The sequence below is a fragment of the Phaeobacter sp. PT47_59 genome, assembly GCF_028890025.1.
Taxonomy (GTDB): Bacteria; Pseudomonadota; Alphaproteobacteria; order Rhodobacterales; family Rhodobacteraceae; genus Phycobacter.
In genome coordinates, this window is sequence record NZ_JARCJL010000017.1 from 1 (window position 1) to 99,140 (window position 99,140).

Consider the following 99,140-nt stretch of genomic DNA (forward strand, 5'->3'; position numbering starts at 1 on the left):
CCATCAACACCATGATTTATATAGGTAATGTCGAGTTCAGGACAGCGAAATCAGCGGGTTACTTGGGGAATACGGGTCGAAGGTCGGCCCGCAGGAAAGAAAATGGCATCTGAGTCTGGTGCCATCCTCCCTTTCTTCGGAGAGCTTTATCCAGCGGACATCAACGACGAGCTCGTGGATAAATACATCAAAACCAGATTTAACAGAAAATCTGGAAAGGCAATCTCTGACGGAACTCTATGGACGGAACTTGGGCGTCTTAGGGATGCTTTGAGGTATGCGGTCAAGAAGAAAAGGTTATCAAAAGATGACCTCCCTTTCATCAAGATACCAGGAAAACCAGCGCCCAAAGATCGTTATCTAAATGATCAAGAGATCGGAAATCTACTAAAAGCAGCGCAACATGTTCCGCACCTCTACATCGCTATCCATTTAATGCTTGCAACTGCAGGCAGAATTTCCGCAGTGCTCGAGTTGGAATGGGATCGGGTAGACTTTGAAAGAGGAACTGTGAATCTGATCGTTGTCAATGATAAGGGAAAGAAGGGACGCGCATGCGTCCCTATGACCCGAGCGCTGAGGGTCATTCTCCTCGAAGCTAAAGGCTTCGCACGCTGCAGCCATGTCGTAGAGTGGAACGGTAAGCCGATTGACTCCATCAAAACTGCGTTCAACGATGCTGTAAAGCGCGCCGAGCTCAAGGATGTTACTCCACACATAATGCGTCATACTGCGGCAGTTAGGATGACGGAAGCAGGTTGCGAAATGCGGAGGATTGCTGCTTATCTCGGGCACACTGACGTCAGAACAACTGAACGCATTTACGCTAAGTTTCACCCCGAGCACCTGAAAAAAGAGGCGGATGCCGTGGATCTTTCAAACCACATCGATGAGAGGGAGCCGCTTGCCAAACCTGCCGGGAAAAGGATGCCAAAGAAATAGCGTCCTACCACATGAAAGGGAGCCACCTTCCCCCGCTATGGGGCCTTCATTTCGAAGGCCCCTTTTTTAATTTCTCTTTGCAGGAAAGGTAGTGGCAGAGACCATTCTTATGAACTACTTTCATGTTCTGAGACCGCGCAGCACCGAGGAATCGAGGCCGCTCTTGGTAGGTTCGCGATGGTGTTGGCTCTCACGACGCAAGATTCTACCAACCTGTTGTTTTCAAAATATAACCTTGTTGACGGTTTGCTTGCAGGTTCAGTGAACCTGAGGATTAGCTAAAATGGCTCAGATACTGGATATTCATTGCGCCACTTGAGCCAAAATCGTTTACCTTCAACAAATTAGCGATTGAGCTGCTCGCTCATAACGCTTTGGTTGCAGGTTCGAATCCTGCCGGGCCTACCAGATTCACCGCCTCATGCCCCCTGGCCCTACTCTCTTGCGCCCATTCCCCCGCTCCGATGCAACGGCACGATAGCGGGTGGCAACGAGAAACGCGCGGCACGGGTGCCGCGCGTAGCGTGTTCTTGAACGATCCGCTTATTTCTGCGCGATACGCCCGTCGGTATAGGGGGTGTAGGGACCCTGCGCTGCCAGATACTCCGCCAGCACATCCGCAAGGTCCGGCCCGTAGTCATAGGCGTTCTTGTCATCACCCGCGAAGACCTTGTAGCCATCGCCGCCATTGCGCACGTAGTTGTTGGTCACAACAAGATAGGTCTTCGCCGGATCGACCGGCGTGAACCCGTCGCCCATGTCAACCAGAACCTCCTGGACCCGGCCTTCGTTCGGCGCCACCGACGCGTCCCAGGTGAACTTCAGACCGGCCACCTGTGGGAAGCGGCCCTTGACCTCTTCCACCTGGCTGACACCGTTTTCGAGCGCCGCAATCAGATCCTGACCGCTGATTTCAAAAGTTGAAAGGGTATTCTGGAACGGCAGAATCGTCAGCACTTCACCCATCGTGACCTCGCCCGGCTCAAGGCTGGCACGAATCCCGCCCGAGTTGGCGATGGCGATCTGAACGCCCTGGTCCTTGACCCGGGCCAGCATCGCATCGGCCACGAGGTTGCCCATCTGGCATTCCTGAACGCGGCAGATGGTGCGGTCGCCCTCAACCGCGGCGGCGGCTTCGGCCACCACCTTGTTGCGGATCTCGTCCAGGGGCTGTGCCAGTTCGGCGATACGGGCCACGGTGGCTTCATCCTCGACCACATTGCCATCCATGATCAGCGGCTCGCCCGAGGCCTCCACAAGGTTGCCCGCATCATCGAAGGTCACGTTCAACTCGCCCAGGAACTTGCCATAGGCATAGGCCTGCACGATGGCGACGCCATTCACCATGGTCGGGTACGGACCCGCCGCCCGGTCGGATACATTCGACAGATAGGTGTTGGTATGGCCGCCGACGATCACATCCACGCCGCTGGTCTGGGCGGCGACCTGCTGATCCACGCCATAGCCGGAGTGGCTCAGTACGATGATCTTGTTCACGCCCTCGGCGGTCAGCCGGTCCACCTCGGCCTGCACGGCGGCAAACGGATCGGAGAAGGTGATGTTCTTGCCGGGGCTGGCCAGTTCATGGGTATCTTCCGGGGTGAGGCCGATCAGGCCGATCCTCTCTCCGCCGCGTTCGATCACGGTGGATTTCTTCAGAACATCGGCAAGCGCGGGCTCCTGGCTGACATCGGCATTGGACATCAGCACCGGAAAACCCACCGCATCCATGAAACCGCGCAGGACCTCGGGGCCATCGTCGAACTCATGGTTGCCGACCGTCATGCCGTCATAGCCCATCTTGTTCATCATCTCGGCCGCGGCCTTGCCCTTGTAATAGGTATAGAACAGCGAGCCCTGGAACTGGTCGCCGCCATCCACCAGGATCGAATTGTTGGTGCGGCTGCGTGCCTCGGCAATCGCGCTCACCAGACGGGCAGAACCGCCAAAGCACTTGCCCTCTGCATTGTCCCCCTCGCGGCAGCCGCTGTCATACTTGCTGATCGGCTCAAACCGGGAATGAAAGTCGTTGGTGTGCAGGATGGTCAGCTTGTAATCCGCCGCAGCCATGCCCGCAGTCAGACCCAGCACCGCGATGCTGCCTAGAAAACGTGAAATCATGAAAGGAACTCCCTGATGTATTAGTATGGCTAATGGTGCGACCAAATGGCACGCCAGTCAAAGGGGAATAACAACCAGACCGGGTTTCCTAAGGGCAGCCTCTGCATGGGGCGCCCATATTCCGGGCTTGATTCCACCGGGCCCGCGGGGCATCAGACAGACATGCTGATCTACAAAATCTTCCGGGCGGACGAATGGTCCGCATTCCAGGCTGCGGGCAAGACCCGTGGCGCGCCGATCGATCTCACCGATGGCTATATTCATTTCTCCACCGCAGAGCAGGCCGCCGAGACTGCAGCCAAGCATTTCGCCGGGGCCGAGGGGCTCGTCCTTCTGGCGCTGGATGCGGATGCCCTGGGCGATGCGCTGAAATGGGAGGTCTCCCGCGGCGGCGCAAAGTTCCCGCATCTTTACCGTGAAATGACGCTGGATGAGGTCGTCTGGAGCAAACCGCTGCCGCTGGTGGAGGGCGTGCATCACTTCCCACAGGAGATGATATGAGCCACTATATCGACCCGGAGCGGGCCCAGTTCGAGGCCTTCAAGGCGCTGGATCGCGATCAGCCCATCGAGATGCTGAACCTGGTGAAGTTTCGCGACCAGGCCGCCTACCCGGCTGATCATGCCTTGGCTGAAGCGGGCCTGAGTGCTGCGGAAGCCTACGCCAACTATGGCCGCGAAACCGGACCGATCATCGCCCGCCTCGGCGCCAGCATCATCTGGCGCGGCAATTGGCAGACAACGCTGATCGGCCCCGCGGATGAGACCTGGGACGAGATGTTCATCGCCCGCTACCCGACCGCCCATGCGTTTCTGGAAATGGTCACGGATCCCGATTACCGCAAGGCGGTGGTGCACCGGCAGGCCGCGGTCGCGACCTCGCGCCTGATCCGCACCAGCCCGGCACAAGGCGGGGCGACCTTCGGATGAAGCTGACGGAAAAACTGGCCCTCGCCGCCCTGCATCGCGTCGATCCCGAGGTCGCCCATGGGCTGTCGATCAAGGCACTGAAGGCAGGTCTGACGCCGACGCCCGGCCCGGTGACCTCATCCCGCCTGAAAACTACCCTGGCGGGGATCGCTCTTCCCAATCCCGTTGGCTTGGCCGCCGGGTTCGACAAGAATGCCGAAGCGCTGCGCCCCCTGTCACGCGCCGGGTTTGGCTTTATCGAAGTGGGCGCCGCAACGCCCCGCCCGCAGCCCGGCAACCCGAAACCGCGCCTGTTCCGCCTGACTGAGGATCGCGCCGCCATCAACCGCTTTGGCTTCAACAATGAAGGCATGGAAGCGATCGGCGCACGGCTGGCACAGCGTCCGCGCGATGCTGTGATTGGGCTGAACCTAGGCGCCAACAAGGACAGCGACGACCGCGCCGCCGATTTTGCCCGGGTTCTGGCCCATTGCGGCGCGCATCTGGATTTCGCCACCGTCAATGTCTCCTCCCCCAATACCGAGAAACTGAGGGATCTGCAGGGCAAGGCGGCGCTGTCTGCGCTGCTGGCGGGGGTGATTGACACCCGCGACGGTCTGGAGCGCCGGGTGCCCGTCTTCCTGAAGATCGCCCCTGACCTGGACCGCGAAGGGATCGAGGATATCGCCGCCGTCGCCCTGGAAAGCGGGATCGACGCGGTGATCGCCACCAATACCACCCTGTCGCGCGAGGGGCTGAAAAGTGCCCACAAGGGGGAGGCAGGTGGCCTGTCCGGCGCGCCACTGTTTGAACGCTCCACCCGCGTTCTGGCGCAGCTTTCGGATCTGTTGCAGGACCAGGTACCGCTGATCGGCGTTGGCGGTATTTCAACCGCAGAACAGGCCTATGCCAAGATCTGTGCCGGCGCCTCGGCGGTGCAGCTCTATACCGCGATGGTCTATGGTGGGTTGTCGCTGGCCTGCGAGATTGCCAATGGGCTGGATCAGCTTCTGGCCCGCGACGGATTCGACACCGTCGTACAGGCCGTCGGCAGCAAGAGAAAGGACTGGCTGTGATTACCTATTGGCACAATCCCCGCTGTTCGAAATCCCGCGCGGGCCTGGCCCTATTGGAAGAGCGCGGTGCAGAGTTTGAGACCCGCCTCTACCTGAAAGAGCCTCCCACTCTGGAAGAGATCAAGGCGGCCCACGCGGCCCTGGGCGTTTCCGTGATCGACATGATGCGCAGCGGGGAAAAAACCTTCAAGGAGCTGGGCCTGACCCAGGACAGCTCTGATGCCGATCTGCTGGCCGCGATGGCTCAGCACCCGATCCTGATCGAACGCCCCATCGCCATCAAAGACACGCGTGCGGTGATTGGGCGACCGACCGAGGCGATAGAAACCCTGCTCTAAGGGGGCTTATGCAGCTATTCCCGCTTCCAAGCGGGGATAGCGCCGCGCCAGTGTCACCGCGCGCGCCACATTCAGCACCATCAGCGCCGCCCAAAGCCCGTGATTGCCAAAGAGCGGCACCAGAGCCAGCAGCGCGATCACATAAAGGCTCACCGACTGAATCATTGCGATCCGCATGTCCCGCGTCCAGGTGGCGCCGATATAGACCCCGTCCAGCATGTAGCTGGCGACGCTCAGGATCGGCGCCAAGGCCGCCCACATGAGGAACAGTCGCGCCGCCGCGCGCACCTCGGGCGAGGTGGTCATCAGATCGATGATCATGCCGCCCCCAATGTAGAACCCCAGCGACAGAAGACCGGCGGCACCGATGGCCCAAGAGGAGGCCATCCAGACCGCCCGACGCATATGCGCGCGGCTTTTTGCGCCCACGGCACCGCCCACCAACGCCTCGGCCGAAAAGGCAAAGCCATCCAGGGCAAAGGCGGTGATCTCCAGGAACTGCAACAGCACCTGATTGGCCGCCAGCTGCACATCGCCAAGGTCCGCACCGATGAACAGAAAGGTGGTGAAGGATCCGGTCAGCAAGACGGAACGCACCATGATGTCGCCATTGACCTGCAACATGCGGCGCAGGCGCACGGGGTCGAACACCCGTGCCCAATCCCGCCATTGATTGCCGCCAAAGGCATCGCGGCACAGCCACAGGCCCAGGGCAAGCCCGCTCCATTCGGCGATCAGGGTCGCGGCCGCAACGCCTTCCACACCCCAGCCAAGGCCCAGCACGAACCACAGATCCAACAGGATATTGAGCCCGTTCATCCAGATCTGCAGGATGAACACACCCCGGGTGCGCTCCATGGCGATCAGCCAGCCGGTGATGGCATAAAGCGCAATGGTCGCGGGCGCCCCCCAGATCCGGATGGTCAGGTAGTCCCGCGCCAGCGTTTCAACCTCGGCGCTGGCCGGGGCCAGGGCAAAGGCGCCCCAGAACAGCGCCGAATGAAACAGGATGAAGACCGCGCCCGCAAGGCCGGCCAGGATCAGCCCCCGCATCAGCAATGCGCCAGTTTCTGCCATATCCCCGGCGCCGCGCGCCTGGGCGGCAAGGCCGGTGGTTCCCATGCGCAGAAACCCGAAGATCCAATAGACCGTCGCCAGGATCACGGCGCCGATGCCGACAGCGCCGATGGGGGCCGCCTGCCCCATCTGGCCAACAACACCGGTATCGACCGCTCCCAGGACCGGCACGGTCACATTGGACAGCACGATGGGAACGGCGATCTTCAGCACCCTTGCGTGGGTGATGGGCGCCTCGGCAGCTCCGCTCATGGGCTCCCCCAGATCAGGCCTTGGACGCCGGGTCCTGCGGGATCAGGAAATGTCCGGTGGCCTGGGCGAACAGACGGTCCTTGTGATCCTGCCAGGCCTCCACATGCACCGAGGCATAGCGGCGCCCGGCCCGGTTCACGGTTGCGCGCGCATAGGCATCGCGCGGCAGGCCAGAGCGCAGGTAATCCACGGTGAAGTCGATGGTCTTGGGCTGGCGCGGGATTTTCCCGGCCGCCAGATCCTCGGGGTCGAGTTCCCCGGATTCGATCTTTGGCCACAGGTGCGACCAGTTCAGCGTGATCACCGAGGTCACCTCAAGAAAGGCTGCCGTGACCCCGCCGTGAATGGCCGGCAAAAACGGGTTTCCGATCAGCTTGTCGTCGAAATGCAGCACCGAGGTCAGCTCATCCCCGCGCCGGTCGAAGGTGATGTTCAGGAAGCGGATATAGGGAACAGACTCGACCAGGGCCGCAAGGGCGGCATCCCGGCGTTGCTTGACCACTTGAACGGGTTCGGGACGGGATCGTTTCAAAACCCTTTCTCCACTGTAAAGGCGCCCGAGGCGGTGGCCACGGGGCGGTCGCTATCTTCATCCATCGCGACAGCGCGCACAAAGGCGACATTGCGGGTGATGTGGTGGCAGGTGGCACGGGTGGTGATGGTCTGCCCCGGCGTTGCGGCACGCATGTAATCGATGCGCAGATCGATGGTGGCGGTCCCCCCCGGCGCCGACGGATGGCTCATCACCGCCGCACCGCAGCAGGTATCCATGACAGCCGAAACCGCGCCGCCATGAATGACACCCGTCTCGGGATCCCCGATCAGTTTCTCGTCATAGGCCATGGTGATCTCGGCCATCCCATCGCCGATTTCCGTCAGCACCATACCCAATTCGCGAGCATGGGGGATCGCTTCGATAAACTGGCGCGCCAGCATGGTCTTGTCCGCCATAGGGGCGTTCCCTTTGATCTGTTTGGTCTTTCCTAGTTGCAACCTTGACCCTGCCCGCGCCAAAGCGCAACCCCGCAGCCGGGGCGCCGTCACGTCTGCAATCTCTGCCCGCCCGGGTGCTTGCACTGTTTGCCGCAGTTGCATAGGTTCGCGCCCAAGGGAGAATGTGGATGACCGAAGCCAGATTGTCATTCAAGGAAATGTGCGCAGCGTTCGACGTGACGCCGCGCACTCTGCGCTACTACGAATACATCGAGCTGCTGCAGCCCGACCGCGAAGGACGTTCGCGGTTTTACGGCGCGCGGGAACGCGCCCGGATGAAGCTGATCCTGCGAGGACGGCGGTTCGGGTTTCAGCTGGAAGAGATCCGCCAATGGCTGCTTATCTATGAAAACGAGGGCGATCAGGCCCAGATGAAAGCCTTTGTGGAGATGGCCGACCGGCAGATGATCGAGTTGCAAAAGCAGCGCGAACAGCTGGACGAGGCGATGGGTGAACTGGTCGACCTGCGCAAAACGACCCTCTCTCTGATCGATTGATCGCAGACCTTTTGCACTAGGGATCCGCCGCCACAGGGTGGCCCCTGGTCGCGCGCGGTGCAAACCGCAGGCGCCTTGGCGCCCCGTTCGGATTCGCCGCATATCCCGATGGGATCGGCGCAAACGCGGCTGCAAGGGCCGTTTTCCCCCACTTTTTCTGCGCTGCGTCATTCTTGAACGCCACGTCATAAATGGCTCTCGCTACGTCAGACCTACAAGTGACGCAGCGTACAGCTTACGTAAACGTCAAGAAGTTGTTGTAAAACACCCACCAGCTGTTCAACTTTGGGATGCACGAAAGCAGTCAAGAGTGACGACGATGACCGAGACGATGATCGAAGAGACAAAATCCATCCGCCAGATGTGCGACGAGCACGACGTGACTCCGCGCACCCTGCGGTTCTACGAGGCCAAAGAACTGCTGTTCCCGATCCGCGACGGCCAGAAACGCCTGTTCACCAAACGCGATGGCGCGCGGCTGAAACTGATCCTGCGCGGCAAGCGCTTTGGCTTCAGCCTTGAGGAAATCCGTCAGCTTCTGGATCTCTACCACATTGGCGATCAGCAGCTCACCCAGCTGTCGCGCACCTATGATGTCGCCTGCGACCGGCTTGCCGACATGGAGCGCCAGCGCGATGAGCTGAATGAAGCGATCGATGATCTGAAAGACCAGCTGAAATGGGGCGAAAGTGTCATCGCCTCGATGAAATCCGAACAGGAGGCCGCCGAATAACCCGGCCCCTTCCCCGGATCTCCTGCCCTTCGGGGGATCTTGCACACACAACGAATGAAACAGGACGAGGACAAAGATGCCCGTTTACAACGCTCCCACCAAGGACACCCAGTTCATCCTGCACGATGTCTTGAACGTCTCCGCGGCCACCACGCCGGGCTATGATGAGCTGGAGCGCGACTTTACCGCCGCCATTCTGGAAGAGGCCGGCAAGATCAGCTCCGAAGTGCTGCACCCGCTGAACGTGGTGGGCGACACCGAAGGCTGCCGCCTGGAAAACGGCGTCGTCTATACACCGACCGGTTTCAAGGAAGCCTTTGAACAGGTGAAGGAAGGCGGTTGGACCGGCCTCGACATGCCCGAAGCATATGGCGGGCAGAACATGCCCTACGTCATGGGCACCGCCGTGGGCGAGATGTTCTCCTCGGCGAACCAGGCCTTCGTGATGTACCAGGGTCTGACCCATGGTGCCGCCTCGGCGATCCTGGCCCATGGCACGGACGCGCAGAAAGACACCTACCTGCCCAAGATGGTGTCTTGCGAATGGACCGGCACCATGAACCTGACCGAGCCCCATTGCGGTACCGACCTCGGCCTGATGCGCACCAAGGCGGAACCGCAGGCGGATGGCAGCTACAAGGTCTCGGGCCAGAAGATCTTCATCTCGGCCGGTGATCACGACATGTCTGACAACGTCATCCACCTGGTTCTGGCCAAGATCCCCGGCGGCCCCGAAGGCATCAAGGGCGTCAGCCTGTTCATCGTGCCGAAGTTCATCGTCAACGAAGACGGCTCTCTGGGTGAGCGCAATGGTGTCTCCGTCGGCAACATCGAAAAGAAGATGGGTATCCACGGCAACTCCACCTGCGTGATGAACTATGACGAGGCGACCGGCTACCTTCTGGGCACAGAGCACAAGGGCATGCGCGCCATGTTCACCATGATGAACGAGGCCCGTCTGGGCGTCGGTATGCAGGGTGTCGCCCAGGCCGAAGCCGCCTATCAGAACGCGGTGGAATACGCCAAGGACCGCCTGCAGGGCCGCGATGTCACCGGTGTGAAGAACCCCGATGGCCCCGCCGATCCGCTGATCGTGCACCCCGATATCCGCCGCAGCCTGATGGATCAGAAAAGCTTTGTCGAAGGGGGCCGCGCCTTCCTTCTGTGGGGCGCCTCCATGATCGACAAGGCGCATCGCGACGGTGACAAGGATGCCGACGGCCTGGTCTCGCTGCTGACCCCGGTGATCAAGGGCTTCCTCACGGATGAAGGCTACGACATGACCGTGAAGGCGCAGCAGGTCTATGGCGGCCACGGCTACATCGAAGAACACGGCATGAGCCAGTACACCCGCGACGCCCGGATCGCGCAGATCTATGAAGGTGCCAACGGCGTTCAGGCGCTGGATCTGGTGGGCCGCAAGCTGGCGCAGGACGGCGGCAAGCACGTCATGGCCTTCTTCGAACTGGTGAAGAACTTCTGCAAGGACAACGCTGGCATTTCCGAGGCTTACGCCAAGGACTTTATCGAGCCGCTGAAGGCCGCCTCGAAGGATCTGCAGGCTGCGGGGATGTACTTCATGCAAAACGGCATGAAGAACCCCAACAATGCGCTGGCCGGATCCTATGACTTCATGCACATGTTCGGCCATGTCTGCCTGGGCCTGATGTGGGCCGAGATGGGCAAGGCGGCGCAGGCCGCACTGGATGCGGGCACCGATGACGCGGCGTTCTATGAGACAAAGCTGACCACCGGCCGCTACTACATGGCGCGGCGTCTGCCTGCCACCAAGCTGCATCTGGCGCGCATCGAAAGCGGTGCCGACACGGTGATGGCCCTGGACGCGGCAAACTTCTGATCCATCCTCGGGGCGCCCTGTTTGGCGGCGCCCCGTTCCGCCCTGAACCCGGCCCAAAGGAGCATCACAAGATGCCAAAACGGTTCCGCCTGACCCGCCGCTTTCCGGTCGCCATGACCGAGGACGGCTACCGTCGGCTGAAACGCTTTGCCTCCGAGGCGGGCCTGGACGAGGGAGAGGCGCTGTCCTTTCTGTTCGAGAATTTCGACAGCGTCACCGACACGGAAAACCTGACCCACCGGCTGCGCCTGTTCAACAGCGCGCTGGAAGACAGAAAAAGATAGGCACACCGCAACGACGCGTGCCGAAAGGGAGAGACATGAGCACAGAAACCCGTTCCGCCTGGATGACCGACGAACACCAGATGCTGGCCGATATGACGGCGCAGTTCATCACCAATGAATGGATGCCCAAATACGAGAAATGGCGCAAACAGGGGATGATGGACCGCGAGACCTGGAACCAGGCCGGCGAGTTGGGTCTTCTGTGCCCCTCCATCCCCGAGGAATACGGCGGCGCGGGCGGCGATTTCGGCCATGAGGCCGCGATCCTGATCGAAGGCAGCCGCGCCAACCTCGCCAGCTGGGGTCATGGCATCCATTCCGGCATCGTCGGCCATTACATCCTGGAATATGGCACCGAAGAGCAGAAAAAGCGCTGGTTGCCGAAGATGGTCACCGGCGAACTGGTCGGCGCACTGGCGATGACCGAACCTTCGACCGGCTCGGACGTGCAGCGGATCAAGACGAAGGCGATCCGCGACGGCAATGCCTACCGCCTGTCGGGCCAGAAGACCTTTATCACCAATGGTCAGCACGCCAACCTGATCCTTGTGGCTGCGAAGACCGACCCGTCGCTGGGATCGAAAGGCGTGTCGCTGGTGGCGCTTGAAACCGATGGCGCCGAGGGCTTCCAGCGCGGGCGCAACCTGGAAAAGGTGGGCCTGCATGCCGCCGACACATCGGAACTGTTCTTCGACAACGTAGAGATCCCGCCGGAAAACATCCTGGGCCAGGAAGAGGGCAAGGGCTTCTACCAGATGATGCAGCAGCTGCCGCAAGAACGTCTGATCATCGCCTGCGGCGCCGTGGGTGCTATGGAAGGCGCGGTAGAGCGCACCATCGCCTATTGCAAGGAACGCGAAGCCTTTGGCGGCCCGCTGACCCAGTTCCAGAACACCCGCTTCAAGCTGGTGGAATGCCTGACCAAGACCAAGGTGGCGCGCGCTTTCCTGGATGAATGCATGGTCGAACACCTGCAGGGCAAGCTGACGGTCGAAAAGGCCGCGATGGCGAAATACTGGACCACCGACACCCAGGGCGAAGTGCTGGACGAATGCGTGCAGATGCACGGCGGCTATGGTTTCATGCAGGAATATGCGGTCGCGGAAATGTGGACTGACGCCCGCGTGCAGCGGATCTACGGTGGCACCAACGAGATCATGAAGGAACTGATCTCGCGGAGCCTTTGACCTGCGATATTCCTTGGGAGGATTTGAGAGATGACCATCAAACTGCATTGCTTTGGCGAGAGCGGAAACGCCTACAAGGCCGCGCTGGCACTGGAGCTGTCGGGCCTTGAGTGGGAGCCTGTTTACGTCGATTTCTTCGCCGGGGTGAACCGTAGCCCGGAATTTCGCGAGATGAACGTGATGGGCGAAGCGCCGGTGATGGAAGACGGCGACCTGCGCCTGACGCAATCGGGCGCCATCCAGCAATATATCACTGATAAATCTGGAAAATTTGGCGGCGCGCCGGAAGACAAATACGAGGTGCTGCGCTGGGTTCTGTGGGACAACCACAAACTCTCGAGCCAGGCGGGCATGACCCGCTTCCTGATGAACTTCCTGCCCGAAGACAAACGCCCCGCTCAGGTGATCGGCTTCATGCAAGGGCGCCTCAAGGCTGCCTATGCGACGCTGAACGCCCATCTGGAAGGACGCGAGTGGATCGTCGGCGACGGGATCACCAATGCGGATCTCTCCTGCTGCGGCTACCTATACTACCCCGAACCCTTCGGCTTTGACCGCGCCGAATGGCCCCATATCGACGCCTGGCTGACGCGCCTTAGCGAAACGCCCGGCTGGAAACACCCCTATGATCTGATGCCCGGCAACCCGTCGGACCGAGCTTGAGGAGACTCAGATGACCGAAGCTTATATCTATGACGCGATCCGCACCCCGCGCGGCAAGGGTCGCAAGGACGGCTCCCTGCACGAGGTGACCTCGGTGCGCCTCTCTGCCGTCACGCTCAACGCCATGAAAGAGCGCAACAACCTTGAAGGCCACGCCGTCGAGGACGTGATCTGGGGCAATGTCACCCAGGTGATGGAACAGGGCGGCTGCCTGGCGCGCACCGCGGTTCTGGCCTCGGACCTGGATGAACGCATTCCCGGCCTCGCCATCAACCGCTTCTGCGCCTCAGGCATGGAGGCCGTGAACCTGGCCGCCAACCAGGTGAAGGGTGGCGCAGGCAAGGCCTATATCGCGGGCGGCGTTGAAATGATGGGCCGCGTGGCCATGGGCTCCGATGGCGCCGCCATCGCCGTGGACCCTTCGGTCGCGATGGAGACCTATTTCGTGCCGCAAGGCATCTCGGCCGATATCATCGCCACCGAATACGGCTTTACCCGCGAACAGGCCGACGCGCTGGCCGTTGAATCCCAGCGCCGCGCCAAGGAAGCCTGGGACCAGGGCCGGTTCTCCAAATCGGTGATCACCGTGAAGGATCAGAACGGGCTGACCATCCTGGACCGCGACGAATACATGCGCCCGCAGACCGACATGCAGTCGCTTGGCGCGCTGAACCCCTCGTTCCAGATGATGGGCGAGCAGATGCCCGGTTTCGATGGGGTGGCCAAGCTGAAGTACCCGCATCTGGAGCGGATCAACCACATCCACCACGCGGGCAACTCCTCCGGTATCGTCGATGGCGCCGCCGCCGTCCTGATCGGCAACAAGGAGTTCGGCGAGGAATACGGGTTGAAACCGCGTGCCCGCATCAAGGCGACCACCAAGATCGGCACCGATCCCACCATCATGCTGACCGGCCCCGTGCCCGCAACGCAGAAGATCCTGGCCGACAATGGCATGGCAATTGGCGATATCGATCTTTTTGAGGTCAACGAAGCCTTTGCCTCGGTCGTGCTGCGCTTCCAGCAGGCCTTTGACGTGGATCCTGCACTGGTGAACCCCAACGGCGGCTCCATTGCCATGGGGCACCCGCTGGGTGCCACCGGCGCGATGATCATCGGCGCACTGCTGGACGAGCTGGAGCGCACCGACAAGGAAGTCGGCCTGGCCACGCTCTGCATCGCCTCCGGCATGGGTGCGGCCACCATCATCGAGCGCGTCTGATGCCCAAGCTGAACCTCGCCGATATCCCCTGGCGGACAGGCTCTGCCTATCCTGGCAAGCTGGCAGAGGCGGTCGCGGGCCGCTCCAGCCAGCGCCTGGGCGATGCGGGCGGGCTAACGCAGTTCGGCGTGAACCTGGTTCAGCTTGCGCCCGGCGGCCTGTCGTCCTTGCGCCATTACCACATGGAGCAGGACGAATTCCTGATGGTCACCTCCGGGGTCTGCACCCTGATCGATGATCATGGGGAAACAGAGCTGCACCCGGGCGATTGCGCCACTTTCCCTGCAGGCGAGGCCAACGGTCATCACCTGAAGAACGCTACCGACGCGCCGGCCACCTTCCTGGTGGTGGGCACGCGCACCGAAACAGAGACCGCTTATTACAGCGATATGGACATGATGGTGAAACAGGGCCCCGAGGGGTCACTCTTCACCCGCAAGGACGGCAGCCCGCTGACGGCTGACCAGATCGGAGACGAAACATGACTGAGTTTACGCTTTCCAAGGACGCCGACGGCGTTGCAACCATCACCTGGGATGTGCCCGGCAAGACCATGAACGTGATGTCCTTTGACGGGCTCATGGAGCTGGAAGCCGCCATCGACGACGCATTGGCCGACGATGCGGTCAAGGGCATCGTGATCACATCCGGCAAGGAAGGCTCCTTTGCCGGCGGCATGGACCTGAACCTCTTGGCGGTGATGAAGGAAGAGGCCGGTGACGATCCCGCACGCGGCGTCTTTGACGGCATCATGAAAATGCACGCCCTTCTGCGCAAGATCGAACTGGCGGGCATGGACCCCAAGACCAAGAAGGGCGGCAAGCCGATTGCCACCGCCCTGCCCGGCACTGCAGCGGGTATCGGCATGGAGCTGCCGCTGGCCACGCATCGCATCTTTGCCGCCGAGAACCCCAAGGCGAAATACGGCCTGCCGGAAATCATGGTCGGCATCTTTCCCGGCGCCGGCGGCACCACCCGCATGGTACGCAAGGTGGGCGCAATTGCAGCAGCCCCCTTGCTGCTGGAAGGTCGGATGCTGGATGTGAAAAAGGCCAAAAGCGCTGGCTATATCGATGAAATCGCAGCAGATCCCGTCGCCGCCGCGAAGGAATGGGTGCTGAACGCCAAACCTGCGGATCTGGTGAAACCCTGGGATGCCAAGGGCTACAAGATGCCCGGCGGCGCGCCCTATCACCCCGCCGGTTTCATGAACTTCGTCGGCGCTTCGGCGATGATCAACGGCAAGACGCAGGGCGCTTTCCCGGCGGCCAAGGCGCTTCTGTCGGCGGTCTATGAAGGCGCGCTGGTCGATTTCGACACCGCACTGAAGATCGAAGCGCGCTGGTTCACCTCCGTCATCATGAACCCCTCGTCGGGCGCCATGATCCGCTCGCTGTTCCTGAACAAGGAAGCGCTGGAAAAAGGCGCGGTGCGTCCCAAGGATGTGCCCGATCAGCGGGTGAAGAAACTGGGCGTTCTGGGGGCTGGCATGATGGGTGCCGGCATCGCGCTAGTCTCGGCCCAGGCCGGTATGGAAGTGGTCCTGGTGGATCGCGATCAGGCCGCTGCCGACAAGGGCAAGGCCTATACCGAAGCCTATCTCGACAAGGGCATGAAACGCGGCAAGGTCACGGCCGAAAAGAAAGAGGCGATGCTGGGCCTGATCACCGCCACCCCCGAACTGGAGGCGCTGAAAGGCTGCGATCTGATCATTGAAGCGGTGTTTGAAGATCCCGGCGTCAAGGCCGAGATGACCAAGAAGGTCGAGGCGATCATCCCCGAGGATTGCATCTTTGCCTCCAACACCTCGACCCTGCCGATCACCGATCTGGCCAAGGCCTCCAGCCGTCCCGAGCAGTTCATCGGCATCCACTTCTTCTCGCCGGTCGAGAAGATGCTGCTGGTGGAGATCATCAAGGGCAAGGAAACCGGTGATCGCGCGGTGGCCAAGGCGCTCGACTATGTGCGCCAGATCAAGAAGACCCCGATCGTGGTGAATGATGCGCGTTTCTTCTACGCCAACCGCTGCATCATTCCTTACATCAACGAAGGTCTGCGCATGATCACCGAGGGCGTCTCGCCCGTCCTGATCGACAATGCGGCGCGCCAGCTGGGCTTCCCGGTGGGTCCGATCCAGCTCAATGACGAGACCTCGATCGATCTGGGCGCCAAGATCGCCCGCGCCACCAAGGCGGCCATGGGCGATGCCTACCCGGATAGCCCGGCAGACGATCTGATCTTCTGGCTTGAGGATCTCGGCCGTCTGGGGCGCAAATCCAACGCCGGCTTCTTCGACTATGATGAAAAGGGCAAGCGCACCGAATACTGGAAAGGCATGCAGGAGAAATACCCGCTGGCCGAGGACCAGCCCGATCTGATCGAAGTGCAGGAACGGCTGATGTTCGCCCAGGTTCTGGAAGCCGTGCGCGCCCTCGAAGAAGGTGTGCTGATGGACATCCGCGAAGGCGACGTGGGCGCAATCCTGGCCTGGGGCTTTGCGCCCTGGTCCGGCGGCCCGCTGTCCTGGCTCGACATCATCGGCACGCCCTACGCCGCCGAGCGCTGCGACCAGCTGACCGAAGCCTATGGTGAGCGCTTCACCTGCCCGCCGCTGTTGCGGGAGATGGCCGAAAAGGGTCAAAGCTTCTATGGCCGGTTCAACCCGGACGCCGCAGCGGCTGCCTGAACATCGCTTCAATAAATCATTTGGCCGATCCAATACTGGGTCGGCCATTTCATTTTCTGCACATCCCTTTACTTACAAACGAAAAAAGCCACCCGCCCCTCTACTCAGGCAGCGGATGGCAGAATTGCCCTGCTCGATAGGGCTCAGCTTATGATTGGAAATCCGGTGGTGCTATGCGCTGTCGCGGTGTCAAACGGAGCGCAGGTTTCTGACGCAATCATCGCCTGAACCAGTTTGCGCGCCTCATTCGGGGGCATCACCGTGTAGAGGTCAGTGCCGACCGGATCCGCCAGAAGATCCCGTTCCGTCGGAGCATAGCCCAGCAAACCCGCCTCAAGATAGACTACCTCATCCGTGGCAAAACGGGGAACGATCACCTCGACTTCGGCTGCCGGATGCAGCCGCTGGATGCCACGATAGCCCTCCAGCGCGCAGGCAGGCACCACGGCAAAGGGATCACCCTGAATGTCCTGGACCAGATCGCTTTCGACCAGAACCCCCTGATCCGGCGTCAGATACATGGGCACGCGATTGTTCAGCGCATCGCGCGGCACCAGGACCGGGCACATCATCGCATCCTCTGGCTCTTCGCTGATCTTCAGGGTTTCGCGGCTCAATCCGATCAGAGGCTGCATGCCGTGATCAAAGGTCAGCACCTGATCCCCAACCGTCAACGCCTCGATCGGGCGCCACCCGAGGTTCGATGCCACATGGGTTCCGGCCAGGAAACCGCCAAGGCCAACCGACACCATCGGCACCGCCGGTTGAGAGGAAGATCCACCGCGTTTCTGGAACCAATCGAGCATTCGCGACCCTTTCCGGCCAGCGCCGCCGCAGGGCATATCCCTTTGACCGCATTGCCTTTTTCATCTATTCAACCGGGGCGATGCGCCCCGTCTTAAACAGAAGTAAAGGCTATTGGTTAAAAGAATATTCAAATTGTTCGATTTCTTCGGCACAGGCGGCGGCAATGGCCGCGCGGGTCTGTGGATCGTAATACTCCCGCCAGTCGGCCAGGCGACGCGACGCATTGCTGCGCGGCAACTCCAGACGGAAACCCAGGTGATCGAACAGCGGTTCGGCGTCTTTCTGGAAGTGTTCGATCCGAATGTAGGCATCGCACTGTTCGACCCCGTCCGCGTGCCGCATGTAGGACCGGGCGGGATGGGCCTGAAAGGCGTCCAGCGTGTCGCTGTGCAGGATGAAGTCCCTGAACTCCAGGGTCTTGGAACGGCTCACGGCGGGATGGTCGAAGGCTTGCGCCCGCAGCCAGTGGTAATAGCTGACAGCGCGATCAAAGGGGTTGCGCACCAGGGTAAAGGCAAACAGTCCCCGCAGTTGCTCCTGGGGCAGCAGCCCTTCGATATCGGCCAGGGTGGAGTGTTTCCACAACCGCCCTCGGGTCTTCACATCGCGCAGGCGGCGGCGGCGGTTCGACGCTTTTGGCGTATCGCCCAGCATCATATCGTCCTTCATCGCCCGCGCCTCCAGCGCCAGCGACAGCGCCGTGCCCCCGGTCTTGGGGATATGGACAAAGACGTAGTTACGGCCAGGGGACAGGATCATGGGCCAACCTTAGGCAATCGAGGCGCGAATGCAAACGCCGCGGGGATCAGCCACCGCGTAAGGCAATGGTGCCCCCGGCCAGCACGATCAGCGCAATCCCCGCGATCTGCATCGGTTCCAGGCTTTGCCCGAACACCATCCAGGCAAAGGCAGGTCCCACGATGATCACCGAATACTCGAACACCGCCACATAGGAGGCCTCTCCCAGCTGATAGGCCTTGGTGATCAGGAACACCCCCAGGACCGAGGCGACCCCTTGCAGGAGAACCCAATGCGAGACCGGCCAAATCGGCCAGACCCAGCCACGGGTCACAAAGCCATCGGCGCCCTCGGCCACCGGCAGCGGCCACAGCGCCAACCCGCCAAGCGCAACCGCGCCGATCAGCGCCTGCGCCAGCAGCATCGCAAACAGCATGGATACCGTGCTTTCCTCGCGGCACATCAGCCCCGTCGCCATCGAACCAAGCGCATAGAACAGCCCGCCGCAGACCGGCAGCAGGATCAGCCAGTCGAAATTGGCCGGATCCGGTTGCAGGACAAGAAGAACCCCCAGAAATCCAAGCGCAACCGCCGTCACCCGGATCGGACCGATACGCTGTTTCAGAACCAGCACCGAGATCAGCACAATCAGGATCGGCGAGGTGAATAGACCGGCAAGCGCCTGTGCCAGCGGCATCAGCGCCACGGCCGAGAAATAGAACACCATCGACACCGCCACCAGCATGCCGCGCAGCGCCACGGCCCACATCCGGCCGGGGCGCAAACTGCCAAGGCCTGCCTGCATCATCACCCAGACCAGCGGCAGGGCAATGACGGTGCGCATCAGGTAGAACTGCCAGATGCCAATCTGTTCGGCCATCAGCGGAACCGCGTTGTCGCTGATGCCGATAATCACCATCGCGGCCACCATGATCGGCGCCGCACCGCTATGACTGCCGACCAGCGGCGGGGAAGAGATCGTTTGTTTCATTCCTCTTCCATTGAGCGCAACTTTCCGCAATATCTGTCCTCAAAGCGACATTCCGCGGAATCATTGGAGGAAACTTATGGGTTGGATGGCTGACGAAACCGGCTTGGGTAAAAATGCGGCAAACTATGTTCCGCTGACCCCGCTGTCGCACCTGCGCCGTGCCGCACATGTTTTCGCCGATGTTCCCGCCGTGGTCTACGGCAAGCACCGCAAGACCTATGCCGCCTACTATGATCGCTGCACGCGGCTTGCCTCGGCGCTTGCCCGCATGGGGGTAAAGCCGGGCGATGTGGTTGCCACCCTTATTCCAAACCTGCCCGCCCAGGCCGAGGCGCATTTCGGCGTGCCTGCCTGTGGCGCGGTTCTCAACACCATCAACACCCGCCTCGATGTGGATACGGTCGCCTATATCTTTGACCACGGAGAGGCGAAGGTCGCCCTGGTCGATACCGAGTTCCTGCCCCTCGCCGAAGCCGCCAAGGCGCAGATGGAGGGCGAAGGCCCGATCCTGATCGAGGTCCCCGATCCCGAGGCCGGATTTGCCGCCAGTGGCCGCCATCCGGTCTATGAAGAGGTGCTGGGCCATGCCGCTCATGATTTTGAATGGATCATGCCAGAGGATGAATGGGAAAGCCTGGCGCTGAACTATACCTCCGGCACCACCGGGCGCCCCAAGGGCGTGGTCTATCATCATCGCGGCGCCTACCTGATGACCATGGGCACGGTGATTTCCTGGCGCATGGTGATGCACCCGGTCTATCTGACCATCGTGCCGCTGTTTCACTGCAATGGCTGGAACCACACCTGGATGATGCCGGTTCTGGGCGGCACCCTGGTCTGCTGCCGCAATGTCACGGCGCCTGCGGTCTATGACGCCATCGCCGAGGAAGGCGTCACCCATTTCGGCGGCGCGCCCATCGTGCTGAACATGATCGTCAACGCCAAGGAGGAAGAGCGCCGCGACTTTGATCACACGGTCGAGGTCTTCACCGCAGGCGCGCCCCCTGCCCCAGCGACGCTGGAGAAGATCGAACGCCTCGGCTTCCACGTAACGCAGGTCTACGGGCTGACCGAGACCTATGGCCACGTGACCGAATGCCTGTGGAAGGGCGACAGCTGGGATGCGCTGGACCAGCAGGGGCGCGCCGCGATCAAGGCCCGCCAGGGGGTCGCCTTCCCGATGATGGATCACATCACCGTGGTGGACGAGAACATGGGGCAGATCCCGATGAACGCCAAGGATCAGGGCGAGATCGTCATGCGCGGCAACTCGGTGATGAAGGGCTATCTGAAGAACCCCGAAGCCACCGCCGAAAGCTTCAAGGGCGGCTATTTTCACTCCGGCGATATCGCGATCCAGCACCCCGATGGCTATATCCAGATCGCCGACCGGGCCAAGGACATCATCATATCCGGCGGCGAAAACATCTCCTCGGTCGAGGTCGAGGGCGTGCTGATGGCGCATCCGGACGTCAACCTGGCTGCGGTGGTTGCCAAGCAGGACGACAAATGGGGAGAGGTCCCTTGCGCCTTTGTCGAGCTGAAAGAGGGGGCCACGGTGGATGAGGCAGGTCTCATTGCCTTTTCCCGCGAAACCCTGGCAGGTTTCAAGGCGCCCAAGAAGGTCGTGTTTCAGGAGCTGCCCAAGACCTCGACCGGCAAGATCCAGAAATTCGAACTCCGCAAGATCGCCAACGCCTAAAGCATCATTCCACGCGATTGCCCCTTGCGTCAGCCCATTAACATTCCTATTTTGGAATGTAATGGGCTGTCTGGCGCCCGGAATCGAAAGGAAATGACATGACGATCAACAATGCGGTTATGGCGATGGCCGGGTTCATGGTGCTTCTCTCCGTGGTGCTGACCCAGTTCGTCTCCCCCTACTGGATGTGGCTGACGGTCTTCGTCGGCGCCAATATGTTCCAGTCCGCCTTCACCGGCTTCTGCCCGGCGGCGATGATCTTTGCCCGGCTCGGCCTGAAACCCGCCTGAGGCCAAGGCTTCAGGCGCGCGGCCGAATGCATCGGTTCTACCTCATAAATGGGTAAAGTGGTTTGCTGCTTTGCCCATCGCCATGCTATTTTGCTGCAAACAGAAGCAATAGCATGTGACAGGCAGCCTGAATGACGGCACTGAGAGAATTTCAACGGCTTGAGGCTGCCGCGCTCTGGCGCGCCTCTCCGGACTCTCAACGCCGGGATGTCATCGTCTCGGTCGGCGATGCGACGCTCACCATCACGGATATGAACGACAGGCCGCTGGCGCATTGGTCGCTGGCCGCCGTCGAACGCGCCAATCCCGGCCAGTTTCCCGCCATTTTCCATCCCGATGGCGATCCCGGCGAAACCCTGGAGATCTCCGAGGATGAGGTCACCATGCTGGAGGCCATCGACCGCGTGCGTGCTGCCATCGAACGCCGTCGCCCCCATCCCGGCCGCCTGCGCGCGGCCAGCGTGCTGGGCGTGACCGCCCTGTTGGCGCTCCTGGTCTTCCTCTGGCTGCCAAGCGCCCTGCAGAACCACGCGGTCAGCGTGGTGCCCGACATCAAGCGCAAGGCCATCGGCCAGGCGCTGCTGGGGCGGATCGAGCGGGTCACCGGCCAGGCCTGCATGAGCGCCGACACCGCTCCGATCCTGGAAAAACTCGCCCTGCGCACCGGCGTGCGCCGTCTGGTGATCTTCCGGTCCGGATTGGCCAGCAGCCTGCATCTGCCCGGTGGTATCGTGCTGTTGAACCGCTCGTTCGTGGAAGACTACGAGGACCCCGCCGTGGCAGCGGGTGCCATTCTGGCGGAACGGGCCCGCGCCGGGGTTGAGGATCCCCTGGCCGAACTTCTTGCCTCGGGCGGACCTCTTGCCTCGTTCCGCTTGCTGACCACGGGACAGCTGAACCGCGACACACTGGACCACTATGTGGAAACGGTGCTGGCCGCTCCGCGCCCCGACCTGGCCGAGGAGGTGCTTCTGGCCGAATTCGCCCGCGCGGCGATTCCCTCAAGCCCCTTTGCCTATGCCGCTGATATTACGGGTGAAACCACGATTGGACTGATCGAGGCCGACCCGATGGCCGGGCGCGTGCTGGAACCGGTTCTGAACGACAGCGACTGGGTGCGCCTGCAAAACATCTGCAACTAGCCAGGCCAGCGGGTCTGCAATCCCTGCAGCCGGTGTATCGCGCCGACCCGTTGCGCTCTGACACCGCACAGCTCAGACTTTCCCAACGCGGGGTTTCCGCATGCGACCACTCCCGAACAGGGGCCTCTGCCCATCCAAAATGACTGAAACACCTCTGCCTTACGTAAGGTCATGGGTGAATTGGTTTCACCAAGACACCTCATGCGCGAGTTTCTGTAATGTTTAAGGGAAGCATTAACACCTCTGCTCGATAGCATTGTAAGCGTGCCAATCAATATCTTTTAGGCAGCTTACCCCCCTGTCGCTGAAAAATGCGGCAGTACTAGGAGAATGTTACCGATGACCCTGCGCTCCTCTATCCTTGCGCTGATTGTGATACCTTTTGTAGCCCTTGTTGTTGAAGGCGGAATGAAAGGCATCGCCGACTTCAATCGTTTTCTGGATGCCAGACACACCCAAGTCGAGATTGCCGAAGCTGTATCGCTGTCCAATCTCGCGCATTATCTGCAGTAAGAACGGGGCATCACCGCAGGTTTCCTACAATCCGGTGGAGCCAATTTCGCTGCCGAACTGGATGAAATCCGCCGCAACGTAGACAAATACAGCGGCAAAATCCCCGAACACGCCGCCAAGGTCCGCAAGGAGATGGCAAACCTTGACGAGATCCGCGCTGCCGTGCGGTCCAAGTCTGTTGCCGCCGCCGATGCAAGCGCGGATTTCACCAGGATCATCATCGCTGTTCTGGATGCCGCCGATGCGGAAATGCTGCGCCAGAAAAACCCCGAAATCGTACAGATCGCATCCGGCCTGGTTCCGCTCAGCGCGGCCAAGGAAGCCGTCGAACTTCAGCGCTCTGCCGGCCTGACCGGGTTCAGCGCAGGCTCCTTTGCCCTGCCCGTCTACAACCTGTTTTCGGCCGAAAGCGTTGCCGAAAAGCAGGTTCTGCACCTCGCCGAGATCGTGCTGCTAAAGCAATTCGCAGATCTGGATTTCAAGAAGGGGTTGAAGGAGAGCGGTTTGCCAGAGGTGCGCAAGGCGGTGATCGCCGCTGGCCCCGAAGGCACCCTGCCCAATGTCACGGTAAAACAATGGTTCGCCGTGTCCTCCAAGTGGATCAACTATCTGCATAAGGCAGAGGAAATGGCCACCAAGCGGATGACCACGCTGGCCCAGGCCGAAGCCCGGGCCGCGATCATCACCCTCTTGACGACCGCAGCGATCGTCACCCTGTCGATCCTGGCCTGCTGCGCCATTGGCTGGCGCCTGATCCGAACCTTCGACACCCAGTTCGGAGCCCTGCAAGGGGACCTGGATCGCCTGGCCCATAAGGACTTTATCTTCAAACCGGCCTTCATGGATGCAAAGACCGAAATCGGCGGGCTGAACCGCGCCATGGAGAAAACCCGCAAGGCCCTGAAAGAGGCCGATGAAACCCTGGCCGAAGCCGAAAAGACCCGCTCAACGGTGGTCGAAACCCTCAACGACCATCTCAAACTCCTGGCCGATCGCGATCTGGAGTGTGAAATCAAGGAAGAGTTCCCCAAAGGCTATGACCGGCTGCGCCGCAGCTTCAACATCTCGACCGCGACCCTGCGGTCCACCGTGCTGCAGGTGATCGACTCCGCCGCCAGCATCCGCAATGGCGCCGCCGAGATCAGCCAGTCCTCGGACGACCTCTCGCACCGCACCGAAAGCCAGGCCGCAACCCTTGAGGAAACCGCCGCCGCCCTCGATGAACTCACGGCAAGCGTGAAATCCGCCGCCGAAGGTGCGCGCAGCGTCGAGAACATCATGGACGAGGCCAAGCAGGAGGCCGAGAACAGCGGCACCGTGGTGCAAAGCGCGGTCTCGGCGATGACCGAGATCGAACAGTCCTCGACCCATATCGCCCAGATCATCGGCGTGATCGACGACATCGCCTTCCAGACCAACCTCCTGGCCCTGAACGCCGGGGTCGAGGCTGCCCGAGCAGGCGAAGCAGGCCGTGGCTTTGCGGTGGTGGCCTCCGAAGTGCGCGCCCTGGCGCAGCGCTCCTCGGATGCGGCGATGGAGATCAAGACGCTGATCAGCGATTCCTCGCGCCAGGTGGAGCGCGGCGTCGATCTGGTCGGCAAGGCGGGCGAGGCTCTGAACAGCATCGTCGAGCGGGTGAACCATATCTCGAAGCTGGTGACCGACATTGCCGAGGGCGCGGTGGAGCAGTCCACGGGTCTGGGCGAGATCAACACCGGCGTGGTGCAGCTGGACCAGGTGACCCAGCAGAACGCGGCGATGGTGGAACAGGCGACGGCGGCAAGCCATATGCTGAACTCCGATGCGACCAAGCTGGCCGAGCTGGTGGCCTCCTTCAAGATCGAAGGAAGTGGAGGTCTCACCCAGGTGAAGTCCCCCGACCCCACCGCCCATGGCAGCGACAGCTGGGAGCAGGCAGCCATTCCGGCACAATCCGCCGTTCCCGTCGCCCATGGTAACGCGGCTGTCGACAAGTGGCAGGATTTCTGAGGTCTGATCGCCCTCGCAACAGGGCACATCCGGCAACGGCTGCGGCCTGACCAAAAAAATCAAGCGGGCCCCAATGGGACCCGCTTTTTCGTTTCTGAAGAGCGATGTTTACTCTGCCGCGTCCAGGTAGTCTTCCAGCGGCGGACAGGTGCAGATCAGGTGCCGGTCACCATAGACATTGTCCACGCGGTTGACCGGCGGCCAGTATTTGTCCACCCGGAAGGCACCGGGCGGGAAACAGCCCTGCTCGCGGCTGTAGGGGCGGTCCCAGTCCTTGACCAAATCCTCCATCGTGTGGGGGGCATGTTTCAGCGGGTTGTTCTCCGCATCGATGCGCCCCTCTTCGATGTCGCGGATCTCTTCGCGGATCGACAGCATCGCCTCGCAGAAGCGGTCCAGCTCGGCCTTGGTTTCGGATTCCGTCGGCTCCACCATCAGGGTGCCCGCCACCGGCCAGCTCATGGTCGGGGCGTGAAAACCACTGTCCATCAAACGTTTCGCCACATCATCCACGGTGACATGGGCGCTGTCCGCATAGGGGCGCGTATCCAGGATGCACTCATGCGCGACGCGGCCCGTCGGCCCCTTGTAGAGGACGTCATAGGCGCCTTCGAGCCGCTTGGCGATATAGTTGGCGTTGAGGATCGCAACCTTGGTCGCCTGGGTCAGACCGGCCCCGCCCATCATCAGGCAATAGGCCCAACTGATCGTCAGGATCGAGGCCGACCCAAGTGGCGCCGCCGATACCGGACCTTCGCTGCCACCGGTTTCCGGATGGCCCGGAAGATGCGTGACCAGATGCGATTTCACTCCGATCGGTCCCATGCCGGGGCCACCGCCGCCATGGGGGATGGCAAAGGTCTTGTGCAGGTTCAGGTGGCTGACATCGCCGCCCAGATCGCCGGGACGGCTGAGGCCGACCATGGCGTTCATATTGGCGCCATCGATATAGACCTGGCCGCCAAAGTCATGGGTGATCTTGCAGACCTCATGCACGGTTTCCTCGAACACGCCGTGGGTCGAGGGATAGGTGATCATGCAGCCCGCCAGATTGTCGCGGTGTTTCTCGGCCTTGGCACGGAAATCCTCGAGGTCAATATCGCCGTTATCGGCCGATTTCACCACCACGACCTGCCAGCCCACCATCTGCGCCGAAGCCGGGTTGGTACCATGGGCAGAGACCGGGATCAGGCAGATGTTGCGATGGCCTTCGCCGCGGGCGCGGTGATAGGCGGCGATGGTCAGAAGACCGGCGTATTCCCCCTGCGCACCCGAATTGGGCTGCATCGAGATCGCATCATAACCGGTGATCTGACACAGCTTCGCCGACAGGTCGGTGACCATCTCGGTATAGCCTTCGGTCTGATCGGCGGGCGCAAAGGGGTGAATGCTGGAAAACTCCGGCCAGCTGAGCGGCATCATCTCGGCCGCCGCATTCAGCTTCATGGTGCAGGAGCCAAGCGGGATCATCGCCCGGTCCAGCGCCAGGTCGCGATCCGCCAGGCGGCGCATGTAGCGCATCATCTCGGTCTCGGCCCGGTTCATGTGGAAGATCGGATGGGTCAGGTAGTCCGAGGTGCGGTGCAGATCCTCCGGCACGCGGTATTCCGGCGTGAAATCGTCATCGGCCCGCACGATCCCGAAGGCGCGCCAGACGGCCTCGATGGTTTCGGGGCGGGTGGTCTCATCCAGGGTGATGCCGACGCGGAACTCGCCCACCCGACGCAGGTTGATGCCCTCATCCACGGCGGATTTCAGAACCGCCGCCTGCAGCGGGCCCACATCCACGGTTATGGTGTCGAAAAAGACCCGTGGATCCACCTTGAACCCGGCCTCCTCCAGCCCCTTGGCAAGACGCACGGTCTTGCGGTGGATGCGCTGCGCGATGGCCTTCAGCCCCTGGGGACCGTGGAACACGCCATACATCGAGGCCATCACCGCCAGCAGAGCCTGCGCGGTGCAGACGTTGGAGGTGGCCTTTTCACGGCGGATGTGCTGTTCGCGGGTCTGCAGTGACAGGCGATAGGCCTTGTTGCCATGGGCATCGATAGAGACACCCACGATCCGGCCCGGCATCGCCCGCTTATAGGCATCCTTCGCGGCCATATAGGCCGCATGCGGCCCCCCTGCCCCCATCGGCACGCCAAACCGCTGGGTGGAGCCGACAGCGATATCGGCCCCCATGGCGCCCGGTTCCTTCAGCAGCGTCAGCGCCAGCGGATCGGCGGTCACGATGCCGATGGCCTTGTGGGCGTGCAGTTTCTCGATATGAGGCGTGAAGTCGGTGACGTGCCCATAGGTGCCCGGATACTGGAAGATCGCGCCGAATACCTGCTCGGGGTCCATCTTGTCAGGGTTGCCGACGATCACCTCGATACCGAGAGGTTCCGCACGCGTCTTCATCACAGCGATGTTCTGCGGGTGGCAGTCGCGATCGATGAAGAACGCCTTGGCCTTGGATTTCGCTACCCGCTGCGCCATGGTCATCGCCTCGGCGCAGGCGGTTGCCTCGTCCAGCAGCGACGCATTGGCAATCTCAAGACCGGTCAGGTCCGAAATCATCGTCTGGAAGTTCAACAGCGCCTCAAGCCGCCCTTGCGAGATTTCCGGCTGATAGGGCGTGTAGGCGGTGTACCAGGCCGGGTTTTCCAGGATGTTGCGCTGGATCGCCGGCGGGGTGACGGTGCCGTGATAGCCCTGACCGATGAGCGAGGTCATCAGCTTGTTCTTATTGGCCACTTCGCGCATGTGGAACAAGAGCTCACGCTCGGAGAGCGGGCGACCGAACTCCAGTGCCGCCTTCTGGCGGATCGAGGCCGGAACGGTGTCATCGATCAGCGCATCCAGGCTGTCGGCGCCCACGACGCGCAGCATCTCTTCCATCTCCTGCGGAGAGGGGCCGATATGGCGGCGGTTGGCAAAGTCATACGGCAGGTAGTCCGTCGGTTCAAAAGACATGAGGCACCCCTTCGAGGATCATGGGTTCGGACAAAGGAAAGGCAGCGGGCAGGCCCGCGCGCCAGGTAGAGTGGCCCCCGCCACCAGATGGGGGCGGGGAAAAACTCAGCCGATGAAGGCCTTATAGGCGGATTCATCCATGTAATCGTCCATCGGAGACAGATCGGAGGGCTTGATCTTGAAGAACCAGGCCTCTCCTTCGGGGTCGTCGTTGACCTTGCCGGGCTCATCGACGATGGCCTCGTTGATCTCGACGATCTCGCCATCCAGCGGCGACAGGATGTCCGAGGCCGCCTTGACGGATTCGATCACCACGATCTCTTCGTCCTTGGTGACTTCGGTGCCGACTTCGGGCAGCTCGACAAAGACCACATCGCCCAGCTGTTCAGCCGCATGGGCGGTGATGCCCACGGTGATGATCTCGCCCTCGGCCTGCAGCCACTCGTGTTCTTCGGTGTATTTCATGGTCTCGTTCCCTTTGAACCAATGCGCTTTGTTGTTTGGTTTCAGCGCTTGAAGTTGGCCGCCACGAAGGGCAGCGATGCAACGGTGACGGGCACGCGCTTGCCGCGCAGCTCGCCGTAGATTTCTGTGCCGGGTGCCGCCAGATCAGATGGCACATAGCCCATGGCAACAGGGCCGCCCACGGTGGGGCCAAAGCCGCCCGAGGTAATCTTGCCAATGGGGTCACCGCCCTCGGCAGCGGCAAAGAGCTCAACGCCCTCGCGCATGGGGGCGCGGCCCTCGGGGCTCAGGCCGACGCGGCGCTGGCTGGGGCCATCGGCCATCTCGGCAAAGACATGCGCCGCCCCCGGGAAGCCGCCTTCGCGGTCGCCACCGGCGCGACGCACCTTCTGGATCGCCCAGGTGAGCGAGGCCGCAGCGGGGCGGGTTTCAGCATCGATATCGTGGCCATAAAGGCAAAGCCCGCCTTCCAGACGCAGGGAATCGCGCGCACCCAGGCCGATGGGTTCCACATCCTCATGCGCCAGCAGGCGGCGGGCAAAGGCCTCAGCCTGGTCGGCAGGCACGGAAATCTCGTAGCCATCCTCGCCGGTGTAGCCCGAGCGGGAGACCCAGATCTCCACACCCTCTGCGTCCAAGGTGGCCACATCCATGAATGTCATATCACCCGCGGCGGGAACAATGGAGGACAAGACCGCCTCGGCCGCAGGGCCTTGCAAGGCCAGAAGTGCGCGATCCGTCACCGGGGTCACGGTGACGGCCGGTTCAAGTGCGGCCTTCATGCGGGCGATATCGGCCTCCTTGCAGGCGGCATTCACCACCACGAACAGATGATCGCCGCGATTGGCGAACATCAGGTCATCCTCGATGCCGCCCTGATCGTTGGTGAACAGACCATAGCGCTGGCGGCCCTCCTTCAGGCCCAGCACATCCATCGGCACCAGCGTCTCGAACGCCTCGGCCACCGCTTGGTAGCTGCCAGCGCGCAGGATCACCTGCCCCATGTGGCTGACATCAAACAGGCCCGCCTTGGCGCGGGTGTGCTTGTGCTCCCCCATGATGCCCATGGGGTATTGCACCGGCATCAGGTAGCCCGCAAAGGGAACCATCTTGCCGCCAAGCTCTTCATGCAGGGCAAAAAGAGGCGTCTTCTTCAATTCAGACGTGGTTTCGTCAGACATGCGCGTCCGTCCCGTTATCACGGCCGGTCCGATCCATCTGCGCGAATGGGTCCGGCATCCAAGTTTCGCGCAGATTTTGCCTGCACACTTCGATGCCCCCTCTGTCCTTGTTGCCTGAGATCGCTATCCCTTCGGCGCCCCGGCATGTGGCCGGGATCTCTCCAGAGTTCACTGCGCAGGCGGTCCTTTGGGCCTGAGAGTTTCCGGGGCGGTTGCTCCTTCGGCACCGGTTTGGAGCAGCTCGATTCTGCCCCGCTGCGGTTCTCCCGTCTGCGCGCGGCGACCCTAGCAGCGCGCCGCCCCCCGTTCAAGACGCAAACAGGGCCAAAGAGGTCGCTTCTGCGTGATCCAGGTTCACACCACAGCAAGCAAGCCCACAGATCGCAGGCGCGCCTTTCTGGTGACGTGAGGTTCCGCAGCGTTGGCCTGGGTTTTTGAGACAGGCAGGGCCAAGATCCCTTGACAAAGTACGGTTAGCGAACTCAGATCCCGAAATCCGCACACATTCAGTGCCGTTACCAGTTTCGTGTCAATGAGGACACGTCGTATTCACGAATAGATTTGGACCCGCGCATGCACAAACCTCCTCAAGATCGAAACATTTCATCGAGTTTTGCCAAAGGCTTGGCGGTCATGGCGGTGTTTGATGCCGAAACGCCGAGCCTCACCCTGGCAGAGATTGCCCGGCGCAGCGGGCAAGACAGGGCCACCGCGCGGCGCGGTGCGCTGACGCTGGTGCAGGCCGGATATCTACGTCAGGATGGCCGCATGCTGTCGCTCACCCCGCGCGTGCTGGCGCTTGCCGGGGGCTTTCTGCAGGCCAATCAATTTGGCCGCCGCGTCCAGCCCCTTCTCAACCAACATGCCCATGCCCTGGGCCTGGGGATCACCCTTTGCATCCTGGATCAGGGACGGGTGCTGGTCCTGGCACAATCCACCGTGGATCAGGGGCCGGTGACCTATGGTTTCACTGCGGGCTCCCATATCCCGCTGCTGCACACCAGCCTTGGCCGCATGCTGCTGGCCTGCCTTCCGGAAGAAGAGGTGAAGGAACGACTGGCCCAAGCCGAGATCCCACGCCACACGGAACAGTCGCTGACCCAGGCCGATGACATCCTCGAACAGGTCAATCTTGCCCGTCGCCAGGGCTGGTCTTTCACCGACAGCGAATTCGAACCGGGCATTCTGGGGGTAGCGGTTCCGGTCTCCGCTCCGGGCGGCACCCCGATCGTGGTCGGCGCCTCGATCCCGCGCGGCCAAAGCCTAGCGCATGATACCGAAGACCTGCTGCGTGGCCTGCAGGTCTGCGCCGCCGATCTGCGTCAGTCCAAGGCGGTCGACTGCCTGTAAGGGATATCACCGCTCCGCCAGCCCGGCGATATTCAAATAAACACGAAGGTTGTTTTCGCTGTCTTGCGCCTTGGAGACCGGCTGCTGCGGACCCATAGTCGGCCCGTCACCAGGAGCCCCGAGCGGTGCCGCAACACCGGGCAAAACCGCGTCGGATGAGAGCGTCTCCCGGGCTCGCGCAAGAGAAAACAAGAGGTATCAGGCCGATGACAGAGCGTCGCTATTTTACTCCGACCGGCGGCCATCCCGGTCAGGATCAACTGCTGACCGGGCGTGCGGTATTCACCGAGGCCTATGCCGTCATCCCGAAGGGCACGATGCAGGACATCGTCACCTCGGTGCTGCCAGGCTGGCAGGGTATGCGCATGTGGGTGATCGCCCGGCCGCTCAGCGGATTTGCCGAAACCTTTTCGCAGTATATCGTCGAACTGCAGCCGGGTGGCGGTTCTGATACCCCGGAAACCGATCCAGCGGCACAGGGGAGCATTTTCGTCACCGCCGGACAGGTTGAACTGACCATGGACGGCACCGCCCATATCCTGCAGGAAGGCGGCTTTGCCTATGTGCCGCCAGGCAGCAACTGGTCCCTGCGCAACACGACCGAGGCATTGGCCTCCTTCCATTGGATCCGTAAACAGTGGCAACCCGCGCCGGGCGTCGACGCACCCGCATTTTTCACCGTGAACGAAGAGGACCTTGCCCCCAATATGATGCCCGGTACCGACGGGCGCTGGGGCACCACCCGCTTCATGGATCCCGAAGATCTATCGCATGACATGCATGTCACCATCGTCACCTTTGAGCCCGGCGGCACCATCCCCTTTGCCGAAACCCATGTGATGGAGCACGGGTTGTTTGTGCTGGAAGGCAAGGCGGTCTACCGCCTGAACCAGGATTGGGTCGAGGTGGAGGCCGGCGATTTCATGTGGCTGCGCGCCTTCTGCCCGCAGGCCTGCTATGCGGGCGGGCCGGGCCGCTTCCGCTATCTCCTGTACAAGGACGTGAACCGGCACATGCCGCTGGCACCGCTGCGCTGAGGGGCATCACTTTTTTCCGCAGCGGTCTTGCCTTTCCTCCTCCATTGCCTCTCTAGATTGGCGGCATATTCAGTTTCAGAGGACGGCATTTGAGCCGGAGACAAGACCATGAAGATCGCGATCAACGGATTTGGCCGTATCGGCCGCGCCATCCTGCGCCAGATCCTCATGCAGCCAGGGCATGAGGATATCGAGGTTCTGCGCATAAACGACATCGCGCCGCTCGATCTTTGTGCCTACCTGCTGCAATACGACAGCACCTACGGCCCCCTGCCCGGCACAGTGGAAACCGGCGCGGTGGAAACCGGTACAGGGGCAACCGGTACCGGCAGCCTGCGCGTGATGGGGCGGGAAATCCCCGTCAGCCAATGCGCGGATCTGACCGAGGTGGATCTCGCTGGCGTCGACGTGGTGCTGGAATGCACAGGTATCGCACGCACATCGGACGTGGCACAGCGCGGGTTGGAGGCCGGAGCGCGCAAGGTGCTGATCTCCGGCCCTTCTCCGGCGGCGGAACGCACCATCGTGCTGGGCGCCAACGAAGACAGCCTGGGCGCCGCCCGGGTCGTCTCCAACGCCTCCTGCACCACCAATGCGCTGGCGCCGCTGGTCAAGCTGCTGGATGGAATCGCTGGGATCGAAACGGCCCATATGACCACGATCCACTGCTACACCAACTCCCAGCCGCTGGTGGATGCGCCGCGCGGCGATTTCGCCCGCTCGCGCGCAGCCGCCATGTCGATGGTGCCGACCACGACCTCGGCCATGCATCTGATCGACGAGGTGCTGCCGCATCTGCAAGGGCGCATCAGCGGCGCTGCGGTACGGGTTCCCACCGCCAGCGTCTCGGCGGTGGACCTGATCGCGCAACTCAAAGCCCCACTTTGCGAGGAAACGCTGCTGGCACGCCTGAAAGAAGCGGTCAGCCATTGCCCGCAACTGGGTTGGACCGACCTGCCGCTGGTCTCCTCCGATCTGCGCGCGCGCCCTGAATCCCTGGTCCTGGCCACGCCCGAAACCCGCATCTGCGGTGATCGGCAGATCCGCCTCTTTGGCTGGTACGACAATGAGTGGGGATTCTCCGCCCGCATGCTGGATGTGGCCCGCCTGATGGCAGCGACCTGACCGCGACATCGCGCCGGGCGAACTCCCGCCCGCGACAGAGGCGCCTTCTGCGAAGACACCTCGCCACGGTTGGGCTTGGCACCGCGCAAGCACGGTGCGGTCGCGCCCATTCCCGAGCTTCACTTCCGGGTCCAAGGTCTGGTTTCGGGGTCAAGGGCAGCAGAGCTGCCGCGCCCCGGCGTGGTTCACCCTTGAGGCCGAGACCAGGCCGATAGGCTGGCACCGGTGGCTGAAGGCAGACCTGCCCTTCAGCCACCTCTCAGCAAAAAGAAAAGCGCCGCGCGATAGCGCGGCGCCGGGCCCAACTGGGCCAGATCATCTGTGATGATCGCAGGACAGGCGGGAGCCGCCTGCCCAGGATCGCGGTCATTTGCCGCCAAGGCTGCCCTGCCCCTGACCGGACATGCCACCCGAGACTTCCTCGGTCGCGCTGCCCGGCAGTTCCTCGGGCAAGACAAGGTTCAACACGATGGCAATCACCGCTGCAGGCAGCAAGCCGCTGGTCATCAGGATCCGCAGCGTGTTGGGCAGGTACTGCACCGCACCAGGCTCCAGCTGCAGGCCCAGCCCCACCGACAGGGCGATTGCAAAGATCACCATGTTGCGCCGGTTCCAATCCACATCGGAGAGCATCGAGATACCCGCCGCAACAACCATGCCGAACATCACGATGACACCGCCGCCCAGAACCTCGATCGGGATGGTGCGGATGATGGCCCCCACCTTGGGCACCAGACCGCAGATGATCAGGAAGATCGCACCGCAGGTCACCACATGGCGGCTCATCACCCCGGTCATGGCAATCAGACCCACGTTCTGGCTGAAGGAAGTATTTGGCAAGCCGCCAAAGATCCCCGCAATCGCCGTGCCAAAACCATCGGCATAGGTCGCCCCGGCAATCTCCTTGTCGGTAGCTTCACGCCCGGCGCCGCCACGGGTGATGCCGCTTACGTCGCCAACGGTCTCCACCGCCGAAACAAAGGCCATCAGGCAAAAGCCGATAATGGCGGCAAAGGAGAACTCGAAGCCGTATTTGAACGGCACCGGCAGGGCGAAACCGGCGGCGCGCGACCAGCTGGTGCCAATCGCCTCAAAGCTCACCATGCCCACCATCAGCGCGTAGATATAGCCGATGATCAGCCCCAGCAGCACCGCCGAAACCGACAGCATGCCACGGGCGAAGAACTTGAGCCCCAGGGTCGCCACGATCACGACCAGCGCCGCCGACCAGTTCAGGAGCGAGCCATATTCCGGCTTGCCGATGGCAGGCACACCGCCTGCGGCGTATTGGATCCCCACCTTCACCAGCGCCAGCCCGATCATGGTCACCACCAGCCCCGTCACAAGGGGCGGCAGGGCAAAGCGTATCTTGCCGATGAACAGACCCAGGGCCGCATGGAACAGCCCGCCAATCAGCACACCCCCATAAAGCGCGCCCAGCGCATCGACGCCTTTTCCGGCCACCAGCGGGATCATGATCGGCAGAAAGGCAAAACTGGTGCCCTGCACGATTGGCAGCGCCGCGCCGACCGGCCCCAGGGTGATGGTTTGCAGCAGGGTTGCCACCCCGGCAAACAGCATCGACATCTGGATCATGTACAGAAGCTCCGGAAAATCCGGAGAGTTGGAACCAAAACCAAAGCCAGCAGCCCCCGCCACGATGATCGCCGGGGTCACGTTGGATACAAACATCGCAAGCACATGCTGGATCCCCAGCGGTACCGCCTTCGCGAGCGGCGGTGTGTAATTCGGATCGCGCAGCTCTGCCGCCGTTCCGATGGAACCATCTGCCATTTTCATCATCCCTCTACTGTTGAGTGTATTGGCTTTGTTCAAATTTCCGCCTCTTGCGCGGGCGGATTGACAAAAGACAAGGCGCCCGTCACGGGCGCCTCACCTCATATGGGGTATCGAACCAGTGCTCCTGCAGGTTCGCGCCGGGTCCGATCCGATCCACCACGGCAAAAAGGCCCGGTGCCGCCAGCGGCGTCAACACACCGTGCCAGGTGCCGCGATGGAAATTGAGGACCTGTCCCGGCTCTGTCTCAAATGCCAGCGGCCTGCCGGGTCGATCGCCCAAATCCTGGGCAACGATCACAAGGAAGCCGTGTTCGCTCATCGGGATAAAGGCCTGGCTTCCCTCCGGGTGCCGTTCCACCATCTCAAGCCTCAGCGGCAGCTGACGCGGTTCGGCCTTGAACAGGCTCACCCCTGCCCGACCGTCCGAGAAATCCAGTGTGGCGCGGTCGTGATATCGCCCGCAGAGCCCCTGGTTGATGATCTTGTCCGGCGCGCCTGCAGTATCGATCAGATCTCCGAAGGGTTTGAAACCCTCTGCAGTGATCGGCTGGATCTCGATGACCTCGCTCATGGCAGGATGTCTTTCAGCCGGAACTCGGCGATGCGCTCCACCTGGCGGCAGGCTTCGTCAAATTCCACCTCGCGGGAATTGCCGATGCGTCGTTCAAAGGCCGCCAGGATCGACGCCTTGTCGTGATCGCGCACCGCGATGATGAAGGGAAAGCCGTGCTTTTCCACGTAAGAGGCATTCAGGCGCGTGAAGGTCTCGCGCTCCTCATCCGTCAAGGCATCCAGCCCAGCGCTGGCCTGCTCAGAGGTGCTTTCGGCGGTCAGACGCTTGGCCGCCGCCAGTTTCCCGGCCAGATCGGGATGCTCGGTCAGAACGCCAAGCCGTTCCTCCTCGCTGGCAGAGCGGAACATGCGGCACAGCGCATTGTGCAGCCCCAGGGCGGTGTCATGGGCAGGCCCCAGTTCCAGATCAAAGGCGCGCTCTGTAATCCAGGGCGAGTGCTCGAAAATCCCGCCATAGGCCGCAACAAAGCTGTCTCGTTGCATCCGGCTGGGCCGCTGCCGCCGCTGATGCGGATGGGTCTTCGCCCAATGCTCGGCAATATCGATCCGGCGGGGACACCAGACGCCCTCAAAGGCCTGGATATAGTCAAGGAAGCGTTTCAGGCCTGCGATCTTGCCCGGCCGCCCGATCAGGCGGCAATGCAGCCCCACCGACATCATCTTGGGTGCGCCTGCCTCCCCTTCGGCATAGAGCACATCAAAGGCATCCTTCAGATACTGAAAGAACTGCTCTCCGGTGATGTATCCCGGCGCCGTGGCAAAACGCATGTCGTTTGCCTCCAGCGTATAGGGGATGATCAACTGATCGCGTTCCCCGACCTCCAGCCAGTAGGGCAGATCGTCATCATAGGTATCCGAGATATAGTCAAAGCCGCCCTCCTCGGCCACCAGCCGCACGGTGTTGCTGCTGCAGCGGCCTGTGTACCAGCCGCGCGGACGCGTTCCGACAACTTCGGTATGTAGGCGGATCGCCTCGGCAATGGCAGCGCGCTCTTCCTCCTCTGGCATGTCCTTGTGTTCGACCCATTTCAGCCCGTGGCTGGCGATCTCCCAACCGGCGGCCTTCATGGCCTGAACCTGTTCCGGGGATCGCGCCAGGGCCGAGGCCACCCCGTAGATCGTCACCGGGATTGCTGCCGAGGTGAACAGGCGGTGCAGCCGCCAGAAGCCTGCGCGCGCACCGTATTCATAGATCGACTCCATGTTCCAATGCCGCTGACCCGGCCAGGACGCCGCCCCTGCAATATCAGACAGGAAGGCTTCCGATCCGCCATCGCCATGCAGGATGGAGTTTTCTCCCCCCTCTTCGTAGTTCAATACGAATTGCACCGCGATCTTCGCGTCTTCCGGCCAGGCCGCATGCGGGGGCGTCGCCCCATAGCCGATCATATCGCGTGGATATCTGTTCATCTCTGCGTCTCTTTCCCTGGGCAGCCAAAAGTCGCAACTCTGCGCGGACATGCCACTAGACCCGTCGCCGGGCTCATCTACGTTTATCCTTATAATGGCAGAAGACAGTCCGCCTTTTTCAAAATTTAACGAATACACTGTCAATCGCGGCTCATTTGCCCAATGATGCGACTTGGTGCAGGAAGAAGCGGCACAGAAGTGGATTAGCTTAGGAAACAGGCAATGACCGGATACCTCACCACCCATGTCCTGGACACCGCACGTGGTTGCCCCGCCGCCGGGATGACGATCACCCTTTACCGAGTGGAGGGCGGCAGCCGTTTCCAGCTCGCCCAGATGCAGACCAATGACGACGGGCGCACCGATGCACCGATCCTGCCCCAGGATGACTTTGCCCCCGGCGCCTACGAGTTGGAGTTCGACGCGGGCGGCTATCTGCGCGCAACAGGCCAGGGCGCCGAGGATCCGCTGTTTCTCGACATCGTCCCGATCCGCTTTGGCATCAGCGATCCAGCGGCGCACTATCACGTGCCACTGCTGCTATCGCCCTTCGGATATTCCACCTACCGCGGCAGTTAACGCCCCCTGCAGATCTCCGGGTCAAGGGAGGCGCAGCCTGCGCGCTTCGCGCGCCTTGCCCTTGAGGCGGAGATCTGCGCCTGACACTGGACCTGGCGCGTTCAGGGCAGACCTGCCCCTGAACCGCTTCTCAGCATTCCTGAGCGCTGCCGCGCAGCGCGTCCCTAAACCTACAGCGCTGCGCAGCAGCGCATCCCTACACCTACAGCGCTGCGCAGCAGCGCCAGGCCCAACTCTGCAATGGGCCGCAAGGCCCCTTCAGAGGCGGGAGATCCCCGCCCCTAGGCGCTGCCCACCGATCCTTCCGCCAGCCGCATGGCCCGCGCCATACGCTCGGTCATGAAATCCATGAACAATCGCGTCTTCGGGTCCTGGTGGCGGCGATGGGTATAGAGACAGGCCATCTGCGCCGGAACCGGAGGCGTCTCACAGGCCACGGGCACCAGCCGCCCCTCCGCCAGATGAGTGGCCACCTCGAAGACCGGTTTCAGGGCGATCCCTTCGCCCGCCAGCGCCCAGTCGGTCAGCACGTCGCCATCGTCGCATTCATATCGCCCCGCCACCGCAAAGCGCTGGGGCCCCTCGGGTGTCTGCAGCATCCATTGAAACTCGCTGGCACCGGGATAGCGCAGGTTCAGGCAATTGTGCCCCTCGCGCAAGAGCGCCGCCCCATCCCGGGGCATGCCGTGCCGGGCAATATACTCCGGCGCCGCGCAGAGCACCCGTTTGCAATCGGCGATCTTGCGGATCCTGAGGTTGCTGTCCTCTGGCTGGCCCAGGAAAAAGGCCAGATCCAGCCCTTCGGTGGTCAGGTCCACCGCCCGATCCGACAGGCGCAGCCGCAGGTTGATCTCGGGGTAGGCCGCCAGAAATTCCGGCACCGCAGGCGCCACCAGACGCCGCCCCACCCCCAGGGGCGCCGCCACAAACAGCGTGCCGCGCGGCGCATCGGTCAGATGCATCACCTTGGCCTCGGCCTGATCCACCGCCTCCAGCACCTGAACCGCACCGGAATAGAACACCTGTCCCTGCTCGGTTGCGGTCAGGTTGCGGGTGGTGCGCTGGAACAGCCGCACGCCCAAATAATCCTCAAGCTGGGAAATCCGCGCTGAAGTTACAGCCGGAGAGATCCTCAGATCCCGCCCCGCCGCCGACATCGAGCCAAGCTCATAGACACGGACAAAGGTGCGTATATTGTCGAGATAAGACATGGAGGTCGGCTCTATTCTTCTGGTTTTTTTGATGCAGTTTGGAATTTATCCGCAATACCGAATAAAAGCCACTTTGCCTAGTCTAGGACGGCAGCAGAAATACAGGGATCTATGCGCATGTTTGAACTGGTGATGATGTGGGATTGGCTCGGCTTTGCCGTCCGCTGGCTGCATGTGATCACGGCGATTGCCTGGATCGGATCCTCCTTCTATTTCATCGCGCTGGACCTTGGCCTGCGCAAGGCCCCCGATCTGCCCCCCGGCGCCCATGGCGAGGAATGGCAGGTCCATGGCGGCGGCTTCTATCACATCCGCAAATACCTGGTGGCGCCCTCCGAGATGCCCGAGCACCTCACCTGGTTCAAATGGGAGAGCTATTCCACGTGGCTGTCCGGTTTTGCCCTTCTGATGGTGGTCTACTGGGCGGGCGGCGAGCTCTATCTCATCGACCAGTCCAAGGCGGAGCTGACCCTCTGGCAGGGGATCGCGATTTCGGCGGCGACCCTTTCGATCGGCTGGATCGTCTATGACCGCCTGTGCAAATCCGGCCTGGCCGAGCGCCCGACCCTCTTGATGGTGCTTCTGTTCCTGCTGCTGGTGGCAATGGGCTGGGGATTGAACCAGGTCTTCACCGGACGCGCCATGATGCTGCACCTTGGCGCCTTCACCGCCACCATCATGACCGCGAATGTCTTTTTCATCATCATGCCGAACCAGCGCATCGTGGTGAAGGACTTGCAAGAGGGCCGCAGCCCGGATGCAAAATACGGCAAGATCGCCAAGCTGCGCTCGACCCATAACAACTACCTGACCCTGCCGGTCATCTTCCTGATGCTGTCCAACCATTACCCGCTGGCCTTTGCCAGTGAGTACAACTGGCTGATCGCGGCGCTGGTCTTCCTGATGGGCGTCACCATCCGGCATTACTTCAACACCCGCCACGCCCGCGCGGGCAACCCCGTCTGGACCTGGGCGGTGACGGCACTCTTGTTCCTTGGCGTCATCATCCTGTCCAGCGCCGGGCTGGAACATGACGGCGACGAAGAGACCGAGACCGCCGCCCTGAGCGGTACGGCCCTGGTTCTGGCCACCACAGACGGTTTCGAAGAGGTGCATGAGATCGTCATGGGCCGCTGCAGCATGTGCCACGCACGCGAGCCCTTCTGGGACGGCATCCGCACCGCCCCCAAGGGGGTGCTCTTGGAAACCGAAGCCGATGTGGCCCGCCGCGCCCGCGAGATCTACCTGCAGGCAGGCCTCACCCATGCCATGCCGCCCGCCAATATCACCTATATGGAACCCGAGGATCGCGCCGCCATCCGCCGCTGGTTCCGCGCCGCGCAGATGTAGGCGGCAGGCAGTTATAGCTGCAGGCGGCCCTTTTCCTACCCTGATGCGCATCATTCCGCCGCCCGCCCTTCGTGCGGCGGCGACTGCCTTGCGGGATGGGTGTACCTCGGGTCTTGCTGTGATACGGTCTGCCCGAAAGAGGTGATACACCGCCTTGCCGCTGCCCGGAGATCAGATGTTGCCAAGACCGCGAATTCGCTCCAGCCTTTCGGGGATGGCGCAGTCCCTGCTGCTGTGCGGATCTGTTGTCGCGGGGGCAGCACAGGCGGCGGAAACCGCCCTGATTGCACCGAACGCCCCCACAGATCTTACGGCACGGCTGGAAGATTCCTCTGCCGTGCTCGCATCGCGGGCGGGCGCAGATGTCCAGGATCTTCTGGCGGCCGCCCTCTCGGATTACCGCACATTGGTGCAGGTTCTTTACGATGCCGGGCATTTTGCGCCAGTGGTGACGATCCGCCTGGACGGGCGCGAAGCCGCCGGGATCGATCCGATCCAGCCCCCGGCCCGGATCGAGCGGATCGAAATCACCGTGACCCCCGGCCCCGCTTTCACCTTTGGCACGGCGGCTGTGCAACCCTGGCCCACGGCCAGCGACAGCGCGCTGCCAGACGGGTTCGCCAGCGGCGCCCCGGCCAGCACCGGCGTCCTGCGCGATGCCGCCAATGCCGGGATCAGCGCCTGGCGGCAGGCGGGTCACGCCAAGGCCGCGCTGGCCGGGCAAACGATCACCGCCGATCACCGCACAGCGCAGCTGAACGCGCGTTTGAAAATCCATCCCGGGCCACAGCTGCGCTTTGGCACTCTGACGGTGGCAGGCCCCAGTGACGTGCGCGAAGAGGCGATCCGCGCCATTGCGGGCTTCCCCCATGGCGAGATCTATCACCCGGATGATCTCAGTCGCTCGGCCAGCCGCTTGCGCCGCACCGGCAGCTTTGCCTCTGTCGCCTTTCGCGAAGCGGATCGGGCCAACCCCGACGGCACCCTGGATATAACCGCACAGGTTCAGGACATGCCGCCGCGCAGGCTGACCTTCGGCGCCGAGATGAGTTCGACCGAAGGCGCCTCTGTCTCTGCCAGCTGGATGCATCGCAACCTGTTTGGCGCGGCCGAAAAACTGCGCATTGAGGCCAAGATCAGCGGCATTGGCGGCAGCAGCGACATGGACGGGCGCTTTGCGATGCGGCTGGATCGCCCCGCCACCCTGGGGCCCGATGACAATCTCTTTTACCTGGTGGAGGCCGAAAGCCTGGATCAGGAACATTACACCGCCACCGAAGCCATGGGCGGGATCGGTCTGCGCCGGGTCTATTCCCAGCGTTTGAGCGGCGAAGCGGTGCTCGGTGCCACCTCCATTCTGGCGGAGGATGCCTTTGGCAAGCGCCGGTTCAAATACGCCTTTGCCAACCTGCGCGCCGAATACGACGGGCGCGACAGCGCGCAGGATCCCACCTCCGGCCGGTTCCTGAGCGCCAGCTTCACCCCGTTTTTCGGACTGGAGGGCAGCGATCCCGGCGCAAGGATCACGATGGATGCCAGAGCCTATCGCGGCTTTGGCGCCGATGATCGCATCGTTCTGGCCGGGCGGGCGCAGCTTGGATCCGTCATCGGCCCATCCCATAGCGGTGTGTCTCCGACCATGCTGTTCTTCTCTGGCGGCGGCGGTTCGGTGCGCGGTCATGAGTATCAATCGCTCGGCGTGCCGGTGGCAGGCAGCACGGCGGGCGGGCGCGGCTATCTTGCTTTGTCTGCCGAGGTCAGGGGTCGGATCAGCGACAAGATCTCGCTGGTGGGATTTTATGATATGGCCTACGTGGATGCGGATAGCATCATCTCGTCCGACTCCTCCAGTCACGCTGGCGCTGGGCTGGGGCTGCGCTATTTGGTGGCCGGGATCGGCGCGATCCGGGTGGATCTGGCCTATCCGGTCTCTGGCGGCAGTACCGATGGGGCGCAGATCTACATCGGGATAGGACAGGCGTTTTGAGCAGGTTTCTTACTCTTCCCCGGATCGCCGGACTGACGGCATCGCTGCTGCTTGTCGCCGGTGTCACCCCGCTGCAGGCACAGGACAGCTCCGACAGTGGCGGACTGCTGGTCGACTTCCTTGAAGACAGCCTTTCCGGCGACAACCGCTATATCACCGTCACCGGGCTGACGGGGGCACTCTCCTCCCAAGCTGCGATCGAGCAGCTGACCGTCGCCGATGACGATGGCATCTGGCTGATGATCGAAGGGGCAAAGCTGGACTGGAACCGGCTGGCCCTGCTGCAGGGGCGGTTTTCCGTCAACACTCTCAGCGCCGAGACGATCAGCCTTCTGCGCAGACCCTCACCCGTTGCCGGCGATGCCGCGCTGCCCAGCCCCGAAGCGACACCCCTGGTGCTGCCGGACCTGCCCGTCGCGGTAGAGCTGGGAGAGATCCGCGCAGGCCGGGTGGACCTTGGCGCCGATCTCCTTGGCCAGCCCGCAAGCCTGTCGCTGAAGGGGAGCCTCAGCCTGGCCGATGGCGCCCTGCATACGCAGCTGGAGGCCGCACGGCTGGACCGACCCGACGACCGCCTGAACCTCATGGCAGGCTATGCGAGCAGCACGCGACAGATCGACCTGGATCTGTCGCTGACCGAAGGCGCCGATGGTCTGATGTCCGCCCTTCTCGACCTGCCGGACCGCCCCAATCTGACGCTGACGGCCAAGGGCAACGGTCCAATCAGTGATTTCAGCGCCGATATCGCCTTGTTCAGCAACGGAGAAAGCCGCCTCTCAGGGCAGGTCGTTCTGGCCGGGGCGGCGCAACCTGCCGGGGATGCGGACGCCCAGCCTGAGCCAACAGGGATTGCCTTTTATGCCGATCTTGGCGGCAATATCGATCCGCTGCTGCAGCCTGATTATCGCAGCTTCTTTGGCCCGGGCCTGCGTTTTGTAACACGCGGACAGACAGAAACGGGCGGCGGTGTGACGCTGGACACCCTGGTGCTGACCACCGATGCGCTGCGTCTGACCGGATCCCTTGCCAGCACGGCGCAAGGGGCGCTCAGCACCGCAAACATCAAGGCCACGATCACGCCGCCTGCGGGCGCGGCACAGATCCTCCTGCCGGTGCCAGGTGGTGCCACGACGCTGGCCGGGGCAGAGATCCACGCCCAAAAGACCGAAGCCGGGGATTGGTCCCTGCAGGGCAGCCTGCGGCAGCTCACCCACCCGGATTTGCGCCTGAAAGAGGCGCGCCTGCAGGGCGTCGGCACCCTCGGGGACACAGTCGACAGCAACGGGAACCGGGATCTGCAGGGCGATCTGAGCCTGGCGCTCGAAGGTGTCGAGCCGCAGGACCCCGGCCTTGCCCGCGCGATTGGGGACAGTCTTGCCCTGACCACACACCTCAGCACCGCAGGGGCAGATGCGCTGACCCTGACCGATATGACCCTGACAGGGGCCGACCTCCGCGCGGCCGGCGATCTGGCGATCTCTGCGCTTGCAAGTGATCTCACCATCATCACGCAGCTGGATGCCGCATCCGGCGATCTTGCGCGATTTGCCGATCTGGCTGGGCGCCCCCTGGGTGGCAGGGCCGAGGCCAAAGTGGGCGGCGCGCTCACCCCGTTGTCCGGGGCGTTTGACATCGATCTGACCCTCACAGGGCAGGATCTCAAGAGCGGCTTGGCGCAACTTGACACGGTCCTGCCCGGCACCACCAGCCTCGTGCTGCGCGCCGCGCGGAACGAGACGGGCCTGCGCATCGATCAGATGACACTGGAGGGCGCGGTGCTGACCGCCCAGGCCAGCGGCCGCCTGGACAGCCGGTCCGGACAGCTGTCCCTTGCCGCACGGCTGGAGGACCTACAACGACTTGTCCCAGAGGCGCCGGGACCGTTGGAGGTTTCCGCCGATCTGACCCGCAGCGGTGACCAGTTGTCAGGCCAGGCCGCGCTGCGTGGACCAAATTCCTCCTCGGCTGTGCTGAATGGTAGCGTGACAGTCGATGGCCAGGCCGAATTCACCTTCGAGGCCGCCCTGAACGACTTGCAGCGCTTCGTGCCGGAACTGGCAGGGGCGCTGACCGCCACTGGATCGGCGCGCCGCCAGGATGGGATCTGGGACCTGAACGCCCAGGCAACCGCCCCGGCCGAGGCCAGCGCCACGCTGACCGGCAGCTATTCCGAGCCGCGCGGAGAGCTCGATATGGTTGCCACGGGGCAATTGCGGCTGGAGGGCGCCAATCCCTTCATCAAGCCCAATCTGGCCAAGGGGCTGGCCCGGTTTGATCTGGCGATGACCGGCCTGCCAACGCTGCACAACCTGACCGGAACCGTAACCACCAGCGGCGCCACCCTGGCGCTGCCTGCCGCCGGGCAGCGCGTCGATGAGATCGACGCACAGATCTCCCTGCAAAACGCCCGCGCCCTTCTAAACCTGTCAGCCGAACCCGGCAAAAGCGGTACCCTGCGGCTCTCGGGTCCGGTGGCGCTGACCGCCCCCTATCAGGCGGATCTGACCATTCTGCTGTCGGATCTGCTGATGAGCGATCATCTGAGCTATGATACCCGCCTCAACGGGCGCCTTGGCCTGAACGGGGCCCTGAGCGGTGCCTCCCGCCTAGCCGGGCGGATCGACGTGGGAGAGACCAATCTCAACCTCAATGCCACCGGTGGCTCTGTCACCGCGGCACCGATCCCTCCGATCCAGCATATCGGTGCCCCCGCCGCCGTGCAGGCCACACGCGCCCGCGCCGGGCTGATTGCCTCGGCCGAACAGGGCGCTGCCGCCGCAGGACGCAGCACGACGGCGCTGGACGTGGTGATCGATGCGCCGGGCAAGATCTTTGCCCGGGGACGCGGTCTGCGCGCGGAACTTGGCGGGCGCATTCACCTGCAGGGCACAACCGCTGCCCCTGTCCCCTCCGGCCAGATCGGGCTGATCCGGGGCAGTTTCGACATTCTGGGCCGCCGCCTGACCCTGGATGACGGGCAGGTGACGCTTCTGGGTGACCTCACCCCCTACCTGGAGTTCCGCTCCAGCGCCCAGACGGAACAGGGCAGCGCGACGCTGGAAATCTCGGGGCCCACGGATGCGCCCGACATCAAGGTCACTTCCGATCCCCCCCGGCCCAGCGAAGAAGCCCTGGCGCTCTTGCTGTTCGGGGACAACATCAAGGATCTGTCCCCGCTGGCCCTGGCGCGTCTGGCCTCCTCTGCCCTGACGCTGAGCGGTCGTGGCGGCAAGACCCAGGAGACCCTGCGCGAAGGCACCGGAGCAGATGATGCCGATTTCGGCTTTGACGGGATCGGCGCGGGGCGGCTGGGCCTGGGCGGATACCTCTCCGAGAACCTTTATACGGATGTGGATGTGAACACCCGCGGTCAAAGCGAGCTGAGCCTCAACCTGGATCTGACCGACAGCCTCTCTGTCACCGGAACGGTCGACAGCGAAGGCGAATCCGGTGTCGGCCTTTTCTTCAAACGGGATTACTGAGACCTGCCTGCAACGAAGGGTGGCGCAGCCTGTGCCCGCTCAGGCCGCCCACTCACGCCGGTGCCAGCGCTCCAAGCCGGGCCTTGGCCGCCTCCAGCGCATAGCGCGCGGTTCCGCTGACCCCGGCGGCATCATCGGTGATCAGCCAAAGCGGCAGTGCAGCACAGCGATCGGCAAGCTTGCCCTGCGGCTCGGCAAAGGCAGACAGGAAGCCCGTACGCGCATCGGTGCACAAGACGCCGCGCGCCACGCTGCCGGCGAAGAAGATCCCCTGTCCGGGCATATAGGCAGGCACCAGTTCCCGCGCAAACAGCCCCAGAAGCCGCGCCCAGGCGGTGACGCTCTGCTGTGCCGGATGCGTTGCACCCGCCTCGAAGGCCGCGACGATCTCGGCACCGCCTTCGGACGGATCGCCGCCCATGGCACTGTGCAGGCGCACCAGGCCACGGCCCGAGAACAGCTCTTCGACACTTGGAAACTCCTTGGGATCGCGGTGCAATAGGCGTGTCAATTCCCGCACCACAGGCTCCGGCAAGCTGGCATGGCCCAGTTCCGCCTCGATCGTGCGCCCCGCCACCGAAAGCGCCACATTGAACCCGGTCCCGACCCCGGCAACCAGCGCCTGCTCCCCCGTCTGGCGCCCCGGTCGCAGCGACGACAGCTGCCCCGGCATCAAGACCGGCAAGGCATGCCCGAGGGCGGCAAGATCATTGACCACATGGACCTGCCCGCCCGGCTCAAGCGGCAGCGCGCTGGCAAGATCAGCCGCCGTTCCCTGCCAATCCCTGTTCGTCAACCGATAGGCATCGCCATAGACCGGACCGGCAACGGCCAGGCAGCATCCGTGCAAAGGCGGCATATCCGGCTGCCTACAATAGGCCGCCAATACATCATCGAGGCTGGCAAACCCGTCATTGGCAAAATGCTTGAGACCCGTCACTCCGATCTCCGCTCCGGCCAGGGCCAGCCGCGTATTGCTGCCTCCGACATCCCCCACCAATACGGTCAGATCCTGCGTCATTCCTCGCGCCCCCCAAGCGCCTGATTTGCGGCGCATCTCAACTTTAGGCTGACGCATTCGATAGGAAAAGCAAAATGTTGGCGCAACCATAACCACTGGCCGGGCGACCGAGCCCCTTGCCCCGCAGGGCCGACAAACCGTAGGGTGTGACACAGGACAGCAATGCAGAACCAAGGCCCATGAAGGATATCACCAGCGAGACCTCCTTCGCCCGGCGACTGCACAAGCGGGTGCGACAGGTTTTCACGCATCTGCGGTTTCGCGCCTCCTTGCGCCACCTGCATGGGCCGCGCAGCACCTTTGCCAATCCGGATGAGGTGACCCTGATCGCGCTGGTGCGCGATGGCAGCTATTATCTTGAAGCCTTCTTCGACCATTACCGAAGCCTGGGCATTCGGCATTTTGTCTTCTTTGACAACGGTTCTGAAGACGACACGATCGAGCGGATCCGGCAGCAGCCCGGCACTGCCATCGTGCAATCGACCCTCCCATGGGGGCAGTTTGAAAACATGTTCCGCAGCTTTGCCGCAGGTCGCTATGCCAGGGATCGCTGGTGCCTGATCGTGGATATGGACGAGATCTTCGACTTCGAAGGCCGCCAGGAAATCGGATTGGCCGGCCTGATCCGTTACCTGCAGCGCCAGGGGCATACGGCCATGATGGCGCAGATGCTGGAGATGTTTCCTCAAAGGTCCCTGTCAGAGGTCGCCCAAATGCCCTATGGCGAGGTCCTTCACAGTTTTGACTGCTATGATCTGAGCGAGGTCTCCTCTTTCGACTATCATGCGCCTGCCACCGGTCTCAGCTATTTCCTGAACCAGAACCGCCCAAACGCGGCAGACGGCAGCGCTCCACCAAGGGTGCGGTTTGGCGGCATTCGCGCCAAGGTCTTTGGCGAAAACTGCTGCCTGAGCAAACACCCGCTGGTCTTTGTGGGCACCGGAGTGACGGCCGGGGTGCACCCCCACGCGGCAACCGGCGTCGATGTCGCCCCGATGACCGCGCTGCTGAAACACTATAAATTCGCCAATGATCCCCTGGCCAGGGACCGGCAGTCGGTCGAAACCGCCGCGATTGAACATGGAGAGGACCAATTGCGCCTCTCGGTCCTGTCCAAGACACCGGATCTCTCGCTCTGGTCGGAAACGGCGCGCCAAGGCCCGACAATCGAGGCCTTACAGGATCTCGGGTTCCTGAGCCGCTCCGACACCTATAGCAGCTATCTGCGCGCGGAAGGGACGCAGGCGCCGTCATGATGAAGACCGGATCAAAGGCGGGTGAAGCAAGCACCCGGGACGGCACTCGCCTGGCAGTCGATGCCGTGGTGATCGGACGCAACGAAGGCGCGCGGCTGAAACGGTGCCTTGCCTCCCTCCGCGGCCAGGTGCGGCGGCTTGTCTATGTGGATAGCGGCTCCAGCGACGGATCGGTCGCAGCGGCCCAAGCCCTGGGCGCCGAGGTGGTGGAACTCGACATGACGCGCCCCTTCACGGCAGCGCGCGCCCGCAATGCTGGCCTTGCGGCGCTGGCAAGACGAGCACCACCGGCGGCACAGGATGCGGGAGACGACCGGGAGGCGCTGGTGCAATTCGTCGATGGCGACTGCGTGGTGGATCGGGACTGGATCACCACCGCCCGCGCCTTTCTGGCGGCGCATGAGGATATTGCCGTGGTCTGTGGCAGACGCCGGGAAGTGCACCCTGAGGCATCGGTCTATAATCGCCTGTGCGATGCGGAATGGGACACGCCCACAGGCGAAGCCCTGGCCTGCGGCGGCGATGCGCTGATGCGGCAGGCGCCGCTGCAGGCCGTCGGCGGCTATCGCGAAGGTCTGATTGCCGGGGAAGAGCCGGAATTGTGCCTGCGCCTGCGCCAGGCGGGATGGCGGATCTGGCGCCTGGAGGCCGAGATGACCCGGCATGACGCTCAGATCCTGCGGTTTGGCCAATGGGCAAAGCGGGCCCGGCGGGCCGGGCACGCCTTTGCCGAAGGCGCGACCTTACACGGCATGCCGCCCGAGCGGCATTGGGTGCGCGAAACCCGCCGCGCGCTGATATGGGGCTGCGTTCTGCCATTGGGTCTGCTGTTCGCGGCTCTGGTCACCCCATGGGCACTGATCGGCTTTACCGCCTATCCGTTGCAGATCCTAAGGCTGGCCCGGCGCATGGGGGGTGAGCAGGGTTTTTTCACGGTATTGGGGAAATTCCCGGAGGCTCTCGGAGTATTGGAGTACCACTGGAACCGCTTGCTTGGCCGCTCTCGCAGCATTCTGGAATACAAGACCCCAGGATAGCAACCAGGTCACCCGATTTCGCAGCCCCTCCCGCCCGGATCGGAACAGTCACGGACTGCCCCTCTCCCGTTGGGCCCGGCAGCGCGCCCTGCGCGCTGCTTTCGCACCAGACGCAAGGTCTACCGCCGGAAGCAACCGCGCCGCACAACGTGCGGCGCCGGGCCCAAGGCCGCCAAGGGAAACCGGCGCAGCCGGGGCACCTGCGGGCGCGGGAGCGCTACGGCCAGTGAAGGAAAACTGCCCCGAACGACGAAGCCCGCGCCTACTGGCGCCTGAGCCGCAGCGCATGGCGGATCTGGGCCGGCAGAATGGCAAAGCACTTCAGATAGCGCGGCACCATGCGCGCGGGACTGCTCAGCGCCCGCCAGAGCCATTCCAACGCCAGTTTGCGCATCCATAGCGGCGCCCGGCGCTGATGTCCGCCCAGGAAATCCAGGCCCGCGCCCACCGAGGCGAATCCGACGCCCGGCGCCAGGGTCTTCCCCCTTGCGGCCAGCATCTCCTGCTTTGGTGCGCCAAGTGCAAGAAAGCACAGGCGGACGCCCTTCTGGTCCAGGGTCCGCAGGATCAGCTCCGCCTCGTCTCCCATGGGATCAAAGGCGCCGGAGGGCGCATGACACAAGGCCATATCCAATCCGGGCACCTTGTCGCACAAGGCCTCGGCCGCATCCGAAAGCGCCTCTGATGTGCTGCCCACCAAGGCAACCGGCACCCCCGCCCGTGCCGCCAGTCGGCACAGCGGGACGACCATATCGGAACCGGGCATCAGCTCCAGGGGCCTGCCTGCAAGCTGAGACAGCCAAACCACCGGACGCCCGTCTGCCACCACCAGATCCTGCGCCGCATAGGCCGCAAGAAAGGCGTCATCGCACCCCAGTTTCACCAGGTGATCTAGGTTGACCGTCGCCAGGGCAAAGCCACGACCATCGCCAAAACGTGCCAGCACTTCGCGCTCCAAATGGGGCCGATCAGCAATGTTGATCGCGATCCTCGTGTTATGAAATTCGAAATACACCTGACATTCATCCTTGCCTGCCCAGCATCTGATAGCTGTCCGGAGCTTTCCAAACCAGTAACAACGCCCCACGGGGGAAAAGAACGTGGCATTCGTGCCATCCGTTTACCGGATTACGCAATTGGACAGGACATCCGACTGAAGACCGCCTAAACTGGCGCGAACACAACGGGGCAACCGCCCGTTTCCATTCACCCGTTTTCGCTCACCATTTTCGCGCACCGGCCACTGCAGGCCACGCGACACAGACCGCCAAAGGCCCTCCGCGCCGATGCCTAATCCTCTGGCATATCTGATGCTGATCAGCTGGCCCCTGGTCAGCCTCGTCCTGTTCCTGCGCCTGCCGCTAGAGCGCGCGATCCTGTGGTGCCTGATTGGTGGCTATCTCCTGCTGCCCCCGCTGGCCGAGTTCGACCTGCCACTGGTGCCGGATATGGACAAGTTCTCCATTCCCTCGGTGGTGGCCTTTCTTCTGTGCGCCCTGCTGCTGCGCAGGCCGGTGCCGCTCTGGCCGCGCCCCCTGGTCGCGCGGCTTCTGGTCTTGCTGTTCGTGACCTGCGTGATCCCCACCGTTCTGACCAACTCAGACCCGATCCTGTTCCGAGTGTTGCAAAGCTCCGACCCGATCATCTTCCTGACCGATATGCTGCCCGGTCTCAGGTGGCGCGATCTGGGCTCGGTGGTGATCAATCAGATCATCCTGCTGATGCCCTTCCTGCTGGCAAGGCGCTACCTGTCGGACGAAAAGGGACAAAGGGAACTACTGATCGCGCTTTGTGTTGCCGGGGTGGCCTATAGCCTGCCCGCGCTCTTCGAGGTGCGTTTCAGCCCGCAGCTCAACACCTGGATCTACGGATTTTTCCAGCACGACTTTTCCCAAATGATGCGCCAGGGCGGCTTTCGACCGATCGTGTTCCTGCCCCACGCGCTGTGGCTTGCCCTGTTCATCTTCTCCTGCGTGGTGGCCGCCACCGCCCTGGCCCGCGCGGCAAAGCAGCAGGACCGCACCCGGTTCGCCCTGGCCGCGCTGTTTCTCTTTGCCGTGCTGATCCTCTGCAAGAGCCTGGCCTCGCTGGCCTACGGCCTGGCCATCGTTCCCATCGTGGCCCTTGCGTCGCCCCGCTGGCAGATCCGCCTTGCGGTGCTGATTGCCTTGCTCGCCATCACCTACCCGATGCTGCGCAATCTTGGCCTGATCCCGACGGATGCGATCCTGGCCCAGGCCGAGGCAATCAGCGCCGACCGCGCCCAATCACTGGGCTACCGGTTCGACAATGAAGCCTTGATGCTGCAGCGCGCCGCCGAGCGACCCTGGTTCGGATGGGGCGGATGGGGCCGCAATCTGGTGCGCGACCTGGAGACCGGGCGGATCGTCTCGATCCCGGATGGGCGCTGGATCATCACCTTTGGCACCTTCGGCTGGCTTGGCTATATCGCCGAAATGGGCCTGCTCACCCTGCCGATTTTCCTGCTGGGGCTGGAGATGCGCCGCTCCCGGACAGAACCGCTGTCCCCCTATGCCACGCCCATTGCCCTGATCCTGGCGGCAACCCTTGCGGATATGCTGCTCAACGACACCTTGATACCGATCACCTGGCTCTGCGCGGGTTCAGTCCTGGGTTATGCGGAACGCCTGCGCGATCCAAAGCTGTTTTGCGCCAAACGCAGCCTGTTTGACGGCCAACAAGCGATGGCGCCACAGGGCAGTGAAACCGGCCCGCGCAGCCTTCTCTGACAGTCCGGCAGCCTGAGCTGCCGCAATTTTTTCCCTTTTCTGGCATATTTGGTCACCATCCCTTCATAGCTTGGCCGCATATGTTGATCAGTTTGTCGCAAGGCAATTGGGTTGTGCAGGTCGGCTTTCGCAAGCACCGCGAAGGACACAGTGGCCTGGGGAATCGATTGGGGTTGACAGGACACTGCATCAGCGCTCCACTTTTGTTGCGCAGCAGGTCTTTGGCAGGAACGATGCGCAAAGGGTGAAAACCAAGTTGGACGCTCAAGACAACAGCCAAAGCAAGGCCCGGACTTACTCGGGTGACATTGCCATCGTTGGACTATCGGTGGATCTGCCCGGTGCCGGATCGGCAGCGGCCTTCTGGGACAATCTGCGCGACGGCGTCGAAAGCATCGAAGTGCTGGATGAAGACAGCTTGCTGGCCAACGGAGAGCGCCCAGCGCATATCGCGGATCCCAACTACGTGCCAGCTGCCGCACGGCTGCAGGGCTATGATACCTTCGATGCGGAATTCTTCGGATTCAGCCCGAAAGAGGCCGCTATCCTGGACCCACAGCACCGCAAGTTCCTGGAGGTCGCCTGGACCGCCATGGAGGATGCAGGCCACCCACCCGAAAGCCTTGATGCCCCCATCGGCGTCTATGCGGGCTGTGGCATGGGCAGCTATTTCTATTTCAACATCTGCTCCAACCCCGATCTGGTGGACGATGTGGGCATGTTCCTGCTGCGTCACACCGGCAACGACAAGGATTTCCTGTCGACCCGCGTCAGCCATGTCTTTGACCTGAAGGGGCCATCGGTCAACATCCAGACCGCCTGTTCGACCTCTCTGGTGGCGATTCACTACGCCTGCAAGGCCCTGCGCGAAGGCGAATGCGGCATGGCGCTGGCGGGGGGCGTTACCATCGAACTGCCGCAGGGGCGCGGCTACCTATACAAGGAAAACGAGATCCTGTCGCCGGATGGGCACTGCCACGCCTTCGATCACCGCGCGCAAGGCACGGTCTTTGGCTCTGGCGCCGGTGCGGTTGCGCTGCGCCGTCTGGAGGATGCCATCGCCGATGGCGACCACATCTGGGCCGTGATCAAAGGCTCTGCCATCAACAACGACGGTGCCGACAAGGCCGGATACCTGGCCCCTTCGGTTGGTGGACAGGCCGCAGCGGTGCGCAAGGCACTGGCGGCAGCGGATGTGCCCGCCGACACCATCGATTATGTGGAGTGCCACGGCACCGGCACCTACCTGGGCGACCCGATCGAGGTCACCGCCCTGACCGAAGCCTATCGCGACACGACGGATGAGGTCGGCTATTGCCGGATCGGCTCGGTCAAGACCAACATCGGCCATCTCGATACCGCCGCCGGGGTAGCGGGCCTTGCCAAAACCACTCTGGCGCTGAAACACCGGCAGATCCCCGCATCCCTTGGCTATGAGGCACCGAACCCCGCCATCGATTTTGAGACCTCACCCTTCAAGGTGAACGCCGCTTTGACCGACTGGCAGCCCCACAAGGGGCCGCGTCGCGCGGGTATCAACGCTTTGGGGGTGGGCGGAACCAATGCCCATGTGATCCTGGAGGAAGCCCCCGAACGCGGCGCATCAGAGGAAAGCGATTTTCCCTTCCATGTGCTGTGCCTGTCAGGGCGCAGCAAAGGCGCGCTGGATGGCAACACCTCCGCGCTGGCCGACTGGCTGCGGGCCAACCCGAATGCGAACCTGGCCGATGTGGCCTATACCCTGAAGGAAGGCCGCCGGGGCTTTGCCAAGCGCCGCGTGGTGGTGGCCGAAACAGCGACCGAGGCCGCAGACCTGTTGCAGGCGGGCGATCCGCGTCAGGTCTTTACCCATGATCACCTCGGCGATACGCCCGAGGTGGTCTTCATGTTCCCCGGCGGCGGTGCGCAATATGCGGGCATGGCGCGCGACCTATACGAGACCGAGCCGGTCTTTGCCGATTGGATGGACCGCGGGCTGGATCACCTGCAGGCCAAGCTCGATTACGACATCCGCACGCTTTGGCTGCCGGAAGAGGGTGAGGAAGAAGCCGCAAACGCAGCACTTCAGAAGCCCTCTGCACAGCTGCCGCTCATCATGATCGTGGAATACGCCTTGGCGCAGCTCTGGATCAGCTGGGGCGTGCGTCCCGCGGCGCTGGTCGGGCACTCCATGGGCGAAAACACCGCCGCCTGTCTGGCGGGTGTGCTATCCTTCGAAGATTGCATCGATCTGGTTTTCTTGCGGGGTCAGCTGTTTGATACGGTGCCTGCGGGCGGCATGCTGTCGATCTCGCTGCCGCTGGCAGAGGTGCAGGCGCTGATCGGCGATGACCTCGACATTGCCAGCGTCAATGCGCCCAATCTCACCGCAGTTTCCGGCCCGCAGGCCGCGCTGGACCGGCTGGCTGAGACCCTGAAAGCGCGCGACGTGGATCACCAGCGCATCCAGATCGACATCGCCGCCCATTCGCGAATGCTGGACGGCATCCTCGATCAATATGGCGCCTTCCTGCGGGGGCTCACCCTGTCACCGCCGCAGATGCCGATCATGTCGAACCGCAGCGGCACCCTGCTGACCGCAGAAGAGGCCACCGATCCCGACTACTGGGTGCGCCAGCTGCGCGGCACGGTGATGTTCGCGACCTGCATCGACACATTGGCACAGGTGCCGGGCCGCATCTATCTGGAGGTCGGTCCCGGCAAGGCACTGAGCGCGCTTGCGCAGATGGCACCCGCCGTGGCCCCCGGACAGGTGCTCAGCTCGCTGCGGCACCCGGATCAGCAGATGATGGATGATGCCTATTTCTTTGGCGTCATCGGGCGGCTCTGGGCCTGCGGGTACGAGGCGGATTGGGATCAGATCTGGGGCGAGGCCCAGCGCCATCGCCTGTCCCTGCCCACCTATGCCTTTCAGCGCAGCCGCTATTTCATCGAACCTGGCAACGCGGCACTTCTCGAAGAGACCGCCCTGCCCGCCCGCCGTGACGACATTGCGGATTGGGGCTATCGCCCGATCTGGCGTCCCCGCCTGGCCGATTGCGCGCTGGATGTGCAAAGCGAGCTGAACCAGGACCCACAGCGCTGGCTGATCTTCGAAGATGACACCGGCGCCGCTGCCAAGGTCGCCGCGCGGCTGGAGGACGCCGGACACCCGGTTGTGCGCGTGCGGCCCGGCGATACCTATGCGCAGCTGTCGCCCACCTCCTATGTGCTGGCGCCCGAACAGGGGCGCGCAGGCTATGCCGAGCTTCTGGCCGATCTGGAGCGCGCGGATCTCCTTCCCAGTCGCATCGCACATTTCTGGCTGGTGACCGATGGCGAAAGCTTCCGCCCAGGCTCTTCTTTCTTTGATCGCAATCTTGAGATGGGCTTTCATTCCCTCACCGCATTGGCGCAGGAGTTGGGCAGCCTGGATCTGGCCCAGCCGCTCCATGTCACCGTCTTCACCACCGGCGCGGCCCAGCTGCGGGATGAACCCCTGCCCCACCCCGAAAAGGCGCTGATCGCGGGACCTGCGCGGATGATGGCACGCGAGCTGCCGGGGATCACCTGCACCACTGTAGATATCGAACTGCCGAAACCACCCGAGGGCCTGCTGGCGCGGCTGCGGGGTGAGACCACAAACGACATTACAGACCGTCTGCTGGAAGAGATGCTGGCAGAGCCCGGCACGGCCTCCGCCCTGTGGCGCGGTGCCAAGCGCTATGAAAAGGACTGGCGCGCCCTTCCCTTGCCCGGCGCCGAGGCGCCAGCCGCCAAACCTGCCTTCAAACAGGGCGGCACCTACCTGATCACCGGCGGCTACGGCGGCATCGGCCTGACCGTCGCACGCCACCTGATGACGCAGTATGCGGCCAATGTGGTGCTGATCTCCCGCGAGGGCCTGCCTGCGCGGGACAGCTGGGCGCTGTACCTGCGCAGCCACAGCCCGGCCAACCATATTGCAAAACGCATCCGCGCGATCCAGGCGCTGGAGGAGATCGGCACAGGTACAGTGCTGCCCTTGGCGGCCGATGTCTGCAATTCCGGCCAGATGCGCACGGCGGTGCAGGCCGCCGAAGCGCAGTTCGGCCCGCTCACCGGCGTGATCCATGGCGCGGGCACGATCGACGATGCGCCGCTGCTGGCCAAATCGGACGAACAGATCGCCAAGGTTCTGGCCCCCAAGGTCAGCGGCTTGCGGGTGATTGATACGCTCTTCCCCGATGACAGCCTTGATCTGATGGTGCTGTTTTCCTCCTCCTCGACGGTGACCACCCCTGCCGGTCAGCTCGATTACGTCGCTGCCAATGAATACCTCAATGCCTATGCCGCCCATCGAAAGGGCGGCAAGACCCGCGTCGTGGCGGTGGACTGGGGTGTCTGGGCCGATGCGGGCATGGCCTCTGATGCCCTGGCTGCACGGCAAGGCGATAGGGGCCCAAGCGAAGCCGCCCCCTGTGATCAGCCGCTTCTGGACAGTGCGGGTTTTGATGGCGCGGGCAACCGGGTCTTTCGCACCCGGCTTGACGCCCGCCAGCACTGGCTTCTGGACGAGCACCGCACCAAGGATGGCACTGCCGTCCTACCCGGCACCGGCTATATCGAACTGGCGGTCGAGGCGCTGGCCGATCTCGGACAGTCCGAGGATGCACAGCTTCCCGCCATGGAGCTGCGCGATCTCTACTTTCTGCGCCCGCTGGTGGTGGCCGAAGACCGCCCCGCCGAGCTGCTGATCCGCTTGGTTGCACAGGAAGAGGGCTATGCGCTGTCGTTTTACAGTGAAGCCGGAGACGGCTATGCGCTGCATGCCGAGGCAATGGCCGCCTATATGACGCAGCCCCCGTCGCACACCGTCGCTGTTGAAGCCATAGAACACCGCTGCAGACCTGAACAGGCGCAGCCGGGCGTGCGCCTGCGCTCCCCGCAGGAGGCGCATCTCACCTTTGGCCCGCGCTGGCAGGTGTTGCGGCAGATGGCCTTTGGCGATCGCGAAGGTCTTGCCACCCTGCGCCTGGCCGAAGAGGCGGAAGAGGATGCTGCCGTGCTGCATCCGGGCCTTCTGGATCTGGCGACCGGCTGGGCCATCGCGCTGGCACCGGGTTATGGCACCGATACCCTTTGGGTGCCGATGTCCTACCGCGCCATTCGCATCCATGCACCGCTCAGCAAGGTGATCCACAGCCATATGCGCCTTGCCGCGGGTGACGAGGGCCAGGCCGATAGCGCGCTGTTTGATGTCACCCTCAGCGATGAAGCCGGGCAAGTGCTGGTCGAGGTCGAAGGCTTCCGCATGCAGCGGCTTGGTACGGGTTTCGATACCGCTGTCGCCATCCCGGCAGACGTCAGCGCCACCGCTATCGCAATGGCGCGCAACAGCACGAGCCAGCCCCTGTCGCCCGAGGAACGGCGCCTGCAGCACAATATCGCGCAAGGCATCCGTGCCGAGGAAGGCGGAGAGGCCCTGAGCCGGGCTTTGGCCGCCTGCCAGGAGGCGTCGCTGTCGCAGGTGGTGGTCTCCTCGCTTGACCTGCCTGAGTTGATCGTCCAGGCGAGCATGAGTGCCACGGGTCCCGAAACAGAGACCCAGAGCTTCGAGCGCCCGGATCTGGATACGGATTACGTCGCCCCGGCAAACCCTGTCGAGGACCGGTTGGCCGCGCATTTTCAGACCCTTCTGGGGGTTGCGCAGGTGGGCACGCGGGACAGTTTCTTTGACCTTGGCGGGCACTCGCTGATCGCCGTGCGTCTTTTTGCGCAGATCAAACGAGACTATGACGTGGAATTCCCGCTGTCGCTGCTGTTCGAGGCGCCCAGCGTCGCCAGCCTGGCCGAACGGATCATCGCCCGCACCGGCGGTGGTGTCAGTACCGAATCGCCAGACGCCGACAAGAGCGACAGTGCAACGCCCGCCTTCACCCATCTGGTCAAGCTGCATCCGGGCGATGGCACCGGGCGGCGGCCCTTCTTCATCGTCGCGGGCATGTTCGGCAACGTGTTGAACCTGCGCCATCTGGCGCAGCTGCTGGGGACGGATCGCCCGGTCTACGGGCTGCAGGCACGCGGGCTGATCGGCAGCGATGCGCCGCATGATCGCATAGACCGGGCCGCAAGAGATTACCTGAATGAAATCAGGCAGATCCAGCCCGAAGGCCCCTATCTTCTGGGTGGCTTTTCGGGCGGCGGCATCACCGCCTATGAGATGGCACAGCAGTTGCAGGCCGGTGGAGAGGCGACCGCCGCCCTGATCCTCCTGGATACGCCGCTGCCGGTTCGCCCAAGCCTCACCCGCAAGGACAAGGCGCTGATCAAACTGCAGGAATTGCGCCGCAAGGGGCCGTCTTACCTGACCGAATGGGCCCGCAACCGCATCGCCTGGGAGATCCGGAAACGTCAGGCAAACCCGGTCGAAACCGGCGCCACACCCGCCTTCAACAACCGCCGGATCGAACTGGCCTTCCGCGCCGCCATCACCGCATATGATCTGCAGCCCTGGGACGGCGACATGACCCTGCTGCGACCGCCTCTGGATCAGCACTGGCCGGTCTCAAACGGGCGCTTTGTCAGTGCGGAACGGGAATATGTCTACCCCGACAACGACTGGACCCGCTGGGCCCCCCGCCTTGAGGTGGTCGAAGTGCCCGGCGATCATGACAGCATGGTGCTGGTCCCCAATGTGAGCGTGCTGGCGACAGAGGTCAAAGCGCGCCTGGACCGCGCCGAAAGCGCCGCGATCGGGCACGGCGCCCACCCGCAGGCGGCGGAGTAACACCATGAGTTCCACCCCTGCCCCCCGTTTCAGCGACGATGATCATGCCCGCAACAGCGTGCTGACCATCATCCTGAACTACCGCACGCCGCAGATGACCCTGCAGGCCGCCGAGGCCGCGCTGGCAGAGATGGAAGACCTGCCGGGCGCATTGGTGATCGTGGAGAACGGCTCGGGCGACACCTCCTGGGAGGAGCTGCAAAAGGGGGCAGCCAGCCGGGGGTGGCTCGACAGTCCCAAGGTCCGCCTGGTCCGCTCAGAGGTGAACGGTGGCTTCGGTGCCGGCATGAATATCGGCATGGCGGCTGGCCTGCCCGATGGCAGCGCGCCAGGGTTCTACTACCTGTTGAATTCGGATGCCTTCGTCGAAGGGGAAACCATCTCGCGCCTGCGCGATTTCCTGATGGCAAGTCCCGGCGCGGGCTTGGCGGGGTCTTTCGTGCATGGCACCGATCACGAGCCGCACCGCACTGCCTTCCGCTTCCCCTCGATCGCGGGGGAGTTCGAGATGGCCGCCCGCACCGGGATCATCACGCGCCTCTTGCGGCATGCGGTCGTGGCAATGGATATCCCCCAGGCCGAAACCCAGGTGGACTGGACCGCTGGTGCCAGCCTGATGATCCGCCGCGAGGTGATCGAAGAGATCGGCGGCTTTGACGAGACATTCTTCCTCTACTTTGAGGAAACCGATCTCTGCCACCGCGCCGCCCGCGCTGGCTGGCGCACCCATTACGTGCCGACCAGCACGGTGGCCCATATCGGCTCTGCCTCGACTGGAATGAAATCCTGGGGGCGCACCCCGCCCTATTGGTTCGACTCGCGCCTGCATTACTTCGTGAAAACCCACGGCGTGATCTATGCCGCGCTGGCAACCCTGGCTCGGATCAGCGGCACCGGCCTTTATGGGCTCAGGCGCCTGGTCCAGGGAAAACCGGCCGCCGATGCCCCCCATTTCCTGCGTGATCTGATCCTGCACGCCCTACGCGCGATGATCCGCCGCAAACCATCCAAACGTGAAACGCGCCTTCACACCCCCTTCCCGGAGGAGCAGAAATGACCCCTTTTTCCTCGGTCATCATTGGTAATGAATCCCTCGCCGTCGGCTGCGGCGATGCGCTATTGGCGCGCGGCCACATCATCCGCGCGGTTGTCTCTCAGGATGAGGCAATCCAGAGCTGGGCTGCCAAAAAGGGGATCATCGTTCTTGCAAAACCTAATGATCTAAAAGAGTTAACGGGCGGGTTTGACTGGCTTCTCTCCATCGCCAACCTGCGGGTGATCCCCGACGCGGTGCTGAAACAGGCTTCCAAGGGCGCGGTGAATTTCCACGATGGCCCGCTGCCGCGCTATGCCGGTCTCAATGCGCCGAACTGGGCCTTGATCGAGGGCGCGCGCGACTACGGCATCACCTGGCACATGATCGAAGGCGGTATCGACGAGGGCGATATCCTCGCGCAGCGCCTGTTCGATGTGGCCGGGGATGAGACCGCCTTCAGCCTCAACTCCAAATGCTACGCCGCCGCAATGGACAGTTTTGGCGAGGTGATCGAGCAGCTTGAAACAGGCAGCCTCAACCGACAGCCCCAGGATCTGAGCCAGCGCAGCTATTTTGCCCGCGCCGACCGACCCGCCGCCGGGGCGCGTCTGGATTTCACGAGGCCCGCGGCAGAGCTGTCCCGCCTGGTGTGCGCGCTTGATTTTGGCGGCTACTGGAACCCCCTGTCGGCGCCCAAGATCACAATAGGCGACCGGATCCTTCTGGTGTCGCGTGCCGAAGCGATTGAAGGTGATGCAGCGCCGGGTGAGGTGCTGGAGAATACCAATGATGGCCTGACCGTGGCCTGCGGCAGTGGTGCCCTGCGCCTTGCCGGGATCACCGATACATCCGGGCGCAGCCTGTCCGTGCTGGATCTCTGCGCAACCGGCGATCTCTTGCCTGCGCTCGATGCGCAAGACAGCGATGAGATCACCGCCGCCCTGGCTGCGACCCAGGCGGGCGAGGCCCATTGGCGTCAGGCGCTGACCGCGATGCAGCCGGTTCCGGTACCCTTGGCGCGCAAGACCGGCGAAACCGGCGTGACCCGGCATGAGATCACCGCTGCCGATGCGCTCACTGAAGCCCAGATCGCGGCGGCCACGCTTGTGTTTGCCCTGCGCAGCGCCGGAGCCGAGACGGCGGATATCGCCCTTGCAACCGAGACCATGACGCCACGGCCCGGGCTTGTCACGGGCTGGGTGCCGCTGCAGGTCCACCATCAAGAGGGTCTGGCAGGCCTGGAACAGCGGGTTGAGGCTGGGATCGGGAAGGCCCGGACATATGGCGGCTTTGCCGAGGATCTGATCGCCCGCGCGCCCGAGCTTGCGCCACAGGATCACCCCGGCATCGGATTGTCCCTGGGACGGGATGCGGCCCTGCCGGGCTGCGCTGCCACCGTTTCCTGGGCGGATGGGGCGCTTGCGCTTCATGTGGATGGCGCCCAGCTTGACCATAAGGCCGCGGAGCTGCTCGCCGCGCGGCTGAAACTGGTGCTGGGTGCCATTTCTTCCGCAGACGGCAGCGATACCACCATCGCCGACCTGCCGATCCTGCCCGAGGCCGAGCGCCAGATGCTGATCAGCGACTGGAACCAGACTTCGGCCAAGGTGGACTTGACCCAGACCGTCCATGCGGCATTCGAGGCGCAGGTGGATCGCACCCCCGGTGCCACCGCGCTGATCTTCGAGGATCAAAGCCTCACCTACGCCGAACTCGACGCCCGCGCCAACGGGGTTGCCGCCCAGCTGCAGCATATGGGCGTCAAACCCGGCAGCCATGTGGGCATCTATGTGGCGCGCAGCCCCGATCTGGTGGTCGCCGCCCTTGCGGTGATGAAGGCAGGCGGCGCCTATGTGCCGCTGGACCCCGCCTATCCAGCCGATCGCATTGCCCATTTCATCACGGACAGCGGCGCCGCCGTCATCGTGACACAGGGCGCGCTGCAGGGCAGCCTGCCCGCATCCGACGCGCAAATACTGGTTCTGGATGGCCCCGAGGCGCCACAGCCCTGCGCAACGCCCATCACGGGCGGCGCAACCGGGCAGGATCTGGCCTATCTGATCTACACCTCCGGCTCTACCGGCCTGCCCAAGGGGGTGATGGTGCGTCATGGCAATGTGGCGAACTTCTTTGCCGCCATGGACGCGCGCATCCCCCATCAACCGGGCGATGCCTGGCTGGCGGTGACCAGCCTGTCGTTTGACATTTCCGTGCTCGAACTGTTCTGGACCCTGTCGCGCGGCTTCAAACTGGTGCTCTCCAGCGATGAAAGCCGCCTGCAGCTGTCGAACGGGCCGATTGCCACCTCTGACCGGAAGATGGACTTCAACCTGTTCTACTGGGGCAATGACGACGGCCCCGGCCCGCGCAAATACAACCTGCTGCTGGAAGGCGCCAAATTCGCCGATCAACACGGGTTCAACGCGGTCTGGACGCCAGAGCGGCATTTCCACGCTTTTGGCGGCCCCTATCCCAACCCCTCGGTCACCGGCGCAGCGGTCGCGGCGGTCACACAGAACCTGGGCGTGCGCTCTGGCTCCTGCGTGGCCCCCCTGCACCATCCCGCCCGCATTGCCGAGGAATGGGCGGTGATCGACAATCTGACAGCAGGCCGGGCAGGCCTTGGTTTTGCCGCCGGCTGGCAGCCCGATGATTTCATCCTGCGCCCGGAAAACACGCCGCCTGCCAACAAACCCGCCATGTATGAGGCGATCGAGACCGTGCGCAGGCTGTGGCGCGGCGAAGAGGTCGCCTTCCCGCGCAAGGACGGCGGCACACATGCGGTGATCACCCAGCCGCGCCCGGTGTCCAAGGAACTGCCGGTCTGGGTCACCACCGCAGGCAATCCCGACACCTGGCGAGAGGCCGGAGAGATCGGCGCCCATGTCCTCACCCACCTTCTGGGCCAAAGCATTGACGAGGTCGCAGGCAAGATCCGCATCTACCACGACGCCCTGCGCGCAGCCGGGCATGATCCGGCGGATTTCACCGTCACCTTGATGCTGCACACCTATCTGGCCGATACCCGCGAGGCGGCCCGCCAGACAGCGCGCGAGCCGATGAAGGACTACCTGCGCTCGGCCGCCGGTTTGATCAAGCAATACGCCTGGGCCTTCCCGGCCTTCAAACGCCCCAAGGGCGTCAACAACGCCTTTGACATGCAGCTGGATGCGCTTGGCGCCGACGAACTGGAGGCGATCCTGGATTTCGCCTTTGAACGCTATTTCGAGGACTCAGGCCTGTTCGGCACGGTGCAGGATGGTGTCGCGCGCGTGGAGCAGTTGAAACGCATCGGCGTGGATGAGGTCGCCTGCCTTATCGATTATGGCATCGCGCCCGAACAGGTGATGGAAGGGTTGAAGCCGCTGGCCGAAGTGCTGCGCCTGTCGAATGCCCCGCAAGAGCTTGACTCCGAAGACTTTTCGCTTGCCGCGCAGATCCTGCGCCATGATGTCAGCCACATGCAATGCACGCCTTCGATGGCGCGCATGATGGTGCAGAATGACGAGGCACGCATGGTGCTGCCTCATCTGCAGCATCTCCTGGTGGGCGGCGAAGCCCTGGCCGGTGATCTGGCGGGCGATCTGCGCGAGGCAGGACCGGGGCAGATCCACAACATGTACGGGCCGACCGAGACGACCATCTGGTCCACCATGCAGACCTTGGATGGCGTCCCTGCGGGTGTTGCGGACATCGGCGCACCGATTGCCAATACCCAAGTCTATGTTCTGGACTCGAAAGGCGCCCCGCAACCCATTGGTGCCCCTGGGGAATTGCTCATCGCGGGTGATGGGGTCACCACCGGGTACTGGCAGCGCCCCGAATTGAACGCAGAGCGTTTTGTCGCTGATCCCTTTGGCGGCGGCAAGATGTATCGCACCGGCGATCTGGTCCGTTGGCGGACAGACGGGCGGCTCGATTTCCTCGGCCGCACCGACCATCAGGTGAAGATCCGCGGTCAACGCATCGAGTTGGGCGAAATCGAAGCGGCCCTTTCTGCCCAGCCGGGCGTCACCGGCGCGGTTGTCATGCCCCGTACCATTGGCGCCGGGGAGCAGCTGGTCGGATATATCACCACCTCTGCCCCGGTGCAGGAACCTGCGTTGAAACAGGCGCTGGCCGCCCGTCTGGCCGAGGTCATGGTGCCTGCCCATATCGTGACGCTGGAGGCCTTCCCGCTGACCCCGAACAAGAAGATCGACCGCAAGGCACTGCCGGATCCGAAACCGGCCCGCGTGGCTGCGCCGACAACCGAAGCGGCACCCAAGGCCGGTGCCCAGGCGCAGATCGCCGAGATCTGGGGCCGGATCCTTGGGCTCAATGGGATCGGCGCGCAGGACAACTTCTTTGTCCTTGGCGGGCATTCCCTGTTGGCGGTGCAGGCGCACCGGGACATTCGCGCCGCACTGGAGGTGCCGAAACTGTCGATCACCGATATCTTCCGCTTCCCGACGCTGTCCGGCCTGGCGGACCATGTGGAAGGCCTGTCAGGCGGTTCGCAAACACCGGAAGATCCGGTAGACACGGCAGAGGCCGCTGCCGCCGAAGCGGCAAAAACCGAAACCATGTCGAAACGGCGCGCCATGCGTGCCAACCGCAGAGCCAGGACAGGATGATCGCAGACCCATCCCTGACGACGAAGATGACCCAAGAGCGGCTGGACCTGGTCCGGCCGCTTTTTGGGCCCGAGGTGGCCGTGGCCGCCTGTGATCCCCTGGCAGATCCCCCGGTGCCATTCGCCGAAGAAACCGCCTGCCTGTCGCCCCGCGCGGTAGAGAAGCGTCGCCGCGAGTTTGCCGCGGGGCGCGCGGCGGCGCATCAGGCCATGCGGGATCTCGGCCAAGTGCCGCGCCCCATCGTGATATCTGACAGCCGCGCTCCAATCTGGCCCCAGGGGCTGACCGGGTCGATCACCCATACCAAAAGCTGTGCCCTGGCCGCCGTTGCCCCAGCCGATGCCCTGCGCGCCATCGGCATCGATGTGGAGGAAGACACACCGCTCAAAGACGATCTCGTGCCTGCAATCTGCTCGGATCGGGAACGGGCCTGGCTCAGCAAACAGGACGATCCCGGCCAGATGGGCAAGCTGATCTTTTCCGCAAAGGAAGCCGCCTATAAGTGCCAATACATGATCAGCAAAAGGTTTTTTGGATTTGATGGCATGGAGTTGGAAGTCACACCTGATGTTGACAGCCCCGGCCAGAGCGGCCGTTTCCTGGCCCGTTTCACGGCGGATCAACTGCCGTTTCAGCGTGGATTTTCCATCGAAGGGGCCTTTGTGATCGGTGCCGGGATCATTTTCACAATGGCCACGCTCAAGAAGGAGTGAGACATGGGAAAACGATCGCTTCTCTTGGCGCTGACAACCTGCCTGCACGGGGCTTGGTCCGGATTTTCTGCCGAGGCCGCGCCGGTCCCGATCCCGGCGCTTGCTGCACCTGAGCAGCCCTTGAAGGTCTTCCATCTTGGTCATTCCCTGGTGGGACCAGTGATGCCGCATATGCTGGCGCAGTTGGCGCCGGACGGGCATAGCTGGAACAGCCAGCTGGGGTCCGGCACCTCGCTGAAGGAACATTGGGAACCGGATGCACCGATCCGGGATTTCGATCTGGTCAACCAGGCGCCCATCTGGCGCGACGCGAAAGAGGCCATCGGATCAGGCGAATACGATGCCGTGGTGCTGACAGAGATGGTCGAGCTGCGCGATGCGGTGAAGTATTTCGGGTCCGCCAAATACCTGCGCCGCTGGGCGCGCCTGGCCCGTGCAGCATCGCCGGATGCCCGGATCTACCTCTATGAGACCTGGCATCATCTGGACGATCCTGACGGATGGCAGGCGCGGATCGATGCGGATCTTGAGCGGCTTTGGCTGGGCAAGGTGCTCGGCTCGGACAGCCGTCGCAATCCAAAACGTCCGGTCTACCTGATCCCGGCCGGGCAGGTCCTGGCCGCCGTCGCAGGGGCTATCAACGCGGGCATGGTCGAGGGGGTAGCAGATATTTCAGAGCTTTTTGCCAAGACCCCAGACGGCCTGCAGGACACCATCCATATCAATGACTTGGGCGCCTATGTTGTGGCACTGACCCATTACGCCGTGCTCTATCATCGCTCACCTGTCGGATTGCCACATGAGCTGTCACGCCCCGATGGAGATGCCGCAGAGGCCTTCTCAGCCCGCGCAGCCAAAACCCTGCAAGAGATCGTCTGGCAGGTCGTGCAGAGCCTGCCGCGCACGGGACTTGCGCAGGCCGCTTTGATACAGGCAGGCACGATACAGGCAGGCACGATACAGGCAGGCACGATACAGGCGGGGCAGGACTGATGCCCTTTGAAACGCTGATCGCCTCGGTCCTGATGGTGGGCCACTCGCTGTTTGGCCCGGACAATCCGGTGATGTTGCAGGGTCTGTTGCGGCACGGCACGCCCTCGGCCACGGTCGAGGCTCAGATCATCAACGGCGCCCCCCTCAGCTACAACTGGGACCACGGCGCCAACGCCGAGGGTGTCAATGCCCGCGAACGGCTGAAAAGCCCGGTGGATGCGGTGATCCTGACCGAGGCCATTCCGCTAGCCAATCACCTCAAGTGGAGCAATACGGAAGAGGCCGTCACCCGGTACTATCAGGCCGCAAAATCCGCGAACCCGGACGCGGTGATCTACCTACAGGAAACCTGGCACAGCCTCGACAGTGGCACCGGGGCCGAGATCCCTTTTGACGATGGCGGCGACACCCCTTGGCGCGACCGGCTGGAACAGGATCTGCCACGTTGGCAGGCCGTGGTGGATGAGGTCAATGACCAGTTGGATGGCGACCTGAAATTGCTGCCAGTCGGCCAGGCCATGGCGCGGCTGGACGATGCGATCCAGGCGGGAACCGTTCCCGGCCTTGGCGATATCGCGGAGGTCTATGCCGACGACATTCACCCCAATGCAACTGGCTACTACTTCATCAGCCTTGTTCAATTCGCTGTAATCACAGGGGAAACGCCAATCGGCCTACCGCAGCAACTGGAGGGGCGCTGGGGCAAGTCCTACACCCTGCCCTCGGCCGATCTGGCCATCCGCCTGCAGGAAATCGCCTGGGCCGCCGCCCAGGGAGAAGGCGTGCCGACAGCTGCCCTGCCGCCAGAACCAGCGCCCCTGCCCGATGATCCCGCCCTGCCGGTCCTGAACAGCCTCCCCTCGCAGGAGCAACCGGCAGATCAGATCGCGGAACAGCCCAGGGCCCCGCGCCAGCCGATGGCGATGAACCTGATGGAGATCGCCGATTGGAGCCCGCAAGCGCCCTTCCTCGATCATTTCAAGACCGCGCGCCCCTGGATCGGTCATCTGCCCGGGCGCTGGGGCGGTGTCAGCCACGAAAACCTTGCCGCGGCAGGCTATCTGGACGAAAACGGCTGGCCCACCGCCCTGCCGCCCGAACTCGGCTCCATCGGCACCGTGATCCTGACAGACCTGCCGACCGAGGCGCGCTCGCTTGCGGGACGCTATGTGCTGCGCTTTGAGGGCAAGGGAATTGTCGAGGTCTCGGGACGGGCCGAAAACGTGCGCTATGGCAATGGTGAAGTCTCCTTTGACTACACCCCCGGCCCCGGCCCGGTGGAGATCCGCCTCCAACGCATTGCACGTGGCGACCACATCCGCAACATCACCGTGGTCCGGGAAGATCAGATCGCCGCCTTTGAGACTGGCGAGATCTTCAACCCGCTCTGGCTTGATATGCTGGACGGGTTCGAAGCCCTGCGGTTCATGGATTGGATGGACACCAACGACTCCCTCCAGATCGGTTGGGAGGATCGCCCGAATGTCACTGATTTCACCTGGTCCATGAAAGGGGTTCCGGCAGAAATCCTGCTGAAGCTGGCCAATACCCTGGGGGCTGATCCCTGGTTCACCATGCCCCATATGGCGGACGACAGCTACTTGCGCAATTTCGCCGCACTGGTGCGGGGTCACCTGGACGAGGATCTGCGCGCCTATGTGGAATACTCCAACGAGGTCTGGAACTGGCAGTTCGACCAGGCCCATTGGGCCGAGGAACAGGCCCGCGCCCTATGGGGCGGAGAGCACCTCTGGATGCAGTTTTATGGTGGCCGCGCTGCCGAAGTGGCGCAGATCTGGAGTGAAGTCTTTGGCGCTGAGGCGGATCAGCGGCTGGTGCGGGTGATTTCCAGCCAGACCGGATGGCTGGGGCTGGAGGAACAGGTTCTGACCGCGCCGCTTTGGGTGGCCTCCGAACCGGACCGCAAGCCACCCGCGACCTATTTCGATGCCTATGCGGTCACCGGCTATTTCGGCGGTATCCTGGGTCTGCGCGACCGGGCGCCGATCCTGCGGGCCTGGCTCTCTGACAGCCGCGACCGGGCGCGCACGACCGCCAATGAAAAGGGCCTGACCGGCGCCGAGGCAGAGGCCTTCGTGGCAGCTCATCAATACGATGTGGCCACCGCGCAGGCGGCACTGGAGCTGGAAGATGGCCTGCTCAGCGGCGACAGTAGCGACACGCTCTCCGATCTTCTGGGCCGGGTGCTGCCCTACCACAAAGAGGTTGCGGATCGTCACGGTCTGGATCTGATTGTCTATGAGGGCGGCAGCCATGTGGTCGGCATCGGGCCCATGGTTGATGACGAGGAACTGACCGGCTTTTTCACCCATTTCAACTACACCGATGCCATGGCACAACTTTATGCGCGCCTGCTGACCGGCTGGGCCGATCTTGGCGGGGTGCTCTTTGGCGTCTATGCGGATGTTGCGACCCCCGGCAAATGGGGCAGCTGGGGCGCGCGCCGCACATTGAGCGACGACAACCCGCGCTGGCGCTTGCTGGAGGCGGTGAAATGACGGCTCTGGTCTCGGTCCTGATCCCCGCCCACAATGAGGCTGGCTATATCGAGACCTGCCTTGAGGCCCTTTTTGCCTCGGATCCCCTGCCGGATGGCGCCGCCGCCGAAGTCCTGGTTCTCGCCAATGGCTGCAGCGACGACACGGCGCAGATTGCCCGCGGCCTGTCCGCACCCGAGGGCTGGACCTGCCGGGTTCTGGAGCTGCCCGAGGGCGGCAAGCTTGGCGCGCTCAACGCGGGCGATGCCGCCGCTAAGGGAGATATCCTGGTCTATCTGGATGCGGATGTGATCGTCTCGCCTCCCCTTCTGGGTCAACTGACCTCGGCACTTGCCCAGGAGGCGCCGCTTTATGCCAGCGGCTCTCCGCGGGTCAGCCACGCGCAGTCATGGTTGACCCGTGCCTATGGCCGGTTCTGGGCGCAGCTGCCCTTCGTCACCGAGGGCGTGCCGGGTTTCGGCCTTTTCGCGATGAACCGTGCCGGGCGCAATCGCTGGCAGAACTGGCCCGATATCATCTCTGATGACACATTCGCGCGGCTGTCCTTCGCGGCCCCCGAACGCATCCGCCTGCCCGGCGCATATCAATGGCCCATGGTCGAAGGCTTTGCCAATCTGGTCCGGGTGCGCAGGCGGCAGAACAAAGGCGTAGAGGAAATCGCCGCCCGTTTTCCGCAGCTGCTGGCCAATGATGATAAGCGCTCTTTGGGATCGCGGGGCCTGCTGCGACTGTTGCGGCGCGATCCCTTGGGGTTTGCCGCCTATGGGCTGGTCAGCCTCGCGGTCAAAACGCCCCTGTTCAAAAGCAATTCCCGCTGGGCCAGAGGCCGCTGACACGCCTGTCGCAGGCACTGGCAGGGCGACCGCGCCGCGCCCCGCGCGGCGCCAGGCCCAACCGGCACGGAACCGGCTTTGCCGGGATCAAGACGGGCGGGAGCGCCCCCTTGGCTGCCTTCCAAAGTCCTATCGGGGGACCTATCGAGTCTCTTTGAAAAAAGCCGCCAGTTTGGCCGCTTCCCGATCGCTGTCATGCCGCTCCAATACCCGCAGGCGCCCCAATCTGCCCATCTCAGACAGGCGCTCACGGGGCAGCTTGGCGATCTCTGCCACGGCCGCCGCGAGCGCCTCTGCGTCACCGGCAGGCACCATCCAGCCGGTCTCCTCCTGCAGCACCAGTTCGGGTGTGCCTGCCACATAGGTCGCCAGCACCGGACGGGCGGCGGCCATGGCCTCCATCACCACCATCGGCAGACCTTCGGCAAAGGAGGGCATCACCAAGAGATGAGAGGCCGCCAATTCTGCACGGACCCCGGCTTCGTCCAGCCAGCCGGTCAGGGTGACGTGGTTCTGCAGACCGGCGCGGCGGATCTCCCCTTCCAGGTCCGCGCGCATTTCCCCATCGCCGATCAGCGTCAGATGCACATCGGGCAATGCGGCAACAATCCGCGCCATCGCCCGGATCAGCACCATCTGGCCCTTCTGCTCGACAAAGCGCCCGATTGCCACCAGCCGCAGCCCCCCCTCGGGCAGCGGCGCAGGATCGGCAAAGCGCGCAGGCTCAATCCCGCAATGCACCACCTTGATCTTGTCCCAGGCACCAAATTCGGCCCAGCGGCTGAGCTGGCTTTTGCCAAAGCTGCTGATCGCCACCGCAAAGGCGGCGCGGTTCACCTTCTCACCCAGCGACAGCGCATGGGGCGCATCGAATTCCTCTGGCCCGTGGGTGGTGAAACTGAAGGGGATCCCGCTCAGCTCTTGCGCCAGCAGCGCCACCGCCGTGGCGTTGGTGCCAAAATGCGCATGCATATGATCAACGCCCCCGGCCCTGCACCGACGTGCCACATAGGCCGCTTCACCGAAGTAGATCAGATGCCGCAGACGCCCGACCGAAGAGGCGCGCCCAAGCCTGAGCGCCAGACGCAAGGCGTCGAAAAACCGCCCCGGCGCCTGCAGCGCTGACATCAGCAGAGCAAGCATCAAGGACAGCGCCCCGGCGCGCAGCACGTAGTGCGTCGACGCGGCCTCGGCCTGATCGCCCGCATCCACCAGGGGCGCCTCGCTGGCGCGCATGGCAAGGCGCAGTACCTTTATCCCCTGCCGCTCCAACGCCTGCACCTCCCGGCGGATGAAACTATGGGAAGGCTGCGGATAAGTGTTCAGCACATAAGAAACTTTCACGGTAATCCTGCCTCGCATCCCTGCAACGACCCCGGGTCAGGGCCATCCTTTGCGGCAGGTTATACGCTCCCCCATGCCCTGCCTAGAGCCCCGCTGGGACAGGCCACACCGCAGCGTCAATCCATGGCAGCCCGAGGGATTGTTGCAGGGTTCAAGGTAAAAACTGATACGAAGGTCCCGAACTGGCCTCGCAGATTGACCTTCCCCCGGCGCCTGCCTAGCGTGCGGGCAGCTGTCCGGACGACGGAACAAGGGGATCACATGCTCAAGCACGCCGCCGCATTTTCCGGTCAGGGCCTGCTGGCGCGGGTGCTGCGCTCGGCTTCCTGGCTGATGATCGGCTATGGCGGCAGCCAGGCCCTGCGCCTGGCGGCCAACCTGATCCTGGCGCGGCTGCTGTTCCCCGAGGCCTTTGGGCTGATGGCGCTGGTCACCGTGGTGACCGTGGGCCTGTCGCTGTTTTCCGATGTGGGGATCGGCCCGGCCATTGCCCAGAATGCCCGCGGTGACGATCCCGATTTTCTGAACACGGCCTGGACCATACAGGTGATCCGGGGCTTTGGCCTATGGGCGGCAACCTTGCTGCTAGCCTGGCCTGTCGCCTGGCTTTACGAGGCGCCCGATCTGATGCTCTACCTGCCCATCGCGGGCAGCGCCCTTGCCATCGCAGGTTTCAACCCGACCCGGATCGAGACCGCGCACCGCCATCTCCTGGTCGGGCGTCTCACCGCGCTGGAACTGGCGGCACAGGCGATTGGTGTGGGGTGCATGGTGCTATTGGCCTGGGCCAGCGGGTCGATCATCGCCCTGGTTCTGGGCGGTGTCATTCAGGCAGGCGCCAAGCTGCTGTTGACCCACTATGGTCTGCCCGGAGAGCGGAACCGTTTTCGTTGGGAGAGAAAAGCCGCTCAAGAGCTGATCCGCTTTGGCAAATGGATCTTCCTGTCGACCGCCTTCTGGTTCCTGACCTCGCAAGGCGACCGCGCGATCCTGGGACGGTTCGTGCCGCTGGATGTGCTGGGCATCTACAATATCGGCTATTTCCTGGCCAGCTTTCCCATGCTTCTGGGCCATGCGGTCAATCAACGGCTGATGATCCCGGTCTATCGCGACAAACCCGCCGACGGCCCGCCCGAGAACCGGCGCAAGCACCGCCTGCTGCGCGCGGGCCTAAGCGCGGTGATCCTGTCCATGCTCTTGCTGATGGCCTGGATCGGCCCCTGGCTGACCGATCTTCTTTATGATGACCGCTACCGGCAGGCCGGAGAGATGATCGTGCTGATTTCCCTGGCGCTGGCCCCGGCGGTGATCACCATGACCTATGACCAGGCGGCCCTGGCCGCAGGTGACAGCCGGGCGTTCTTCGTCTTCACCGCAAGCCGCGCCGTGCTGCAGACGGTTCTGTTCCTGCTGGGCACGCTATGGTTTGGATTGCCCGGCGGCATTGCGGCATTGGGGCTGGCGATGATCGCCGCCTATCCCGTGCTGATCTGGTTGGCGCGCCGTCATGGCGCCTGGGATCCGCTGCACGATCTCATCTCGGCTTTGATTGTTTCCGTGATTGGCGGAGGTGCCCTGTGGTGGCATTTGCCGCAGGTGGCCGAGCTGATCCGGGCACTTTCCCCCTGACAGCGCGACCTGATCAGGCGTCTTGTCCGCCCCGTTTCGGTGGCTCCATTTCCGGGATGGTCACCACCGGCAGAAGGCCGGTTTCCCGTTTCATCTGCGCGGCCGAGCGCAGCACGGGTTTTCGCAACTCCATCAGAAAGGCCACCACCATGGCCAGGAACAGGCTGGCGGCAGCCCCCAGCATGGCCTTGCGCTTGCGCCCGCCGGTGACCGGATAATCGGGCAATGCCGCGGGTTCCAGCACCGTCAGCCGTTCGGACTGGCGCGAGGTTTCTAGGCGGAAACCGATCTCCGCCTCGCTGCGGCGCGCCCGCATGATGTCCAGTTCCCCCTGCACCTGCTGCTGGCGGCGCTCATAGGCGGCCAGTTGGCGCTCTACCTCCGGCGTGGTTTCCAAGGCCTGTTCCAGCTCGGCCTTGCGCTGGTTCAACAGGTCGCTTTGCGCCGAGAGGGTGGCAAGCTGCTCCTCGAACTCCTGCAACATCCGCTGCGCGGTGGCGGGGCGTTCGCTGGCCACCGCCTGATCGGCGGCGCGGCGGATCTGGATCTGTTCGCGGGCAATATCCAGAAGCGCCTCGTTCAAGGTCGCGATTTCCGCCTGGCGGAATTCCAGCGCACCGGGCTGGGCCACGTCGTTCTTGGTCCGGAAGGTCGCGATTTCATCTTCCAATGCGGCGAGATCGTTGGCCAGGGCGGCCTCTTTTGCAGCAAAGAAGTTCAGCGTCTCGCGGGCCTGTTCGATGCGGGAGTTGACGCTCAGCTCGATGGTCCGGCGCCCGAATTCCGCCGCAACGGCCTGGGCCTGCTCGGGGCTGGGCATGCGCGCGGTGATGGTCAGAACCGCAATGGTGCCGTCATCGGCAAAGCCTTCGCGCACCGCCGCGACACCGGTAATGGTGACATTCTCACGCACCCGGGTGACCAGTTCGGATGGCCTCAGTTCCGGCATGTCGGCGTATAGACCGAAGGTCTCGACGATCTCCAGAATGGTGCCGCGCGCCATAAGGCGCTGTTCGATCAGCTGCATCCGCCGCGCGGTGGAGCCTTCTACGGTGGATTTCGCCAGATCGTCGGCAATGGTGGGCTGGGCGACCTGGATCACCTCGGCGCTTTCGTAAAGATGCTGCTGGCGGGCAGCAAACCACAGCGATGCCAGGCTACCCAGAAGGGTGACGGCAAGGATCACCCGCAGCCGACGGCGCAGCATGTCCAGAAAGTCCTGCAAGGAGTGGATCGGGCCCATTCAATCTCTCTTCACGATACGTCGCTTGGCCGGTGCCGAATGCGTCTTTCGGCATGGCGTTTCATGTCTCTTCATCATGGCAAACGGGCAAAACTTTGACCGCCAGGCGAAAGTTATGCGACGGCGGCAGCCCCGTCTGTGGCCCGGCCCCGGTTCAGTACCACGCCCAGCAGCGGCGCATGCCCTGCCAGGATCCCCTCGCAGGCCGCCAGATGTGCGGCGGTGGTCTGGGTGCCGTCCGAGATCAGCAAGACCCCGTCCACCTGCGGCAGGAAGGCCGCCGCATCATCATATTCCAGCATCGGCGGCAGATCAAAAAGCACGGTTTCCGCTTCGGTCTGTTCGATCATGTCATCCAGAACCGCAGCGCTGCGGCTGTCGTGCAGGATTTCCGCCGCGTTTTCGTCCCACGCCCCGTTCAACCCCACCGCCAAAGTCTCGGTCGGGCGGATCAGCGCCTGGTGCAGCGGACAGTCACCTCTGAGCAAGGCTGCCATATCCTCTGGCCCTGCCACCCCCAAAGCGTCAGCCACACCGGGGCTGCGGAAATTGAGATCCATCAGGATCGTGCGGCTTGAGGGCACGCGGGCCAGGCTGAGGGCCAGGTTGACCGCACTGAAGGTGGAGCCGCAACCCGAGGTCGGTGCACAGATCGCCACACGGGTCCAGCCGCGCGCCTTTAGCACCTGCAACAGACGGGTGCGCAACAGATCAAAGCTGCGCGCGGCCGGGGCGCCGCGGCAGGCAGAGGCAAGCGGAACTGCAGCCCGGCTTGGCTGCTCGGGGTCAAAGGCGACCCGCTCCAGACGGTCCCATAGCGCAGGCAGGGTCGAGGGCAGCGCCAAAACCGGGTCGGCAGCCAAATCATGGGTCAGGTCCAAGGGTTCAGCCAGATCCTCTGCCGGGCGGCGCGGCTCCTCCACGCTGTCAGACACAGGCGTGGCCTGCTGATGCGCGCGACGGCGGAACTTCTTGAAACCCTGTTGCGTCATGTCTTGCCTCTAAATCCCCGCATCCGATGCGCCGACAGGGTATCAATCCCGGTGTTCCTCATCGCCAGAAACCAATAACCCAAAACCAATGGTAGCAGTTTGACCGGCCGTGAAAAGATCAGCTGCAGCGCCCTATCGGCAGCACAGTGAAGCACCGATGCATTAATATCCCGTGCCCTTGGCCACCACACCGAAGGTGCGCCAGATCAGCTTCATGTCATTGGCTAGGCCAAGGCCGCGGCAGTATTCGGAATCCGCAGCCGCGCGAAAGGCAAAGGTGCTTTCGTTGCGGGCCGAGACCTGCCACAGCCCGGTCAAACCCGGCTTCACATCGAAATAGTCACGCGGATCACCATAAAGCGGCAGCTGATCGGTCATCATCGGGCGCGGGCCGACAAGGCTCATCTCGCCCTTGATCACATTCCACAGCTGCGGCAGCTCATCCAGCGAGGTGACGCGCAGAATACGGCCCACCGGCGTGATGCGCGGGTCGTTCTTCAGCTTCTGAGTCGACTCCCATTCGCGTTTCAAAGCCGCATCCCGCTCCAGATAGTCCTGCAGGCAGGTATCGGCATCGCGCACCATGGTCCGCAGCTTGAGAATCCGGAAGCGTTTTCCATTCTGCCCCAGGCGCTCTTGCGTATAGAAGGGATTTCCGCCTTCGATGACCAGGGCCAGCGCGCACAAGAGCATCACAGGCAGGGTCACGGGGAGCGACAGCAGGGTCAAAGCAAGATCCAGAGCGCGTTTTCCGCCCCAGGCGTAGATCCCGTTCCCGGCGCTTCTATGGCCTGCCCCTTTGGGCAGATTGGCACCTTTGAGAAGCCGCCAATTGGTCATGTCGCCAGAAGCGCCCCGGTCCGCCAGGATCCGACCGACCCCGCCCGGGGCCGAGGAGGGCAGCACAACCCCGTGGGAGTGGGTGATATCACTCCCGGTCAGGAGGAAATCAGTATCTGGTCCCCTGTGCAATAGATCCTTCATGTCGACCCCCATCATGTTCCGGCCCACAACCGTGGTACCCTGCGGATTTGTCACGATCTGCTGGTCCGGCGCGGCAGCTGCCGGTGATAAATCTCCGTGTCGGTGATCTGACAGAGCCCGCCCCCACGGATCTGCCCCTGCACCGCACCCCCTGAGCGACCTCAGGAAATGATCGCATTTGCGATACATTCTATTTAATACATTTTTAGACAAAATGCTGAGGATTCACGGAAAATGGTTAAGATGCCGCATTTCGCCGGATCCGCCCCGTGCAAGCAGAAACAATCCTGAATTGCCCGGGGTTACTGTTGTCCAATTGAAAACACCGCCTGAAGAATCAAGCCGCACGTCACGATGATCTGGCCGATGGCTCGGGGTTCATGGTCACCTGTCTGGAGTGCGAATTTTTTGGGCCTACAGCCCAGTGCGGTCAGCCCGTCCTGCGGAACTTTCCCGGGCTTTGCCCCGTCCAGCGCTTGAAGGCATCGTTGAAGGAACTCAGCCCACGATACCCAAGCAGATGGGCAATTTCCGCCAACACCAGATCGCTGTCGCGCAGATAGGTCTTGGCCATCTCCAGCCGCAGGTTTTCCAGAATGGCGAAATAGCTGGTCTCCTGTTCGCTCAGTTTGCGTGACAGGGTCCGGGGGCTCATCCCCAGATCGGAGGCGACGGTTTCCAACGCGGCCGTACCCGAGGCCAGGCGATGCGAGATACGCTGCCGCACCTGGGCGACCAAATCGGCGCGCCCCAGTCCCGCGTCCTCCAACCGTGCATCCGCACAGCTGCGCAAAATGGCATGTAACCTGGCATCCCCCGTCGCAAGCCCCGCGGATAGATCATCCGTCACAAAGCGAAGCCGGTTTACCGGCGCCTCGAACTGCGGCTTGCGACCAAAGAATGCCTCAAGCTCCTGGCTGACTGTCGATCGACCATGGCAGAAACTCACCTCTGCCGGAATGATGCGTTTTCCACAGGCCAGTCGCAGGTTCGCAACCAGCAGCGATGCAAGGAATTCATGATACTGGCCCATGGGTTCACCCCCGGCCGCATGCCCCCATTCCATGATCCCGGACCGATCAAGCGAGCTGGTATCGAAGAACAGCTTCTCTCCGAAAAGCGGCGCGTAGCGCGACAGGGTTGTCAAAAAGCCACCAAGATCGGGCGCCGACAAGGCAAGGTAGCCCAGGAGCCCGGCCTTTCGCAGATCTGTCTGCTGACCGAGGTGCAGCCCGAAGGCAGGGTCCAGGCTGATCTGCGCGGCGCGCTGAAAGAACGCTGCCACCGAAGCGATATCCGCCACCGGCTCTGCCTGAGCAAGGATCGCCTGGCCAAGACGCGAGGCGCTGAAGACCGTGCTGGCCGGATGGCCAAGCTCCAATAGGCGCTCCGCAGCACAGCGAACAAAGATGGCACTTTCCGTGTTTTGCCCCTGGTTCATGACAGAACCCACCCTTATCACAACACTCATTCAACCATAATCGTGCACCGCCAGCCGCACGCGATATTGCAACACCGCAAAAGGGTTGCGGTTCGTTACCAACCGACGGGCGCCCGATCCGCCGCAAGCCTGCCTGTTGCACGCCCGCCCCTTCTAAAGCCCTGAACCGTGCAAGCCCCGGGTTGAGACCCGCCCATGACCAGCACCACGTGACCCGCACCATCGATTGAACGTCGACCCACTGCCGTTTCCGAAGAGTAGCCGAAGCCCGCGCTCAACCCAAACGAAACTCCCCCAGCGCCCCCCTTCTGTCCTTGGTTCAACGGCACAGTGGGCTACGCCTTTCAGAAGGGGTGCCTGATCTTTTGGATCAACCTCCTCGCCTTTTGGGCAGGGCGTACGACCTGACACGGGCAACCGCCCCTGTGGCGCTTGCCAGCGGGTGGGATTCGGGTGTTTATGCCGGGATCCCTTCACAGAACAGGATATCCGGCAGAGATGAGCAGACAGGACAAACCGCTCGATCGTCCCGAAACTTGGATCGCTGCCGACCTGCAGGGCGCGACCTGTAGACTATGGGCGATGTCTGGCAGGTCGATCAAGGCGCGAAACCAGGTCACGCTTCCGGGCGGGATCGCAGATCCTGCGCTTGCCGAGACCTATGTCGACCTATGCCACATGCTGGGCGCCCGCGCCGATCTGCCGCTGATTGCCTGCGGCAGTGCCTTGACGCCGCCCCAGCCTGTCCCTGCCCGCCCCGATCACCTGTCCCCGGCCTCTGTGCATGACAGTGCGGCGATGGCCCTGCCGCAAGAGGCCAGCCTCTATGTCACGCCCGGCCTGATCCAGAAATCCCCGCCCGCCGCGATGCAGGGGGCCGAGACGCGTATTCGCGGCTTCCTGTCGCTGAACCCCGGATGGGACGGCGTGCTCTGCCTGCCTGGCGAGACCACTCACTGGGCCTTGATCAGCGCCGATGAAGTGGTCAGCTTTCAGAGCTTCCTGACCGTCGGACTGGTGGAGGCGACCCTGCAGATGCTTGGCCTCAAGGACGCGGATTGGTCATCGCAGCGCTTCAACGACAGCCTGGCCGATACCCTCTCCAGACCCGAACTGACAGGGGCCCGGCTGGCCGAGGCAAAAGCCGCATTCACTGTCGCGACCCATCTGGCCGCGGATAGCGCGGGGCAGATCTGGGGAGCCTTGCTTGGGGCCGAACTGGCCGCAGCGCGCGCCTATTGGCTGGGCCAGAACCTGGCCGTGATCGGATCCGACAGGTTCCTGCGGCCCTATGAAACCGCGCTCCGCACGCAGGCCATTCCGGTCACCGTCGCGGATGAGGAGCGCATGACAGTTGCCGGGCTGACCGAGGCCTGGCGTCAGATGGCTGGCTGAACTGGACACGCTTGAACAGGGCGAGGCTGAACAGGGCGAAGCCAAATCTCGGCAGTGATCGAGCAAATGCGGTGAAACCGGGCCTCTCCCGCGCCAGCAGGTGCCCGGGCTACGCCCGCCCCCCTTGGCTGCCTTGGGCCCGGCGCCGCGCTCTGCGCGGCGCCGGGCCCAACGGGCTGATGCCTCTTCCCTAAGAGGCGGAAGCCGGGCGGGAGCCGGGCCCCTACTGTACCAGTGCTTCAGCTCTTGTGACGTGCGCCTTTTGAGGGTGGCATTTCCGGCGGGCCCGCAAAACACTGGGCGATCTCCATCCAGCGCATCGCGGCAGGCCCTGCAACCTCAAGCCCGGTGTCCGCTATGTTGCGCACCTGGGTCACCACCTGGGCGAATTCCACCGCCGAGCCGCGCACCGCGTTTCCTTCCTGCGCCTCGTTCCACTCCCAGACCGCCCCCGAAGGACCGGTCAGATGTACGAAAGGCGCAGGCTCCGGTACCTCTTCCTTGCGGTTGAGGAAGGTCCAACCGTAGGTCGCAACGCCAAGGTGGGCGATATTGCGGATACGGTCCTGCTCCGACCGCTCAAGACCCAGAAGATCAAAGACCTCCTGCCCGTGCGCCCAGGTCTCCATCTGCCGCTCGGTGATCGACGACAGCGCGCTCATATCCGGTCCCACCCATTTGACCCGAGCCTTTGGATCGGCTGCGGCAAAGGCATCGGCACAGCTCTCGGCGCCGGTCTTCCAGGCCTCAAACAGCGCCCTGCCAGATAGCCCATCGAGCCAGGGAAACTGGCATTCAAGGATCGTCTTGCCCGACTGCATGTCCCGAACGATCGGACCGATGAAGGCGGCAAAGGCCTCTTCCCCCTTCAGCGAGGTTTCGGCAGCCACGTTGAACAGATGCAGATGGCCCAGCACATGATCGATGGTCCAGTCCTTGAACAGCGTCGGCCGGTGAAACGCCTCCTCCGGCAAATCTTCCAGTATCGCCGCCAGCGCCCGGCTTTCGGCGCGAAAATCCTCTGCCTGCTGCATCGCTGTCTTCCTCCCTGTCATGTTCCCCTGCGTCGGCCCCTGCATTGCGCAATTGAACAGACCGACCGTTCTGTTTTACGATTCCCGAAGAAGAATAGGCCCAGAGATCCCCGAATGGCACCCAAAACCACAGCCAAGAGCGCAGACCAACCCGACGTCACCAGCCGGGCCGACCGAACCCGGCTGCGGATCTTTGATGCGGTCACCCACTGCCTGGATCGCTTTGGCTATGCGGAGACCTCGATCAACCGGGTGCAGACCACGGCGGGCGTGTCGCGTGGCGCGCTGACCCATCATTTCCCCAGCAAGGAAGAGATGATGGTGCGCACGCTGGAACATCTTCTGGCACCGGTGCGCGGCCCGGAACAGGCCGGTGAAAGCGCGCATATGCTGCGCAAGGGCGGCAAGAGCAGCACTCTGCCCGAAGAACTGCACCGGCTTTGGGCACGGGTGATCAATACCCGCGAAGGGCGCGCGGTGATGGAGATCCTGGTCGCCTCGCGCACGGATCAGGCGCTCAGCAGCCGCATCACACCGTCGCTCTGGGACTATAACGATGCCTTCAACCGCAATATCGCCAATCTCTACACTGCCCCCTCGGGCGAGGATCTGGCGCTCCTGTGGTCGATCTGCCGCAGTTTTATGCGCGGGCTGCACAGCCAGTCCCCCTATGAGCGCGACCCCGAAATCATCACCAAGATGGTCGATCTCTTCGGGCGCATCATGGCCCCGCACCTGGCCCCGAACCCCAGCAGAAGCCAGGCGTCCGCCATCGAAAAGGAGTAGCCCCCATGCAAAGCCCCTTTGACACCGAAGAGCGCCGCGCCTTTCGCGACACCCTGCGCGCCTTTGTGGCGCAGGAGATCACCCCCTATTGTGATGCCTGGGATGAAGCCGGAGAAATCCCCTGGGCGCTGCACCAGAAGACCGGCGCGCTGGGGGTCTGGGGCTTTGGCATCGCCGAAGAGCACGGCGGACTTGGCTTTGACGACTGTTTCATGCGCGCGGCCTACGCCGAGGAAATCGCCCGCTGCGGCGCAGGCGGCGTGGCAGCGGCCATGGGCGGGCGGCAGATCTCGCTCGATCCCATCGCGCGGCTCGCCAGTGAAGAGATCAAGGCCCGCGTGCTGCCCGAGATCATATCGGGGCGAAAGGGATCCTCGCTGGGGGTGACAGAACCCGGCGGCGGCTCGGATGTGGCCAATATGACCACGACCGCGCGGCGCGATGGCAATCATTTCGTGCTGAACGGCTGCAAGACCTTCATCACCGGCGGCATGACATCGGATTATTTCGTGATCCCCGCCCGCACCGGGGGACCGGGGCTTGAGGGCATCTCGCTGTTCTTCGTGGAGGCGGGCATGGCAGGCTTCAGCCGCAGTGCGCTGGATCGAAAGATGGGCTGGTGGTGTTCAGACCAGGCAACCCTGTTCCTGGAGGATGTGCGCCTGCCCGCCGATCATATGATGGGGCCGGAGAACCGCGGATTCGTGGCGATCATGGAGAATTTCAACCTCGAACGCATCGGGCTGATCGCCGGTATGCTCGGCATGATGAAGACCTGCCTTGAGGACAGTATCGCCTGGGCGCAGGAGCGGCAGACCTTTGGCAAGCCGCTGATCCGCCACCAGGCGATCCGACACAAAATCGCGGATATCTCCGCCCGTATCGACGCGGTCGAGGCCTATCTCAATCAGATCTGCTGGCAGGTGAATGAGGGTCGCATGCCGGTGGCCGAGATCTGCAAGGCCAAGGTCTTTACCTCCAAGGCCTGCGAGTTCTGTGCCTCGGAGGCGATGCAGATCCTGGGCGGCGCCGGTTACCTGCGCGGCAACCGGATCGAGCGGATCTACCGCGAGGTCAAGGTTATGGCCATCGGTGGCGGCTCGGAAGAGATCATGCGCGACCTGGCGGTGCGCCAGATGGGGCTTTGACGGCGACACCGGCACGGCCGCGACGCAAAAGCGGATACAAGCTTTCTTCAGGAAGTTCTCCTAAACCCGTCGCAGCCGCGCGCGACAAGAGGGATTCGGAGTGACAGGGAAGAACTGCAAAGCCTGCAAGAACGGTGCGACATTCGATATTCCGATCACCATGGCGTTTCAGCCCATGCTGGCCATCGGCGCACAAAAGGTCTTTGCCTATGAAGCCCTGTTGCGCGGAAAGGATGGCGCGGGCCCGCGCCAGGTCTTTTCCCATGTCACGGCCGAGACGCTCCATGCCTTTGATCAGACCTGCCGCACCACCTCGATCGAGCTGGCCACCGAACTGAACCTGGCAGACAGTGGCGCGCTCTTGTCGATGAATTTCCTGCCCAATGCGGTCTACGATCCCAAGGCCTGCATCCAGCTGACGCTGGAAACGGCCAGGAAGACCGGCTTCCCGGTGGATCGCATCATGTTCGAATTCACCGAAACCGAACGCGTCGATACCCAGAAGCTGCTGGAGATCCTGGCCACCTATCGCCGCCTGGGGTTCAAGACCGCGATCGATGATTTCGGCGCCGGATATTCCGGGCTGAAACTGCTGACCCTGTTTCAGCCCGATGTGGTCAAGCTGGACGCCGGATTGATCCGGGGGATCGACAGCTCGCGTGCCAAACAGGCGATCGTGCGCAATTCGATCCCGATGCTCGAGGAGATGGGTATCCTGATCGTCTGCGAAGGGATCGAAACCCAAGAGGAATATGACACCCTTTACGACCTTGGCGTCGACCTGATGCAGGGCTACCTCTTTGCCAAACCGGGTTTTGAAACCCTGCCCACGCCGCATTGGCCCAGCCATTCGAAACAGGGTAGCGAGCAGAGCGTTCCCATCAGATTTTCCCGGTAGATTCTCCAGGTAGATTTTTGACGGATTTCGTCCGAATTTGATCCGTGTCACATCGGGACTGATTTTCGACGGGTAACAATGGTCTTGCGGTTGACCGCCAAAGGCCCTGCGCCTGCGTCAGCATGAGAATACGACCCTTTTCACTCGCCCAGTATCTGAGGCAAGGCAGCGGGTGACGGAACTTGAAGAGGACCAACAAATGTACAGCATGAGCGAATCCGGCGATTGGACCAACGAATTCAATTACACGCAAACCAATGTCGCGGAGATTCAGCCGGGCCACACCGTGAGCGGCACCGTCGGGGGCAGCGACGCAGGTGACCTCATCCGTGTCTCACTGGCCTATGGTCAGCCCTATACCTTCACCCTGCAGGGGGAGGGCGTCTCCTTTGTCATGCTCGACGATGGCGTTGCTGACCCGGATGCGGACATCGATGGCAATACGATGACCTTTACCGCCGAGCACCCTTCGGATTTCTACAATATCCGCGTCACCGGCAATGGCAGCTATACGGTCGCCATGGAAGGTTTGCCTGCCGACTACCTCGACGATGAAGACGATGGCGAGCTGAGCGGTGCGCCGACCCTTGCCGACGACAGCACGATCACCGGGGTCATCAATGGCAGCGGTCGCGAGGGTGAAACCGACTATTATGCGTTCTACGCGTTCGGTGGCATGGATTATTCCTTCTCGATGGCCCAGACAGACTCCCCATATGGCGCCACCTCCGGGGGATACCTGCAGATTCTGGATGAGGATGGCGAACCCGTCAGCGGCGTATCGGGTGGCAGCAGTGCCTGGGACGGCGCGGATATCTCCTTCGCCCCCAGCCTGACCGGGACCTATTACCTGGCAGCCCAGACCTATTTCAGCTTCTACGGCGCCTATACGATCGAAAGCTATTCGAGCGCAGCGCCGACCGACCAGGCCAGCCTCGCCTCGATCACCGCATCCGAGGCGTCCGGGGCCACAACAGTGACCCTGCGCGTCACGGTCGAAAACGCCCGCGAAAGCGACGTGACCGGCACGGTTTCGGTGAACGCAGTGGACGCGGACTATTCGCAGGCCGTCAACAGCTATGAGGCAGGCTTCACCTTGTCTGCCGGGCAAACCTATGTCGACGTGGTCGTGCCGGTCGGCACCAGCTCGCTTTACACGGAAGACACGATCTTTGTCGGTAGCATCGCCGCGATCCAGGGGCTTGGCATCGATCAGGGCTTCCTGGCCTCCGACACCTTTGTCAGCGACACCAACACCGACCCGACCAATGGCGATGACATTCTGATCGGCACCAACGGGCGCGACCGCATTCTTGGCCTGGGCGGAGACGACGAGATTTCCGGCCTGAAACAGCGCGACGTCCTGAAAGGCGGCGCCGGTCAGGACACGTTGAATGGCGGAAGCGGCAATGACAAGCTGTTTGGCGGCAGCGGCGGTGACGTGCTGAACGGTCAGAAGGGCAACGATTTGTTGATCGGCGGCGGCGGGGCGGACACCTTTGTCTTTTCCGGCGCCTTTGGCAACGACAGGATCCGCAACTTCAACGCGAACAGCAATCGCGAAGACATCGATCTGAGCGGCATCGATGAGATCACGGGCATGCGCGACCTGCGTCGCAACCACATGCGCGAGGACGGGGATGACGTGATCATCGAGGATGGCAATGGAAACTCGATCACGCTCCTGGACGTCGATATCTCGGACCTGGGCTCGGGCGATTTCATCTTCTGACATCGCGCATCGGTCGCCTTGACGGCCGGTGCTCCAGATCTTGTGCAGGCGCGGCGGCCCGGGTGGCGGCCGCGCATAACCGTTCTGCTGCGTCCCGCCTGGCCATGCCTCAGCTTGGCCTTAACGGGCGATCACGATATCGGCGCGCAGCCCGCCCAGTTCACTGCTTTCGCCCAGGCGCAACGTGCCGCCATGGGCGCGCGCCACATCGACCACGATTGCAAGCCCCAGCCCCACCCCAGAGCCAAGGTTCTGATTGCGCGCCGAATCCAGCCGCGTAAACGGGCGTATCGCCTCCCCGCGCTGATCCGGGCCGATGCCGGGGCCATCGTCTTCGACCCGGATCCGCAGGGATTTCTCCGTGAGTGAGACCGAAACCCGGGCCCGGGTGCCATAGCGCACCGCGTTGGACACCAGGTTTTCAATGGCGCGGCGCATGGACTGGCGCCGCAGCATCACCTCTCCGGAGCCGCTGATCTCCCCCAGCATCACATCCTTGCCCTGCCGCCGCCAGTCCTCGACGATCAGCTCTGCCATGGCGACCGGATCCACCGGTTCCGGCTCCCCGGTCGAGGCCCCACGGGAAAACTCAAGGAAGGCATCCAGCAGCGCCTGCATCTCATCCACATCCCGCAACAGCGGCTCGGCCTCCTCCTCGTCCAGCATGGCAAGGCCCAGTTTCAGCCGGGTCAGCGGCGTGCGCAGGTCGTGGCTTACCCCCGACAGCATCAGCGTGCGCTGTTCGATCTGCCGTTCAATACGGGCGCGCATGTCGATAAAGGCGCTGCCAGCCGCGCGTACCTCGGTGGCACCCCGCGGTGAATAGGGCAGCATCCGCCCCCGCCCAAAAGCCTGCGCCGCCTCGGCCAGCCGCTTGATCGGACGCAGCTGGTTGCGCAGGTAGATGAAGGCGATCAAAGCCATGAACAGGCCAAAGAACACCATGGTCACGATCAGCTGATGCGGCGCGGCAGCCGTCAGGCGCCGCCGGTCGACCCGCAGCTCCAGCCGCCCGAGATCGGTGCGCAGGAAGATCCGCACCTCGCGGTTGTCGGGAAACTGCGCCGCCAGAAATCCGGGCAGATCCTTTGCCATCTTGTCCCGCACCACCCGGCCGGAAAACTCGTACCAGGCCAGTAGATCCTGCGGCTCTGCCTCCTGCGGCTGCAGAAACCGCGCGCCCATCTGCAAAGGCGTCAACAGGGGCGCCAGGCGCGTCAGATATTCCACTTGGCTGCCCGCCCCCTGCCCCTGCAGTTCCAGAAGGCGGATTTCGCGCAGAACCGTCGCGGTCATCTGGGTGGTGACATCCTCAAGGTCGCGCTTAATGAAGACGATCGCCACCACCAGCTGCAACGACAGGATGGGGACGATCAGGATCAGCGCGGCCCGGCCATACAGGTTGCGCGGAGAATATTGTTTGAGCCTTTGCAAGAACATGGGCTAAGCCTACAGGCGCGCCAACAGACTGTGAAGGCACCATCAGGTCCGGGCGTGCAGCGAATAGCGAGGAGCACAAGGCAGATGCAGGCACCAGACGATTTCAACCCCGCCCCCGGCATCGCAGAGGAGCTGCAACCGGGCGTCCGCCGCATCCTGGCTCCGAATCCCTCGCCGATGACCTATCGCGGGACCAATACCTATCTGGTGGGGCAAAAGGACCTGGCGGTGATCGACCCCGGTCCGGTGATCGAGGACCATCTGCAGGCAATCCTGTCCGCCGTGGCGCCAGGACAGCGCATCACCCATGTGATCGTGACCCATGCCCATGTGGATCACTCCCCCCTCGCCACCGAACTGGCGCGCCGCTGCGATGTGCCCGTTTACGGGTTCGGCCCCGCCGAAGCCGGCCGCAGCCCGGTGATGCAAGAGCTGGTGCAACAGGGCATGTCCGACGGTGGCGAAGGCATCGATACGGAATTTACCCCCGATGTCACCGTCGCCGATGGCGATCGGATCACCGGGGACGACTGGACGTTGGAGGTGCTGCACACGCCCGGCCACCTTGGCAATCATATCGCGCTGGCGCTTGGGGATGCCTGTTTCACCGCCGATCATGTGATGGGCTGGGCCAGCTCGCTGGTCTCTCCGCCCGATGGCGATCTCACCGATTTCATGGCCTCCTGCCGCAAGCTGCGCGCGCGCGATTGGCGGGTGTTCTACCCGGGCCACGGCGCCCCGATCGACGATCCCGCAGGCCGTCTCGACTGGTTGATCGAACACCGGATGGCGCGTGAAGGCGCGATTCTCGACGCCCTTGCCGCTGGCCCTGCAACCCCGCGGGAATTGGCCCGCCGGATCTACACGGAAACGCCCGCCGCCCTATTGATGGCGGCCGAGCGCAACGTTCTGGCCCACCTCATCGACCTGATGGGGAAATCCCGCGTCAAACCCGAGCAGGAACTCTCTCCGACAGTGGCTTTCCGCCTGCAAACATGAGGTTGTCGGAGAGGAACTGCGACCAAGTTTTTTCGATTTTTCCGCCCAGACCCTCTGGACGCGCCGCAATGGTCCCGCTATATCGCCTGCACCGTTCCGGCGTAGCTCAGCGGTAGAGCAGTTGACTGTTAATCAATTGGTCGTAGGTTCGATCCCTACCGCCGGAGCCATAGAATTCAAGGGCTTAGCGCTAAACCGCTAGGCCCTTTTTCTTGTTCGAGCACAGACATTGCTACAGAGTGCTTGACCCGGTCCCGATTTTGGGGAAATCGGAGATCGCCAGGACATTTGTTTCCACTCCGGGCGACGCTTGGTTTGTTGTGCAACAGAGTTCATGCATTCGATGCGCTCCCAGAGGGCCGGTATACAGGAAATCTCGACGGGAATTCCCGCTCCTGGCGCTTCCTCACTGAGCACTCAGATCGCCCAAGATTTCATCGCCACGCACTATTATTCATCAAATCCATCTGATATTCTGAACTCCTCGTCCCGATCCCGTCATGATCGTGGACCTGGCCCGTGCCTTTACAAAAGCTGAAGCCATGAACGTGGATGCAATATTTGATGAGATGCTGGGGCCGGACGAAACCGTGCGCGGCCCCTATCAGAAGTTCAATCAGTGGTTCGCCGGCGAGGATCCGAAACGGTTGCGCGCCAAGCAGCGCGAAGCGGAGGAGCTGTTCCGTCTGACCGGCATCACCTTCAATGTCTATGGCCGTGCCGAGGCCGAGGAACGGCTGATCCCCTTTGATATCATTCCGCGCATCATTTCCGGCTCGGAATGGGCGCGGCTCAGCCGCGGGATCGAGCAGCGCGTGCGCGCAATCAACGCCTTTCTGCACGATATCTACCATGGGCAGGAGATCGTGAAGGCCGGGCGCATCCCTCTGGAAATGATTGCGAAAAACAGCGCCTTTGAGCCTTTGATGATCGGGCTGCGGCCGCCGGGAAACCTCTATACCCATGTCGTCGGGATCGATCTGGTGCGCACCGGACCGGATCAGTTCTACGTGCTGGAAGACAATGCGCGGACCCCCTCCGGGGTGAGCTACATGCTCGAGAACCGCGAAACCATGCTGCAGATGTTCCCCGAGTTGTTTTCGCAAAACCGGGTGCAGCCGGTGCAGAAATACCCGGCCCAGCTTCTGCGCTCGCTCAAGGCCAGCGCACCGGACGGGTTGGACCGCAAACCCACCGTCGCGGTGCTGACGCCCGGCATCTACAATTCCGCCTATTTCGAACATGCCTTCCTGGCCGATGAAATGGGGGTGGAACTGGTCGAAGGCCATGACCTGCGGGTGGTGGACGGGCGTGTCGCCATGCGCACCACCCAAGGTTACAAGCCGATCGACGTGCTGTACCGGCGGGTCGATGACGAATTCCTCGATCCGCTCAATTTCAACCCCGAGAGCCAGCTGGGCGTACCGGGGATCATGGATGTGTATCGCGCGGGCCGCATCACCATCGCCAACGCGCCGGGTACCGGCATTGCCGACGACAAGGCAATCTACAGCTACATGCCCGAGATCGTCGAATTCTACACCGGGGAGCGCCCGCTGCTGGAAAACGTGCCCACCTGGCGCTGCGCCGAGCCCGAGAGCCTGGCCTATGTGCTCGACAATCTCGAGGACCTGGTGGTGAAAGAGGTTCATGGATCGGGCGGCTACGGCATGCTTATCGGTCCGACGGCCACAAAGCGCGACATTGCCACCTTCCGTCGCAAGCTGAAGGCGCGTCCGAGCAATTACATTGCACAACCGACGCTCAGCCTGTCCACGGTTCCGATCTTTGCCCGCTCCGGCCTTGCGCCACGGCATGTGGATCTGCGCCCCTTTGTGCTGGTCAGCCCCCAGGGGATCGAGATCACGCCGGGCGGATTGACGCGGGTCGCGCTCAAGAAGGGCTCTTTGGTGGTCAACTCCTCGCAAGGCGGCGGCACCAAGGACACCTGGGTACTGGAGGCGTGATGCTGGGCAAGACCGCAAACGGGCTGTACTGGATGTTTCGCTACCTGGAGCGGGCCGAGAATGCCGCCCGCCTGATCGAGACCGGGCAGCGGATCGCGCTGACGCGGCTGGGGGCCTCGGATGAGGAATGGCGGTCGATCCTCAAGACCGCCGGCGTCGCCGAGGGGTTTGACGCGGCCTATGAGACCCTCACCAAGGATGCGGCCATCGATTGGATGCTGCGGGACAAGGACAATCCATCCTCGGTCATGTCCGACATTGCCGCGGCGCGCCAGAACGCCCGCATGGTGCGCACCGCATTGACCGAGGAAGTCTGGGAAGCCCTCAATGGCGCGTACATGCGGGCACAAGACCTGACCCAGCGCAAGGTGAGCGAGAGGGATCTGCCCGCCACCCTAGGCGCGATCCGGCAGGGCACGGCGCTGGTGCGCGGCGCGACCCATGGCACCATGCTGCGCAACGACATCTACGACTTTGCGCGCATCGGGACGTTTCTGGAACGGGCCGACAACACCGCCCGCATTCTTGACGTGAAATACTATGTGCTCTTGCCTTCGATCTCTGCTGTCGGCTCGGCCGTGGACAACGTGCAATGGGAGACGATCCTCTCCGCTGTGTCCGGGCGCGGCGGGTTTCGCATGGAATACAGCTCGGTCTCGGACCCGCGCGACATTGCCCAATTCCTGATCCTGGACCGGCGGATGCCCCGTAGCCTGAGTTTCTGCACCCGCAAGCTGCGCGCAAACCTGGGTTACCTGGCCTCTGAATATGGTCAGCGCCCCCCGTCACTTGCCAAGGTCGCGCATCTTGAAAGCACCTACCTGTCCCACGATATCGATGCGGTGTTCGACTATGGTCTGCATGAGTTCATCCAGAAGATGCTCACTCTGCTGGCGGATCTCGGTCGGCAGATCGAACAAGATTTCCGGTTCTACGAGTAAGCCATGCGCCTTAAGATCCGTCATTCCACCCGCTACGTATTTGACAACCCGGTCTCCTGGGGGCTCCAGCAGCTGCGCAAGACCCCCAAGACCGGGCATCAGCAATGGGTGCTGAACTGGGTGACCCATATCGAGGGCGGCAAGAAGGAGCTGCAATTTGAAGACCACCACCACAACACGGTTGAACTGATCAGCTTCGACCGGGACTCCACCGAACTGGTGGTGACCAGCGAAGGCGAGGTGGAGCTAAAGGAAAATCACGGTGTCGTCGGGCGCCATCCGGGCCCGTCGCCGCTTTGGCTTTATAGCCGTCAGACCCCGCGCACCCAGGCGGGGCCTCAGGTGAAGGCATTGGTGCGCGACATCAAAGGCGATCAGGATCTCGACCGGCTGCACGGCCTGATGTCTGCCGTGCATGAGGGGCTGCGCTACGAGGTCGGAGCCTCGCATCCTGATTGGACCGCCGAAGAGGCGCTGAGCCATGGCGCCGGTGTCTGCCAGGACCATTCCCATGTGTTCCTTTCGGCCGCGCGGCACATGGGTTTTCCGGCGCGATATGTTTCGGGCTATCTCATGCTTGATGACCGGGTAGAGCAGGACGCCATGCATGCCTGGGCCGAGGTTCATGTGGTCGGTCTGGGCTGGGTCGGGTTTGACCCGGCCAACGGTATTTCGCCGGATACGCGCTATGTGCGGGTTGCGACGGGACTGGACTACGAGGGGGCGGCTCCGGTAACTGGCACTCGGATCGGCGGCGCTGGTGAAGCACTCGACGTTCAGATCGAAGTAGCACAGCAGTAAAGGACTCCCATGACCTATTGCGTTGGCATGATGCTGGATCAAGGCATCGCCTTCATGTCGGACACCCGCACCAATGCCGGGCTGGACAACATTTCGACCTTTGGCAAGATGACCACCTGGGAGGCCCCTGGCGACCGGGTGCTGACCATCATGACCGCGGGAAACCTGGCCACAACGCAATCCGTGGTGAGCCTGCTGGATGAACGCACCAAGGCCCCGGATGAACGTGTGCCCACGCTTCTGGAAGTGCCCTCGATGTTTCAGGCCGCACGCCTGGTGGCCGACACCCTGCGCGAGGTGATCGCGCGGCAGGGCGAGGAAGGCCAGCGGGCCGACAGCACCTTCAACGCCACCATCATTCTGGGCGGCCAGATCGCAGGCGGACCGCCGCGCCTGTTTCTGATCTACCCCGAAGGAAACTTCATCGAAGCGGGAGAGGACACCGCTTTTTTCCAGATCGGCGAGATGAAATACGGCCGCCCCATACTGGTGCGCGCCTATGATCGGACATTGAAATTCGAAGAGGCGATGAAACTGCTGCTGGTCAGTTTCGACAGCACATTGAAGGCCAATCTCACCGTCGGCGCGCCCTTCGACTTCCACCTCTACGAAAAGGACAGTTTCAGAGAGGGTCACAAGGGACGTATCGAGGAAGATGATCCATTCTTCCAGAAAATCCGAACCGCCTGGAGCGCGGCACTCAAATCCGCCCTGGACGGCCTGGACGATTTCGAACTCTAGAAGCAAGGACTCCCAGGAAGGCATCCCCCCTCGCAAGGCGCGCGCAGCGGGCATTCTGGCAAAGACCCGATCGCCACGCCGTTGTCTGGCGTCGTCTGCTTTGATCCGACGGCACGGCTGTCAATCCGGCATGCCTGCCTGCGAACGAGGGGCGGTTGCTGCCCAAATCGCGTTTCGTCCGGGCTGTGAACTGATGCCTCAGTGGTCTCCGAGATCCGAGAAATCAGGGTCAGGCAGTCAGTTCCGCAGCAATGTCTGTGCTCGAAAAAGAAAACGGGCCTAGCGGGTTAGCGCTAAGCCCTTGAATTCTATGGCTCCGGCGGTAGGGATCGAACCTACGACCAATTGATTAACAGTCTGAGATTGCGAGCAAATCATGGTCCATTTGGGCTCATTCGGGGCGTACGACCCCTTGAAAACATAGCAATATCATCCCGGTAGCACCATCCAGGCCCACCTGGATCAATCTCAAACACTGTACTCGGGACTGTACTTTTCATGACCATATTCAAATTCACCGAGGCCCGTATCAGGGACCTCCCACTTGGCTCGGGCATCCATCGGGATACCGATGTGAAAGGGCTGATGTGCATCTGCCATAAGACCTGCAAGACCTTTGCCGTGCAAAGCGACGTCCGCAGAGAAAAGCGTCACGTTCGAACCGTGAGGGTCAAGATCGGACGCGCTGACCATATCCGACTGGCCGAGGCCAGAAATGAGGCCCGAAAACTCATGGCCACAATCCAGTCTGGCGTTGATCCTACGGCGGGGCCGGAGTCCACCGGCATCACGTTGGAACAAGCCCTGAAAGAGCATCTGAAGGAGCGTGAGCTGTCCGACGCCACGGTCAGGAATTACCAGTACCATATGGACAACTACCTCGGGCGTCTTCGGCGTCGTGCCGTGGCTGACATTACGCGTCAGGACTGCCGAGAGCTTTTGGACCAGCTCACAAAGCGTCACGGCAAGACCACGGGTGGTTCGGTCATGCGCACTGTTCGAGCTCTTGTGAATACGGCTCGTCGCCATGACGAAACGATTGGGGCAAACCCGGTTGATGCCCTTCGTGTCCCTGCAACCCCGAAACGGGAAGTCGGGGAACTGGACTTGGCAGATTTCTGGTCCACGACCGAAGCTATGTCTCCCTTGATGCGTGACCTGCAACGGACGTTTCTTCTGACGGGTGCACGGAGAACTTCCCTGCTTGGTGTGAAATGTGCCGACTTCGATGCTGACGCTGGCGTTCTGACCTTCACCCACATGAAAACCGGTGGGGCTTGGTCCTTCCCAACAGGTCGCTGGTTGACCGAAACCTTGAGGGCCAGAATGAAGGATGACGAGCCTCTAAACTCGCCTTGGCTTTGGCCTTCACCAGGAGCAGCCACCGGTCACGTTGCTGAGCCGAAGCGGGCTGGTGTTCCGTCTCCACACGCACTTCGTCACCACGCCAGAACGATGATGATTGCTGCGGGCGTGCCATATGCAGAAGGGGCGCTTCTGTTGGGTCAACGGCTTCCAGGGGCCTCTGGCGGGTATGTGCACCAGACGCATTTGGTTGAAGCCCTTCGGCCCCATGCTCAAGCCTTAGAGGATATGGTCTTGGCCAAGGCCGGTGTTGCGTGAATGATGGTACGATGCCTTAACACGTTGGCATATCGAGACCTTGCAAGCTGATAACCTGATTTCATCGCTGTCCATTTGGACGCACTTGGATATTGGAGTTATCAGCATGAGCAATCCACAAACTGACACCCCTTGGATGACAACCGAGGTCGCTGCCAAATACCTTTCGGTCTCACCTGGCACCATGCACAACTGGCGTAGCAAGGGCACTGGTCCGTCTTACCGAACCGTTGGCCGGATTGTTCGTTATCACCGTGACGACCTGGACGCCTTTATGATGTCAGGGGCAGCGTGATGCGAACGATTACAGTCACACAGCACCGAGACCCGATGCCGGACTATTCCGACGAAGAAGACCGGTACGAGATGGCCAAGATGCTCCTGCAAGAGGCTGAATTGGACAGCACTGATCCGGTTGAGCAGGTGATCGAGGCCAGTTGGGCTGCGGGCTTCAACGGCTTTGACGATGCCTGTCTTCGATTGCTTGCCGAGTTTTTGGGTCTTTTCCCGATTGATTGGGCGCAAGATCAGCAGGGCAAAATCACTGTTCAATTCGGAACCGCTTTGGATGCGATTAACTCGAATGCGGACAACGTGAATTTCTGGGAAAATGGGTATTTGCGGGACGAAGCCGCAAGACGTGAGCCGAACAGGTGGCGTGTCCATGAGGCGGAACTGGCAAGGCAATTCCACCAGCATTTGACCTAAGACTAACGGTCAACTTCGAAGGCGAGGTTAAAGATTTCCCTACGCCAGCGTTCGTTGCGTGCGGGTCAAGTGTTGGTATGCGGGGGAATTTGGGCACGGTATTGTTCTGATCGATAGACCGGATTGCCACAGCCGCCTAGCAGGACAATCCGGTCGATACTTTAGCATATAGGAGGCCTGCCATGCCTGAGAATGAAGATAACGCCACCAAGCCTTCTGGCACACCATTGAAAGACCTTCTGACGACAAAGGAAGCCGCAGCCTTGACCGGGCATCCGGCAACCACGTTGATGGCCTTTCGCAATCGCCGCAACAACACCAAATACAAGAATGCTGGTCCTGACTACGTAAAGATTGGGACAGCCGTTTTCTATGAGCGTTCTGTGATCGAGGCCTACAACGCCAAACGTGCGGGGGCTTGAAATGGGTGTTCATACCGATGCGTCACAATTGACGCCCTTGCTGGCCAGTGGATACCAGCTTCTCCCTTTGCATAAGTTCTCGGCCGAAGATGAGGTCAAAGGCAAGAAACGCAAACGGGGTAAATCTCCGATCGACCGCAATTGGATGAAGCGCCCCTATAAATCTCAAGACCAAATCAAGCACATGGAGGCAGGCAACAACGTCGGCGTTCGTTTGCGGCCCTTTGAATTGGTCTTGGATGTGGACCCACGGGCGTTTCCTGACGGCCAAACTTTGGCGTCCCCGATCAACCCGTTTGTCGAACTGGTTCTTTGGACTGGCATGGACCCGGACCTTTATTCGACCGTTGAAACCGGCTCGGGTGGCCTTCATATTTACATGACCAAGCCCGAGGATGTTTCCACCAGAGATAGCCTGAACGATCAGTTTCCCGGCATTGAGTTCAAAACGGTTGGCCGTCAGGTGGTTGCTCCTGGATCAATCCATCCCGACACCCTGAAAACCTACACCTGGAAGGCTGGCACGCCTGAGCTTGATGCATTCGGTGCTGAGGCCGCACCTGAGACCCTTGTCGATCTGATCCGAAGACCATCAGGCAGCGTGGCAACTGGCGGGGGCGAGCACGATCAGGAAGAACTGGCTCAGATGCTTGAACATCTGGACCCCGCCGACTTTGCAGACCACGACGATTGGCTCACTTTGATGCAGGCTTGCCACCATGCAACGGCAGGGGATGGCCGTCAGGAGTTTGTGGATTGGTGCACACAGGACCCCGCATATGCAGATCACGGGACCCTGATCGGCATCCGATGGGACAGCCTTCACGCCGACAATGACGGAAATCGTATAACCTTCCGCACCCTGCATAAACTTCTGAGAGACGCTGGGGCCGAGGATGCCATTCCGAGAACACCGGCAGCCGATGATTTTGACGACGACCTGGACCAAACCGGAGTGCCAGCAGGGGCAATAACCACGCCTAAGAGGAAGCCCGTGCATGAAGGTGGTTTGATCGTCAACAAGAAGACCGGCGTAGCCCCAGACACACCCAAGAATGCCCTAAAGGCAATTACCGGCTCCAAGCTCGATCCAAGGTTTGACGAACTCAAGCAGCGGGTTGTTCTAATGGGTGAATTGCCCTGGGGTGAAGGCTATGGCCGTGTGCTGACTGACAAGTTGCTCCTGTTGGCCCGCACGTTCTTGATGGAACAGCACCAGCGTAAGGACTACCAGCCGTCGAAGGAAAACGTGCAGGACGCAATCACAACGGTTGCCTATTTCTACAAGTTCAACCCGATCCTGGACTATCTGGATAGCTTGACTTGGGATGGGACAAGCCGGGTAAAGGACCTTTTCACAGTCGCCTTTCAATGTGGCCGAGACGATTACACCGAGGCCGTCTCACAATGCTTTATGGTCGGGGCCGTGGCTCGTCAAAGGCAACCCGGCTGCAAGCTGGACACGATGCCAGTTATCAAGGGGCCTCAGGGCTCTTTGAAATCTACAGGCATTCGGGACCTGTTTTCCCCGGATTGGTTCAGTGACGCAGAGCTTGGTGATCTGAGGAACAAAGATGCGGCAATGAACCTTGAAGGTGTCTGGGTTCATGAGTTTGCCGAATTGGCTGGTCTTCGGGCAAGCGACATGGACGTTCTCAAAGCGTTTATGTCCCGAGCTACGGACAGGTATCGGACGCCCTATGGTCGCAACACCGAAGATCATCAACGCCGTGTGGTATTTGCGGGCACTGTGAACGAAGGCGGATACCTGAGCGACCCAACGGGTGCACGGCGTTTCTGGCCGTTGGAAATGGCCTCTGGGTCCAGGGTTGATCTGGATTGGATTGCCGAGCATCGGGACCAACTCTGGGCCGAAGCTGATGCGTTGTTCAAATCGGGCATCGATCACGTATTGCCTGAGCCTTTGTGGTCGATGGCCGCAGAACGCCAGGCAGACGAAACGGTTGATGATCCTTGGGTTGATAAGCTGGCCGTTATGCTCAGCTATCGGCAAACGGAACGGCAGGCCTTTGAGACTGGCACGGGTGATTATGCCGAAGAAATGATCGATGGGAAGCGGGTTGCCTCACCGTTGCGTGAGCCTCCCCCCGCCGACAAGGTGCATACCCAGGACCTGCTCAGCTATCTCGGCTTGGAAAGCGACCGGCAGAACAAGGGCCATGCGCAGCGTTTGAGGCGGTCTATGGAAACCCTTGGCTGGAAGCACAGACGGGGCGTCAGGTTGGGTGGCCGTGTTTCGGCAGGGTATGTCCGAGCCGATGAGTGACGTTCTGGAAATCGGAACGCATCAATTCGGTCACGGTGTTGACGGTCGTTGATCTTTGTTGACCTGAGGTGTCGCTTCTAAGGCCTTGTTTCGGAACGCTTGTTGACGATGTTGATCATGTTGATCTTAAAGCAATATATCTTGGTAGAATAAGCCGATTAGGCAAAGGGCACGGGCCAGGACACAGGGGCAGCGTGCAATCCGGATATATATAGCGAAAACGGTCAACGAAGATCAACGTCGTCAACAAGGCAATAAAAACAACACGTTACAGAAAGCTCCGAAAATGCCTTGTTGACGTAGAAATCTTCCAGCTTGGAGGACCGGGACTGCACAACGTTGTGAGCCGGCACACTCCCTTGTAAATCGCTGGCATACGGCTCCAACGGAACACGACATTCTGACCTCGAACGGCAACGAGGATGCTGTCCGTGAAAAACCCGAAGTCATCAGCCCGCACAGATAGGCCGCCCCATTGATACTGAATTGGGCGTTCTGGCGTCTGGGGCGTGAATGACTTCAAGGGCTTAATCGGCACCTTCCTCAGCCAAGCACAGTGATGAAGACAGAATAGGCACCCAAATGAGCTTGATGAGGATGAACCGGATCAAACCGGCCAGTGACCCGCGGATGCCTTCCAAGATTGCAGCTATCACCCGCCCGATCTACGGCGAGAAGGGCGACGAGTTTCTACTCTATCTCCGTCAGTTCGGCCACATCACCTATGCGGCCAACATGACTGGCCTGACCCGGCGGACCTTCTATGACCGGCGTGCAAAGCATCCAGACTTTGCGGAGGCTTGGGACGAGGCCCTGGCAGCTTTCGAGGAAGAATTGACCATGCGGGTGGTTCAGACGGCCTTGGAGATGGGGACCGGCAAATGGGTTCAGTGCTTCGATCCCGAGACGGGCGAACCCGAGTTGGATGACGACTTCGAGCCGGTTTATCGCTTCGAGACGGCCAGCGTCGATCCCCGTGTCCTGAACAAGCTCCTATCGCTGAGGATGAGTTCTGTGGATGGACCCGCCCAGACCAATGTCCAAATCAACAATTCCACGAGCGTTCAAACCTCCTTGCCTGCAAAGCCCAAGCTGGTTCAGCCGGAAGGGGCTGTACGGAGGCCCGTGGTGACCGAAACGGTCTCGGGTAAGCGACACGACACGATCGACGCCGAAGTCGTCCAGAGAGCGCCACAGGAGACCGGGGAAACATCTGATGACTGATCCGATTAACCAGATAAACCTGGTGCGACCTGGCGGCGTTGCCACCGTGGCATTTGCCGACGGCGGTGAGACCATGCGCATTTGCTTGGGCTATTTGCATGACCCCGACGATGGGCTTCTTGCGGAGATGAAGGCCAACCGCGATCCCGTTCCCTGGCAATCCTCCAAGGTGAGAGACGAAGCAATCGGGGCAGTCGAAAGACGCAAGGACCTTGACGACGAAACCCGCACTCAGTTGGTCGAATGGATCGCAGCCACGCCCTATTTTGAAGGGGCCTGATCGCTTCACTGTGTCCTATTCTGTGCTTGGCTCGTAGGTTCAAACCCCAAGCACTTGATTTCTATTCCAGTATTGGGAAAAGCTCCTTTGACCGCATGTTGAAGGGGCTGCTTGTTGACCTAGCCACCTGCTGGGCATCCGAAAGCTCCATTTCCTAAGGTGGCAAAATGGCAAGCTACGCTAACGGTGTAAGAAAAGTATCTCCGAGCATGGTGGTCTCGGGTTCTGACCAAGAGTGGTCCGAGTGAGACGAAAGAACACCCAATTACAACTGAGTTCGCAACCCAAGCCTTGTGTCAAATTTATTAGCATTGCAGGGTATGTCCATCGACTATTTTGTCCTTCCAAGCGGCAGTCTATAGAAGATGTTTTCTATGTCGCGATCGAGGCGGTATATTTCACCGTCAGTACGAAATAGGTGTGCGATCATACTATCAACAGAAGCCAACTCCACGGCCCATCCAACATTCCAAAACTCTCTTTTGAAAACTTGATAAAGGTACTTCTGTTTCCTGAACCGCTTTTTATTGAAGCAAACTCTCGTGGATACCTCCAATACTCTCTTAAAGGTGATAATTTTTGGCTTCCTGCTGTCCTGAATGGAATTGTAGATGTCCCCGACAATCTCTTGCCAGTATTTTCCAAGCGATTGTTGAAAAATTTCCATTGTTAAATGGAGGCTATTATTAATGATTTGCTCCCTTAGGGTTTGTCCGCTTTCCTTGAGTTCGGCGGCAAATAGATCAAAGAAATCTTTATTCTTGACTATGACGTCTTTCTTGAAGTCAATTGGGTCAAACAGTATCTCGCTATACGACGCGTCCGCTTCTTGGCAGACCCAATCCACGGTGTCGAAAATTCCTGAAGACAAGTAGTTGTCAAGATCCAAAACCTCAACTCTTTCCGTGCCGGAGCTGTTCATTAACTCGAACCGCTTTGCAACGTGAACAGGGCACCGCATTGCATAGCTATAGACATTTTGTGTCTCTAGGCCGGGTAGCGTGGGTTGAATCTGTTCGTCAGACAGCAACGTCTCGATCTTTCTCTTGGATCGGGAAAATCTAATTATTGTGATGGGGTAGTTGGTTTTTGGAAATGAATTAATATCGATTCCAGGATGAGAGTATCCCGAACTCAAAAACTCCGCAGTCTTCCTCCGTATTCTTTGAATGAGGTCAGCGGTTGGGGCCTTGTTTAGGTGGCTGTGTCCGAGCGAGCGAAACGAGTCGTCATGGGTAGTGAAAGCTACATCAAGAGCGCTATCGATGGCGTTGTCTGGTTTGACTATATTGTCCGCATAGCTGGCGCAAAAGAGATGCGGAACGAAGAAACGGTCATCGCGGAGCCATTGCTTATTTTTGGTGTGCCGCATAACCATCATGCTTCTGTTCCGGTGAGGAGTGTGCATTGTAATCACAAGAACAGATTGCTCAGAAGAGATATGCCCTCCGTACATGCAGGCATACATTTTTGCCACCAAACCACCTTGGCTATGACCAACAATAATTACATTTCTAAATGTTGAAATTGCTCCGTGAAGCTGCTGGCATAGATTTGCCAACGTTTGCTCAAGACTTCTACCTTCGGTAAAATGGAAGATTTCGATCCTGCCGTAGTTGAACGTAAAGAAGCTTGCATTGGAAAGTGGAAAATCATCTTTCAGCAAGTCCCAAAAAAATAATTCGCTTCCATTTTCCAGCCGAAAAGCTTGGTCACTGTGGCTTCTGAGGCCGTGAACAAACACTACGGCGGTGTCTTGGCCTGCAAGTCGTTTTGGTTCGATTTGTGCGGTACGCCACCAGTATTCCAAACTTGAAGGGATTTTCATTCGCTTTGTCTAAATAAATCGTGAGAGAAAACCTGCAGAGGTGACATAGTGTTGGCCCTCCGCCCTTTGAAGGGTGTGAGCAACCATAGCTGACACCACCCAACCTGAGATAGCAAGCAAAACTAAGTGTCTTCTTCTAGGGTCAGGATTCATAACCAGTAGATAACGACGGCTGCGAGCGCGATGGCCGAGAGGAAGACCTTGGGACACCTAT

General features: G+C 62.1%; 78 protein-coding genes, 1 tRNA gene and 2 riboswitches. Of the genes, 55 read left to right on the forward strand and 24 right to left on the reverse strand.

All coding sequences use genetic code 11. The annotated features are described in order from the left end of the window. The first annotated feature begins 102 nt into the window (after positions 1 to 102). Positions 103 to 942: a tyrosine-type recombinase/integrase gene (locus PXK01_RS14975; RefSeq protein ID WP_274860690.1), complete on the forward strand. Its 840-nt coding sequence runs from the start codon at positions 103 to 105 to the stop codon at positions 940 to 942. Between the two features lie 543 nt (positions 943 to 1,485). On the opposite strand, the gene PXK01_RS14980 is transcribed toward PXK01_RS14975, so the two are convergent. Beyond that, the gene (locus tag PXK01_RS14980; RefSeq protein ID WP_274860691.1) at positions 1,486 to 3,063 is read right to left on the reverse strand and encodes a bifunctional metallophosphatase/5'-nucleotidase; all 1,578 of its coding nucleotides are present in this window, start codon (positions 3,061 to 3,063) and stop codon (positions 1,486 to 1,488) included. Between the two features lie 162 nt (positions 3,064 to 3,225). On the opposite strand from PXK01_RS14980, the gene PXK01_RS14985 reads away from it, so the two are divergent. The 4 genes from PXK01_RS14985 to arsC are packed head-to-tail and all read left to right on the forward strand — an operon-like array spanning position 3,226 to position 5,385. After that, on the forward strand, positions 3,226 to 3,564 hold the full coding sequence (locus PXK01_RS14985) for a DUF952 domain-containing protein (RefSeq protein WP_274860692.1): 339 nt from the start codon (positions 3,226 to 3,228) through the stop codon (positions 3,562 to 3,564). Beyond that, a complete protein-coding gene (locus PXK01_RS14990; protein ID WP_274860693.1) occupies positions 3,561 to 3,992 on the forward strand; it encodes a DUF1330 domain-containing protein in 432 nt (143 codons plus the stop codon). Before PXK01_RS14985 ends, PXK01_RS14990 begins: the two co-directional genes overlap by 4 nt. Further along, complete coding sequence (locus PXK01_RS14995) at positions 3,989 to 5,047, forward strand: quinone-dependent dihydroorotate dehydrogenase (RefSeq protein ID WP_274860694.1); 1,059 nt, start codon at positions 3,989 to 3,991, stop codon at positions 5,045 to 5,047. The genes PXK01_RS14990 and PXK01_RS14995 overlap by 4 nt, the downstream gene beginning before the upstream one ends. After that, positions 5,044 to 5,385 (forward strand): arsenate reductase (glutaredoxin), encoded by a 342-nt coding sequence (gene arsC / locus PXK01_RS15000; protein WP_274860695.1) that lies wholly within the window; start codon positions 5,044 to 5,046, stop codon positions 5,383 to 5,385. The genes PXK01_RS14995 and arsC overlap by 4 nt, the downstream gene beginning before the upstream one ends. Before the next feature lie 6 nt (positions 5,386 to 5,391). Here the strand turns inward: arsC and PXK01_RS15005 are convergent, their stop codons facing one another. The 3 genes from PXK01_RS15005 to PXK01_RS15015 are packed head-to-tail and all read right to left on the reverse strand — an operon-like array spanning position 5,392 to position 7,665. Next, positions 5,392 to 6,714 (reverse strand): MATE family efflux transporter, encoded by a 1,323-nt coding sequence (locus tag PXK01_RS15005; protein ID WP_274860696.1) that lies wholly within the window; start codon positions 6,712 to 6,714, stop codon positions 5,392 to 5,394. Positions 6,715 to 6,727: 13 nt separating this feature from the next. Continuing rightward, on the reverse strand, positions 6,728 to 7,246 hold the full coding sequence (locus tag PXK01_RS15010) for a PaaI family thioesterase (RefSeq protein ID WP_274846377.1): 519 nt from the start codon (positions 7,244 to 7,246) through the stop codon (positions 6,728 to 6,730). Continuing rightward, positions 7,243 to 7,665, reverse strand: a complete 423-nt coding sequence (locus PXK01_RS15015) for a PaaI family thioesterase (RefSeq protein ID WP_274846378.1) — start codon at positions 7,663 to 7,665, stop codon at positions 7,243 to 7,245. The genes PXK01_RS15010 and PXK01_RS15015 overlap by 4 nt, the downstream gene beginning before the upstream one ends. Positions 7,666 to 7,835: 170 nt before the next feature. Between PXK01_RS15015 and PXK01_RS15020 the strand changes: the two genes are divergently transcribed. The 9 genes from PXK01_RS15020 (at position 7,836) to PXK01_RS15060 (ending at position 16,837) form a co-directional block, all read left to right on the forward strand. After that, on the forward strand, positions 7,836 to 8,204 hold the full coding sequence (locus PXK01_RS15020) for a MerR family transcriptional regulator (protein ID WP_274860697.1): 369 nt from the start codon (positions 7,836 to 7,838) through the stop codon (positions 8,202 to 8,204). 331 nt (positions 8,205 to 8,535) lie between these two features. Beyond that, on the forward strand, positions 8,536 to 8,937 hold the full coding sequence (locus PXK01_RS15025) for a MerR family transcriptional regulator (protein ID WP_274846445.1): 402 nt from the start codon (positions 8,536 to 8,538) through the stop codon (positions 8,935 to 8,937). A gap of 76 nt (positions 8,938 to 9,013) precedes the next feature. Then, complete coding sequence (locus PXK01_RS15030) at positions 9,014 to 10,795, forward strand: acyl-CoA dehydrogenase C-terminal domain-containing protein (RefSeq protein ID WP_274860698.1); 1,782 nt, start codon at positions 9,014 to 9,016, stop codon at positions 10,793 to 10,795. Positions 10,796 to 10,866: 71 nt separating this feature from the next. Continuing rightward, positions 10,867 to 11,079, forward strand: coding sequence for a hypothetical protein (locus PXK01_RS15035; RefSeq protein WP_274860699.1), 213 nt, complete (start codon positions 10,867 to 10,869; stop codon positions 11,077 to 11,079). A gap of 35 nt (positions 11,080 to 11,114) precedes the next feature. After that, positions 11,115 to 12,266 (forward strand): acyl-CoA dehydrogenase family protein, encoded by a 1,152-nt coding sequence (locus PXK01_RS15040; RefSeq protein ID WP_274860700.1) that lies wholly within the window; start codon positions 11,115 to 11,117, stop codon positions 12,264 to 12,266. 30 nt (positions 12,267 to 12,296) lie between these two features. Next, complete coding sequence (locus PXK01_RS15045) at positions 12,297 to 12,929, forward strand: glutathione S-transferase family protein (protein WP_274860701.1); 633 nt, start codon at positions 12,297 to 12,299, stop codon at positions 12,927 to 12,929. A 10-nt stretch (positions 12,930 to 12,939) separates the two neighbouring features. Beyond that, entirely contained in the window at positions 12,940 to 14,151 is a 1,212-nt protein-coding gene (locus PXK01_RS15050) for an acetyl-CoA C-acetyltransferase (protein WP_274860702.1), read from the forward strand. Further along, positions 14,151 to 14,636: a cupin domain-containing protein gene (locus PXK01_RS15055; protein ID WP_274860703.1), complete on the forward strand. Its 486-nt coding sequence runs from the start codon at positions 14,151 to 14,153 to the stop codon at positions 14,634 to 14,636. Before PXK01_RS15050 ends, PXK01_RS15055 begins: the two co-directional genes overlap by 1 nt. Continuing rightward, a complete protein-coding gene (locus tag PXK01_RS15060) occupies positions 14,633 to 16,837 on the forward strand; it encodes a 3-hydroxyacyl-CoA dehydrogenase NAD-binding domain-containing protein (RefSeq protein ID WP_274860704.1) in 2,205 nt (734 codons plus the stop codon). Before PXK01_RS15055 ends, PXK01_RS15060 begins: the two co-directional genes overlap by 4 nt. 143 nt (positions 16,838 to 16,980) lie before the next feature. Here the strand turns inward: PXK01_RS15060 and PXK01_RS15065 are convergent, their stop codons facing one another. The 3 genes from PXK01_RS15065 to PXK01_RS15075 all read right to left on the reverse strand — a co-directional run bounded on the left by PXK01_RS15065 (position 16,981) and on the right by PXK01_RS15075 (position 19,373). Beyond that, a complete protein-coding gene (locus tag PXK01_RS15065) occupies positions 16,981 to 17,643 on the reverse strand; it encodes a Hint domain-containing protein (RefSeq protein WP_274846387.1) in 663 nt (220 codons plus the stop codon). A 109-nt stretch (positions 17,644 to 17,752) separates the two neighbouring features. After that, a complete protein-coding gene (locus tag PXK01_RS15070; protein WP_274846388.1) occupies positions 17,753 to 18,403 on the reverse strand; it encodes a sulfotransferase family 2 domain-containing protein in 651 nt (216 codons plus the stop codon). A gap of 46 nt (positions 18,404 to 18,449) precedes the next feature. After that, the gene (locus tag PXK01_RS15075; RefSeq protein WP_274846389.1) at positions 18,450 to 19,373 is read right to left on the reverse strand and encodes a DMT family transporter; all 924 of its coding nucleotides are present in this window, start codon (positions 19,371 to 19,373) and stop codon (positions 18,450 to 18,452) included. 76 nt (positions 19,374 to 19,449) lie between these two features. On the opposite strand from PXK01_RS15075, the gene PXK01_RS15080 reads away from it, so the two are divergent. From PXK01_RS15080 to PXK01_RS15100, 5 genes are all read left to right on the forward strand, one after another. After that, on the forward strand, positions 19,450 to 21,075 hold the full coding sequence (locus tag PXK01_RS15080; RefSeq protein ID WP_274846390.1) for an AMP-binding protein: 1,626 nt from the start codon (positions 19,450 to 19,452) through the stop codon (positions 21,073 to 21,075). 98 nt (positions 21,076 to 21,173) lie between these two features. After that, positions 21,174 to 21,365 carry a YgaP family membrane protein gene (locus PXK01_RS15085; RefSeq protein ID WP_274846391.1) on the forward strand — a complete coding sequence of 64 codons (192 nt, stop codon included), beginning with the start codon at positions 21,174 to 21,176 and terminating at the stop codon, positions 21,363 to 21,365. A gap of 131 nt (positions 21,366 to 21,496) precedes the next feature. Further along, positions 21,497 to 22,507: a hypothetical protein gene (locus tag PXK01_RS15090; protein WP_274860705.1), complete on the forward strand. Its 1,011-nt coding sequence runs from the start codon at positions 21,497 to 21,499 to the stop codon at positions 22,505 to 22,507. Between the two features lie 339 nt (positions 22,508 to 22,846). Beyond that, a complete protein-coding gene (locus tag PXK01_RS15095; protein ID WP_274846393.1) occupies positions 22,847 to 23,020 on the forward strand; it encodes a hypothetical protein in 174 nt (57 codons plus the stop codon). Between the two features lie 9 nt (positions 23,021 to 23,029). Then, complete coding sequence (locus PXK01_RS15100; RefSeq protein WP_274860755.1) at positions 23,030 to 25,009, forward strand: methyl-accepting chemotaxis protein; 1,980 nt, start codon at positions 23,030 to 23,032, stop codon at positions 25,007 to 25,009. A 108-nt stretch (positions 25,010 to 25,117) separates the two neighbouring features. On the opposite strand, the gene gcvP is transcribed toward PXK01_RS15100, so the two are convergent. The 3 genes from gcvP to gcvT all read right to left on the reverse strand — a co-directional run bounded on the left by gcvP (position 25,118) and on the right by gcvT (position 29,613). Then, the gene (gene gcvP, locus PXK01_RS15105) at positions 25,118 to 27,967 is read right to left on the reverse strand and encodes an aminomethyl-transferring glycine dehydrogenase (RefSeq protein WP_274860707.1); all 2,850 of its coding nucleotides are present in this window, start codon (positions 27,965 to 27,967) and stop codon (positions 25,118 to 25,120) included. 105 nt (positions 27,968 to 28,072) lie between these two features. Further along, the gene (gene gcvH, locus PXK01_RS15110) at positions 28,073 to 28,432 is read right to left on the reverse strand and encodes a glycine cleavage system protein GcvH (RefSeq protein WP_274846395.1); all 360 of its coding nucleotides are present in this window, start codon (positions 28,430 to 28,432) and stop codon (positions 28,073 to 28,075) included. A 41-nt stretch (positions 28,433 to 28,473) separates the two neighbouring features. Beyond that, on the reverse strand, positions 28,474 to 29,613 hold the full coding sequence (gene gcvT, locus PXK01_RS15115) for a glycine cleavage system aminomethyltransferase GcvT (RefSeq protein WP_274860708.1): 1,140 nt from the start codon (positions 29,611 to 29,613) through the stop codon (positions 28,474 to 28,476). Between the two features lie 99 nt (positions 29,614 to 29,712). Next, positions 29,713 to 29,780, reverse strand: a riboswitch (glycine riboswitch). 3 nt (positions 29,781 to 29,783) lie between these two features. Continuing rightward, positions 29,784 to 29,892, reverse strand: a riboswitch (glycine riboswitch). A 294-nt stretch (positions 29,893 to 30,186) separates the two neighbouring features. On the opposite strand from gcvT, the gene PXK01_RS15120 reads away from it, so the two are divergent. The 3 genes from PXK01_RS15120 (at position 30,187) to PXK01_RS15130 (ending at position 33,125) form a co-directional block, all read left to right on the forward strand. Then, complete coding sequence (locus PXK01_RS15120) at positions 30,187 to 30,963, forward strand: IclR family transcriptional regulator (protein WP_274846397.1); 777 nt, start codon at positions 30,187 to 30,189, stop codon at positions 30,961 to 30,963. A gap of 206 nt (positions 30,964 to 31,169) precedes the next feature. Further along, on the forward strand, positions 31,170 to 32,000 hold the full coding sequence (locus PXK01_RS15125; protein WP_274860709.1) for a bifunctional allantoicase/(S)-ureidoglycine aminohydrolase: 831 nt from the start codon (positions 31,170 to 31,172) through the stop codon (positions 31,998 to 32,000). Positions 32,001 to 32,108: 108 nt separating this feature from the next. After that, positions 32,109 to 33,125 carry a type I glyceraldehyde-3-phosphate dehydrogenase gene (locus PXK01_RS15130; RefSeq protein WP_274860710.1) on the forward strand — a complete coding sequence of 339 codons (1,017 nt, stop codon included), beginning with the start codon at positions 32,109 to 32,111 and terminating at the stop codon, positions 33,123 to 33,125. A gap of 366 nt (positions 33,126 to 33,491) precedes the next feature. Here the strand turns inward: PXK01_RS15130 and PXK01_RS15135 are convergent, their stop codons facing one another. The 3 genes from PXK01_RS15135 to puuE all read right to left on the reverse strand — a co-directional run bounded on the left by PXK01_RS15135 (position 33,492) and on the right by puuE (position 36,908). Next, positions 33,492 to 34,919, reverse strand: a complete 1,428-nt coding sequence (locus tag PXK01_RS15135) for a uracil-xanthine permease family protein (RefSeq protein WP_274846400.1) — start codon at positions 34,917 to 34,919, stop codon at positions 33,492 to 33,494. Between the two features lie 88 nt (positions 34,920 to 35,007). Next, a complete protein-coding gene (locus PXK01_RS15140; RefSeq protein WP_274846401.1) occupies positions 35,008 to 35,496 on the reverse strand; it encodes an ureidoglycolate lyase in 489 nt (162 codons plus the stop codon). Next, positions 35,493 to 36,908 (reverse strand): allantoinase PuuE, encoded by a 1,416-nt coding sequence (gene puuE / locus PXK01_RS15145; protein ID WP_274846402.1) that lies wholly within the window; start codon positions 36,906 to 36,908, stop codon positions 35,493 to 35,495. Before puuE ends, PXK01_RS15140 begins: the two co-directional genes overlap by 4 nt. A 222-nt stretch (positions 36,909 to 37,130) precedes the next feature. On the opposite strand from puuE, the gene uraH reads away from it, so the two are divergent. Next, positions 37,131 to 37,487 (forward strand): hydroxyisourate hydrolase, encoded by a 357-nt coding sequence (gene uraH / locus PXK01_RS15150; RefSeq protein ID WP_274846403.1) that lies wholly within the window; start codon positions 37,131 to 37,133, stop codon positions 37,485 to 37,487. Positions 37,488 to 37,768: 281 nt separating this feature from the next. Here uraH and PXK01_RS15155 read toward each other — a convergent pair whose 3' ends face one another. Next, the gene (locus PXK01_RS15155; RefSeq protein WP_274846404.1) at positions 37,769 to 38,698 is read right to left on the reverse strand and encodes a LysR family transcriptional regulator; all 930 of its coding nucleotides are present in this window, start codon (positions 38,696 to 38,698) and stop codon (positions 37,769 to 37,771) included. A 117-nt stretch (positions 38,699 to 38,815) separates the two neighbouring features. Here PXK01_RS15155 and PXK01_RS15160 point away from each other — a divergent pair, with 117 nt between their 5' ends. The 3 genes from PXK01_RS15160 (at position 38,816) to PXK01_RS15170 (ending at position 45,517) form a co-directional block, all read left to right on the forward strand. Further along, a complete protein-coding gene (locus tag PXK01_RS15160) occupies positions 38,816 to 40,048 on the forward strand; it encodes a urate hydroxylase PuuD (protein WP_274860711.1) in 1,233 nt (410 codons plus the stop codon). Positions 40,049 to 40,223: 175 nt separating this feature from the next. Then, positions 40,224 to 42,035 carry an autotransporter assembly complex protein TamA gene (locus tag PXK01_RS15165; RefSeq protein ID WP_274860712.1) on the forward strand — a complete coding sequence of 604 codons (1,812 nt, stop codon included), beginning with the start codon at positions 40,224 to 40,226 and terminating at the stop codon, positions 42,033 to 42,035. Next, entirely contained in the window at positions 42,032 to 45,517 is a 3,486-nt protein-coding gene (locus PXK01_RS15170; RefSeq protein WP_274860713.1) for a translocation/assembly module TamB domain-containing protein, read from the forward strand. The genes PXK01_RS15165 and PXK01_RS15170 overlap by 4 nt, the downstream gene beginning before the upstream one ends. 52 nt (positions 45,518 to 45,569) lie before the next feature. On the opposite strand, the gene PXK01_RS15175 is transcribed toward PXK01_RS15170, so the two are convergent. Continuing rightward, positions 45,570 to 46,538: a glucokinase gene (locus tag PXK01_RS15175; RefSeq protein WP_274860714.1), complete on the reverse strand. Its 969-nt coding sequence runs from the start codon at positions 46,536 to 46,538 to the stop codon at positions 45,570 to 45,572. 179 nt (positions 46,539 to 46,717) lie between these two features. On the opposite strand from PXK01_RS15175, the gene PXK01_RS15180 reads away from it, so the two are divergent. Next, positions 46,718 to 47,794 carry a glycosyltransferase family 2 protein gene (locus PXK01_RS15180; protein ID WP_274860715.1) on the forward strand — a complete coding sequence of 359 codons (1,077 nt, stop codon included), beginning with the start codon at positions 46,718 to 46,720 and terminating at the stop codon, positions 47,792 to 47,794. Beyond that, positions 47,794 to 48,831: a glycosyltransferase gene (locus tag PXK01_RS15185; RefSeq protein WP_274860717.1), complete on the forward strand. Its 1,038-nt coding sequence runs from the start codon at positions 47,794 to 47,796 to the stop codon at positions 48,829 to 48,831. The genes PXK01_RS15180 and PXK01_RS15185 overlap by 1 nt, the downstream gene beginning before the upstream one ends. Before the next feature lie 262 nt (positions 48,832 to 49,093). Here the strand turns inward: PXK01_RS15185 and PXK01_RS15190 are convergent, their stop codons facing one another. Continuing rightward, positions 49,094 to 49,846: a WecB/TagA/CpsF family glycosyltransferase gene (locus PXK01_RS15190; protein ID WP_274860719.1), complete on the reverse strand. Its 753-nt coding sequence runs from the start codon at positions 49,844 to 49,846 to the stop codon at positions 49,094 to 49,096. A 271-nt stretch (positions 49,847 to 50,117) separates the two neighbouring features. Here PXK01_RS15190 and PXK01_RS15195 point away from each other — a divergent pair, with 271 nt between their 5' ends. From PXK01_RS15195 to PXK01_RS15230, 8 genes are all read left to right on the forward strand, one after another. After that, on the forward strand, positions 50,118 to 51,581 hold the full coding sequence (locus PXK01_RS15195; protein WP_274860721.1) for a hypothetical protein: 1,464 nt from the start codon (positions 50,118 to 50,120) through the stop codon (positions 51,579 to 51,581). A 244-nt stretch (positions 51,582 to 51,825) separates the two neighbouring features. Continuing rightward, the gene (locus PXK01_RS15200) at positions 51,826 to 58,329 is read left to right on the forward strand and encodes a type I polyketide synthase (RefSeq protein WP_446728456.1); all 6,504 of its coding nucleotides are present in this window, start codon (positions 51,826 to 51,828) and stop codon (positions 58,327 to 58,329) included. Positions 58,330 to 58,333: 4 nt separating this feature from the next. Continuing rightward, on the forward strand, positions 58,334 to 59,386 hold the full coding sequence (locus PXK01_RS15205; RefSeq protein ID WP_274860724.1) for a glycosyltransferase family 2 protein: 1,053 nt from the start codon (positions 58,334 to 58,336) through the stop codon (positions 59,384 to 59,386). Beyond that, positions 59,383 to 63,981 carry a MupA/Atu3671 family FMN-dependent luciferase-like monooxygenase gene (locus tag PXK01_RS15210; protein ID WP_274860725.1) on the forward strand — a complete coding sequence of 1,533 codons (4,599 nt, stop codon included), beginning with the start codon at positions 59,383 to 59,385 and terminating at the stop codon, positions 63,979 to 63,981. The genes PXK01_RS15205 and PXK01_RS15210 overlap by 4 nt, the downstream gene beginning before the upstream one ends. Then, positions 63,978 to 64,694: a 4'-phosphopantetheinyl transferase family protein gene (locus PXK01_RS15215; RefSeq protein WP_274860726.1), complete on the forward strand. Its 717-nt coding sequence runs from the start codon at positions 63,978 to 63,980 to the stop codon at positions 64,692 to 64,694. Before PXK01_RS15210 ends, PXK01_RS15215 begins: the two co-directional genes overlap by 4 nt. Positions 64,695 to 64,697: 3 nt before the next feature. Further along, entirely contained in the window at positions 64,698 to 65,687 is a 990-nt protein-coding gene (locus PXK01_RS15220) for a hypothetical protein (protein ID WP_274860727.1), read from the forward strand. Next, complete coding sequence (locus tag PXK01_RS15225) at positions 65,687 to 68,206, forward strand: hypothetical protein (RefSeq protein WP_274860728.1); 2,520 nt, start codon at positions 65,687 to 65,689, stop codon at positions 68,204 to 68,206. The genes PXK01_RS15220 and PXK01_RS15225 overlap by 1 nt, the downstream gene beginning before the upstream one ends. Continuing rightward, positions 68,203 to 69,039, forward strand: coding sequence for a glycosyltransferase family 2 protein (locus PXK01_RS15230; protein ID WP_274860729.1), 837 nt, complete (start codon positions 68,203 to 68,205; stop codon positions 69,037 to 69,039). Before PXK01_RS15225 ends, PXK01_RS15230 begins: the two co-directional genes overlap by 4 nt. 141 nt (positions 69,040 to 69,180) lie before the next feature. On the opposite strand, the gene PXK01_RS15235 is transcribed toward PXK01_RS15230, so the two are convergent. Beyond that, positions 69,181 to 70,383 (reverse strand): glycosyltransferase, encoded by a 1,203-nt coding sequence (locus PXK01_RS15235; RefSeq protein ID WP_274860731.1) that lies wholly within the window; start codon positions 70,381 to 70,383, stop codon positions 69,181 to 69,183. Positions 70,384 to 70,644: 261 nt separating this feature from the next. Here PXK01_RS15235 and PXK01_RS15240 point away from each other — a divergent pair, with 261 nt between their 5' ends. Next, entirely contained in the window at positions 70,645 to 72,012 is a 1,368-nt protein-coding gene (locus PXK01_RS15240; protein ID WP_274860733.1) for an oligosaccharide flippase family protein, read from the forward strand. Between the two features lie 13 nt (positions 72,013 to 72,025). On the opposite strand, the gene PXK01_RS15245 is transcribed toward PXK01_RS15240, so the two are convergent. The 4 genes from PXK01_RS15245 to PXK01_RS15260 form a co-directional block, all read right to left on the reverse strand. After that, positions 72,026 to 73,255: a DUF874 domain-containing protein gene (locus PXK01_RS15245; RefSeq protein WP_274860735.1), complete on the reverse strand. Its 1,230-nt coding sequence runs from the start codon at positions 73,253 to 73,255 to the stop codon at positions 72,026 to 72,028. 113 nt (positions 73,256 to 73,368) lie between these two features. Further along, complete coding sequence (locus tag PXK01_RS15250) at positions 73,369 to 74,247, reverse strand: CpsD/CapB family tyrosine-protein kinase (protein ID WP_274860736.1); 879 nt, start codon at positions 74,245 to 74,247, stop codon at positions 73,369 to 73,371. A gap of 162 nt (positions 74,248 to 74,409) precedes the next feature. Then, on the reverse strand, positions 74,410 to 75,087 hold the full coding sequence (locus PXK01_RS15255; protein ID WP_446728457.1) for a sugar transferase: 678 nt from the start codon (positions 75,085 to 75,087) through the stop codon (positions 74,410 to 74,412). A 574-nt stretch (positions 75,088 to 75,661) separates the two neighbouring features. Further along, the gene (locus PXK01_RS15260; RefSeq protein ID WP_274846425.1) at positions 75,662 to 76,672 is read right to left on the reverse strand and encodes an AraC family transcriptional regulator; all 1,011 of its coding nucleotides are present in this window, start codon (positions 76,670 to 76,672) and stop codon (positions 75,662 to 75,664) included. Between the two features lie 498 nt (positions 76,673 to 77,170). Between PXK01_RS15260 and PXK01_RS15265 the strand changes: the two genes are divergently transcribed. Then, positions 77,171 to 78,067 carry a 2-dehydro-3-deoxygalactonokinase gene (locus PXK01_RS15265; protein WP_274846426.1) on the forward strand — a complete coding sequence of 299 codons (897 nt, stop codon included), beginning with the start codon at positions 77,171 to 77,173 and terminating at the stop codon, positions 78,065 to 78,067. A gap of 239 nt (positions 78,068 to 78,306) precedes the next feature. On the opposite strand, the gene PXK01_RS15270 is transcribed toward PXK01_RS15265, so the two are convergent. Beyond that, entirely contained in the window at positions 78,307 to 79,101 is a 795-nt protein-coding gene (locus tag PXK01_RS15270; protein WP_274860738.1) for a TIGR03084 family metal-binding protein, read from the reverse strand. A 114-nt stretch (positions 79,102 to 79,215) separates the two neighbouring features. Here PXK01_RS15270 and PXK01_RS15275 point away from each other — a divergent pair, with 114 nt between their 5' ends. The 4 genes from PXK01_RS15275 to PXK01_RS15290 all read left to right on the forward strand — a co-directional run bounded on the left by PXK01_RS15275 (position 79,216) and on the right by PXK01_RS15290 (position 83,665). Beyond that, positions 79,216 to 79,887, forward strand: a complete 672-nt coding sequence (locus tag PXK01_RS15275) for a TetR/AcrR family transcriptional regulator (RefSeq protein ID WP_274846428.1) — start codon at positions 79,216 to 79,218, stop codon at positions 79,885 to 79,887. A 5-nt stretch (positions 79,888 to 79,892) separates the two neighbouring features. Further along, complete coding sequence (locus PXK01_RS15280) at positions 79,893 to 81,035, forward strand: acyl-CoA dehydrogenase family protein (RefSeq protein ID WP_274846429.1); 1,143 nt, start codon at positions 79,893 to 79,895, stop codon at positions 81,033 to 81,035. 100 nt (positions 81,036 to 81,135) lie between these two features. Then, positions 81,136 to 81,933, forward strand: coding sequence for an EAL domain-containing protein (locus PXK01_RS15285; RefSeq protein ID WP_274860739.1), 798 nt, complete (start codon positions 81,136 to 81,138; stop codon positions 81,931 to 81,933). A 199-nt stretch (positions 81,934 to 82,132) separates the two neighbouring features. Beyond that, a complete protein-coding gene (locus PXK01_RS15290; RefSeq protein ID WP_274860740.1) occupies positions 82,133 to 83,665 on the forward strand; it encodes a calcium-binding protein in 1,533 nt (510 codons plus the stop codon). A 120-nt stretch (positions 83,666 to 83,785) separates the two neighbouring features. On the opposite strand, the gene PXK01_RS15295 is transcribed toward PXK01_RS15290, so the two are convergent. Continuing rightward, complete coding sequence (locus PXK01_RS15295) at positions 83,786 to 85,105, reverse strand: ATP-binding protein (RefSeq protein WP_274860742.1); 1,320 nt, start codon at positions 85,103 to 85,105, stop codon at positions 83,786 to 83,788. An 84-nt stretch (positions 85,106 to 85,189) separates the two neighbouring features. Here PXK01_RS15295 and PXK01_RS15300 point away from each other — a divergent pair, with 84 nt between their 5' ends. The 13 genes from PXK01_RS15300 to PXK01_RS15355 all read left to right on the forward strand — a co-directional run bounded on the left by PXK01_RS15300 (position 85,190) and on the right by PXK01_RS15355 (position 97,098). Continuing rightward, entirely contained in the window at positions 85,190 to 86,104 is a 915-nt protein-coding gene (locus tag PXK01_RS15300; RefSeq protein ID WP_274860744.1) for an MBL fold metallo-hydrolase, read from the forward strand. Between the two features lie 95 nt (positions 86,105 to 86,199). Next, positions 86,200 to 86,274: transfer RNA gene (locus tag PXK01_RS15305), tRNA-Asn, on the forward strand. Positions 86,275 to 86,646: 372 nt separating this feature from the next. Next, entirely contained in the window at positions 86,647 to 88,071 is a 1,425-nt protein-coding gene (locus tag PXK01_RS15310) for a circularly permuted type 2 ATP-grasp protein (RefSeq protein WP_274846447.1), read from the forward strand. Then, a complete protein-coding gene (locus PXK01_RS15315) occupies positions 88,071 to 89,012 on the forward strand; it encodes an alpha-E domain-containing protein (RefSeq protein ID WP_274846436.1) in 942 nt (313 codons plus the stop codon). The genes PXK01_RS15310 and PXK01_RS15315 overlap by 1 nt, the downstream gene beginning before the upstream one ends. A 3-nt stretch (positions 89,013 to 89,015) precedes the next feature. Further along, positions 89,016 to 89,813 carry a transglutaminase family protein gene (locus PXK01_RS15320; RefSeq protein ID WP_274846435.1) on the forward strand — a complete coding sequence of 266 codons (798 nt, stop codon included), beginning with the start codon at positions 89,016 to 89,018 and terminating at the stop codon, positions 89,811 to 89,813. A gap of 9 nt (positions 89,814 to 89,822) precedes the next feature. Then, the gene (locus PXK01_RS15325; RefSeq protein WP_274860745.1) at positions 89,823 to 90,554 is read left to right on the forward strand and encodes a peptidase; all 732 of its coding nucleotides are present in this window, start codon (positions 89,823 to 89,825) and stop codon (positions 90,552 to 90,554) included. Positions 90,555 to 91,052: 498 nt separating this feature from the next. Then, complete coding sequence (locus tag PXK01_RS15330; RefSeq protein ID WP_274860746.1) at positions 91,053 to 92,177, forward strand: integrase arm-type DNA-binding domain-containing protein; 1,125 nt, start codon at positions 91,053 to 91,055, stop codon at positions 92,175 to 92,177. A gap of 136 nt (positions 92,178 to 92,313) precedes the next feature. Continuing rightward, a complete protein-coding gene (locus PXK01_RS22010; protein WP_446728458.1) occupies positions 92,314 to 92,472 on the forward strand; it encodes a helix-turn-helix domain-containing protein in 159 nt (52 codons plus the stop codon). Continuing rightward, positions 92,472 to 92,885, forward strand: coding sequence for a hypothetical protein (locus PXK01_RS15335; RefSeq protein WP_274860747.1), 414 nt, complete (start codon positions 92,472 to 92,474; stop codon positions 92,883 to 92,885). Before PXK01_RS22010 ends, PXK01_RS15335 begins: the two co-directional genes overlap by 1 nt. A gap of 182 nt (positions 92,886 to 93,067) precedes the next feature. After that, positions 93,068 to 93,307: a helix-turn-helix transcriptional regulator gene (locus tag PXK01_RS15340; protein ID WP_274860749.1), complete on the forward strand. Its 240-nt coding sequence runs from the start codon at positions 93,068 to 93,070 to the stop codon at positions 93,305 to 93,307. A 1-nt stretch (position 93,308) separates the two neighbouring features. Beyond that, entirely contained in the window at positions 93,309 to 95,594 is a 2,286-nt protein-coding gene (locus PXK01_RS15345) for a VapE domain-containing protein (RefSeq protein WP_274860750.1), read from the forward strand. A 597-nt stretch (positions 95,595 to 96,191) separates the two neighbouring features. Then, positions 96,192 to 96,818: a hypothetical protein gene (locus tag PXK01_RS15350; RefSeq protein ID WP_274860751.1), complete on the forward strand. Its 627-nt coding sequence runs from the start codon at positions 96,192 to 96,194 to the stop codon at positions 96,816 to 96,818. Next, positions 96,811 to 97,098, forward strand: a complete 288-nt coding sequence (locus PXK01_RS15355; RefSeq protein WP_274860752.1) for a hypothetical protein — start codon at positions 96,811 to 96,813, stop codon at positions 97,096 to 97,098. The genes PXK01_RS15350 and PXK01_RS15355 overlap by 8 nt, the downstream gene beginning before the upstream one ends. Before the next feature lie 331 nt (positions 97,099 to 97,429). Here the strand turns inward: PXK01_RS15355 and PXK01_RS15360 are convergent, their stop codons facing one another. Next, entirely contained in the window at positions 97,430 to 98,926 is a 1,497-nt protein-coding gene (locus PXK01_RS15360) for an esterase/lipase family protein (RefSeq protein WP_274860753.1), read from the reverse strand. Between the last annotated feature and the right edge of the window lie 214 nt (positions 98,927 to 99,140).

What these genes read in the sequence shown, in the direction of transcription:
- PXK01_RS15310 (WP_274846447.1), top strand. Translation starts at nt 86,647, where the DNA reads ATGAACGTGGATGCAATATTTGATGAGATGCTGGGGCCGGACGAAACC.
- PXK01_RS15085 (WP_274846391.1), top strand. Translation starts at nt 21,174, where the DNA reads ATGACGATCAACAATGCGGTTATGGCGATGGCCGGGTTCATGGTGCTT.
- PXK01_RS15325 (WP_274860745.1), top strand. Translation starts at nt 89,823, where the DNA reads ATGACCTATTGCGTTGGCATGATGCTGGATCAAGGCATCGCCTTCATG.
- PXK01_RS15045 (WP_274860701.1), top strand. Translation starts at nt 12,297, where the DNA reads ATGACCATCAAACTGCATTGCTTTGGCGAGAGCGGAAACGCCTACAAG.
- PXK01_RS22010 (WP_446728458.1), top strand. Translation starts at nt 92,314, where the DNA reads ATGACAACCGAGGTCGCTGCCAAATACCTTTCGGTCTCACCTGGCACC.
- PXK01_RS15335 (WP_274860747.1), top strand. Translation starts at nt 92,472, where the DNA reads ATGCGAACGATTACAGTCACACAGCACCGAGACCCGATGCCGGACTAT.
- PXK01_RS15055 (WP_274860703.1), top strand. Translation starts at nt 14,151, where the DNA reads ATGCCCAAGCTGAACCTCGCCGATATCCCCTGGCGGACAGGCTCTGCC.
- PXK01_RS14975 (WP_274860690.1), top strand. Translation starts at nt 103, where the DNA reads ATGGCATCTGAGTCTGGTGCCATCCTCCCTTTCTTCGGAGAGCTTTAT.
- PXK01_RS15065 (WP_274846387.1), bottom strand. Translation starts at nt 17,643, where the DNA reads ATGCTCGATTGGTTCCAGAAACGCGGTGGATCTTCCTCTCAACCGGCG.
- PXK01_RS15130 (WP_274860710.1), top strand. Translation starts at nt 32,109, where the DNA reads ATGAAGATCGCGATCAACGGATTTGGCCGTATCGGCCGCGCCATCCTG.
- PXK01_RS15020 (WP_274860697.1), top strand. Translation starts at nt 7,836, where the DNA reads ATGACCGAAGCCAGATTGTCATTCAAGGAAATGTGCGCAGCGTTCGAC.
- PXK01_RS15070 (WP_274846388.1), bottom strand. Translation starts at nt 18,403, where the DNA reads ATGATCCTGTCCCCTGGCCGTAACTACGTCTTTGTCCATATCCCCAAG.
- PXK01_RS15155 (WP_274846404.1), bottom strand. Translation starts at nt 38,698, where the DNA reads ATGTCTTATCTCGACAATATACGCACCTTTGTCCGTGTCTATGAGCTT.
- PXK01_RS15320 (WP_274846435.1), top strand. Translation starts at nt 89,016, where the DNA reads ATGCGCCTTAAGATCCGTCATTCCACCCGCTACGTATTTGACAACCCG.
- PXK01_RS15260 (WP_274846425.1), bottom strand. Translation starts at nt 76,672, where the DNA reads ATGAACCAGGGGCAAAACACGGAAAGTGCCATCTTTGTTCGCTGTGCT.
- PXK01_RS15050 (WP_274860702.1), top strand. Translation starts at nt 12,940, where the DNA reads ATGACCGAAGCTTATATCTATGACGCGATCCGCACCCCGCGCGGCAAG.
- PXK01_RS15180 (WP_274860715.1), top strand. Translation starts at nt 46,718, where the DNA reads ATGAAGGATATCACCAGCGAGACCTCCTTCGCCCGGCGACTGCACAAG.
- PXK01_RS15275 (WP_274846428.1), top strand. Translation starts at nt 79,216, where the DNA reads ATGGCACCCAAAACCACAGCCAAGAGCGCAGACCAACCCGACGTCACC.
- PXK01_RS15225 (WP_274860728.1), top strand. Translation starts at nt 65,687, where the DNA reads ATGCCCTTTGAAACGCTGATCGCCTCGGTCCTGATGGTGGGCCACTCG.
- PXK01_RS15240 (WP_274860733.1), top strand. Translation starts at nt 70,645, where the DNA reads ATGCTCAAGCACGCCGCCGCATTTTCCGGTCAGGGCCTGCTGGCGCGG.
- PXK01_RS15340 (WP_274860749.1), top strand. Translation starts at nt 93,068, where the DNA reads ATGCCTGAGAATGAAGATAACGCCACCAAGCCTTCTGGCACACCATTG.
- PXK01_RS15265 (WP_274846426.1), top strand. Translation starts at nt 77,171, where the DNA reads ATGAGCAGACAGGACAAACCGCTCGATCGTCCCGAAACTTGGATCGCT.
- PXK01_RS15030 (WP_274860698.1), top strand. Translation starts at nt 9,014, where the DNA reads ATGCCCGTTTACAACGCTCCCACCAAGGACACCCAGTTCATCCTGCAC.
- PXK01_RS15005 (WP_274860696.1), bottom strand. Translation starts at nt 6,714, where the DNA reads ATGAGCGGAGCTGCCGAGGCGCCCATCACCCACGCAAGGGTGCTGAAG.
- PXK01_RS15215 (WP_274860726.1), top strand. Translation starts at nt 63,978, where the DNA reads ATGATCGCAGACCCATCCCTGACGACGAAGATGACCCAAGAGCGGCTG.
- gcvH (WP_274846395.1), bottom strand. Translation starts at nt 28,432, where the DNA reads ATGAAATACACCGAAGAACACGAGTGGCTGCAGGCCGAGGGCGAGATC.
- PXK01_RS15270 (WP_274860738.1), bottom strand. Translation starts at nt 79,101, where the DNA reads ATGCAGCAGGCAGAGGATTTTCGCGCCGAAAGCCGGGCGCTGGCGGCG.
- PXK01_RS15095 (WP_274846393.1), top strand. Translation starts at nt 22,847, where the DNA reads ATGACCCTGCGCTCCTCTATCCTTGCGCTGATTGTGATACCTTTTGTA.
- PXK01_RS14980 (WP_274860691.1), bottom strand. Translation starts at nt 3,063, where the DNA reads ATGATTTCACGTTTTCTAGGCAGCATCGCGGTGCTGGGTCTGACTGCG.
- PXK01_RS15140 (WP_274846401.1), bottom strand. Translation starts at nt 35,496, where the DNA reads ATGAGCGAGGTCATCGAGATCCAGCCGATCACTGCAGAGGGTTTCAAA.
- PXK01_RS15210 (WP_274860725.1), top strand. Translation starts at nt 59,383, where the DNA reads ATGACCCCTTTTTCCTCGGTCATCATTGGTAATGAATCCCTCGCCGTC.
- PXK01_RS15075 (WP_274846389.1), bottom strand. Translation starts at nt 19,373, where the DNA reads ATGAAACAAACGATCTCTTCCCCGCCGCTGGTCGGCAGTCATAGCGGT.
- PXK01_RS15135 (WP_274846400.1), bottom strand. Translation starts at nt 34,919, where the DNA reads ATGGCAGATGGTTCCATCGGAACGGCGGCAGAGCTGCGCGATCCGAAT.
- uraH (WP_274846403.1), top strand. Translation starts at nt 37,131, where the DNA reads ATGACCGGATACCTCACCACCCATGTCCTGGACACCGCACGTGGTTGC.
- PXK01_RS15175 (WP_274860714.1), bottom strand. Translation starts at nt 46,538, where the DNA reads ATGACGCAGGATCTGACCGTATTGGTGGGGGATGTCGGAGGCAGCAAT.
- PXK01_RS15090 (WP_274860705.1), top strand. Translation starts at nt 21,497, where the DNA reads ATGACGGCACTGAGAGAATTTCAACGGCTTGAGGCTGCCGCGCTCTGG.
- PXK01_RS15315 (WP_274846436.1), top strand. Translation starts at nt 88,071, where the DNA reads ATGCTGGGCAAGACCGCAAACGGGCTGTACTGGATGTTTCGCTACCTG.
- PXK01_RS15160 (WP_274860711.1), top strand. Translation starts at nt 38,816, where the DNA reads ATGTTTGAACTGGTGATGATGTGGGATTGGCTCGGCTTTGCCGTCCGC.
- PXK01_RS15205 (WP_274860724.1), top strand. Translation starts at nt 58,334, where the DNA reads ATGAGTTCCACCCCTGCCCCCCGTTTCAGCGACGATGATCATGCCCGC.
- PXK01_RS15350 (WP_274860751.1), top strand. Translation starts at nt 96,192, where the DNA reads ATGAACCGGATCAAACCGGCCAGTGACCCGCGGATGCCTTCCAAGATT.
- PXK01_RS15025 (WP_274846445.1), top strand. Translation starts at nt 8,536, where the DNA reads ATGATCGAAGAGACAAAATCCATCCGCCAGATGTGCGACGAGCACGAC.
- gcvP (WP_274860707.1), bottom strand. Translation starts at nt 27,967, where the DNA reads ATGTCTTTTGAACCGACGGACTACCTGCCGTATGACTTTGCCAACCGC.
- PXK01_RS15360 (WP_274860753.1), bottom strand. Translation starts at nt 98,926, where the DNA reads ATGAAAATCCCTTCAAGTTTGGAATACTGGTGGCGTACCGCACAAATC.
- PXK01_RS15295 (WP_274860742.1), bottom strand. Translation starts at nt 85,105, where the DNA reads ATGTTCTTGCAAAGGCTCAAACAATATTCTCCGCGCAACCTGTATGGC.
- PXK01_RS15245 (WP_274860735.1), bottom strand. Translation starts at nt 73,255, where the DNA reads ATGGGCCCGATCCACTCCTTGCAGGACTTTCTGGACATGCTGCGCCGT.
- PXK01_RS14990 (WP_274860693.1), top strand. Translation starts at nt 3,561, where the DNA reads ATGAGCCACTATATCGACCCGGAGCGGGCCCAGTTCGAGGCCTTCAAG.
- PXK01_RS15280 (WP_274846429.1), top strand. Translation starts at nt 79,893, where the DNA reads ATGCAAAGCCCCTTTGACACCGAAGAGCGCCGCGCCTTTCGCGACACC.
- PXK01_RS15035 (WP_274860699.1), top strand. Translation starts at nt 10,867, where the DNA reads ATGCCAAAACGGTTCCGCCTGACCCGCCGCTTTCCGGTCGCCATGACC.
- puuE (WP_274846402.1), bottom strand. Translation starts at nt 36,908, where the DNA reads ATGAACAGATATCCACGCGATATGATCGGCTATGGGGCGACGCCCCCG.
- PXK01_RS14995 (WP_274860694.1), top strand. Translation starts at nt 3,989, where the DNA reads ATGAAGCTGACGGAAAAACTGGCCCTCGCCGCCCTGCATCGCGTCGAT.
- PXK01_RS15345 (WP_274860750.1), top strand. Translation starts at nt 93,309, where the DNA reads ATGGGTGTTCATACCGATGCGTCACAATTGACGCCCTTGCTGGCCAGT.
- PXK01_RS15290 (WP_274860740.1), top strand. Translation starts at nt 82,133, where the DNA reads ATGTACAGCATGAGCGAATCCGGCGATTGGACCAACGAATTCAATTAC.
- PXK01_RS15125 (WP_274860709.1), top strand. Translation starts at nt 31,170, where the DNA reads ATGACAGAGCGTCGCTATTTTACTCCGACCGGCGGCCATCCCGGTCAG.
- PXK01_RS15230 (WP_274860729.1), top strand. Translation starts at nt 68,203, where the DNA reads ATGACGGCTCTGGTCTCGGTCCTGATCCCCGCCCACAATGAGGCTGGC.
- PXK01_RS15220 (WP_274860727.1), top strand. Translation starts at nt 64,698, where the DNA reads ATGGGAAAACGATCGCTTCTCTTGGCGCTGACAACCTGCCTGCACGGG.
- PXK01_RS15185 (WP_274860717.1), top strand. Translation starts at nt 47,794, where the DNA reads ATGAAGACCGGATCAAAGGCGGGTGAAGCAAGCACCCGGGACGGCACT.
- PXK01_RS15330 (WP_274860746.1), top strand. Translation starts at nt 91,053, where the DNA reads ATGACCATATTCAAATTCACCGAGGCCCGTATCAGGGACCTCCCACTT.
- gcvT (WP_274860708.1), bottom strand. Translation starts at nt 29,613, where the DNA reads ATGTCTGACGAAACCACGTCTGAATTGAAGAAGACGCCTCTTTTTGCC.
- PXK01_RS15195 (WP_274860721.1), top strand. Translation starts at nt 50,118, where the DNA reads ATGCCTAATCCTCTGGCATATCTGATGCTGATCAGCTGGCCCCTGGTC.
- PXK01_RS15355 (WP_274860752.1), top strand. Translation starts at nt 96,811, where the DNA reads ATGACTGATCCGATTAACCAGATAAACCTGGTGCGACCTGGCGGCGTT.
- PXK01_RS15250 (WP_274860736.1), bottom strand. Translation starts at nt 74,247, where the DNA reads ATGACGCAACAGGGTTTCAAGAAGTTCCGCCGTCGCGCGCATCAGCAG.
- PXK01_RS15300 (WP_274860744.1), top strand. Translation starts at nt 85,190, where the DNA reads ATGCAGGCACCAGACGATTTCAACCCCGCCCCCGGCATCGCAGAGGAG.
- PXK01_RS15080 (WP_274846390.1), top strand. Translation starts at nt 19,450, where the DNA reads ATGGGTTGGATGGCTGACGAAACCGGCTTGGGTAAAAATGCGGCAAAC.
- PXK01_RS15165 (WP_274860712.1), top strand. Translation starts at nt 40,224, where the DNA reads ATGTTGCCAAGACCGCGAATTCGCTCCAGCCTTTCGGGGATGGCGCAG.
- PXK01_RS15255 (WP_446728457.1), bottom strand. Translation starts at nt 75,087, where the DNA reads ATGACCAATTGGCGGCTTCTCAAAGGTGCCAATCTGCCCAAAGGGGCA.
- PXK01_RS15015 (WP_274846378.1), bottom strand. Translation starts at nt 7,665, where the DNA reads ATGGCGGACAAGACCATGCTGGCGCGCCAGTTTATCGAAGCGATCCCC.
- PXK01_RS15040 (WP_274860700.1), top strand. Translation starts at nt 11,115, where the DNA reads ATGAGCACAGAAACCCGTTCCGCCTGGATGACCGACGAACACCAGATG.
- PXK01_RS14985 (WP_274860692.1), top strand. Translation starts at nt 3,226, where the DNA reads ATGCTGATCTACAAAATCTTCCGGGCGGACGAATGGTCCGCATTCCAG.
- PXK01_RS15060 (WP_274860704.1), top strand. Translation starts at nt 14,633, where the DNA reads ATGACTGAGTTTACGCTTTCCAAGGACGCCGACGGCGTTGCAACCATC.
- PXK01_RS15120 (WP_274846397.1), top strand. Translation starts at nt 30,187, where the DNA reads ATGCACAAACCTCCTCAAGATCGAAACATTTCATCGAGTTTTGCCAAA.